73 protein-coding genes and 4 pseudogenes (1 of these 77 running past the window's edge) are annotated in these 86,884 nt (G+C 73.3%); 33 read left to right on the top strand and 44 right to left on the bottom strand.

Going from position 1 to position 86,884, the window contains the following annotated elements; all coding sequences use genetic code 11:
• The 3 genes from AC3ET3_RS15120 to AC3ET3_RS15110 form a co-directional block, all read right to left on the bottom strand.
• Positions 1-419: OsmC family protein (locus AC3ET3_RS15120; RefSeq protein WP_435612294.1), on the bottom strand; the 419-nt coding region annotated here is incomplete at its 3' end.
• Between the two features lie 252 nt (positions 420-671).
• Positions 672-2,768 (bottom strand): phage holin family protein, encoded by a 2,097-nt coding sequence (locus AC3ET3_RS15115; protein ID WP_435612298.1) that lies wholly within the window; start codon positions 2,766-2,768, stop codon positions 672-674.
• Between the two features lie 220 nt (positions 2,769-2,988).
• Positions 2,989-3,390, bottom strand: coding sequence for a hypothetical protein (locus AC3ET3_RS15110; RefSeq protein ID WP_432133874.1), 402 nt, complete (start codon positions 3,388-3,390; stop codon positions 2,989-2,991).
• 84 nt (positions 3,391-3,474) lie between these two features.
• On the opposite strand from AC3ET3_RS15110, the gene AC3ET3_RS15105 reads away from it, so the two are divergent.
• Both AC3ET3_RS15105 and AC3ET3_RS15100 read left to right on the top strand, forming a co-directional pair.
• Entirely contained in the window at positions 3,475-4,248 is a 774-nt protein-coding gene (locus AC3ET3_RS15105; protein WP_432133873.1) for an MBL fold metallo-hydrolase, read from the top strand.
• A complete protein-coding gene (locus AC3ET3_RS15100; protein ID WP_432133872.1) occupies positions 4,245-4,886 on the top strand; it encodes a DedA family protein in 642 nt (213 codons plus the stop codon). The genes AC3ET3_RS15105 and AC3ET3_RS15100 overlap by 4 nt, the downstream gene beginning before the upstream one ends.
• A 43-nt stretch (positions 4,887-4,929) precedes the next feature.
• On the opposite strand, the gene AC3ET3_RS15095 is transcribed toward AC3ET3_RS15100, so the two are convergent.
• From AC3ET3_RS15095 to AC3ET3_RS15075, 5 genes are all read right to left on the bottom strand, one after another.
• Positions 4,930-6,144, bottom strand: a complete 1,215-nt coding sequence (locus tag AC3ET3_RS15095; protein ID WP_432133871.1) for an MBL fold metallo-hydrolase — start codon at positions 6,142-6,144, stop codon at positions 4,930-4,932.
• Positions 6,141-7,388, bottom strand: a complete 1,248-nt coding sequence (locus AC3ET3_RS15090) for an aminotransferase class I/II-fold pyridoxal phosphate-dependent enzyme (protein WP_435612293.1) — start codon at positions 7,386-7,388, stop codon at positions 6,141-6,143. Before AC3ET3_RS15090 ends, AC3ET3_RS15095 begins: the two co-directional genes overlap by 4 nt.
• A 254-nt stretch (positions 7,389-7,642) precedes the next feature.
• Positions 7,643-8,281, bottom strand: coding sequence for a hypothetical protein (locus AC3ET3_RS15085; protein WP_432133869.1), 639 nt, complete (start codon positions 8,279-8,281; stop codon positions 7,643-7,645).
• A 360-nt stretch (positions 8,282-8,641) separates the two neighbouring features.
• Positions 8,642-11,017: an ATP-binding cassette domain-containing protein gene (locus tag AC3ET3_RS15080; protein ID WP_435612292.1), complete on the bottom strand. Its 2,376-nt coding sequence runs from the start codon at positions 11,015-11,017 to the stop codon at positions 8,642-8,644.
• A gap of 166 nt (positions 11,018-11,183) precedes the next feature.
• Positions 11,184-11,360, bottom strand: a complete 177-nt coding sequence (locus AC3ET3_RS15075) for a hypothetical protein (RefSeq protein ID WP_432133867.1) — start codon at positions 11,358-11,360, stop codon at positions 11,184-11,186.
• Positions 11,361-11,518: 158 nt separating this feature from the next.
• On the opposite strand from AC3ET3_RS15075, the gene AC3ET3_RS15070 reads away from it, so the two are divergent.
• Both AC3ET3_RS15070 and AC3ET3_RS15065 read left to right on the top strand, forming a co-directional pair.
• Positions 11,519-11,893 carry a DUF2795 domain-containing protein gene (locus AC3ET3_RS15070; protein WP_432133866.1) on the top strand — a complete coding sequence of 125 codons (375 nt, stop codon included), beginning with the start codon at positions 11,519-11,521 and terminating at the stop codon, positions 11,891-11,893.
• Positions 11,894-12,181: 288 nt separating this feature from the next.
• A complete protein-coding gene (locus AC3ET3_RS15065; protein WP_432133865.1) occupies positions 12,182-12,721 on the top strand; it encodes a type 1 glutamine amidotransferase domain-containing protein in 540 nt (179 codons plus the stop codon).
• A 173-nt stretch (positions 12,722-12,894) separates the two neighbouring features.
• On the opposite strand, the pseudogene AC3ET3_RS15060 reads toward AC3ET3_RS15065, so the two are convergent.
• Positions 12,895-13,155 (bottom strand): annotated as a pseudogene (locus AC3ET3_RS15060) (DUF6158 family protein); the annotation flags it as partial.
• A 57-nt stretch (positions 13,156-13,212) separates the two neighbouring features.
• Between AC3ET3_RS15060 and AC3ET3_RS15055 the strand changes: the two are divergent.
• Complete coding sequence (locus tag AC3ET3_RS15055; RefSeq protein WP_432133864.1) at positions 13,213-14,331, top strand: baeRF2 domain-containing protein; 1,119 nt, start codon at positions 13,213-13,215, stop codon at positions 14,329-14,331.
• 84 nt (positions 14,332-14,415) lie between these two features.
• Here the strand turns inward: AC3ET3_RS15055 and AC3ET3_RS15050 are convergent, their stop codons facing one another.
• A complete protein-coding gene (locus AC3ET3_RS15050; RefSeq protein ID WP_432133863.1) occupies positions 14,416-16,035 on the bottom strand; it encodes an ABC-F family ATP-binding cassette domain-containing protein in 1,620 nt (539 codons plus the stop codon).
• Positions 16,036-16,245: 210 nt separating this feature from the next.
• On the opposite strand from AC3ET3_RS15050, the gene AC3ET3_RS15045 reads away from it, so the two are divergent.
• Positions 16,246-17,067, top strand: a complete 822-nt coding sequence (locus AC3ET3_RS15045) for a class I SAM-dependent methyltransferase (protein WP_432133862.1) — start codon at positions 16,246-16,248, stop codon at positions 17,065-17,067.
• Between the two features lie 64 nt (positions 17,068-17,131).
• Positions 17,132-17,302, top strand: coding sequence for a hydrophobic protein (locus tag AC3ET3_RS15040; RefSeq protein WP_432133861.1), 171 nt, complete (start codon positions 17,132-17,134; stop codon positions 17,300-17,302).
• A gap of 30 nt (positions 17,303-17,332) precedes the next feature.
• Here AC3ET3_RS15040 and AC3ET3_RS15035 read toward each other — a convergent pair whose 3' ends face one another.
• The 5 genes from AC3ET3_RS15035 to AC3ET3_RS15015 are packed head-to-tail and all read right to left on the bottom strand — an operon-like array spanning position 17,333 to position 23,368.
• On the bottom strand, positions 17,333-18,091 hold the full coding sequence (locus AC3ET3_RS15035; protein ID WP_432133860.1) for a GvpL/GvpF family gas vesicle protein: 759 nt from the start codon (positions 18,089-18,091) through the stop codon (positions 17,333-17,335).
• Between the two features lie 49 nt (positions 18,092-18,140).
• Positions 18,141-18,911, bottom strand: a complete 771-nt coding sequence (locus AC3ET3_RS15030; RefSeq protein WP_432133859.1) for a GvpL/GvpF family gas vesicle protein — start codon at positions 18,909-18,911, stop codon at positions 18,141-18,143.
• Positions 18,908-19,870 (bottom strand): non-homologous end-joining DNA ligase, encoded by a 963-nt coding sequence (gene ligD, locus AC3ET3_RS15025; protein ID WP_435612291.1) that lies wholly within the window; start codon positions 19,868-19,870, stop codon positions 18,908-18,910. The genes AC3ET3_RS15030 and ligD overlap by 4 nt, the downstream gene beginning before the upstream one ends.
• Entirely contained in the window at positions 19,867-21,804 is a 1,938-nt protein-coding gene (locus AC3ET3_RS15020; RefSeq protein WP_432133857.1) for a transketolase, read from the bottom strand. Before AC3ET3_RS15020 ends, ligD begins: the two co-directional genes overlap by 4 nt.
• 4 nt (positions 21,805-21,808) lie before the next feature.
• Positions 21,809-23,368, bottom strand: a complete 1,560-nt coding sequence (locus AC3ET3_RS15015) for an NAD(P)/FAD-dependent oxidoreductase (protein WP_435612290.1) — start codon at positions 23,366-23,368, stop codon at positions 21,809-21,811.
• 182 nt (positions 23,369-23,550) lie between these two features.
• Here AC3ET3_RS15015 and AC3ET3_RS15010 point away from each other — a divergent pair, with 182 nt between their 5' ends.
• Entirely contained in the window at positions 23,551-24,504 is a 954-nt protein-coding gene (locus AC3ET3_RS15010) for an LLM class F420-dependent oxidoreductase (protein ID WP_432133855.1), read from the top strand.
• Positions 24,505-24,548: 44 nt separating this feature from the next.
• On the opposite strand, the gene AC3ET3_RS15005 is transcribed toward AC3ET3_RS15010, so the two are convergent.
• The gene (locus AC3ET3_RS15005; protein WP_432133854.1) at positions 24,549-24,776 is read right to left on the bottom strand and encodes a hypothetical protein; all 228 of its coding nucleotides are present in this window, start codon (positions 24,774-24,776) and stop codon (positions 24,549-24,551) included.
• A 124-nt stretch (positions 24,777-24,900) separates the two neighbouring features.
• Between AC3ET3_RS15005 and AC3ET3_RS15000 the strand changes: the two genes are divergently transcribed.
• The gene (locus tag AC3ET3_RS15000) at positions 24,901-25,251 is read left to right on the top strand and encodes a VOC family protein (RefSeq protein ID WP_432133853.1); all 351 of its coding nucleotides are present in this window, start codon (positions 24,901-24,903) and stop codon (positions 25,249-25,251) included.
• Between the two features lie 78 nt (positions 25,252-25,329).
• Positions 25,330-25,677 (top strand): DUF6204 family protein, encoded by a 348-nt coding sequence (locus AC3ET3_RS14995; RefSeq protein WP_432133852.1) that lies wholly within the window; start codon positions 25,330-25,332, stop codon positions 25,675-25,677.
• Here the strand turns inward: AC3ET3_RS14995 and AC3ET3_RS14990 are convergent.
• The 8 genes from AC3ET3_RS14990 to AC3ET3_RS14955 all read right to left on the bottom strand — a co-directional run bounded on the left by AC3ET3_RS14990 (position 25,649) and on the right by AC3ET3_RS14955 (position 33,879).
• Complete coding sequence (locus AC3ET3_RS14990; RefSeq protein WP_432133851.1) at positions 25,649-26,203, bottom strand: GNAT family N-acetyltransferase; 555 nt, start codon at positions 26,201-26,203, stop codon at positions 25,649-25,651. The genes AC3ET3_RS14995 and AC3ET3_RS14990 overlap by 29 nt on opposite strands.
• Before the next feature lie 41 nt (positions 26,204-26,244).
• Positions 26,245-26,484, bottom strand: a complete 240-nt coding sequence (locus AC3ET3_RS14985; RefSeq protein ID WP_432133850.1) for a LapA family protein — start codon at positions 26,482-26,484, stop codon at positions 26,245-26,247.
• Between the two features lie 194 nt (positions 26,485-26,678).
• A complete protein-coding gene (locus tag AC3ET3_RS14980; RefSeq protein WP_432133849.1) occupies positions 26,679-27,602 on the bottom strand; it encodes a S66 peptidase family protein in 924 nt (307 codons plus the stop codon).
• Entirely contained in the window at positions 27,599-29,551 is a 1,953-nt protein-coding gene (locus AC3ET3_RS14975; protein WP_432133848.1) for a S9 family peptidase, read from the bottom strand. Before AC3ET3_RS14975 ends, AC3ET3_RS14980 begins: the two co-directional genes overlap by 4 nt.
• 17 nt (positions 29,552-29,568) lie before the next feature.
• Positions 29,569-30,873, bottom strand: a complete 1,305-nt coding sequence (locus AC3ET3_RS14970; RefSeq protein WP_432133847.1) for a M20/M25/M40 family metallo-hydrolase — start codon at positions 30,871-30,873, stop codon at positions 29,569-29,571.
• On the bottom strand, positions 30,866-31,699 hold the full coding sequence (locus tag AC3ET3_RS14965; protein ID WP_432133846.1) for a M55 family metallopeptidase: 834 nt from the start codon (positions 31,697-31,699) through the stop codon (positions 30,866-30,868). Before AC3ET3_RS14965 ends, AC3ET3_RS14970 begins: the two co-directional genes overlap by 8 nt.
• 133 nt (positions 31,700-31,832) lie before the next feature.
• Positions 31,833-32,615, bottom strand: coding sequence for a heliorhodopsin HeR (gene heR / locus AC3ET3_RS14960; protein ID WP_432133845.1), 783 nt, complete (start codon positions 32,613-32,615; stop codon positions 31,833-31,835).
• A 127-nt stretch (positions 32,616-32,742) separates the two neighbouring features.
• Entirely contained in the window at positions 32,743-33,879 is a 1,137-nt protein-coding gene (locus tag AC3ET3_RS14955; protein WP_435612289.1) for a TerC/Alx family metal homeostasis membrane protein, read from the bottom strand.
• A gap of 175 nt (positions 33,880-34,054) precedes the next feature.
• Here AC3ET3_RS14955 and AC3ET3_RS14950 point away from each other — a divergent pair, with 175 nt between their 5' ends.
• Positions 34,055-34,396: a helix-turn-helix transcriptional regulator gene (locus AC3ET3_RS14950; RefSeq protein WP_432133843.1), complete on the top strand. Its 342-nt coding sequence runs from the start codon at positions 34,055-34,057 to the stop codon at positions 34,394-34,396.
• A gap of 102 nt (positions 34,397-34,498) precedes the next feature.
• Here the strand turns inward: AC3ET3_RS14950 and AC3ET3_RS14945 are convergent, their stop codons facing one another.
• The 6 genes and pseudogenes from AC3ET3_RS14945 to AC3ET3_RS14920 form a co-directional block, all read right to left on the bottom strand.
• Positions 34,499-35,044: a universal stress protein gene (locus AC3ET3_RS14945; protein ID WP_432156412.1), complete on the bottom strand. Its 546-nt coding sequence runs from the start codon at positions 35,042-35,044 to the stop codon at positions 34,499-34,501.
• Between the two features lie 151 nt (positions 35,045-35,195).
• The gene (locus AC3ET3_RS14940) at positions 35,196-35,921 is read right to left on the bottom strand and encodes a class I SAM-dependent methyltransferase (protein WP_432133841.1); all 726 of its coding nucleotides are present in this window, start codon (positions 35,919-35,921) and stop codon (positions 35,196-35,198) included.
• Positions 35,922-36,078: 157 nt separating this feature from the next.
• Complete coding sequence (locus tag AC3ET3_RS14935) at positions 36,079-38,589, bottom strand: SpoIIE family protein phosphatase (protein WP_435612288.1); 2,511 nt, start codon at positions 38,587-38,589, stop codon at positions 36,079-36,081.
• 100 nt (positions 38,590-38,689) lie between these two features.
• Positions 38,690-39,034 (bottom strand): annotated as a pseudogene (locus AC3ET3_RS14930) (carboxypeptidase-like regulatory domain-containing protein); the annotation flags it as partial.
• Positions 38,920-39,354 carry a hypothetical protein gene (locus AC3ET3_RS14925; protein WP_435612299.1) on the bottom strand — a complete coding sequence of 145 codons (435 nt, stop codon included), beginning with the start codon at positions 39,352-39,354 and terminating at the stop codon, positions 38,920-38,922. The pseudogene AC3ET3_RS14930 and the gene AC3ET3_RS14925, both read right to left, overlap by 115 nt.
• Before the next feature lie 148 nt (positions 39,355-39,502).
• Positions 39,503-39,952 (bottom strand): SRPBCC family protein, encoded by a 450-nt coding sequence (locus AC3ET3_RS14920; protein WP_432133839.1) that lies wholly within the window; start codon positions 39,950-39,952, stop codon positions 39,503-39,505.
• A 158-nt stretch (positions 39,953-40,110) separates the two neighbouring features.
• On the opposite strand from AC3ET3_RS14920, the gene AC3ET3_RS14915 reads away from it, so the two are divergent.
• From AC3ET3_RS14915 to AC3ET3_RS14900, 4 genes are all read left to right on the top strand, one after another.
• A complete protein-coding gene (locus tag AC3ET3_RS14915) occupies positions 40,111-41,154 on the top strand; it encodes an Rv2578c family radical SAM protein (RefSeq protein WP_435612287.1) in 1,044 nt (347 codons plus the stop codon).
• Between the two features lie 158 nt (positions 41,155-41,312).
• Positions 41,313-42,995, top strand: a complete 1,683-nt coding sequence (locus AC3ET3_RS14910) for an alpha/beta hydrolase (RefSeq protein WP_432133837.1) — start codon at positions 41,313-41,315, stop codon at positions 42,993-42,995.
• Positions 42,996-43,071: 76 nt separating this feature from the next.
• Positions 43,072-43,470 carry a RidA family protein gene (locus AC3ET3_RS14905; protein ID WP_432133836.1) on the top strand — a complete coding sequence of 133 codons (399 nt, stop codon included), beginning with the start codon at positions 43,072-43,074 and terminating at the stop codon, positions 43,468-43,470.
• Positions 43,467-44,057 carry a GNAT family N-acetyltransferase gene (locus AC3ET3_RS14900; RefSeq protein WP_432133835.1) on the top strand — a complete coding sequence of 197 codons (591 nt, stop codon included), beginning with the start codon at positions 43,467-43,469 and terminating at the stop codon, positions 44,055-44,057. The genes AC3ET3_RS14905 and AC3ET3_RS14900 overlap by 4 nt, the downstream gene beginning before the upstream one ends.
• Here the strand turns inward: AC3ET3_RS14900 and AC3ET3_RS14895 are convergent.
• Entirely contained in the window at positions 44,054-44,641 is a 588-nt protein-coding gene (locus AC3ET3_RS14895; protein ID WP_432133834.1) for an adenylosuccinate lyase, read from the bottom strand. The genes AC3ET3_RS14900 and AC3ET3_RS14895 overlap by 4 nt on opposite strands.
• A gap of 396 nt (positions 44,642-45,037) precedes the next feature.
• Between AC3ET3_RS14895 and AC3ET3_RS14890 the strand changes: the two genes are divergently transcribed.
• The 9 genes from AC3ET3_RS14890 to pssA all read left to right on the top strand — a co-directional run bounded on the left by AC3ET3_RS14890 (position 45,038) and on the right by pssA (position 55,963).
• Positions 45,038-46,843 carry a 3-hydroxyacyl-CoA dehydrogenase family protein gene (locus AC3ET3_RS14890; RefSeq protein WP_432133833.1) on the top strand — a complete coding sequence of 602 codons (1,806 nt, stop codon included), beginning with the start codon at positions 45,038-45,040 and terminating at the stop codon, positions 46,841-46,843.
• A 160-nt stretch (positions 46,844-47,003) separates the two neighbouring features.
• A complete protein-coding gene (locus AC3ET3_RS14885; protein ID WP_432133832.1) occupies positions 47,004-47,819 on the top strand; it encodes a TetR family transcriptional regulator in 816 nt (271 codons plus the stop codon).
• A 386-nt stretch (positions 47,820-48,205) separates the two neighbouring features.
• Positions 48,206-49,543, top strand: coding sequence for a crotonyl-CoA carboxylase/reductase (gene ccrA, locus AC3ET3_RS14880; RefSeq protein ID WP_432133955.1), 1,338 nt, complete (start codon positions 48,206-48,208; stop codon positions 49,541-49,543).
• A gap of 17 nt (positions 49,544-49,560) precedes the next feature.
• The gene (locus AC3ET3_RS14875; protein WP_432156417.1) at positions 49,561-51,609 is read left to right on the top strand and encodes a protein meaA; all 2,049 of its coding nucleotides are present in this window, start codon (positions 49,561-49,563) and stop codon (positions 51,607-51,609) included.
• The gene (locus AC3ET3_RS14870; RefSeq protein ID WP_432133830.1) at positions 51,606-52,568 is read left to right on the top strand and encodes an HpcH/HpaI aldolase/citrate lyase family protein; all 963 of its coding nucleotides are present in this window, start codon (positions 51,606-51,608) and stop codon (positions 52,566-52,568) included. Before AC3ET3_RS14875 ends, AC3ET3_RS14870 begins: the two co-directional genes overlap by 4 nt.
• Positions 52,569-52,573: 5 nt before the next feature.
• Positions 52,574-53,086: a MaoC family dehydratase gene (locus AC3ET3_RS14865; protein ID WP_391098049.1), complete on the top strand. Its 513-nt coding sequence runs from the start codon at positions 52,574-52,576 to the stop codon at positions 53,084-53,086.
• Positions 53,087-53,088: 2 nt separating this feature from the next.
• Positions 53,089-54,294 (top strand): acyl-CoA dehydrogenase family protein, encoded by a 1,206-nt coding sequence (locus AC3ET3_RS14860; protein WP_432133829.1) that lies wholly within the window; start codon positions 53,089-53,091, stop codon positions 54,292-54,294.
• A gap of 171 nt (positions 54,295-54,465) precedes the next feature.
• Positions 54,466-55,122, top strand: a complete 657-nt coding sequence (locus tag AC3ET3_RS14855) for a phosphatidylserine decarboxylase (RefSeq protein ID WP_432133828.1) — start codon at positions 54,466-54,468, stop codon at positions 55,120-55,122.
• A gap of 22 nt (positions 55,123-55,144) precedes the next feature.
• Positions 55,145-55,963 carry a CDP-diacylglycerol--serine O-phosphatidyltransferase gene (gene pssA, locus AC3ET3_RS14850; RefSeq protein WP_432133954.1) on the top strand — a complete coding sequence of 273 codons (819 nt, stop codon included), beginning with the start codon at positions 55,145-55,147 and terminating at the stop codon, positions 55,961-55,963.
• Positions 55,964-56,050: 87 nt separating this feature from the next.
• On the opposite strand, the gene AC3ET3_RS14845 is transcribed toward pssA, so the two are convergent.
• Positions 56,051-57,199: a glycerate kinase gene (locus AC3ET3_RS14845; protein ID WP_435612286.1), complete on the bottom strand. Its 1,149-nt coding sequence runs from the start codon at positions 57,197-57,199 to the stop codon at positions 56,051-56,053.
• Between the two features lie 168 nt (positions 57,200-57,367).
• On the opposite strand from AC3ET3_RS14845, the gene AC3ET3_RS14840 reads away from it, so the two are divergent.
• The 3 genes from AC3ET3_RS14840 (at position 57,368) to AC3ET3_RS14830 (ending at position 59,763) form a co-directional block, all read left to right on the top strand.
• Positions 57,368-58,453 carry an ADP-ribosylglycohydrolase family protein gene (locus tag AC3ET3_RS14840; RefSeq protein ID WP_432133826.1) on the top strand — a complete coding sequence of 362 codons (1,086 nt, stop codon included), beginning with the start codon at positions 57,368-57,370 and terminating at the stop codon, positions 58,451-58,453.
• A gap of 18 nt (positions 58,454-58,471) precedes the next feature.
• A complete protein-coding gene (locus AC3ET3_RS14835; RefSeq protein ID WP_432133825.1) occupies positions 58,472-58,963 on the top strand; it encodes an NUDIX domain-containing protein in 492 nt (163 codons plus the stop codon).
• Between the two features lie 74 nt (positions 58,964-59,037).
• Positions 59,038-59,763, top strand: a complete 726-nt coding sequence (locus AC3ET3_RS14830; protein WP_435612285.1) for an SIR2 family NAD-dependent protein deacylase — start codon at positions 59,038-59,040, stop codon at positions 59,761-59,763.
• A gap of 30 nt (positions 59,764-59,793) precedes the next feature.
• On the opposite strand, the gene AC3ET3_RS14825 is transcribed toward AC3ET3_RS14830, so the two are convergent.
• The 7 genes from AC3ET3_RS14825 to AC3ET3_RS14795 all read right to left on the bottom strand — a co-directional run bounded on the left by AC3ET3_RS14825 (position 59,794) and on the right by AC3ET3_RS14795 (position 75,057).
• On the bottom strand, positions 59,794-60,318 hold the full coding sequence (locus tag AC3ET3_RS14825; RefSeq protein ID WP_435612284.1) for a methylated-DNA--[protein]-cysteine S-methyltransferase: 525 nt from the start codon (positions 60,316-60,318) through the stop codon (positions 59,794-59,796).
• 6 nt (positions 60,319-60,324) lie between these two features.
• Positions 60,325-61,797 carry an AlkA N-terminal domain-containing protein gene (locus AC3ET3_RS14820; RefSeq protein ID WP_432156471.1) on the bottom strand — a complete coding sequence of 491 codons (1,473 nt, stop codon included), beginning with the start codon at positions 61,795-61,797 and terminating at the stop codon, positions 60,325-60,327.
• Between the two features lie 114 nt (positions 61,798-61,911).
• On the bottom strand, positions 61,912-62,370 hold the full coding sequence (locus AC3ET3_RS14815; RefSeq protein ID WP_435612283.1) for a DUF7144 family membrane protein: 459 nt from the start codon (positions 62,368-62,370) through the stop codon (positions 61,912-61,914).
• Between the two features lie 76 nt (positions 62,371-62,446).
• Positions 62,447-63,859, bottom strand: a complete 1,413-nt coding sequence (gene lpdA / locus AC3ET3_RS14810) for a dihydrolipoyl dehydrogenase (RefSeq protein WP_432133821.1) — start codon at positions 63,857-63,859, stop codon at positions 62,447-62,449.
• 122 nt (positions 63,860-63,981) lie between these two features.
• Positions 63,982-67,923 (bottom strand): glycoside hydrolase family 2 TIM barrel-domain containing protein, encoded by a 3,942-nt coding sequence (locus tag AC3ET3_RS14805; RefSeq protein WP_435612282.1) that lies wholly within the window; start codon positions 67,921-67,923, stop codon positions 63,982-63,984.
• A gap of 136 nt (positions 67,924-68,059) precedes the next feature.
• Positions 68,060-72,130, bottom strand: a complete 4,071-nt coding sequence (locus tag AC3ET3_RS14800; RefSeq protein ID WP_435612297.1) for a bifunctional nitrate reductase/sulfite reductase flavoprotein subunit alpha — start codon at positions 72,128-72,130, stop codon at positions 68,060-68,062.
• Between the two features lie 458 nt (positions 72,131-72,588).
• Complete coding sequence (locus AC3ET3_RS14795) at positions 72,589-75,057, bottom strand: SpoIIE family protein phosphatase (RefSeq protein WP_435612281.1); 2,469 nt, start codon at positions 75,055-75,057, stop codon at positions 72,589-72,591.
• 109 nt (positions 75,058-75,166) lie between these two features.
• Between AC3ET3_RS14795 and AC3ET3_RS14790 the strand changes: the two genes are divergently transcribed.
• Entirely contained in the window at positions 75,167-77,317 is a 2,151-nt protein-coding gene (locus AC3ET3_RS14790) for a SpoIIE family protein phosphatase (protein ID WP_432156420.1), read from the top strand.
• Here the strand turns inward: AC3ET3_RS14790 and AC3ET3_RS14785 are convergent.
• From AC3ET3_RS14785 to AC3ET3_RS14770, 4 genes are all read right to left on the bottom strand, one after another.
• Complete coding sequence (locus AC3ET3_RS14785) at positions 77,310-77,819, bottom strand: O-acetyl-ADP-ribose deacetylase (protein ID WP_432133817.1); 510 nt, start codon at positions 77,817-77,819, stop codon at positions 77,310-77,312. The genes AC3ET3_RS14790 and AC3ET3_RS14785 overlap by 8 nt on opposite strands.
• Positions 77,820-78,021: 202 nt before the next feature.
• The gene (locus tag AC3ET3_RS14780; protein ID WP_435612296.1) at positions 78,022-79,434 is read right to left on the bottom strand and encodes a phytoene desaturase family protein; all 1,413 of its coding nucleotides are present in this window, start codon (positions 79,432-79,434) and stop codon (positions 78,022-78,024) included.
• Between the two features lie 111 nt (positions 79,435-79,545).
• Positions 79,546-80,418 (bottom strand): inositol monophosphatase family protein, encoded by an 873-nt coding sequence (locus AC3ET3_RS14775; protein WP_432133816.1) that lies wholly within the window; start codon positions 80,416-80,418, stop codon positions 79,546-79,548.
• A gap of 189 nt (positions 80,419-80,607) precedes the next feature.
• A complete protein-coding gene (locus tag AC3ET3_RS14770; protein ID WP_435612280.1) occupies positions 80,608-82,449 on the bottom strand; it encodes a gamma-glutamyltransferase family protein in 1,842 nt (613 codons plus the stop codon).
• A 214-nt stretch (positions 82,450-82,663) separates the two neighbouring features.
• Here AC3ET3_RS14770 and AC3ET3_RS14765 point away from each other — a divergent pair.
• From AC3ET3_RS14765 to AC3ET3_RS14750, 4 genes and pseudogenes are all read left to right on the top strand, one after another.
• Positions 82,664-82,840 (top strand): annotated as a pseudogene (locus tag AC3ET3_RS14765) (IS1380 family transposase); the annotation flags it as partial.
• A gap of 478 nt (positions 82,841-83,318) precedes the next feature.
• The gene (locus AC3ET3_RS14760) at positions 83,319-84,206 is read left to right on the top strand and encodes a universal stress protein (RefSeq protein WP_432133950.1); all 888 of its coding nucleotides are present in this window, start codon (positions 83,319-83,321) and stop codon (positions 84,204-84,206) included.
• Positions 84,091-85,167: pseudogene (locus AC3ET3_RS14755) on the top strand (HAD-IC family P-type ATPase); the annotation flags it as partial. The gene AC3ET3_RS14760 and the pseudogene AC3ET3_RS14755, both read left to right, overlap by 116 nt.
• A gap of 68 nt (positions 85,168-85,235) precedes the next feature.
• Positions 85,236-85,673 (top strand): cation transporting ATPase C-terminal domain-containing protein, encoded by a 438-nt coding sequence (locus tag AC3ET3_RS14750; RefSeq protein WP_435612279.1) that lies wholly within the window; start codon positions 85,236-85,238, stop codon positions 85,671-85,673.
• An 86-nt stretch (positions 85,674-85,759) separates the two neighbouring features.
• On the opposite strand, the gene AC3ET3_RS14745 is transcribed toward AC3ET3_RS14750, so the two are convergent.
• The gene (locus AC3ET3_RS14745) at positions 85,760-85,942 is read right to left on the bottom strand and encodes a hypothetical protein (protein ID WP_435612278.1); all 183 of its coding nucleotides are present in this window, start codon (positions 85,940-85,942) and stop codon (positions 85,760-85,762) included.
• 418 nt (positions 85,943-86,360) lie between these two features.
• Between AC3ET3_RS14745 and AC3ET3_RS14740 the strand changes: the two genes are divergently transcribed.
• Positions 86,361-86,884: the 5' portion of a CNNM domain-containing protein gene (locus AC3ET3_RS14740; RefSeq protein WP_432156424.1), read on the top strand. The gene runs 136 nt beyond the window's last position; 524 of the gene's 660 nt are visible here — the first part of the coding sequence; it begins with the start codon at positions 86,361-86,363; its stop codon lies off the right edge, out of view.

Below are 86,884 nucleotides of genomic sequence, written 5' to 3'. Positions count from 1 at the left end.
TTCGCCGTCAGGCTGATCGGTACGGCCTTCAGCGCCTGGCTGACCGGGCAGCCCGTCTTGGCCTCCTCGGCGACGGCGAGGAAGGCGTCCTCGGCCATGCCGGGGACCGTGCCCTCCACGGTCAGGTGGATGCCCGTGATGCCCTCGCCCGGCTGGAAGGTCACGTCCGCGGAGGTGACCAGCCTGCTGGGCGGGGTGCCCTGCTTCGCCAGCATGTTGGAGAACGCCATGGAGAAGCAGCTGGAGTGCGCCGCCGCGATCAGCTCCTCCGGGCTGGTCCTGCCGTTCGCCTCCTCGGCCCGGGAGGCCCAGGTCACCGGCTGCTCGCCGATCGCCCCGGAGGAGTCGAAGGTGACGACGCCGCTGCCCTTGAGCAGGTCGCCCTCCCAGACGGTGTGTGCGGAGCGTGTGGTAGCCACGTTTGGTCCTTTCGCATCGACATGCCGTGATCCCATCCGATCACATCCCGGCTCACCGTACGCCGAACACCGGCCCACGGGCGGTGAACGACCGCCGGACGCACGGGAGAAGCCGGTGCCGCGCGCGGCACCGCCGACCCGGCAGCGGCGTGCAGTTGCGGCCCGTGACGTCCAGGAGTGCGCCGTGACGTCCAGAGGCGCGCTCGTGACGTCCAGGGATGCGGCCGTGACGTCCGGGGGTACGGCCGCTCGTCAGGCCGCCCGCTCCTCCCGCGGGGCCTCCAGCGGCACCGGGGAGCCGTTCGACTCCGCCAGCCACCGGCGCAGTACGCGGTGGACGTGCTCGGCGCCGGCCGGCTCCGCCCCGTCCGCGGCGGGCGCGGACAGGGCGTGCGGCGACAGCAGGAACGGCCGGGCCTGCGCGCCGCCGAGGCCGCCGTGGGAGCCGATCTGCTCCTCGAAGGCGAGGACTTCGCCGTCGGACGGGTCGTGGAAGGAGTTGATCATGATGTCGGCGGCGTGCGGGAACGAGTGGGTCCGGCGCACGGTGTCGGCCGCCCCCGGCCCGAACGGGGCGAGCGGGCCCTCCCCGTCCCGCAGCTCCTCGACGGGGATCTCCGCCCCGTAGGCACCGAGGACGACGCCATCGTGCTCGGCGCTGCGCACCAGCAGGAAGCCGATGCCGGGATGGTTGGCGAGGGTGGTGAGCAGCCCGGGGTGGCGGGCGTCGATCTCCTCCTTGGTCATCCGGTGCGGCACGTCCGGGAAGGAGACCAGCCCGAGGTTGCCGGAGGCCAGCACGATCGGCTCGGAACGGCGGCCGGCGGGCCGGTGCTGATCGCCGCCCTCCTCCACCGGTCGGCGCAGGGCCGCCCGGACGGCGGCGCGGGCCTCGGCGCCGCTGCGGGTGCGCCGCGCGCGGCGCGAAACGGGCAGGCCGCAACCGGCCCGCACCAGGTCACCGAGGGTGAGTCCGTAGCGCGCGCGGAAGGTCTCGCCGGGGCTCTGGCCGTGGTCGGACAGGACGACGATCCGGTACGGACGGGGGGCGTGCTCGGCGACCTTCTCGATCAGCGCGAGCGCCCGGTCGAGGCGGGCGAGGACCTTCTCGGCGTCCCGGCTGAGCGGTCCGGAGTGGTGCGCGACCTCGTCGTAGGCGACGAGGTCGGCGTAGACGGCGGTGCGGCCGGCGAGCAGATCGCCCATGACGGCGGCCACCACGACGTCCCGTTCGATGACGGTCGCGAAGGCCCGGACCAAGGGGTAGAGGCCGCCTCGAGCGACGTGGGGGCGCCGTTTGCGCAGCCGGGCCACGGTCGACTGGGTGAGTTCGCGGACCACCTCGGCGATGAAGGACAGAGCGGTGCGCACGGCGTTGGCCGGGTCGGAGAAGTAGGCGAAGTAACCGGAGCGGGAACGGTTCTCCCGGGTGCGACGGCTGATGGCGACCGACAGCACCAGTGCCTGTTCGTCGGCACCACCGCCGAACAGGTTCCCGCGGCTGGCGCCGTCGACGGAAAGCAGTCCGCCGTCCTTCGTGTGCAGTATGGCGCGCCGTTGCAGTTCGGCCGCGGCCGTCGGCCGATTGCACACCATCACCTCACCACGGTCCTTCTCGTACCAGCGGAAGGCGGGGACGTCATGGTTGGAACCGTGCAGGATGCCGAGCTGACTGGCCCCGGTCTGGCTGGACCAGTCGGTGCGCCAGGGCGTGAGCCGGTGGGTCGGGGCGAGGCCGTCGCCGTGGCCGAGCCAGCGGGCGACGGTCGGAAGGACGCCCTTGCGGACGGCCGCCAGCAGCACATCGTGGCCGACGCCGTCGAGCTGCAGGAAGACGGTGCCGGGCGTGTCCGGGCAGGCGGGCCGGTCGCCCCTGCGGCGGTCGGCGAGCCGGTACAGGCGCCGCCGGTAGGCGTCGTCGTCCCGGACGGCGAGCGCACCACCGGTCGCGGAGGCGACGGCGGACATCACGGCGGCGACGATCACGGCGGTCTCGGGGGCCGCCTCCGTCTGCCCGGAGGGGGTCAGCCGGAGCGCCACCAGCAGCAGCGAGCCGTTGAGGAAGAACACCAGCAGCCCGAGCACCAGCGCGGGCACCAGCAGCAGGAGCCGGACGAGCAGAGGCCAGACGAGGGCAGACAGCACGCCGAAGACGCCGGCGCCGATCGCGGCGGTGACGGCGATGGTGGTGGCGCTGTCGCCGTCGGTGGACTGCAGCCGGAAGTCCGGCAGGATGCCCGCGAGTACCAGCATGGTGACCGTGGAGACCCCCCAGACGGTCACACTCCGTCCGACCTGGGACAGCACCCGCCGCCAACGCACTCCTAGCACGCCCGCCCCACCTCGCATCCCGGCCCCGCCGCCGCGGGACTGTGTCACCACCAGCCTGTCACACGGCCCGTCGGCCGTCCGGCGCCCCTTCCCTGGACCGGCCCGGACGGCCTTCTGGCGGCCGGCCGGCGACCTTCCGCCGACCGCCTTCCCACGACCGGCAGCGACGGCCTGCATACGGTTGACCGTCGACCATGCACCGTCAACCGTCGACCATCCACCGCCGACCGCCGACCGCCTACCGCCCGTCGTACCCCGCCGTGGGCATCGACAGCCGCCGGTGCACCCGGGCCTTCATCTGCGCGTCGTACGACGGCTCCGCGCACCCCACCGTCTCCACCCGCACCCCGCGTCGCGCGCACTCGGCCGCGAAGTCCTCCACGGACGACAGGGCACTGCGCAGGACGCGCAGACTGGGGGCGACGAAGAGGTCGGTGCCCGGCCGGACGCCGTCCCACAGCACGCAGTGATCGGCGCGCAGACCGCGCACCAGCAGCTCACGCGCGACGACATAGCCGCGCTCCTCGGCCCAGCGTGCGCACATCGCGTGCTGGGTGCGGGAATCCACCAGGAAGGGATCGGCGTCCAGCTCCTGAAGCGGCGTCAGACTCGCGATCGCCGTGACGCGGACCGATCCCATGGCGTCCCCCTCACCTCCGGGTTTCGCCGCCGACCCTACCGCTGCCCGTAGGCTTCGGGGGAGTCGCGCGAAGGAGGCAAAGAGGTGCCGGTGGAGATCACCTGGTGGGGTCACGCCACCTGCACGGTCGAGGACTCGGACATACGCGTCCTCACCGATCCCCTGTTCGCGCGCCGGCTCGCGCATCTGCGCAGGCGCCGCGGCGCGCTGCCCCCGCCCCCCGCCTGGCACGCGGACGTGGCGGTGGTGTCGCACCTGCACGCCGACCACCTCCATGTGCCGTCCCTGGCGCGCCTTGCGCCGGGCACGCGCCTGCTGGTGCCGCTGGGCGCACCGCGCGCCGTGCCGGGCCTGCGGCGGCTGACCCACCTGCGGCTGACCGAGATGGCCCCGGGCGACGAGACGACGGTCGGCGACCTCGCGATCCGGGCGGTGCCCGCGCTGCACGACGGGCGCCGGCTGCCGTTCGGCCCGCACCGCTGCCCCGCGCTCGGCTATGTCGTCGAGGGCGAGACGCGCACCTACTTCGCCGGGGACACCGGACTGTTCGAGACGATGGCGAAGGAGGTCGGGCCGGTCGACGTGGCGCTGCTGCCGGTGGGCGGCTGGGGACCGTACCTGGGCGACGGGCACCTGGACGCGGAGCGGGCGGCGCAGGCGCTGGCCAGGCTGGCGCCGCACAGCGCGGTGCCGGTGCACTACGGCACGTACTGGCCGATCGGCATGGACGCCGTGCGCCCCCACGAGTTCCACACGCCGGGCGAGGAGTTCGTCCGGCACGCGGCCGCGCTCGCGCCCGAGGTGGCGGTGCACCGGCTGGGTCACGGGGAGCGGGTCCGGCCGGAGGCGGCCCGGTGAGCGCACTGGCCGCGACCGCCACGACCGTGCCCCCGGAGTCCACTCAGCAGGCGGTGGGTTATCCGTCGCTCTTCCTGCTGGTGCTGATCGGGGCGCTGGTGCCGGTGGTGCCGACGGGGGCGCTGGTCAGTTCGGCGGCGGTGGTGGCGGTTCACCGCTCGGCTCCGCCGGCCGCTCTGGCGCTGGTGTTCGTGACGGCGTCGCTCGCGGCGTTCCTGGGCGACGTGACGCTGTACTGGCTGGGGCAGCGGGGCATGCGGTCGAGGAACGGCTCGCGCTGGCTGGCGGCGATCCGCGCACGGGCCCCGGAGGACAGCCTGGTCCAGGCGCAGGACAGGCTCGCGGACCACGGGGTGGCGGTGCTGGTGCTGTCCCGGCTGGTGCCGGCGGGCCGGATCCCGGTGATGCTGGCCTGCCTGATGGCCCACTGGCCCATGCGCCGGTTCGTGCGCGGCAACCTGCCGGCCTGCCTGGCCTGGGCGGTGACGTACCAGCTGATCGGGATCCTGGGCGGCTCGCTGTTCCCGGAGCCGTGGCAGGGCGTGCTGGCCGCGGTCGCGCTGACCTTGCTGATCAGTGTGGCGCCCGGGCTGTGGCGGCGGGTCCGCGGCACGGATGCAGCAGGCTCCGGTTCCTGACCATCCGACCCGCCCGCCCCGGCCCCACTCCCTGTCCCGACGGCTACTCCAGGACCCGTGAGCCCCCCACCGGCAGGTCCCACAGGTCCTCCCGGGCCAGGCCCGCCTTCTCCCAGGCGATCCGGACCCGGGTCAGCGGCTCCAGGACGGGCTCGGCGGACAGGACGAACGTACCCCAGTGCATCGGCGCCATCCGGCGGGCGCCGAGGTCCCGGGCGGCTCGTACCGCCTCCTCGGGGTCGCAGTGGACGTCGCTGAGCCACCAGCGGGGGTCGTAGGCGCCGATGGGCAGCAGAGCGAGGTCGATGCCGGGGTAGCGCCGTCCGATGCGGCCGAACCAGTGGCCGTAGCCGGTGTCCCCCGCGAAGTACAGGCGCTGTCCGTCGGGCGCGGTGAGCACCCAGCCGCCCCACAGGCTCCGGCAGGTGTCGGTGGCGGTGCGCTTGGACCAGTGGTGGGCGGGCACGAAGTCGAACCGGACGCCGGACAGCTCGGCCGCCTCCCACCAGTCGAGCTCGGTGACGCAGGTGAAACGGCGGCGGCGGAACCACGGGCCGAGCCCGGCCGGGGCCAGGACCGGTGTGTCGCGCGGGAGCCGGCGCAAGGTGGGGGCGTCGAGGTGGTCGTAGTGGTTGTGGCTGATGACGACGGCGTCGATGCGGGGAAGGTCCGACCAGTCCACGCCGACCGGCGTGATCCGCGCGGGAGTGCCGAGGATTCGGCGGGACCAGACCGGGTCCGTCAGTACGGTCAGCCCGCCGACGCGGACCACCCAGCTGGCGTGCCCGGCCCAGGTCACGGCCACGGTGCGGGTGTCGACGCGAGGCAGCGGGCCGGGCTCGTACGGGAGCAGCGGGATGTCGGCGAGGCCCGCGCGCCCGGGTCGCACCGCGCCTTCGCGCGCGAAGCGGGCCAGGGCCTTCAGGCCGGGCAGCGGGGCGGTCAGCCGGTCGTGGAAGGTACGTGGCCACACCCGCCGCTCGCCCAGTGGCCGGGGCTCGGCGAGCGGCGGGTACGGGGCGGCTCCGGGGCCCGTGGCGGGCACGGCGTGCACCGTGCGGGTGGGGGCGTCCGCGAACGCCCCGGCCGCGCCGCCCGCGGTCCCCGGTTCCGCACCCGGCGGCTCCGTCAGCGTCTCCGTGGGCAACGTTTCGGTGGGCACCGTTCCGGTGGGCAACGTCTCCGTGGGGAGAGGGTCTGCCGGCAGGCTCTCGGAGGTCACACTCTCGGGGGTGGTCGTCTCGGACTGCTGCGTCATCGAGGAGGCTCCCATCGCTGAGCGTCATCGCGGAGATCGTCGAGGACCGACCTCAGATGGATCAACGCGCGCCGCACATGCGGCAGTTCCAGCGGGGCGGGTGACGCGAGGCAGTCGGCGCGCTCGTCGTCGGTGGCGCCCAGCAGCGGCCCGGTGGACAGCCGCACCCGCAGCGCGCCGAGGTCGTCGCCGAAGCGGTGGCCGCCGGCCGCGGGCATGCCGAGCCGGGCGGTCAGGAAGTCCTCCAGGTCCTGGGCGTCGCCGACGCCGTGGCGGGCCAGCTCGGCGCGCAACGGCGCCAGGTCGGCGTACAGGTGCCGGCCGGCGCGCGGCGGGCGGGCCAGGGCGCCGGCGTCGACGACCGCGCCGTGTGCGGCGGCGGCGAGGCGGGCGTGCAGGCGCACGGCGGCGGCCACGCGCGCGGTCACCGGCTCGGGTTCGCCGAGGGTGTACGCGGCGGCGGCCGCGACGGGCGCGGCGACGCGGCCGCCGAGCGCGGTGAGGACGTCGAGCACGCGCGCGTGCAGGGCGGCTCCGTCCGGTCCGGCGGGCAGGCGGGCGACGGCGGCCGGCCAGCCGGCCGGGAGCAGCGCCCCGGCGAGGTCGGTGACGACGGTGACCCGGTCGGGCAGCATCTCGGCGGGGCTGAGCGGCACGGTGTCGTGCGGGTCGTGCAGGGTGTCGCGCCAGGTCTCGTCGCTGACCAGGTGCAGTCCGGCTCCGGCGGCGGCCTCCACGGCCTCGTGCAGCACCTCCGGCGGGGCGACGGTGGCGGTGGGGTCGTCGGCCACGGAGAGCACCAGCAGGCGCGGGTCGCCGCCCTCGTCGCGGACCCGGCGGACGGTCTCCAGCAGGGCGTAGGGGTCGGGAACGCCGCCGCACTCGGCGGGTGTCGCCACGTGGAACACGGGTCTGCCCAGCAGCCGTGCGTAGGGCGCCCACCAGGCGGCGCAGGGCCGGGGCACCAGGACGTCGCCGCCGAGCGCGGCGGTCAGCGCCACCAGCAGGGCGGCGCCGCCGGGCTCGGCGGCGACACGGTCGGTGCCCGCCGTGATCCCCCGCCGCTGCCAGTAACCGCGGGCCGCGTCGAGCAGGAGCGGGGTGCCGCCGACGGGTTCGGCGTCGGCGCGGACCGCGGCCCGCGCGAGGACGTCGGCGACCTCGGGCAGGACCGGCAGCCCGTCCACGGGCAGCGGCGGGCCGTAGCGGACGGGCCCGTGGTCCTGCGGTACCGTCCGCCCCATCCGTTCCTCCGCGCAGTCCGTCGGTGCTGTCCCGGCACGGCGTCCCGCCGCCGCGCACGCCGGCCGCCAGGGGCGGCTGAGGCGTGGCACACCGTACGGGGCCGGTCGTGCCCTCGGGCTGTGAGTACCCAGCGTGCCCGCCTCCCATGGCCGCCCGCCCCGCTCGTAGGGTCCACCGGGCGACCCGCCACCGACCGAGCGACCGTCCCGGTCGTACGGTCCGCCGGTGAGTCCGCCGGGTGATCCGCCGGGGGTCAGGCGCCCACCGAGCCGTCGCGGCGCCGCAGCCGGTGCACGGCGGCCCCGAGGGCTCCGGCGATCAGCACGCCGCCGGCGACCAGGGCCGGCACCGAGTCGGTGAAGGCACCCCCCTGCCCGGCGTGCACTCCCCGCTGGACGGGGGCCTTGCCGCAGGTCGGCCCGGGCGGCGGGGTGCCGTGGGGCGACGGGCACGGGCTGGGGGCGGGGGCGGGGGCGGTCCTGGTGACGTCGAAGGTGACGCTCCACGGCTGGCCCTTCCCGCCGGGGGGTGCGGGGCAGGTGCCGTCCACGGTCCACGCGGTGTCGGGCCCGGTGCCGTCGCCCCCTTCGAAGTGCGCGGCGTCCGCGATCCGGGCGGTGCCGCGGTACTCGGGGCCGGACAGTTCGTCGTCGGCGCCGGAGGCCTTCTGCAGGGCCACGGTCCCCTCGGCGAAGGCCTGCGAGGTGGCGTCCAGGCTCGCGGGCGCCGGTCCGCCCAGGGGGTCGCACGTCACGGACACGGTGACGGTGCCTCCGGGCGCGACACTGCCCGGGGTGACCTCGGCGGCCGGTTCCGCGTACGCGGCCGGGGCGACGCCCAGGACGGCGCCGCCGAGCGCGGCGACGGCCAGGACACGGACGGTGCGGCGCATGGGGGTGCTCCGTAGGTGGTCAGGCGGCCGGGGAGGGACCTGCCCCCTGCCCGGCCCGGGTGGCGGGGAAGGGTGCGGCCCTCCCCGCCGGGAGGGGACGACGTACCCCCTCATCAGAGCCCGCGCGGGCCGGGCACGCGCGCGCGGGCCCTCCATTGGCGGCAGTCGCGCACCCGAGCGGGTGAATCCCGCCCGCCCGGGGACACGGATACCGCCCCCAGCCGCTACGGGCGTGCCTCGCGCCCTCGGCCGGAGCGCCACCGGCGTGCGTCGCCTCCGCCGCCCGAGCGCGGATGTCCCGCCGTTCCGGGTTGCGGTGACGAGGCCGGGTTCCCGAGGGCGCGGAGGCGCGAGGGCCGGTCAGGCGCCGACGTAGGCCGCCAGGTGTTCGCCGGTGTGGGTCGAGCGGGCGGTGACGAGGTCGGCCGGGGTGCCCTCGAAGACGACCCGGCCGCCGTCGTGGCCGGCTCCGGGGCCCAGGTCGATGATCCAGTCGGCGTGGGCCATGACCGCCTGGTGGTGCTCGATGACGATGACGGACTTGCCGGAGTCGACGAGCCGGTCCAGCAGGCCCAGCAGATGGTCGACGTCGGCGAGGTGGAGACCGGTGGTGGGCTCGTCCAGGACGTAGACGCCGCCCTTGTCGGCCATGTGCGTGGCCAGTTTCAGCCGCTGGCGTTCGCCCCCGGACAGAGTGGTGAGCGGCTGGCCGAGGCTGAGATAGCCGAGGCCGACGTCCGCCATCCGCTCCAGGATCCGGTGGGCGGCGGGGGTGCGCGCCTCCCCGGCGCCGAAGAACTCCTCGGCCTCCTCCACCGGCATCGCCAGCACCTCGCTGATGTCGCGCCCGCCGAGCCGGTACTCCAGCACCGACGCCTGGAACCGCTTGCCCTCGCAGTCCTCGCAGGTGGTGGCCACCCCCGCCATCATCGCCAGGTCGGTGTAGATGACGCCGGCGCCGTTGCAGGTGGGGCAGGCGCCCTCGGAGTTGGCGCTGAACAGGGCCGGCTTCACGCCGTTGGCCTTGGCGAATGCCTTGCGGATCGGATCCAGCAGCCCCGTGTAGGTCGCCGGGTTGCTGCGCCGGGAGCCGCGGATCGGGCTCTGGTCGACCGACACCGCACCGGCGTCGGCGGGGAGCGAGCCGTGCAGCAGCGAACTCTTGCCGGAGCCGGCGACGCCGGTGACGACGCAGAGCACGCCGAGGGGGACGTCCACGTCGACGTCGCGCAGGTTGTGGCGGCTCGCGCCGCGGATCTCCAGGGTGCCGGTGGGCTTGCGTACGGTCTCCTTCACCGCGGCCCGGTCGTCGAAGTGGCGGCCGGTGACGGTGTCGCTGCGCCGCAGGCCCCCGACGGTGCCCTCGAAGCACACCGTGCCGCCTCCCGTCCCCGCGCCGGGGCCGAGGTCGACGACGTGGTCGGCGATGGCGATCACCTCGGGCTTGTGCTCCACGACGAGCACCGTGTTGCCCTTGTCCCGCAGGCGCAGCAGGAGCCGGTTCATGCGCTGGATGTCGTGGGGGTGCAGACCCGCGGTGGGCTCGTCGAAGACGTAGGTGACGTCGGTCAGGGAGGAGCCGAGGTGGCGGATCATCTTCACCCGCTGGGCCTCGCCGCCGGAGAGCGTGCCGGCCGGCCGGTCGAGCGCCAGATATCCGAGGCCGATCTCCACGAACGAGTCGAGGCTGTGCTGCAGCGCGGCGAGCAGCGGCGCCACCGACGGCTCGTCCAGGCCGCGCACCCATGCGGCCAGGTCGCTGATCTGCATCGCGCAGGCGTCGGAGATGCTGATGCCGTCGATCTTCGAGGACCGGGCGAGCGCGCTGAGCCGGGTGCCGTCGCACTCGGGGCAGTCGGTGAAGGTGACGGCCCGGTCCACGAAGGCGCGGATGTGCGGCTGCATCGCCTCGCGGTCCTTGGACAGCATCGACTTCTGCAGCTTGGGGATCAGTCCCTCGTAGGTGAGGTTGATGCCGTTGATCTTGACCTTGGTGGGCTCGCGGTACAGGAAGTCGTGCCGCTCGCGCGCGGTGTACCGGCGGATGGGCTTGTCCGGGTCGAGGAAGCCCGACTCGGTGATGACCCGTACCACCCAGCCGCCGCCGGTGTAGCCGGGGATGGTGAAGGGGTCCTCGGAGAGGGACTTGGAGTCGTCGTAGAGCTGGGTCAGGTCGATGTCGGAGACGGTGCCGCGGCCCTCGCAGTGCGTGCACATGCCGCCGGTGCGGGTGAAGGTGACCTTCTCTGTCCGGGTCTTGTCCGCGCCCCGGTCGACGGTGAAGCCGCCGCTCGCGCTCACCGAGGCGACGTTGAAGGAGTACGCGCCGGGCGGGCCGATGTGCGGGTCGCCGAGCCGGCTGAAGAGGATGCGCAGCATCGCGTTGGCGTCGGTCGCGGTGCCGACCGTGGAGCGCGGGTCGGCGCCCATCCGCTGCTGGTCCACGGTGATCGCGGTGGTCAGTCCGTCCAGCACGTCGACCTCGGGCCGCGCCACGTTGGGCATGAACCCCTGCACGAAGGCGCTGTACGTCTCGTTGATCAGCCGCTGCGACTCGGCGGCGATGGTGTCGAACACCAGGGAGCTCTTGCCCGAGCCCGAGACGCCGGTGAACACCGTCAGCCGGCGCTTCGGGATCTCGATGCTGACGTCCTTGAGGTTGTTCTCGCGTGCCCCGTGCACACGGATCAGGTCGTGGCTGTCTGCGGGGTGCGGCGCGTGATTGCTGAGGCCCATGACGGCCAGGCTAGGCGGGCCGGGAGGGCGCTGCTTCTCGATTTCTCACGGATTCCGGACGCATACACACCGATTCCGGTCATCCGCCGCACACCGATTCCGGCTCGTCCGCCGCCTGCCGATTCCGGTCATCCCCCCCCCGGACCACCGGCGTCCGCCCGCCGCCTCAGCGTCTGCTCAGGGCCGCCGTCGCCCGTCCCGTCTCCGTGCGTTTTGGGCGCCGGGCCGGGAGGGCGGGCGGTGGGTCGTTGTCGGTGGGCAGAAGCAGATCCTCGTAGCGGCCGAGGCCGAGGACGACGAGCAACATCACGCCCGGGATGAGAACGGCGGCGAGCAGCGCCATGAGATGTCCTTCCCCAGAGTCCCTTGGGGTGCCACGTGGGGGGCAGGCCTCGGGTCTCCCGGCGGGGTCCCGGCAAACCCGGGCGAACCTCGCCCTATGCCGTGTCGGCTTCCGCAGGCCGGGTACGCGAGGGGTCTTCCGGAGGTCTGGAGGAAGACATGCAGCGAGGCAGTGACCGGCTGAACGTGCACCGGGACGACGAGATGAAGCACGAACTGCAAGGCCTGCTCAGGTCCGGGCACCCCACCCGGTCCGAGGAGTGGCACGATCCGGAGCCGGCCGCCGACGACGACCCGGCGGTCTGGGGCGGACCCGTGGCACCGTCGGGCGCGTCGGTGGAGACGGTCCGGCTGGAGCTGGCCCGGAGCCTGGGCCGCGGCAGCTTCCCCACCGCGACCAACGCGCTGGTCGGCGAGTTGCGTCGGCACCACGCCCCGGACGCCCTGATCGACGCCGTGCGCGAGCTGCCGCCGAAGACCCAGTGGTCGAGTGCGCGGCAGGTGGCCGAGGCGCTGGTGGAGGAGCGTGGATGAAGCGGGGCCGGGCGACCGAGATCGCCGGGTGTCTCCACCCGGACGAGATGCGGTCGCCGCTGTGCGGCGGGCGTGGTGATCCGCGCGCGTGGCAGCTGCGGTCGCCACGCCCTCCGCTCCCCCGCGGCTGTCCGGCGGGTACCGCCGCCGCGATCGGCTGTGCGCGGTGCTCCCCTACGGCGAGGAGCCGTGCGCGCGGGCCGTGGCCCGGTCGGCCGCCCTGAGCGGCGGGCCGGCGGCGCCGGTCCGTGACCGACGAATCATGAACCGATCCACGGAGGACTGATCATGCGTATCGCGTTTCTGACCGCACCCGAGGGCGTCGAGCAGGTCGAGCTGACCGACCCCTGGCAGGCGGCGGCGGACGCGGGCCACGAGCCCGTGCTGGTGTCGACGAAGCCGGGTGAGGTGCAGGGGTTCAACCACCTCGACAAGGCCGACACCTTCCCGGTGGACGAGGTGGTGGGCGAGGCGTCCGCGGAGTCGTTCGGCGGCCTGGTGCTGCCGGGCGGGGTCGCCAACCCGGACTTCCTGCGCACCGACGAGCGGGCCGTCGCCTTCGTACGGGACTTCTTCGAGCGGGGGCGGCCGGTCGCGGCGATCTGCCACGCGCCGTGGACGCTGATCGAGGCCGACGTCGTACGGGACCGGGTCCTGACATCGTGGCCCAGCCTGCGCACCGATGTCCGCAACGCGGGCGCCACCTGGGTCGACGAACAGGTCAAGGTCTGCGAGAACGGCCCCAACAAGCTGGTCACCAGCCGCAAGCCGGACGACCTGAAGGCGTTCTGCGAGACCTACCTGGAGGTTTTCGCCGCCGAGGAGTAGGCCGCCGGCAGTCGTCCGCGGACGGCTGCCGACCGGTGCTTCCCGCCCCCGTGGGCTCAGGCCCCGCGGGGGCGGTCGTCGGTGCCCGGGCCGTTCGTGCCGGGCCCCCACTTGCCGACGGGGGCGCCGGCGGTGGCCGCCGAGGCCGCCTTCGGTTCGCGGCGGGCGGGCCGACCGCCGTCGGCGGCGCGTTCGCGGGCGCCGTCGCGGGTGCGGCCCGGGGCGACGAAGCGGCGCGGGTTGCGCCGCAGGTACTCGCCCTCCAACTGGGCCATGCGCTCGTTGTGGGCGCGCAGCGCGTCGTTGGAGCCGTACAGCAGGGTGTCGTGGCGTGTGCGGTGGATCGTCTCCAGCTCCTTCATGAGCTGCTGGTCGTCCAGCCGGTCCGGGTCGACTCCGGTCATCGTGGTGCCCCGCTCGTCGTGTTCGTCCATGCCGTTCGGGTACCCGCTCGGGGAGCACTACCCCCGAGCGGCCTCCGGGAGGGCGCCATGGACCTGGCTTTTCTGCATCCACTGTACGAACATTCCGGCCCCTGGGCCTCGGTGTACGTCGACCTCTCCGAGCACGCCGAGGACACCGCGCAGGTGCGGGACATGACGGCGGCGGCGGTGGCCCGGGATCTCGCCGGGCAGGGGGCGGACGAGGCCACCTGCACGGCCGTACGGGATGCGGTGCGCGACCTGCGGCACGCGACCGACCCGCACGGGCGGGCCCTGTTCGCGCGGGCCGGCCGGATCGTGCTGGACCCGCCGCTGGCCCGCCGGCCGCCGACGGGTACGACCGCGCTGTGGGCGCCGCTGCCGCACGTGGCCCCGCTGTTGGAGCTGGCCGGGGAGGATCCGCTGTGCGTGGTGGCCTACATCGACCGCAAGGGCGCCGACTTCGAGCTGCGCAGCGGCGTGGGCGGCCAGGACGCCGGCGGGGTCACCGGCCGGCAGTGGCCGGTGCACCGCACGAGCACGGGCGACTGGTCGGAGCGGCACTTCCAGCTCCGGGTGGAGAACACCTGGGAGCACAACGCCGCGGAGATCGCCGACGCGCTCGCCGTGTGCCAGGAGGAGACGCGGGCCGATCTGCTGATCCTGGTGGGCGACGGCCGGGAGTGCCGGGCCGTGCACGAGCGGCTGCCGCAGCGGCTGCACGACCGGGTGGTGGAGGCCGAGCACGGCACCGGGAGCCGGCTGCTGGACGAGGAGGTGGAGCGGGCACGGACCGCGCATGTGCGGATGCGGGCGCGACAGGACCTGGAGCGGTTCCAGGCCGCCCGCGCCCCGGACGACGAGGGCCGGACCGTCGCCGTCGAGGGGGTGCCCGCGCTGGTGGAGGCGGCCCGTGAGCACCGGATCGACGAGCTGCTGATCCGGCTGGACGGCCCGGACACGCACCGTGAGGTGTGGATCGGCGAGGGCCCGGACCAGCTGGCGGTCCGCCGGCAGGAGCTGCGCACCCTGGGCGAGCCGGACGCCTGGTCCGCCCGCGCCGACGACGCGCTGCTGCGGGCCGCCGTGGAGACGGGCGCCCCGGCCATCTCGGTGGCCCCGGCGCTGCCGGACGAGGGCGAGGACACCCCGGCCGGCGGCATGGGCGCGCTGCTCCGCTGGAAGTGACCGGGGCGGCCGCGCCACCCGGCGTCCCCGCCGCGGCGGGGACGCCGCACACGGCGAGGAAGGGCCGTGGCGGCCGCTGCCGCGCTACCGCGCCCGCTCCACCCGCCGCTCGTCCCACACCGGGTCCGGGGTCTCCCGGACCCGGCCGTCGCTGCCGAACACCAGGTAGCGGTCGAAGGAGCGGGCGAACCAGCGGTCGTGGGTGACGGCGAGGACCGTGCCGTCGAACGCCTCCAGGCCTTCCTGCAGGGCTTCGGCGGACTCCAGGTCGAGGTTGTCGGTGGGCTCGTCGAGCAGGAGTGCGGTGGCGCCCCGCAGTTCCAGCAGCAGGATCTGGAAGCGGGCCTGCTGGCCGCCGGAGAGCCGGTCGAAGCACTGCTCGGCCTGGTTCGTCAGCTCGTAGCGGCGCAGCCGGGACATCGCCGCGCCCCGGTCCTGGGCGTGGTCCTTCCACAGGATGTCGACGAGGGTGCGGCCGAGGAGTTCGGGGTGCGCGTGGGTCTGCGCGAAGTGCCCGGGCACGACGCGCGCGCCGAGTCTCCACCGCCCGGTGTGCGCCACGTCCTCACCGGCGAGCAGCCGCAGGAAGTGGGACTTCCCGGAGCCGTTGGAGCCGAGCACGGCGACGCGTTCGCCGTAGAAGACCTCCAGGTCGAAGGGGTTCATCAGCCCGGTGAGTTCCAGCTGCTGGCAGGTCACCGCGCGCACCCCGGTCCGGCCGCCCTTCAGGCGCATGGTGATGTCCTGTTCACGCGGCGGCTCCGGCGGCGGGCCGACCTCCTCGAACTTGCGCAGCCTGGTCTGCGCGGCGCGGTAGCGGGAGGCCATGTCGGTGCTGTTCTCCGCGGCCTGACGCAGGGTCAGCACCAGCTTCTTCAGCTGGGCGTGCTTCTCGTCCCAGCGTTTGCGCAGCTCTTCGAAGCGGGCGAAGCGCCGGCGCCGTGCCTCGTGGTAGGTCGCGAAGCCGCCGCCGTGGACCCAGGCGTCGGCCCCGGCCGGGCCGGGCTCCACGGAGACGATCCTCTCGGCGGCGCGGGCGAGGAGCTCCCGGTCGTGGGAGACGAAGAGCACCGTCTTGCGGGTCTCCTTCAGCCGCTCCTCCAGCCAGCGCTTGCCGGGCACGTCGAGGTAGTTGTCGGGCTCGTCCAGCAGCAGCACCTCGTCGGTGCCGCGCAGCAGCGCCTCCAGGACCAGCCGCTTCTGCTCTCCGCCGGACAGGGTGCTCACCTGCCGCCACTGGGCGCGCTCGTACGGGACGCCGAGCGCCGCCGTCGTGCAGATGTCCCAGAGGGTCTCGGCCTCGTAGCCGCGCGCCTCGGCCCAGTCGGCGAGGGCCTGCGCGTAGCGCAGCTGGGCGGCCTCGTCGTCGACGGTCATGATGGCGTGCTCGGCCCGGTCGACGGCCTCGGCGGCGGCGCGGATGCGCGGTGGGGCGACGGACACGAGCAGGTCCCGTACGGTCGTCTCGTCGCGCACGGAGCCCACGAACTGGCGCATCACACCGAGCCCGCCGCTGACGGTGACGGACCCGCCGTGCGGTTTCAGCTCCCCGGAGATCAGCCGCAGCAAGGTCGTCTTGCCGGCGCCGTTCGGCCCGACGAGCGCCACCACGGCCCCTTCGCCCACCCGGAAGGACACGTCGCCGAGCAGCGCCCTCCCGTCGGGGAGGTAGTACTCCAGGTGCGCTGCTTCCAGATGTCCCATGGGGACGCATTCTGCGGGCGGGGCACCGGGCGGGCAAACGCTTATCCCCCGGCCCGGCCGTCAGGGCGCCGGCCGCCACGGGACCGACCCACCCCTGTCCATATGTCGAAACAAAACGTCTCACCATGCGACTGTCGGCGTACCGTTCGGGCCATCGCCACGGGATCCGGTCGAGCCCGGGGAGCCGGTACGACGTGAAGGGGTACAGCCATGCCGAAAGCACGTGAGACCGCCGTCTACACCCACGGACACCACGAGTCGGTCCTGCGGTCGCACACCTGGCGCACCGCCGCCAACTCCGCCGCATACGTGCTGGACACGCTCAAGCCGCACATGCGCGTCCTGGACATCGGCTGCGGGCCCGGAACGATCACCGCGGACCTCGCCGCCCTGGTCCCCGACGGCCGGGTCACCGGCGTCGACCGGGCGCCGGAGGTCCTGGAGCAGGCCCGGGCCACGGCCGCCGACCGCGGGCTGACCAACATCGACTTCGCGGTGGCCGACGTCCACGCCCTCGACCATCCCGACGACACGTTCTGCGTGGTCCACGCCCACCAGGTGCTGCAGCACGTCGGCGACCCCGTGGCGGCGTTGCGCGAGATGCGGCGGGTCACCAGGCCGGGCGGGTTCGTCGCCGTACGGGACGCCGACTACGCCGCGATGACCTGGTACCCCGCGTCCGGCGGCCTGGACGACTGGCTGGACCTGTACCAGCGGGTGGCGCGGGCCAACGGGGGCGAGCCGGACGCCGGACGCCGGCTGAAGGCTTGGGCGCGGGCGGCCGGGTTCACCGACGTCACCGTGACCTCCGGCACCTGGACCTACGCCACGTCCGAGGAGCGGGCCTGGTGGAGCGGCCTGTGGGCGGACCGGACGCTGGCCTCGGCGTACGCCGAGCGCGCCACCGTGGGCGGGCACGCCACCCGGGAGCAGTTGGAGGCGGTGGCCGGGGCATGGCGGGAGTGGGGCCGGCAGGAGGACGGCTGGTTCGCGGTCCTGCACGGGGAGATCCTCTGCCGGAAAGAAGCCTGACCGCTCAGGAACATGGAATTGTTCGGCGTTTTCTGGAAACCCGGACTGCAGGAGGTTTCACATTATGGTTCCCATCCTGCTGGTACTGCTCCTGGCGCTCATTCTCTTCGGCGTCGGATTCGCGGTGAAGGTTCTCTGGTGGATCGCGCTCGCGGTCCTCGTCGTCTGGCTGCTGGGATTCCTCCTTCGGGGGACGACGGCGAGCGGGGGAAGGGGTCGCTGGTACAGGTGGTGATGTGAGGTGCCGCACCGACCCGCCTTTCGTTCACGTCTGCCCTTCTGATTCCACGAAGGAATAAGCGGCCCACGGCCCGGCGAGATCCACGCGCGTTCCGCTTTCCTCGTCCTTTGCCGCCCGGTCGACGATTTCCACGAATTGCTCGCTTTCGGTGCGTGGCACCAGATACGCGGCGTTCAGCACCTGAGGTGCGAAGTCGTCGGGCCGGGTGAGGGGCGGGGCGAGCGGATGCGGGAGGTTCCGCCGGGCCGCCTCCGCGTGCCCGGCGAGATCGGCGTGCAGCCGCTCGGCGAACGCCTGGGCCGCCCGCCGGGCCTCAACGGCCGCCCGCCGGGCGTCGGGGCCGCCTTCCGCGCCGCCGCCCGGCGGTGTCGTGCCGGTGGCCGACGCCCCGGGCACCGACACCGTCACCCCCCACTCCACGCGGTCCCGGAGCCGGTCGAGGATGTCGCGGAAGCGGTCCTCCCGTTCCTCGATCATCACGCGGACCTCGCTGTCGTCGGCGACGACCGTGGCCGGCCACAGCGGCAGCGGCGTGGTCACCACGGTGAGCGCGTCGACGACCTGCCGGTGGCCGCGAGCCATCCGGGCCAGCCAGTCCGGATCCGCCAGATGGGTCTGCAGCGGCTCCTCGGCGAAGTCGACCTCCGAGACCGTGCTGACGACGGCGACCAGCCCGTGGTGGTGCAGCAGCCGGGCCGGAGCGCCCGCCACCCCCGTCAGCTGGACCTGGAGCGGAGTGTCGAACGGACGGCAGACGGCATACACGTACCGCAGTCCGGCCATGCGGCCTCCTCCTTCCCGGGGCGCGCCCCTGCCTCATCCGGTTTCCGTGCTACTCCGGATTCTCGTCGGGCACCACCGTGCCCGCGGGCGCGGCGGGGCCGGGCTCCACGAAGCTGTACGGCGGCAGCGGGCCCTCGGCGCGCAGATCGAGGTGCGGATGGCTGCGGCGCAGCCCCGCCACGGCGGCCAGGAACTCGGGGGCGCTGTCCCGGTCGACCAGGAAGGAGACGTCGACCAGCCACCCCTCCGAGGCGGAGCCGACACTGACGGCCTCGGCGGACGCCTCCAGAGTGTGCTGGGCCTCGGCCGCCTCCTCGGCCTCCTGGGCCTGGACGGCGGCCGTCACCATCTCCCCGAACTGAAGCTTCTGCGCGTACGTCCCGCCGCCCGCCCGCCGGTTCGCCTCGGCCAGGGCGCGCAACTCGGGGCTCTCGGCCAGTACCCGGTGCAGCACGGCCTGCTCGTGGTGGGCCGCCCGCACCGTGTACTCGACCCTGCCCGTCAGCGCCCGCAGCCGCTCCCGGTAGTGCTCGGCGCGTTCGGCGAGGACGGCGGCGACCGCGTGGTCGTCGGGGGCGATGCTGCCGAACCGCATGGGCAGCACACAGCCCGCGGCCTCAGCGGCGGCGAGCACGTGTCGGTGGGCGGCCAGGGCGCTGTCGCGGGGCCGCAGCCCCTCGGGCGCGTCGCTGACGACGGCCGCGAGGTCGCCCTCGGCGAGGATCCGCACCGGCTGCGGCGGCTCCCCCACGCCGGTCGTGCCGAAAGGAACCGCGTCCGCGTGTGCGCGTTCGACGATGCCGTAGACGTAGGTACTCACCTCTCGGCCTCCTTCCGCTCCGCCCCGCGCAGCGCGTCGAGCCGGCGGCGGGCCGGGGCGAGGGCGCGGCGCCGGCGGGCCAGGCCGGACCACGGTCGGGTGCGGGCCTGGTCGACGGCGTCGGCGACGGTCCACCGGCGGGGGCCGGTGTCCGGGTCGTCGAGCTGCTCCCAGGCCAGCGCAACGGCGACGGGGGCCCCGGGCAGCGCCCGTACCGAGAAGGGGACGACGGCGGTCTGCGCGTAGCCGTTGCGCTGGACGTCGAGATAGAGCCGGTCCCCGCGGTCCTTCTTGCGGGCGGCGGTGGTGAGTTCGTCCGGGTGCTCGGCGGCGAGCAGGGCGGCGGCGTCGCGGGCGAAGGCGCGCACCTCGTCGACGCCGTGCCGGGCGTGCAGCGGCACCACCACGTGCAGGCCGCGTGACCCGCTGGTCATCAGGCCCGAGGGCAGGCGCAGTTGGTCGAGGAGATCGCCCAGCCGGCGTGCCGCCCGCCGGACGGCGCGGAAGTCGTCGTCGGGCGGATCGAGGTCGAAGACCATCAGGTCGGGGCGCTCCAGGTGAGCGGCGCGGGTGAGCCAGCGGTGCAGGGTGAGACAGGCCTGGCCGGCGAGGTGGACCAGGGTCGCGGCGTCGTCGCACACGGTGTGCCGGACGGTGCCGTCCTCCTTGGGCACCTCGCCGCGGGTGATCCAGTCGGGGTAGTGCTCGGGGGTGTTCTTCTGCATGAAGCGGGGACCGCCGAGGCCGTCGGGGTGGCACTCCAGCATCAGGGGGCGACCGCGCAGGTGGGGCAGCATGAAGGGGGCGACCGACCGGTAGTACTCGGCGAGGTCGCCCTTGGTGTACTCCTTCGCCGCCCCCTGCGCGCCGCCGTCGCCCGGGAACATCACCTTGTCCGCGCGCCGCACCTCGACGGTCCGGCGCGCGGTGCGCACCCTCAGCGTCTGTGTGCCGCTCATGGCACCACCGCGTGCTCCACCAGCAGTCGGACGGCGGTCGCGATCGACTCCGCGTCGATGCCGGCGGCGTGCAGCTGCTCGGCGGGGGAGGCGGAGCCCGGCATGGTCCGGACCGCCAGCCGGGCCAGGCGCGGCACCGGGCGTCCGTCGGTGAACGCGTCGAGGACGGCGTCGCCGAGGCCGCCCTCGGGGTGGTGGTCCTCCACGGTGACCAGGCAGCCGGTCTCCTCGGCGGCCCGGCGCAGGGTCTCCCGGTCGACGGGCTTGACCGAGTACAGGTCGATGACGCGGACCGGTATGCCGGCGCCGGCCAGGGTGTCGGCGGCGGCGAGCGCCTCGGGCACGGTCACCCCGGCGGCGACGAGCGTCGCGCGGTCGTCCTCGCCGGCCGAGCGGAGCACCTTGCTGCCCCCGACGGGGAACTCCTCGTCGGGCCCGTAGAGCACCGGCGTGGCGCCGCGGGAGGTACGCAGGTACCGGATTCCGTCCAGCTCGGCCATCGCCTGCACCAGCCGGGACGTCTGGTTGGCGTCGCACGGGTAGAGGACGGTCGAGCCGTGCACGGCGCGCATCATCGCCAGGTCCTCCAGGCCCATCTGCGAGGGCCCGTCCTGACCGATGGCGACGCCCGCGTGGGAACCGACCAGGTTGACCCCGGCGCCGCTGACGGACGCCATCCGCACGAAGTCGTGGGCGCGCGTCAGGAAGGCGGCGAACGTGGAGGCGTAGGGCACCCAGCCGCGGGCGGCCATCCCGACGGCGGCGGCGACCAGCTGCTGCTCGGCGATGTAGCACTCGAAGAACCGGTCGGGGTGTTCCTTGGCGAAGTACTCGGCGCGGGTGGAGTCGCTGACCTCGCCGTCGAGGGCGACGACGTCGCCGCGGGCGGTGCCGAGGGCGGCGAGCGCGTGTCCGTAGGCGTTGCGGGTGGCCTCCTCGTCGCCCTTGTCCCAGGTGGGGAGGTCGGCGTCCCGGCGCGCATCCCGACGACGACCGGCTGCATACGACATACCGTCGCCCTCATCCGGTGTCCGGTCGGCGGCATCCGGTGTCCGGGCGCCCGTGGACGGTGTCCCGGCGCCGGCTCCGCCCTGCGGCAGCCGCACCGTCACCCGGACCTGGCGATCCCCGCCCAGCTCCTCGACGGCGGCCTCCGGGTCCTTGAGCGGCTTGCCGTGCAGCCCCTCCCTGTCCTCCGCGTCGGCGACGCCCTTGCCCTTCAGGGTGCGGGCGAGGATCACGGTGGGCTGGCCGAGCGTGGAGCGGGCCTCGCCGAAGGCGCGGTCGACCGCGTCGACGTCGTGCCCGTCGACCTCCACCGTGTGCCAGCCGAACGCGGCGAAGCGGTGGGCGTAGGCGTCGATGTCGTGGCCGTGCCGGGTGGGGCCGCGCTGGCCGAGCCGGTTGACGTCGACGATCGCGGTCAGGTTGTCCAGGTTCTCGTACGCGGCGTGCTCGGCCGCCTCCCACACGGAGCCCTCGGCGAGTTCGCTGTCCCCGCACATCACCCACACCCGGTAGTCGGCGCGTTCCAGCCGACGGCCCGCCAGCGCCTCCCCCACGGCGATGGGCAGCCCCTGGCCGAGCGAACCGGTGGCCGTCTCGACCCAGGGCAGCCGTCGCGGGGTGGGGTGGCCTTCGAGGCGGCTGCCCAGCTCGCGCAGGGTGAGCAGCTCGGCGTCGTCGATGGCGCCCGCCGCCTTGTACGCCGCGTAGAGCAACGGCGAGGCGTGCCCCTTGGACAGGATGAAACGGTCGTTGCCGGGGTGGCCGGGCCGGTCGAAGTCGTAGCGGAGGTGGTGCGCGAGCAGTACGGCCATCAGATCGGCGCCGGACATCGAGGAGGTCGGGTGCCCGGAGCCCGCGGCGGCGGAGGCCCGGACGCTGTCGACACGCAACTGCTGTCCGAGCGCGGCAAGTTCTGCGGTGTCCATGGCTCTACTGATCTCCTTCGGCAGGGGTGGCTCCGCCGGTGGGCTGGTTCCTCGCGGGTTCACCGCCCGGCTGGTTCCTGGCGGGTTCGCCACCCGGCTGGTTCTTGGCCGGCTCACCGTCCGGCTGGTTCCTGGCGGGTTCGTCGTCGGGCCGGTTCGCGGCCGGCTCGGCGCCGGCCTGCTTCCCGGCGGCCGCACGGCGCGGCCCCGAGCGGGCCCGGCCGTCGTCCCGGTCCTTCCGTTCGCGTTCCCGCTCCTGCCCCCCTGGCACCCGCGCCAGCTCCGGGGACGCGGTGTCCAGCGGTACGGACCAGGACCGCACGAGGCCCAACTGCACGCCCTGGCGCGGCAGTACGGCGTCCAGGAGCCAGTCGGCGGCGACCCGGACGCGGTTGCCGGGCATCGCGGCCAAGTGGTAGGCGCGGGTGACAGCACCCGCCACCGGGCCGGACAGCGGCACGCCGAACGGGTTGGCGGCTGCCTGGACCCCGCCGAGGTCGACGGCGAACCCCTTGTCCTTGTGCCGGTAGGGCCGCAGCCGTCCGTCCCCGAACGTCGCCGCGATGTTCAGCCCGGCCACCCGGCCCTGCCGCCACGCGTGCTGCGCGGTCATCGGGGTGAACTGACCGGGGTCGTCGAGGTCGGGCACGGCGGCCGCGTCACCGCACGCGAACACTTCCGGTCGGCCCGGCACCTGCAGCGTCGGCTCGACCAGGAGCCGTCCGCGCTCCATCGGCAGCCCCAGTGACTCGGCGAGCGGATCGGGCCGGACGCCCACGCACCACACCAGGGTGCGGGTGTCGACGAACTCGCCGTCGGTGAGCAGGACCCCGTCGTGCGTGGCCTCCTTCACCGAGGTCCCCATGCGCACGTCGACGCCCCGGTCGCGCAGCACCCGGTCGGCGGTGTCCGACAGCCGCTGGTCCAGTTCCGGCAGCACCCGGTCGGCGATGTCGAGCAGCATCCAGCGCGGCCGGATGCCCTGGCGCAGGGGGTGCTTGCGGACCAGGGCGTCGGTGAACAGCTGTCCCTGGGCGGCGACTTCGGTACCGGTGTAGCCGGCGCCGACCACGACGAACGTGCAGCGGGCGGAGCAGCTCCTCGGGTCGTCGGCCCCGGCGGCCAGTTCGACCTGGCGGGTCACGTGGTCGCGCAGGTACAGCGCCTCGGGCAGCCCGCGGAAGCCGTGGGCGTGCTCGGCGACCCCGGGCAGCGGCAGCAGCTTGTTGACGCTGCCGGCCGCGAGGACGAGCCGGTCGTAGCCGAGGGTGCCGTTGTCGCCCTCGGGGTCGGTGAAGTGAACGGTGCGCGCGTCCAGGTCGATGTGGTCGGCCTCGCCGAGGACCAGTCGTACGTCCGGAAGGGTGCCGGCGAGCGAAACGGTGACCCTGCGCGGTTCGAGGATGCCCGCGGCCACCTGGGGCAGCAGCGGCAGGTACAGGAAGTAGTCGGTCGGGTTGAGCAGGGTGATGTCGGCGCGCCCCCGGGCCTCGCGGGCCAGGGTGCGGGCCGTGCGGTATCCGGCGAAGCCGGCACCGACGATCACGATGCGGGGTCGACTCACGGGGTTCGCCTCCGACGGTGTGCGGTGGCAGGGGCGCTGCCACGTACAGGGGTCTGTGTCCACGTCCGAGGGTTCCGCGTTTCCCCAGCCGTCCGGGCCAAACGTGTGCCGGTTTCCCGCCGGGCCGCCGGGTACCCGGACGGCGCACTCCACTCGTTCGCCAGCCCCCGGAGGTACCCCCCATGGCCGAGTACGGCTACTTCCTGTCCTGCGAGGAATTCGGCCCCGCGGACCTCGTCGAGCAGGCGCGGATGGCCGAGCAGGCAGGGTTCCAGTCGCTGTGGATCTCCGACCACTACCACCCCTGGAACGACGCGCAGGGCCAGAGCCCGTTCGTGTGGTCGGTGATCGGCGCGCTCTCGGAGGCGGTTTCGCTGCCGATCGAGACGGCGGTGACCTGCCCGACCGTGCGGATCCACCCGGCGGTGATCGCGCAGGCCGCCGCGACCAGCGCGGTGATGACGAACGGCCGCTTCCGCCTGGGTGTGGGCACCGGCGAGGCGCTCAACGAGCACATCCTGGGGGACGCCTGGCCGCCCGCGAACGTCCGCATGGAGATGCTGGAGGAGGCCGTCCTGGTCATGCGGAAGCTGTTCAGCGGTGAGGAGGTCAGCCACTACGGCACCCACTACACGGTGGAGAACGCCCGGCTGTACACCGTCCCCGACGAGCCGGTGCCGATCGACATCTCCGGCTTCGGGCCGAAGGCGACCGGACTGGCGGCCCGGGTGGGCGACGGCTACATCACGATGATGCCGGACGCGTCGATGGTGGAGCAGTTCCGCAAGGGCGGTGGTGGCACCAAGCCGGTCCTCGGCGGCACGAAGGTCTGCTACGGGGCCGACCGCGACGAGGCGGTGCGCACGGTGCGCTCGCTGTGGTCGAACCAGCTGCTGCCCGGCGAGATGGGCCAGATCCTGCCCACGCCGAGCCACTTCGAGCAGCTGGAGCCGCTGGTCACCGAGGAGATGGTCGCGAAGAACACGGTGTGCGGGGACGACGTGGACGAGCATGTCGCGACGCTGCGGGAGTTCGCGGACGCCGGCTTCGACCGGGTCTACGTCAACCAGATCGGCCCCGACCAGCGCGGGTTCTTCGACTTCTACCGCACGAAGGTGCTGCCTCAGCTGCCCTGACCAAGGTTGCCGGGGCGGGTCGCACCACCGGGCGGGCGAGCGGGTCAGGCCCGGTGGTGCGGCGTCTCGGGGTCGGTGGCGGGCTCGGTCCCGGCGTCGGCGGCGCCCGGCGCGCCGGGACCGGTGGGCGCGGCCGGGCGTCCGGCCGGCGCAACGGTGCCGGAGGGGCGGCGGGCCGCGCGCGGCTCCTCGCGGACGGCTTTCCGCGCCACCCGAACGAACTCGTCGGCCGCCCGGCGGTCGGGGCGGTCGGGATGCGGCAAGGTGTCCATGACCGCCGGGTACTTGAGGTGACCGGAGCGTAACGGCGCGCGGTCCGGGGCCGGACCGCGCGCCGCACGGTCCGTTCACCGCAACCGATCACCGCATCGCCGCCGCGCCGACTAGGCTCGGACCATGGACATTCTGGGAGCCACCCTGCGCGTCTGCGTCGATGACCTGGAGACCGCCGTCCCCTTCTACGAACGCCTCGCCGGCACCCCGGCGCTGCGCTTCGAGCGCGGCGGGGTCCAGGTGGCCGCGGCCGGTTGTTTCCTGCTGATGAGCGGCCCCGCGGCGGAGCTGGAGGTGCTGCGCAAGGTGGCGGCGACGATCGCGGTCACCGATGTCGGCGAGGCGCACCGGACGCTGACGGAACTCGGCGCGGACATCATCGCCGGCCCGGTGCCCACCCCCGTCGGCCGCAACCTGATCGCCCGCCATCCGGACGGCGCGGTCTACGAGTACGTCGACCGCCGGCCGGCCTGACGAAAATGCCGCGTGCGCCGCGGCCCCGTCGACGTAGAGTCGGGCGTTCGACGAGCGACGACCGCGCGAGGAGTGACAGTGAGCGAGCGGCACACGTACCGGGTGATCGTCCGGGGCACCTGGGACGGGCTCACCGAGGAGGCCCGGGAGCGGCTGCTCACCGAGGCCGGCCGGCACGGGCTGGCGAGCATGCGGTTCACCGAGGAGGGCACGCTGACGTACGAGCCGCGCCCGCTGAAGCACTTCTCGATGCGCTACGTGGTGGTGTCGGACGCGGCGGACGGCGAGGAGATGGCCGGTGCGATCGCCGAGGACCGCGCCGAGACCACGCTGCGGGCCCTGGGCTACGGATGGACGGGCCTGCGGTCGACGGTCACCGACCTGGACACCATGAAGATCAACCGGAAGGCCGCGCCTCGGCGGTGAGGGCCCACCGCTCGTGGTCCCGCCACCCCCCGTCCATGTAGATCATCTTCGGGGAGAAGCCCTCCCGCCGGAAGCCGCAGGCGCGGGCCAGGCCGATCGAGGCCGCGTTGCCGGGCTGCACGTTGATCTCCAGCCGGTGCAGCCGCATCGGCCCGAACGCGTAGCCCACCACCAGGTCGAGGCCCTCGCGCATCAGACCGCGCCCCGCGGCGTGCGCGAAGGCTCCGTAGCCGAGGGCGCCGTTCTGGAAGCCGCCGCGGACGATGTTGTTGATGTTGATGAACCCGGCGATGGCCCCGTCCTCGAGGGTGCACACCAGGAACCCGGCCCGCGCCGGGTCCTCGATCAGCCGCCCGGCATAGCCGGCGTACTCCTCGGGCGTCAGGGGCGGAAACAGCCACGGGTGGTGCAGTTCCCGGCTCTCCCGGGCCCGCGCGGTGAACTCGTCGGCGTCGGAGAGGGAGAACGCCCGCAGGCCGACGCGGGCTCCCTCGGCGATGTGACGGAGTCCGGTGCGGTGCGGCATCCGGCCAGCCTACGACGCCACCGGTGGTGGCATGCGCACGGTTACCGCCTGCGTCTCATGAGGTACGCCCCGCACAGGACGCCGATCAGTCCGGTGGCGAGCAGGGCCGTCCACAGCGGCATGGTGACCACGGGGATCAGCAGCCTGATCTCCGTTTTCTGGGTGTTCTCGAAGATGAAGACCAGAGCGAGGACGGCGAGCACCAGCACGGCGATCCGGGCCGGTGTCACCGCGACCCTGGCGCCGCCCTTCGTCGAGGTCTCGGAAGTCTTCGGGCTCATGGCTCCAGGGTGCGCCCGCAGCTGCGCGCCCGCACTCCGGGACGTCCGGGCCGCGACCGGGCCGCAGACCGGGGCGCGGCCGGGCCGGTACCGCCACGCACGGGGTCCGGGACGGCCGCGCACGAGGACGGGGCCGGGGCCGGGTCGCCCGTCCGCGCGAGGCCGCGTCCCCGTCGCGGCGGGGCCGGGGTGGGTCAGCGCAGGGCCGGCCGGTCCAGGGTCAGGGTGCCGGCGTCGGCGTCCAGGTCCGCCCGGACCCCGAAGGGGATCGTCAGCGCTCCGTCGCAGTGGCCGAAGCCGAAGTCCTCGGCCACCGGCACCCCGAGCCCGCCGAGCCGGTCGGCCAGCAGGGCCCGCACCCGCTCGTACGGGTCGCACCGCTCCCAGGAGCCGAGCAGCACACCGGCCACCCCCTCCAGCCATCCCGACCGCAGCAGCTGGGTGAGGTAGCGGTCCAGCCGGTAGGTCTCCTCCCCCACGTCCTCCAGGCACAGCAGTCCGCCGCGCGCCGAGCGGCGGGCGTGGGGGGTGCCCAGCTCCGCGGCGAGCAGGCACAGGCAGCCGCCGAGGAGCACGCCCCGCGCCCGGCCCGGGACCAGGGGGCCGCCGCCGGAGGCGATGACCCGGGCCGTCTCGGGGGCGAACAGCGTGGCCCGCAGGTGGTCCTGCGCGCGGGCGTTCTTGACGAAGTCGATCCCGGCGGCCATCGGCCCGTGCAGGGTGACCAGGCCGAGCCGGGCGGCGAACGCCTCGTGGAGCGCGGTGATGTCGCTGAAGCCGACGAACACCTTGGGTCCGGCCGCCCGCATGGCCTCCCAGTCGAGCAGGTCGGCCATGCGCTGGACGCCGTAGCCGCCCCGCGCGCACAGCACGGCGTCGACGGACGGGTCGCACCAGGCGCGCTGCAGGTCGGCCGCCCGGTCGGCGTCGGCGCCCGCGAGATAGTCGAAGGCGCCGTGCCGGTCCAGGACGTGGGGGGCGACGACCGGGTCGAGGTCCCAGCCGCGCAGCACGTCGAGTCCGGCCTGCAGGCGCTCCTCGGGCACCGGCCCGCTGGGCGCGACGACGGCCACCCGGGCGCCGGGCGCCAGCCGTGCGGGCCGTACGAGTTCCTTCACTTCAGCAGCTCCAGCGTCGGGATGCCGGGCGGTCTCAGCCCGAACACCTGGGCGTACAGGGAGAGTTCCGCCTCCAGTGCCCGCTTGACGGTGTCGGCGCGGCGGAAGCCGTGTCCCTCGCCCTCGAAGGCGAGGTAGGCGTGCGGGAGGTTCCGCCCGGCGAACCGGGCCAGCAGACGCTCGCACTGCGCGGGCGGGCAGATCACGTCGTCCAGGCCCTGCAGCAGCAGGAACGGCACCGTGATCCGGTCGGCGTGCTCGACCGGCGAGCGCTCGGTGTACCGTCCGGGGACCTCGTCGAGGGGGCCGACCAGCGTGTCCGGGTAGCGGGACTCGAAGTCGTGGGTCTCGCCGGTCGCCCACCCCGTCAGGTCGAGGACGGGGTACTTGATCGTGCCGCAGGCGTAGACGTCGGTGGTGGCCAGGGAGACGGCCGCGGTCCAGCCGCCGGCGCTGCCACCGCGGACGGCGAGCCGGTCGCGGTCGGCGGTGCCCTCGTCGGCGAGGGCCAGGGCGACGGCGGCGCAGTCCTCGATGTCGACCACGCCCCACTGCTCGCGGAGCCGCTCGCGGTAGGCCCGACCGTAGCCGGTGGATCCCCCGTAGTCGACGTCCACGACGCCGATGCCACGGGAGGTGAAGTAGGCGGTCTCCAGGTCCAGGACGAGCGCGGCGCGGTCGGTGGGGCCGCCGTGCGCGCGGATCACGTACGGCGGCAGCTCGGCGTCGGGGGCGGCGCAGCCGGGGTGGTGGGGCGGGTAGACGTGGGCGTGGATCTCCCGGCCGTCGGGTCCGGTGAAGGTGCGCAGGCGCGGCTCGGGGTAGTGGGCGGGGTCCACGGCGTCGGTGTGTTCGGCGCCGATCACCCGGGCGCGGCCGGTGCGCGTGTCCAGTTCCACGACCTCGTGGGCGCTGCGCGGGCTGGCCGCGACGGCGACGACCCGTTCGCCGTGCACGGCGAGGGTGGGTGCGACCTCGGTCCAGGGTCCGGCCGCGTCGACCACCTCACCGGTCTCGGGATCCAGTATCCCGAGGACGGCCGGCCCCCGACCGTGGACCACCGCGATCAGGCCGTTCGCCAGCGGCGCGAACCAGCGCGCGCCGAGCCGCCACAGCGCCCCGCCGAACTCCTCCTCCCGGCGGCACAGGGGACGGCCGTCGCGGTACAGGTTCCACCACCCGCTGCGGTCGCTGGTGTACAGCAGAGCGCCGTCCGTCGACCATTCGACCTGGGCGAGGGACTCCCGCGGCCCGCCGGCCACCGTCCGCACCCGCCGCAGCGTCCCGTCGGCCGCCACGTCGGCGACCAGCAGTTCGGTGCCGTCCCACGGCATCCGCGGATGGTCCCAGGCCAGCCACGCCGCCCTCGTGCCGTCCGGGGAGAGCCGGGGACCGGTGACGAACCGCCGCCGGTCGTCGGTGAGTTCCCGCACGGCCCCGCGGTCCTCGGCGGCCGACCCGTCCAGCGGTACGGCGGCCAGGACGCGGCGCACGTCGCCGGGTCCGTCACCGGTGAACTCCTCCAGCACGCACCAGACCTCGCCCCGGTCCGCCCGGATCAGCGGCTCCGCCCAGCGCAGTCCGCCGCCCACCGCAGACAGGGGGGTGAGCGGCCGGGGTTCGCCGCCCGGCTCCCAGCGGTACAGCCGCTGGTCGGCGTGGTGCGCGAACACCACGAGCGGCCGCCCGTCCCGCGGTACGGCGGCCCAGGGCGTGCCGCCGTACTCCATGATCCGGCTGCGCACGTTCCACGGTGCGGGCAGCGCTTCCTCCTCGACGCCGTCCGCGCGCCGTCGCACCAGCGCGCGCCGGCCGCCCTCCTCCGGGCGGGGCGCTGTCCACCACACCTCGTCGCCGACGACGCCCACGTCCTCGGGGCGCCCGTCGTGCGCGGCGGCCAGGGCCGCGTCGACGGGCGACGGCCACTCCCCGTACGGCAGGATCCGCACCGTTCCCCCTCCTTCGGTCACGCCGTCCGCAGGAACCGGTCCAGGACGCGGACGCCGAAGTGCAGCGCGTCGACCGGGACCCGCTCGTCGACCCCGTGGAACAGGGCCTGGTAGTCGAAGCCCTCCGGCAGCCGCAGGGGCGCGAACCCGTAGCCGGTGATGCCCAGTCGGGAGAACTGCTTGGCGTCGGTGCCGCCGGACATGCAGTACGGCACCACGTGCCCCTCGGGGGCGAACTCCCGGACGGCGGCGGCCATCCGGGTGTAGGTCGGCGAGTCCACCGGCGCCTGCAGGGCGACCTCGCGGTGGAGGTACTCCCAGTCGACGTCCGGCCCGGTGAGTTCGTCGAGCGTGGTGCGGAACTCGTCCTCGCCGCCCGGCAGATATCGTCCGTCGACGTGGGCGACGGCCTCCCCTGGGATCACGTTGACCTTGTAACCGGCTTCCAGGACGGTCGGGTTGGCACTGTTGCGCACCGTTGCCTCGACCAGCCGGGCGGCCGGCCCGAGCTTGTCCAGCAGGGCGTCCACGTCACTCAGGTCGGTCTCGATGCCGTAGAGGGCGGCGAGTTCGTTGAGGGCGGCCCGTACGGTCGGTGTCAGACGCGTCGGCCACACGTGCTCGCCGATGCGGGCGACGGCCGCGGCGAGCCGGGTCACCGCGTTCTCGTCGTTGACCTTCGAGCCGTGACCGGCCCGGCCGCGTGCGGTGAGCTTCAGCCAGCCGGTGCCCCGCTCCCCCGCCGCGATGGGGTAGAGCTGCCGTCCGTTCCCGTCGTGGAAGGTGAAGGCGCCGGACTCTCCGACGGCCTCCGCGCAGCCCTCGAAGAGCCCCGGGTGGTGGTCGGCGAGGAACCCGGAGCCGTCCTCGGCGCTGGCCTCCTCGTCGGCGGTGAAGGCGATGACGAGGTCGCGCCGGGGCCGCACCCCCTGACGGGCCCAGGAGCGGACGACGGCCAGGATCATCGCGTCCATGTTCTTCATGTCGACCGCGCCGCGCCCCCACACCACCCCGTCGCGGACCTCCCCGGAGAAGGGGTGCACGCTCCAGTCGGCGGCCTCGGCGGGGACGACGTCCAGGTGGCCGTGGACGAGCAGTGCGTCGGCGGCCGGGTCGGTGCCCGCGAGCCGCGCGACGACGTTGGTGCGGCCGGGGGTGCGCTCCAGCAGCACCGGTTCCAGACCGGCTCCGGCCAGCCGCTCGGCCGCGTACTCGGCGGCCGGCCGCTCACGGCAGTCGCCGCCGCCCCGGTTGGTGGTGTCGATGCGGATCAGGTCGGAGGTGAACCGCACCACCTCGTCCAGGGCCTGCTGGTCAGCCATACTGCTCCTCCACGGCGGCCGAGGCGATCGTGGTGACCGCCTTGAAGGTGCGGATCCCCTCGTACATCGTCTCGCTGGTGTACGCGATCCTGCGCTCGCCGACACGGTCCACGCCGGGCACCACGGTGACTGCCTGGGCGAGGTGTTCGGCGTCGAACTCGACGGCGACTGTATACGGTCCGCCGACGACCGGATCCTGTCGTACGGCGAGCGTGGCCGCCTGCTCGGCGGCGGCCCGGATGTCGGCGGCGGTACGGGCCGGTGTCCGGCACACGGCCGCGTACCGCGAGACGTGGTCCTTCACGGCGACCTTCAGCGCCTCCGGCGCGTACCCGAGGGCGTCCTCACAGGCGATGTCGTCCCCGGTGACGAGGACGACCGGCACCCCGTACTCGGCGACCACCTGGGCGTTGAGCAGACCCTCGCTGGCCCTGACATCGTTCAGCCAGACGCCGGTGATCTGGTTGGCGAGGTAGGTGTGGGCGAGGACGCCGTCCATGCCGGCGCCCGCGTGGTAGCCGACGAACGCGATGCCGTCGACGTCACCGTGCTGCACACCCTCCACCATGGACAGCCCCTTGTGCCGGCCGGTGAGCATCTCCACCCGCTCGTCGAGCCGCTCCAGGAGCAGGTTGCGCATGGTCCAGTGGGCCTCGTTGACCACGACCTCGTCGGCGCCGCCGGCGTAGAACCCGAGGGCGGCGGCGTTGACGTCGGAGGTGAACATCGCCCGGCACCGCTCCCACTGCGGGGTGCCCGGCAGCACGTCGGCCGGCCAGGTCACCCCCGTGGCGCCCTCCATGTCGGCGCTGATGAGGATCTTCATGGTGCGTCACGTTACGCGGCGCCGCGGTGACTTCCCAGGAGGCCGAGGAGGCCGGGCCCACCCCGGGCGGCTGCCGCGGGGCCCCCGGAGGTGTTGCCGCCCGTGCCCCGCGGCCGGTCGCGGCCCCGCCCGTTCAGCCGGACAGCGAGCCCCCGAAGATCTGCCACGCCAGCAACGACTTCGCCACGAGGCTGAGCACCAGGTACCCCTTCTCACCGTAGGCGTAGTCGGACCACCGGCCGGCCTGCCGGTACTGGAGCCACTGATTCAGTCCGAAGCTGAAGAAGAGGACGGCCTGGACCAGCACGATCCCGTACACGAACCCGGGGACGGTGTCGGCCGCGACGACGTTGTAGGCGATCGAGATCCACGGCGTCACGCCGATCAGCGTCCCGAACCAGAACGGGAGCATCGTGGTCGCCGCGCGCCCCGGCGGGTTCATCCGCTCCTCCAGCCAGCCGAAGAGGATCATCCCGATGTTGGCACCGGCGACGGCGATGACGGCGTTGATGTTGGTGATGCCCGCGTAGAAGCCGATGAGGAGCACCATCAGCGTCGCGCTCAGCGCGTACTCCACCCAACGGAACCGGTTGATGCCGTGCCGTAGATCGCGCTCGTAGGCGGCGCGGCCCACCGTCGCCGTCACCAGGTGGTCCAGGGCCGCCAGAGCCAGGAAGGCGCCGACGGCCCAGCCGATCGGTACGTCGAACAGCGCTTCGGGGGCGGGCGCCCTGGTTCCCGGCGGCCCTTCGGGGACCGAGGAGGTGACGGTGATGGAGAAGTCCCCCGCCAGGACGACGATCGCCGCGGCCTGGACCAGGTGCAGCAGGGTGAGTCCCAGGTTCCACGAGCGGAGCCCGGCAAGTCGTCCGCCGGTGACACCGGTGGCCACCGGCGCTCTCTCTTCGCTGTTCACGGTTCCTCCTCAGGGCCGGGCGACGCGGTACGTCCGCATGGTCGTACCGGTCCGGTCGTGAAGCGCGGCAGTCACGCCGCCGCCCCGCCGGGAGTACCCCGAGCGGCGCTCGGCGGATCCGCCGCGTTCACCGCTTCGGGGGACGGTGTGCGGAGCGTCCCGGACCGGGCCGATCACGACCGGGGGCGTCCTGTGCGGCGCGGTGGCGACCGGCCGCGGCAGGGATGTCACCTGCCGGGGTGGGCTCAGGACGGTCCGAGGTGGGCTCGGGACGGTCCGAGGTGGGCTCAGCACGGTCCGGGGTAGGCCCCGGGCGGTCCGCGGTGCCGCCGGTCCCCCCTCGGGTGGCGATGAGGGACCAGGCGATGGACACCGTGATGGTGACCGCGATGACGCCGAGGGTGAGGGGCACGGGCAGCTTGCCGACCGGGGTCTCGGACAGGATGAGCTTGACGCCCGCGAAGGCGAGCAGGACCGCGAGGCCGTAGTGCAGGTACTGGAAACGGCGCAGGAGCCCGGCCAGGCAGAAGTACAGGCTGCGCAGGCCCAGGACCGCGAAGGCGTTGGCGGTCCACACCAGGAAGGTGTCGGTGGTGATCGCGAGGACGGCGGCCACGGAGTCGACGGCGAAGATCAGGTCGGTGGCCTCGATGGCCACCAGGGTCACGAACAGCAGCGTCGCCACCCTGCGGCCGCGGAGGCGCAGAAAGAATCTGTCGCCGTGGAACCGCGGGTCGGTGGGGATGAGCCTCCGGACCAGGCGGACGACGGGGTTCCGGTCGGGGTGGACCTCCTCGTCCTTGGAGACGGCCATCTTCCAGCCGGTCCAGATCAGGAACGCACCGAACAGGTAGGCGGTCCAGAAGAACACCTGCAGCAGTTCGGCGCCGACGAAGATGAACACCAGCCGGGCGGCCAGCGCTCCGAGAACGCCCCAGAACAGGACCTTGTGCTGGTAGGCGTCCGGCACGGCGAAGAACGAGAACACCAGCGCGAAGACGAAGACGTTGTCGATCGACAGGGCCTTCTCGATCAGATAGCCGGCGTAGTAGGTGGAAGCGGTCTCACCCCCCTGCCAGGCCCACAGGATGAGGCCGAAGCCCAGGCCGACGGCGATCCACAGCGCGCTCCACAGCGCGGCTTCGCGGAATCCGATCACATGGTTGTCGCGGTGCGCGATCAGGTCGACGGCGAGCATGACGCCGATCCCGAGGGTGACGGCGGCCCACACCCACAGCGGGACGGCGAACGACAGTTCATTCATGGTGGTTCGGCTTCCAGCGAGGCTTCCGGCGAGTCGAAACGGAAGAGACGACGTGCCTCCAGCGTCACTCGTGGCCTCTACCCCCGTCAAGCATTACGCGAAAAGTTTTTCGGCAATATTTTTTCGCGAAAACATGGTGTTGGTCACGGGTCACGGCGTTCGTATGATGAGGGTCATGAGGCAGCCCTCCGCCGCGCGCGGCGACCACTGGACGTTTCTGACCAACCACGCCCGCGTCCTCATCGCCCTCGCCCGCGACCCGGAAGCGCGGGGACGGGACGTCGCCGACCTGATCGGCATCACCGAACGCGCCGTACAGCTGATCGTGGCCGACCTCGAGGCGGCCGGATACCTCACCCGCACCCGGGTGGGCCGCCGCAACCGCTACACCATCGACCCGACCGTCGGCCTGCGCCACCCGACCGAGGCCGACCGCCCCGTCGGCGACCTGCTGGCCACCTTCCTGCACCGCGAGGACATCCCCGCCACCGGCTCCGAGCACGCGGCCACGCCCTAGCACCACCGGCCGGGGCCGGGTCCCGCAGACGACGCCACCACTCCACCCCGCCCCGGCGCCGACGTGCGCGCGGCGCCGACGCCCCCCGACCTGACGAGGCGGCTACTCGGGGGCGGCGCCGGACACAGGCCGGAACGGCCCGCCGCCCGCCCCGCCGAGCCGCCCCGCGGGCGCGGCCAGGGGCGCCCAGGTCACCGGTGGGGCCGCGTGGACGAGGGGACCGCCGCGAATCGCGGCCGCCTCCATCACCGTGCCGGCGTCCAGCCCCGCCGGTCCGGTGCGGGAGACGACGAGCAGCGGGCACCGGTGGGCGACGGCCACGTCCAGCAGGCCCTTGGCCGCGTCCAGCCGCCCGGCACGTCCGGCCGGCCGGTGATAGGCGGCCGGCCGGTGGTCCACACCGGAACGGCCCACGCGCGACAGCGCCCTTCCCAGCACCACGCGGGTGGCGACGCCGTCCGAACGGGCCGCAGCCCTGGGCGGCAGGGGCGGCAGGACCGCGATGAGCAGCAGCGGCGCCCCGCGGGCAGCGGCGAGCCGGACCGCGGCATCCACCACCGCGGCGTCATCGAGGCGGTCCGCCAGCACCGCGCCCACGGGGGCCCGTCGGCGGGAACGGCCGGTCGCGGGAGCGACGTCCGGGGACATGGCCATCACGCCTTCAAGAGGAGGTAAAGAAGGATGCTTCCAGCATCTCCGCCACTCCGGGGGTCGTCAACAGTCACACGAAAAGTTTTTCGCATGAAATGGGAGGTGTGGCGCGCGGCCCGGTCCCCCGCCTGCCGGCCCCGTCAGCCGGTCAGTCCGTCCGGCCCGCCACCAGCCACCGCGACGGCAACTGCACGCGCCGCCCGTCGGGGCCGCGCTCCGTCGTGGTCAGGGGGAGTTCTCCGGAGGCGAGGACGGTGAGCCCGGCGGTGCGCAGATGGCCGGGAACCTCGGCGTCGTGGATCTCGCCGGGGGCTATGCCGTGCCGGAAGATCGGCGCGATCTTGGGCGGCGGCCCGGACGGCCCCTGGACGAGTGCGCCGAGCACGGACCGGGCCGCGTGCGACGGCTCGACCAGGAAGACGCGTCCGCGCTGCCCCAGCAGCGCCGCGACCCCGTCGGCCAGCGGCTGCCGGTCGTCGGGCAGGCACTGGTGCAGGACACCCCTCATATAGACGTTGACGTCGCCGAGCTCCGCGTGCAGGGTGTCCGCCGCGCCCTTCTCGGCGGCGTCCAGCAGCCGGTACTCGGCCCGGCCCGCCGGGTCGGCCCTGCGCGCACGGTCGAGCGCCGCCTCGGCGAGGTCGACGCCGATCACCCGCGGGAAGCGGTCGGCCAGGAACCGGGTCTGGGTGCCGTTGCCGCAGCCGAGGTCGACCAACGGCAGCCGGTCGTCGAGGAGATGGGGCACGAGGAGGGGCAGGTGCAGCTCGGCGGTCACGTCCGCCTCGGCGTCCCAGAACACCTCCCCCGGCGCGTCGGGCGCCTCGCGCCAGAAGCCCTCCCAGGACTCGCGGTACCCACTCGTCACGCTCATGCCCAACTCCCCGGGGTGGTCGACGGATCCGTCGCGGATGACGGCCCTGTACGGTCTACCGCCCCGGGGTGAGCGCTTACAACCGCTCGCGCGTTCCTCCCCGTTCGTTCGAGCGGTGGGGCCGCCTCCCGCACGGTGTGCGGGACCGCCGCCGTGTTCAGCGGCGCGGCAGGGTCAGCTCGAACCAGACGCTCTTGCCGGTACCGGTCCGGCTGGTGCCCCACTCCCGGGCCAGGGTGGTCACCACCCGCAGGCCGCGGCCCCGTTCGTCGTCGGGGCCCGCGCTCAGCAGCGTCGGCAGTTCGTGGTCGTCGTCGTCCACCTCGCACAGCAGGGTCTCGCCGCGCACCAGCCGCAGGGCGACGGGGCGACCGCGGGAGTGCCGTACGGCGTTGGTGACCAGCTCGCTCACCAGCAGCTCGGTGGTGTCGGCCAGCCGGCCCAGGCCCCAGTCGTGGAGTTGTTCTCGCACGACGGCACGGGCCCGCCCGACCTCGGCGGGCGTCAGGGGGAGGCGCCACTCGGCGACCTGGTCGGGGCCGATGCCGCCCAGCCGGGCCATCAGCAGCGCCACGTCGTCCTTCCGGTCGCCCCGGCCCGCCTTGGCGAAGGTCGCGGCGAGGGCACGGATGATGGCGTCGCACGCGTCGTCCATGGAGGCGGCCGGATGGGCGGCCGACTCGCACAGGGCGGCCAGGCCCACCCCGATGTCCTCGCCGCGCACCTCGACCAGGCCGTCGGTGCACATCACCAGCCGGTCGCCGGGCTCCACCCGCACGCGTACCGCTTCGAAGGGCACCCCGCCGACGCCGATCGGGGCGCCGGTGGGCAGGTCGAGCAGTTCGCTGCGACCGTCGCTCGCACGGACCAGGACGGGCGGGATGTGACCGGCGTTGGCGAGGTGCAGCTCTCCCGCGATGGGGTCGTAGACGGCGTACAGACAGGTGGCGAGGTAGGTGTCGCCGAGCCGCTGGGCGAGGGCGTCGAGGTTGCGCAACAGCTGGGCGGGCGGCAGATCGAGCGCCGCCATGGTCTGCACCGCCGTACGGAACTGGCCCATCATGGCGGCCGAGTTCAGGCCGTGCCCCATGACGTCGCCGACGACGAGCGCGGTGCGGGCACCGGGGAGCTTCACCGAGTCGAACCAGTCACCGCCCACCCGTCCGAGCAGCGTCCCGGGCAGGTAGCGGGTGGCGATGTCGCAGCCGGCCAGGCGCGCGGGGATGCGCGGCAGCATGCTGTCCTGGAGGGTCTCGGCGACGTTCTCCTGGTGGGTGTACATGCGCGCGTTGTCGAGCACGAGGCCCGCGCGGGCGGCGAGTTCGGCCCCGGTGGCCCGGTCCATGTCGTTGAACTCCGCGCGCTCGGGGTGGCGCAGAAGGATCATGAAACCGAGCACGACCTGGCGTGCCTTGAGCGGTACGACGAGCATGGACCGGCCGCTGATCAGGGGCCGGATGTCGCGCTTCTCGAACTGCGCGGCGATGGCGTGGCCCATCTCCTCGCTGATGCGCGGCACGAGGACCGGTTCCCCGGTGGTCATGCACTGGAAGAACGGCGTGTGCGCCGGGAAGGGCATGGCCTCGCCGACCGGCACGACGTCGTCCCAGCGGCCGGGCTCGTCGGTGTGCTCCAGGGCGACCCGGTGCCACAGGGTGGTGGTGTCGGGCACGCCGTCCGGGAACCCCTCACCGGCGACGACCTGTTCCCGCAGATAGGTGCCGGCGACGTCGGTGAAGCGGGGGACGACCGCCTTGCTCACCTCGACGATGGTCCGGGACAGGTCGAGGGAGGTGCCGATCCGGCCGCTGACCTCGTTGAGGAACTCCAGGCGCTCACGGACGGCGGTGTGTTCCAGGTCGTCGCGCTCGTCGTCGGGGTCGGCCGACGCCGTCACCCCCGCGGCGGCGGCCCGGGCGGCCCGCTCCCGGCGTGCCCGGCGCTCGACCCGGCGCGAGACACCCCAGTCCGGGGTGACCGGCACCCGCTCGCTCCGGCTGAACTCCAGGACGGGGTAGCCCAGTTCGAGCACCTGGGAGACGACCCGGGAACTCTCCCCCACGCTCATGCCGGGCAGGATGCCCGGGAGTTCGCGGGCGAGGTGCTCGGCGCCGGGGAAGTCGGTGTGCAGGGCGAACCCGGGCGCGATCCGCTCGACGGCGGACGCGTCGTCCGCGGCGCCGGCCCGGTGCAGCGCGCCCGCGTCGGCGGCGAGCACCAGGAGCCGTTCCGGTCCGGGTCCCACGAGCGGGTAGGCCCACCACAGCACGTCGACCCGCTTGCGGCCCTCCGGCGTGGCCGCCCCGGCCGGCTCGGGCACGGTGAGCCGGGCCCGGCCGGCAGCCGGATAGGACAACCCACGGTTGAGGGACGGGCCGAGGCCGGGGCCGAGGCCGTCGTAGGCTGCGCTGTCCCCGTAGGGCAGGTCCTCGTCGACGTCGGGCAGCGCTCCGGAGACGGGCAGCAGATCGAGGGCGGGCTGCCCGATCGCCTCTTCCCTGGGGACGCCGAAGAGCCGACGGGCCCCGCTGCTCCAGTGGGAGACCAGACCCTCGCGGTCCACCACGACCACGGCCAGGGGGACGCGCCCGGCAGCCGAGGCCGGCTCCGCCGCGTCGGCCCCCGGTCCGCGGCCGGGAGGCGTGTCCCTGTCGGTGCCACGGTCCATGGCCCTGACCCTCTCTCCCCAGAGCTGTACAAGATCTGTTCCGCTGCGACCACCGTACGGCGCACGCAGGTCGCGATGTGCGGCATCGGCGGAATTGGTTTCACCAGCACCGCGCTGGGTAAAGCCGTACGCCGCACTGTCCGTCCTCGTGGCCGAGCAGCAGGTCCCGCTCGGTGCGGCCGCCGCCGGCGCCCCGGAGCACGGTGGCCACCGACGGGTATCCGGAAGCGATCACGGTGTACTCGCCACGGGCCAGGTCGACGAACCGGAAGGCGCCGTCCGGGCCGGTGGTCAGGGTGCCGACGACGTCGCCGGCCACGTCCGGCAGCGTCACGCGCGCGTCCGGCACCGCCCGGCCGCCGTCGGCGCGCACCGTGCCGCGCAGGACGGCGCCCGCGGCGAGCTCGATGTCCTGACGGGGCGCCCGGGCGGCCCGCACGGTGACCGACACGACGATGACGAACTGGAAGACGCCTTGCGGCCGAGCAGGTCACCGAGATTGCCGTGGACGGGCAGTCCGACGGTGGCGGTGAGCAGGTAGGCGGTGATCGCCCAGGACATCCGGTCCACGCCGGGCAGTTCGCCGACGATCCTCGGCAGGGCGGTGGCGACGATCATCTGCTCCAGCGCCGCCAGGGGCGGCACGAGCATCAGCGCGAGGAAGACCAGGCGCACCCGGCGGGGGCCGAGGCCGGGGGGCGCCGGGTGGTCCGGCGGGAGCGGCGGCGCCGTCGTCGCGTCACGCTCCAGCGTGGTCCCGCCCACCTGCCGCTCCCCTCGTCGCACCTGCCCAGCGGTCTGCCGCGTGAAGCGGCAACTCCCGGCAGATGCGACGAGTTACGGACCCGGGCCGACCCGGGGGCAGAACCACCCGAACCGGTGACAGGACCGGGTGTCCCGGGATTCCGGTCGGTCAGGAGGGCTTCTCGACCTCGGCCGCGAGGCGGGCGAGGACGACGTCGTAGATGCGGCCGAGCCCCTTGGGGGCGAAGGTCCGCTCGAAGAAGCCGCCGATGCCGCCGGCGCCGTTCCAGGTGGTGGTCACGACAACGCGGGAGCCGCCCTCTCCGGCGGGGGTGACGCGCCAGGTGGTGACCATCGAGGAATTGCGGTCTTTCTCGACCAGTTCTCCGTCGGTGGGTTCGGTCACCTCCAGGAGGCAGTCGCGCACCCGCTTGCTGGTGGCCTGGAGCTTCCAGTGGACGAGGGTGCCCTCGCCGTCGCCGCCCTCACGCACCTCGTACTCGCTGAACTGCTCGGGCAGCAGCTTCGCGCGCGTGCCGCTGTAGTCGGCGAGCGCGTCGAACACCGTCTCCGGGTCCGCCGCGACGACCCGCTCCGTGGTGGCCTCCACCTGCGCCATGGGCTCCTCCAGGTCCTGTGTTCTCGGGGTTGGGGCAAGCCAACCACCCCGGTCCCCGGGCACCCAAATCGGGTCCTGCCGAAACGATCAGAAAACGCCCTCGCACGATCAAGGGAACACGTGTTCTATTCTGTGGTCAGCTCTACCGAGGAGGCGCCATGCGCTGGGAGAACCTCGCCGCGGACACCGGCCACGGCCGGGCGGCCGACGCCGCGCTGTTCGGCGCGGACGCGGTGACCACCCGTACCTTCGACACACCGGAGTTCGCCGGCGTCACCTTCCACGAGGTGCGGGCCCGCTCGGTCCTGAACCGGGTGCCGGGCGCCTCACGCATGCCGTTCGAGTGGACGGTCAACCCCTACCGAGGCTGCACGCACGCGTGCGTTTACTGTTTCGCGCGCAAGACGCACAGCTATCTGGACCTGGACACCGGCATCGGATTCGACACCCAGATCGTCGTCAAGGTGAACGCCCCCGAGGTACTGCGCCGCCAGCTGTCCTCGCCCCGCTGGCAGGGCGACCACGTCGCGATGGGCACCAACGTCGACTGCTACCAGCGCGCGGAGGGCCGCTACCGGCTGATGCCGGGCATCCTGGCGGCCCTGCGCGACCACGCCAACCCCTTCTCGATCCTGACCAAGGGCACGCTGATCCTGCGCGACCTGGAGCTGCTGCGAGAGGCCGCCGAGGTGACGGACGTCGGTGTCTCGGTGTCGGTCGGCTTCCTCGACGGCGAGCTGTGGCGCACCGTGGAGCCGGGCACGCCCGCCCCTGAGCGACGCCTGGACGTGGTGCGGGCCCTGGCCGGGCACGGCATCGGCTGCGGTGTCCTGATGGCGCCGGTGATCCCCTTCCTCGGCGACCAGCCGGACCGGCTGCGCGCGACGGTACGGGCCGTCGCGGCGGCCGGCGCCACCTCGGTGACCCCGCTGACGCTGCATCTGCGGCCCGGTGCCCGCGAGTGGTTCACGGCGTGGCTCGGCCGGCACCACCCGCACCTGGTGGCCCGCTACGAGCGGCTGTACGCGGACGGCGCCTACGCCCCCCGGTGGTACCAGCGCCGGATCACCCGTCAGGTGCACGAACTGGCCGAGGAGTACGGGATCGGCCCCACGCGCGCGGGCGCGCACCGCGCCGCGGCCGCGTCCGCTCCCACCCTGGAGCCGGAGCGGGCGCGGCCGACCCAGCTCACCCTGATCTGAGGGGCTCCTCTCGCCGGCCCGCGCGCGTTCGAGCGGATCCGGCGACCCGATCGGGTCAAGTATCTCCAGAACGGGTTCTTCAGGGCGGTGTCGTCGGGACGATGCGGCGAGGGCCGTGACCCACGCGGTCCGTACACCCTCCGTCCTGGGGAGGCCCCATGAACAGACGCGCAGCCGCGCTGTGCGCAGCCGCCGCCGTCGTGACCGGGACGCTGACCGCCGTTCCCGCGACCGCCGGCCCGTCGCCCGCCACGCAGACCGCCCGCGCCGCCGAGCGCACCTGGAAGGAACCGGCGCCCACCGGTGAGGGCTCCGGGCTCATCGGGGAGGACTCCGCGCCCACCGGGGAGGATGCCAAGACCACCGGGGAGGAGCCCGGCCTCACCTGGAAGAAGTGCGCCACCGCCGCCTACCCGACGCTGCAGTGCGCGTCCTTGAAGGTGCCGCTGGACCACGCCGACCCGCGCGGCGAACAGATCACCCTGGCGCTGTCCCGCGTCCCGCACACGGCACCGGAATACCAGGGCCCTCTGCTGGTCAATCCGGGCGGCCCCGGCGGCAGCGGGCTGTCCCTCGCCGGGTTCGTCGCCGCCGCGCTGCCCGAGGCGGTGGCGGCCCGGTACGACGTGATCGGCTTCGACCCGCGCGGCGTCGGCCGCAGCACCCCTGCCCTGAACTGCCGGCCGGGCCACTTCACGCCGGTCCGCCCCGACTCGGTGCCGGGCACGGCCGCCGTCGAGGAGGCGAACCTGGCGCGGGCCAGGTCCTTCGCGGAGGCCTGCGCGCGGAAGTACCCGGACATCCTGCCGCACATCAACACGCGAGCCTCGGCCCACGACATGGACGCCATCCGGGCGGCGCTCGGCGCTCGGCGGCTGAACTACTTCGGTTACTCCTACGGCACCTACCTCGGGGCGGTGTACGCCAAGCTCTACCCGCAGCGGGTGCGGCGCATGGTCCTGGACTCCGTGGTGGACCCCACGGGCGTCTGGCACGAGGACAACCTCACCCAGGACCGCGCCTTCGACGACCGCCACCGCGCGCTGATGGCCTGGATCGCCCGGTACGACGGCACCTACCGGCTCGGCAGCGACCCGGCCGAGGTCGAGGACGAGTGGTACGCGATGCGGGCGGAGCTGGCCCGGAAGCCGGCCGGCGGCCGGGTGGGCGCGGCCGAGCTGGAGGACACCTTCCTGCCCGGCGGCTACTACGACGGCTACTGGCCGCACCTCGCCGAGGCGTTCGCCGCGTACGTGAACGACGGCGACGACGAGCCGCTGGTCGAGGCGTACGAGAACTTCGGCGCGGTCGACGCCTCCGGGGACAACGGCTACAGCGTCTACACGGCGGTGGAGTGCCGGGACGCGACCTGGCCGGCCGACTGGTCGCGGTGGCGGTCGGACAACTGGGCGGTGTACCGCAAGGCTCCCTTCCTGACCTGGAACAACGCCTGGTACAACGCGCCGTGCGCGTTCTGGCCGACCGGCGCGCTGAGCCCGTTGAACGTCCTCAACGACGCGCTGCCGCCGGTGCTGCTGTTCCAGGCGACCGAGGACGCGGCGACCCCGTACGAGGGCGGCGCCATGATGCACGCGCTGCTGAGCGGCTCCAGCCTCGTCGTGGAGCGGGGCGGCGGCAACCACGGCATCACGCTGAGCGGGAACGACTGCCTGGACGAGCACCTGGCGCGCTACCTGACCGACGGCACGGTGCCGCGGGGCCCCGGCGAGGTCGACGCGGAGTGCACCGCACAGCCGGACCCGAAGCCCCTGGCCTCCAAGGTCGCCACCGGCACGGCGCGCGGTTCGGTGCTGCACGGCCTGCTGGGCTTCCGCGGCTGACCGGCCGCCGGGCGTACCGGGTCCCGGTGGTCCCTCGGTGGCGGGCGTTGTCGGACCCGTGGTCCACCATGGACGCATGAGTGAGCTGACCAGGATCGCCGTCCCCGAGGGTGTCGCCCCCGCCGCGCAGTACTCGCATGTCGTCCTCGGCACCGGCCGCATCGTCGCGGTCTCCGGACAACTGCCTCTGGACGAGGCCGGCCGGATCGTCGGCGAGGGCGACCCGGAAGCCCAGGCCCGCCAGGTGTTCGAGAACCTGCGGCGGTGCCTGGCCGCGGCCGGGGCCGGCTTCGACGACGTCGTCAAACTCACCTACTTCGTCACGGACATGGGCCATATGCCGGCCGTCCGCGCGGCCCGCGCCGCCCACCTGCCCGACGACCGGCTCCCGGCCTCCTCGGCCGTCCAGGTCGCGGCCCTGGTCCGGCCGGAGTTCCTGATGGAGATCGAGGCCCTGGCGGTGGTGGGCCGATGACGTCGCCGCCGCTGCTGGTCCGGCAGATGACCGCGGCGGACTGCGGCCACGTCGGCTCGATCCGCGTCCGGGGCTGGCAGTTCGCGTACCGGGGCCTGGTCCCCCCGTCCTATCTGGACGCCCTCGACCCGGCCGAGGACGCCGACCGGCTCCGGGCACGGCTGGCGCGGGCCGACGCAGGCGCGTCGGACCTCGTCGCCGAGCCGGCGGGCACCGGCCGGATCGTCGGCTGGGCGGCGCACGGCCCGTACCGGGACGGCGAACAGCGCACGGAGGACGCCGAGTTGTACGCCCTCTACGTCGACCCGGACCACCTGGGGACCGGTGTCGGGCACACACTCCTCCAGGAGTCGCTGCGCCGCCGCGCCGCCCTCGGCCACCCGCGCATGTTCCTCTGGGTCCTCGCGGGCAACGAACGGGCGCGCCGCTTCTACGAACGGGCCGGTTTCCGGGCCGACGGCGCCGAGGAGCCGTTCCAGGTGGCCGGAGTCCGGGTTCCCGAGGTGCGCTACGTGCGGTCCCTGACGGTCCCGGCTCCGGCTGACGGTTCTCCGCGGCGTCTTGGACGACCGTCAGAAGGACCCTAGGGTCCGTGCCGCCTCGGGCCGGGAATGCGGGCGAGGGCGTGGACCGCCGCCTCGGCGAGGGCCGGGTGCGCGAGGGCGTCCTCCAGGACGGGTCGGGCGCCGGGGTCGGCCAGTTCGCCGAGACCCTCCACGCAGGCGAGCGCGACGCGCCGGTAGGGGTCGTGCGGGGTGAGGCGGCGGCGCAGGGTGGTGACCAGGGCCGGGACGGACTCCGGCGCGCGCAGCTCCACCAGCAGCCGGACCGGGTGCAGGGCGTAGGCGACGCGCAGCTCGTTGGTGGCCAGAGCGGCGGCCGCGCGGGCGGTGCGGGGGTCTCCGAGCCGGGCCAGGGCCCGCGCCGCCGAGGCGCAGCGGGGCGGGTCGCGGTGGTTGAGCAGCAGGACAAGGGACTCGAAGGCGCGCCGGTCCCCCGCCGTGCCCAGCCGGAAGGCGGCCAGCTCCCGGGCCCACAGCGGCCGGCCGGGCTCGGTGAGCACACCCGCGAGTTCGTCGGTGTCCTCGGTGGCGGCCAGCTGCTCGAAGGCGTGGGTCCCGCCCGACTCCCGTCGTAGACGCTCCGTGAGTGATCGCAACTCTTCGTCCATGACGCCGAGGGTAGGCAACCGCGGAAGCGGCGGGAGCCAGATCACAAAGACCGGGGGGTGGCGCGCTCGTTACCCGGCAGTTAAGCTCAGACGAGCGAGTCACCCACTCGCAACCCCCTCACGACGGCCTGGTGACGCAGCCGCCGTGAGAGCAGTCGGTTCGGTACGTCTCGTACCGCACGACCCGGCCCCGGGACAGGGCCGGTCGGACCCCCGCCGTCTCCCCCTTGGGGCGTGTGCGCGCCCGCAGGCGACGGCAGGCACCGGGCGTGTGCGCTCGCAGCCCGGCAACACCCGCATTCACCAGCACGTACTCGTGTTCTCACGCACCCGGTGCGCCCCCTCGGCGCACCCGGGCGCGCTCCCAGTCGTCACCCTCATCACTGGAGTCCCGCGATGGCCACTCCCCAGTCCGACCCCTCCCTGTCCCCGCTCACGACCGTCGCCGTCGTCGGCCTCGGCACCATGGGCACCGGCATCACCGAGGTGCTGGCCCAGGCCGGCCGTGAGGTGATCGGCATCGACGTCAGCGAGGCGCAGGCCGCGAAGGCCGTCGCCGCCCTGGAGGCCGCCACCGCCCGCTCCGTGGAGCGCGGCCGCCTCACCGACCAGGAGCGCGCCGAGCTGCTCGGCCGGGTGCGCACGGCCACCGACCTGCGGGCGGCGGCCGACGCCGACCTCGTCATCGAGGTGGCGCCGGAGTCGTACGAGACCAAGCACCAGATCTTCCGTGAGCTGGACGGGATCGTGCGTCCCGACACCATCCTCGCGACCGGCACCAACGCCCTGTCCGTCACCCGGCTCGCCGCCGATTCGGCGCGTCCGGAGCGAGTGCTGGGCCTGCACTTCTTCAACCCGGCGCCGGCGATGCGGCTGGTCGAGGTGGTCTCCTCGGTGCTGACGGCGCCGCAGGCCGTCGCCGCGGTCACCGACCTCGCCGTCGAGCTGGGCAAGGAGCCGGTCGCGGTCGGCGACCGCCCCGGGTTCGTCGCGGACGGGCTGCTGTTCGGCTACCTGAACCAGGCCGCCGCGATGTACGAGTCGAAGTACGCCTCCCGCGAGGACATCGACGCGGCCATGAAGCTGGGCTGCGGCCTGCCCATGGGCCCGCTGGCGCTGCTCGACCTGATCGGCGTGGACACCGCGCGCACCGTCCTGGAGGCCATGTACGCCGAGTCCGGCGACCGGCTGCACGCGCCCGCGCCGATCCTGCGGCAGCTCACCGAGGCGGGTCTGACCGGCCGTAAGTCGGGGCGGGGCTTCTACACCTACGAGGCTCCCGGCAGCGCCACCGTCGTGCGGGACGCGCTGACGCCGCTGGAGGACGGCGGCCCCGTGGCCGGCCGGCCGGTCCGCAGCGTCGGCGTGGCGGGCTCGGGGACCATGGCCTCCGGTATCGCCGAGGTGTTCGCCAAGGCCGGGTACGAGGTGGTTCTGGCCGCCCGCAGCGAGGAGAAGGCGCAGGCCGCCAAGGCCCGGATCGGCAAGTCGCTGGCCCGGTCCGTGGACAAGGGCCGGCTGACCGCCGAGGCGGCGGCGCAGACCCTGGAGCGGATCGTCCCGGCCGGGTCCTACGACGCGTTCGCCGACGTGGACCTGGCCGTGGAGGCGGTCGCCGAGGACCTGGAGGTCAAGCGGCAGCTGTTCGCGACGCTGGACAAGGTCGCCAAGCCGGGCGCGGTCCTCGCGACCACGACCTCGTCGCTGCCGGTGGTGGCCTGTGCCCGCGCCACCTCGCGGCCGCAGGACGTGATCGGTATGCACTTCTTCAACCCGGCGCCGGCCATGAAGCTGGTCGAGGTGGTGCGGACCGTCCTCACGGCCGACGACGTCCACGCCACCGTGCACGAGGTCTGCGGGAAGATCCGCAAGCACGCGGTGGACTGCGGCGACCGGGCCGGTTTCATCGTGAACGCCCTGCTCTTCCCGTACCTGAACAACGCGATCAAGATGGTGGAGGAGCACTACGCCTCCCTCGACGACATCGACGCGGCGATGAAGCTGGGCGGCGGCTACCCGATGGGCCCCTTCGAGCTGCTGGACGTGGTGGGTCTCGACGTCTCACTGGCCATCGAGCGGGTGTTGCACCGCGAGTTCCGCGACCCGGGGCTGGCCCCGTCGCCGCTGCTGGAGCACCTGGTGGCCGCGGGCTGCCTCGGCCGCAAGACCGGTCGCGGCTTCCGCGAGTATGCCCGCCGCTGAGGGCGTCGGGGACTGGTTCCGGGCCGGTGAGGACTGGGGCGGGCTGCTCGATCCGGGTGGCTCGGCCCCGCCCGCCGGGACGGGCGGCCCGCCGTCCGGCGCGGGCGGGACGGACCGGGCAGCCGCGCACCGGCGTGCGTACATGCAGTACGTTCGGGTCATGTCCCAGCCCGCCAAGTCCTCACGTACACCAGCCACGCCCGACGCGCCGGAGAGTGCCGCGGGCGGTCGCGCCGCCGCCCAGCGGCTCAAGATGCGCCGGGAGCTGGCGGCCGCCGCGATGGAGCTGTTCGCGACCAAGGGGTACGAGGCGACCACCGTCGACGAGATCGCGGCCCAGGCCGGGGTCGCCCGCCGCACCTTCTTCCGCCACTTCCGCTCCAAGGAAGAGGCGATCTTCCCCGACCACGACGACACCCTGGTCCGCGCCGAGGCGGTGCTCAACGCGGCGCCCGCGCACGAGCATCCGCTCGACACGGTGTGCCGCGGGATCAAGGAAGTGATGAAGATGTACGCGGCCCGGCCGGACATCTCGGTCGCCCGCTACAAGCTGACGCGCGAGGTGCCCACCCTGCGCGAGGCGGAGATCGCGTCGGTGGCCCGCTACGAGCGCCTGTTCACCCGCTATCTGCTCGGTCACTTCGACGAGCACGCGCACGACGACGACGCCAACGACGACCCGCTGCTCGCCGAGGTGGCCGCCTCGGCCGTGGTCACCGCGCACAACCACGTGCTGCGGCGCTGGCTGCGGGCGGGCGGCCAGGGCGATGTGGAGGCGCAGCTCGACCACGCCTTCGCGATCGTCCGCAAGACGTTCGGGACGGGCATCGGGGCGGGCCGCGGCGGCGCCCCGCAGCCCGCCGGCCCGGCCGCGGCGGCCACCACGCAGGGCGAGGTGCTGGTCACCGTCGCCCGGACCGACGCCTCGCTGGACGAGGTGATGCGCACCATCGAGCAGGCGCTCAAGGAGCGTTGAGCGCCTGCGGACCCTGTGACAACGGCCACCCTCCGGGTGGCCGTTTTTGCATGCCGGCGTCCTTTTTTTCACCCCTTCCGGCGGCCGTTCGATCGATCATCGCTCATCTGTTACGTAAAGATTTCATCTGAGAGCAAGTTCTGGCACCCAGTGCCTTGCGGGGTGACACGCCGTGCCATACGTTGAAGGTGTCCGGGCTGTCCCGGCAGGCCATCGCCTGTACGCCCGGACGCCTGCGTCACAGGCACCCTCCCGCGCCACAAAGCGCCGCCGAACAGCACCACCCAGCCGAACCGACGGCACTTCCCCAAACCCCCAAGCAGGACCGACGTAACCCTCAGCGCCCCTCCCTCAGGGCGCTCACCGCCGGAGGCAACACCGTGACCGTGAAGGACATCCTGGACGCGATCCAGTCGCCCGACTCCACGCCGGCCGACTTCGCCGCCATGCCGCTGCCCGAGTCGTACCGCGCGATCACCGTGCACAAGGACGAGACGGAGATGTTCGCGGGCATGACGACCCGCGAGAAGGACCCGCGCAAGTCGATCCACCTGGACGAGGTCCCGCTGCCCGAGCTCGGCCCGGGCGAGGCCCTGGTGGCCGTCATGGCCTCCTCGGTGAACTACAACTCGGTGTGGACGTCGATCTTCGAGCCGCTGTCCACCTTCGGGTTCCTGGAGCGCTACGGCCGCACCAGCGAGCTGGCCAAGCGCCACGACCTGCCGTACCACATCATCGGCTCCGACCTCGCGGGCGTCGTCCTGCGCACCGGCCCGGGCGTCAACGCCTGGCAGCCCGGTGACGAGGTCGTCGCGCACTGCCTGTCCGTCGAGCTGGAGTCCTCGGACGGCCACAACGACACCATGCTCGACCCGGAGCAGCGCATCTGGGGCTTCGAGACCAACTTCGGCGGCCTCGCCGAGATCGCCCTCGTCAAGTCCAACCAGCTGATGCCGAAGCCCGGCCACCTCAGCTGGGAGGAGGCCGCCGCCCCGGGCCTGGTGAACTCCACCGCCTACCGGCAGCTGGTCTCCCGCAACGGCGCCGGCATGAAGCAGGGCGACAACGTGCTGATCTGGGGCGCCAGCGGCGGCCTCGGCTCCTACGCCACCCAGTTCGCCCTCGCCGGCGGCGCCAACCCGATCTGCGTCGTCTCCTCGCCGCAGAAGGCGGACATCTGCCGCTCCATGGGCGCCGAGGCGATCATCGACCGCAACGCCGAGGGCTACAAGTTCTGGAAGGACGAGAACACCCAGGACCCGAGGGAGTGGAAGCGCTTCGGCAAGCGCATCCGCGAGCTGACCGGCGGCGAGGACATCGACATCGTCTTCGAGCACCCCGGCCGCGAGACCTTCGGCGCGAGCGTGTTCGTCACCCGCAAGGGCGGCACCATCACCACCTGCGCCTCGACCTCGGGCTACATGCACGAGTACGACAACCGCTACCTGTGGATGTCGCTGAAGCGGATCATCGGCTCGCACTTCGCCAACTACCGCGAGGCCTGGGAGGCCAACCGGCTGATCGCGAAGGGCAAGATCCACCCGACCCTGTCGAAGGTGTACTCCCTGGAGAACACCGGCCAGGCCGCGTACGACGTGCACCGCAACCTCCACCAGGGCAAGGTCGGCGTGCTGTGCCTCGCCCCCGAGGAGGGCCTGGGCGTGCGCGACCCGGAGATGCGCGCCAAGCACATCGACGCCATCAACCGCTTCCGCAACATCTGAGACACCCGAGGTCATAGATGACTGAGCGTCAGCCCGCCGAAGGCAAGCGGGAGAAGGACCGGCCGTGGCTCATGCGGACCTACGCCGGTCACTCCACGGCCGAGGCGTCCAACGAGCTGTACCGGCGCAACCTCGCCAAGGGCCAGACCGGCCTGTCGGTCGCGTTCGACCTGCCGACGCAGACCGGCTACGACTCCGACCACATCCTCGCCCGCGGCGAGGTCGGCCGGGTCGGCGTGCCCGTCGCGCACCTCGGTGACATGCGCCGGCTGTTCCAGGACATCCCCCTGGAGCAGATGAACACCTCGATGACGATCAACGCCACCGCCATGTGGCTGCTGGCGCTCTACCAGGTCGTCGCGGAGGAGCAGGGCGCGGACATCACCAAGCTCCAGGGGACGACCCAGAACGACATCGTCAAGGAGTACCTGTCCCGGGGCACCCACGTGTTCCCGCCGGGGCCGAGTCTGCGCCTGACGACGGACATGATCGCGTACACGGTCTCCCACATCCCGAAGTGGAACCCGATCAACATCTGCAGCTACCACCTGCAGGAGGCGGGCGCCACGCCGGTCCAGGAGATCGCGTACGCGATGTCCACCGCGATCGCCGTACTCGACGCCGTGCGCGACAGCGGCCAGGTGCCCGAGGAGCGCATGGGCGACGTGGTCGCCCGGATCTCCTTCTTCGTCAACGCGGGCGTCCGCTTCGTCGAGGAGATGTGCAAGATGCGCGCCTTCGGCCGCATCTGGGACCGGATCACCCGCGAGCGCTACGGCATCGAGAACCCCAAGCAGCGCCGCTTCCGCTACGGCGTCCAGGTGAATTCGCTCGGCCTGACCGAGGCGCAGCCGGAGAACAACGTCCAGCGGATCGTCCTGGAGATGCTGGCCGTCACCCTCTCCAAGGACGCACGCGCGCGTGCCGTGCAGCTGCCGGCCTGGAACGAGGCGCTGGGCCTGCCCCGGCCCTGGGACCAGCAGTGGTCGCTGCGCATCCAGCAGGTCCTCGCCCACGAGAGCGACCTGCTGGAGTACGACGACATCTTCGAGGGCTCGAAGGTGATCGAGGCGAAGGTGACGCAGCTGGTCGAGGACTCGCTCGCGGAGATCGAGCGGATCCAGGAGATGGGCGGCGCGATGGCCGCCGTCGAGTCCGGCTACCTGAAGTCGCAGCTGGTGGCCTCGCACGCGGAGCGCCGGGCCCGGATCGAGTCCGGCGAGGAGAAGATCGTCGGTGTCAACATCTTCGAGACGACCGAGCCGAACCCGCTGACCGCCGATCTGGACACCGCGATCCAGACGGTCGACCCGGCCGTCGAGGCCCGGGTCGTCGCCTCGCTCCAGCACTGGCGGGACACCCGCTACCAGCCGCCGTTCAACCACCCGCGCCCGTGCAAGGCGCTGGAGCGGCTGAAGGAGGCCGCCAAGGGCACCGGCAACCTCATGGAGGCCACCCTGGAGTGCGCCCGCGCCGGCGTCACGACCGGGGAGTGGGCGGGCGCGCTGCGCGAGGTGTTCGGGGAGTTCCGGGCGCCGACCGGCGTGTCGTCCGCGCCGGTGGCGGTCGCCGCCGCGGAGGGCTCCGCGCTGGGTGAGGTGCGCCGCAAGGTCGAGCTGACCGCCCGGGACCTCGGGGTCGGCAAGCTGCGGTTCCTGGTCGGCAAGCCCGGTCTGGACGGCCACTCCAACGGGGCCGAGCAGATCGCCGTGCGAGCCCGCGACGCCGGGTTCGAGGTGGTCTACCAGGGCATCCGGCTCACCCCGGAGCAGATCGTGGACGCGGCCCTCGCCGAGGACGTGCACGCGGTGGGCCTGTCCATCCTGTCCGGCTCGCACGCACAGCTGGTGCCGGACGTGCTGGAGCGGCTGCGTGTGGCCGGTGCCACAGATATACCGGTGATCGCAGGTGGCATCATCCCGAACGGTGACGCCGACCAGCTGCGGGACGCCGGAGTGGCCGCGGTGTTCACCCCGAAGGACTTCGACATCACCGGGATCATCGGCCGCATCGTCGACGAGATCCGGAAAGCGAACAAGCTCGACCCCCTGGAGGTCCCCGCATGACCACGGTCAACCGCCTTCGCCCCCGGCGCTCCTGCCTGGCGGTACCGGGCTCGAACCCGCGCTTCCTGGAGAAGGCGCAGGGCCTGCCGGCCGACCAGGTCTTCCTGGACCTGGAGGACGCCTGCGCCCCGCTCGCCAAGCCCGGGGCGCGCCACACCATCGTGAAGTTCCTCAACGAGGGCGACTGGACCGGCAAGACCCGGGTCGTGCGGGTCAACGACTGGACGACCGAGTGGACGTACCGCGACGTCGTGACCGTCGTCGAGGGCGCCGGCCAGAACCTCGACTGCATCATGCTGCCGAAGGTGCAGGACGCCCGGCAGATCGTCGCCCTGGACCTGCTGCTGACGCAGATCGAGAAGACCATGGGCTTCGAGGTCGGCAAGATCGGCATCGAGGCGCAGATCGAGAACGCGCAGGGCCTGAACAACGTCAACGAGATCGCGCAGGCCTCCCAGCGCGTCGAGACGATCATCTTCGGCCCGGCCGACTTCATGGCGTCGATCAACATGAAGTCGCTGGTCGTGGGCGAGCAGCCGCCCGGCTACCCGGCGGACGCCTACCACTACATCCTGATGAAGATCCTGATGGCCGCCCGCGCCAACAACCTCCAGGCGATCGACGGCCCCTACCTGCAGATCCGCAACGTCGACGGCTACCGCGAGGTCGCCCAGCGCGCCGCCGCGCTCGGCTTCGACGGCAAGTGGGTGCTGCACCCGGGCCAGGTCGACGCGTCGAACGAGATCTTCTCGCCGTCGCAGGAGGACTTCGACCACGCCGAGCTGATCCTGGACGCGTACGACTACTACACGTCCGAGGCGGGCGGCAAGAAGGGCTCCGCGATGCTCGGCGACGAGATGATCGACGAGGCCAGCCGCAAGATGGCCCTGGTCATCTCCGGCAAGGGACGCGCCGCCGGCATGCAGCGCACCAGCAAGTTCGAGATCCCGGAGGCGTGACGGCGATGCAGTTCGGACGCACCTACGAGGAGTTCGAGGTCGGGGCGACGTACAAGCACTGGCCGGGCAAGACGGTCACGGAGTACGACGACCACCTGTTCTGCCTCCTCACCATGAACCACCACCCGCTCCACATGGACGTCAACTATGCGGAGAAGACGACGGACTTCGGCAAGAACGTCGTCGTCGGGAACTACATCTACTCGCTGCTGCTCGGCATGAGCGTGCCGGACATCTCCGGCAAGGCGATCGCCAACCTGGAGATCGAGTCGCTCAAGCACGTGGCGCCCACCTTCCACGGCGACACGGTCTACGGCCAGACGACCGTGCTGGACAAGTGGCCGTCGAAGTCGAAGAACGACCGCGGCATCGTCTACGTCGAGACCAAGGGCTACAAGCAGGACGGCACCCTGGTGTGCGTCTTCCGCCGCAAGGTGATGGTCCCGACCGAGACGTACATCAAGGAGCGCGGCGGCGAGCAGCCGGGCCGCCCCGAGCTCAAGGAGCAGGAGAAGTAGTCATGGCCCGTCTCGCCCAGACCGCCGGTCTGACCGACGTCCAGCAGGAGATCCTCTCCACGGTCCGCGACTTCGTGGACAAGGAGATCATCCCGGTCGCCACCGAGCTGGAGCACCGCGACGAGTACCCGCAGGCGATCGTCGACGGACTGAAGGAACTCGGCCTGTTCGGCCTGATGATCCCCGAGGAGTACGGGGGTCTGGGCGAGTCGCTCCTGACCTACGCGCTGTGCGTGGAGGAGATCGCCCGCGGCTGGATGTCGGTGTCCGGCATCATCAACACGCACTTCATCGTGGCGTACATGCTCAAGCAGCACGGCACGCAGGAGCAGAAGGACCACTTCCTGCCGCGGATGGCGGCCGGCGACATCCGGGGCGCCTTCTCGATGTCGGAGCCGGGTCTGGGCTCCGACGTGTCGGCGATCACGTCGAAGGCGGTGCGGGACGGCGACGAGTACGTCCTGAACGGCCAGAAGATGTGGCTGACGAACGGCGGAACGTCGTCCCTCGTGGCCGTCCTGGTGAAGAGTGACGAAGGACACCCCGAGGGCACCGCGCCCCACCGGTCCATGACCACCTTCCTGGTCGAGAAGGAGCCCGGCTTCGGTGAGGTCCGCCCCGGCCTGACCATCCCCGGCAAGATCGAGAAGATGGGCTACAAGGGGGTGGACACCACCGAGCTGATCATGGATGGCCTGCGGATTCCCGCCGATCGGGTGCTCGGCGGGGTCACCGGCCGAGGTTTTTACCAAATGATGGACGGCGTGGAGGTGGGTCGCGTCAATGTCGCAGCCCGCGGTTGCGGCGTCGCCCAGCGTGCCTTCGAGCTCGGCGTCCAGTACGCCCAGCAGCGTCACACTTTCGGCAAGCCGATCGCCCAGCACCAGGCCATCCAGTTCAAGCTGGCCGAGATGGCTACCAAGGTCGAGGCCGCGCATGCGATGATGGTGAACGCGGCACGCAAAAAGGACTCCGGGGAGCGAAACGACCTCGAAGCAGGGATGGCGAAGTACCTCGCCTCCGAATACTGCAAGGAAGTCGTGGAGGACGCCTTCCGGATCCACGGCGGCTACGGCTTCTCCAAGGAGTACGAGATCGAGCGCCTCTACCGGGAGGCCCCGATGCTGCTCATCGGTGAAGGCACGGCCGAGATCCAGAAGATGATCATCGGCCGCAGACTGCTCGAAGAGTATCGATTCCAGGGCTAGATGTCCGGGTTGGGGGTGTTTTCTTCCTAGAGAAGATCACACCCCGTCAACTCTTCTCCGTTGCCGACTCGGCATCCTGGCTTACCCAGTTGTGGCCTTGAACCGCTACGATCGCCGGAAAGCCGCCGTCCCCCCGTCGAAGCGCGGCACCATCCGCTACGAAGGTCATCCATGCCCCACAGCCAAACCTCTGCACCTCGCGACAGCCTCGCCGGCGTACGCCTTGCGCGCGGAGCATCGCCGTGGCTTCTCCCGACCGTCGCCACCGCAGCCGTCAGCCTGGTCCGTGCCCGCCGCTCCGGTGCGGCGAAGGCCGTCGCCGTACCCGCCACCGCCCTGGCGGCGGGGATGCTGTGGTTCTTCCGCGACCCGGAGCGCGAGATCGCGCCGGGCCGGGTCATCTCCCCCGCCGACGGCGTGGTGCAGAGCATCATGCCGTGGAAGGACGGGCGCACCCGCGTCGCGATCTTCATGAGCCCGCTGAACGTCCACGTCAACCGCGCCCCGCTGGCCGGCACGGTGACCTCCGTCGAGCACGTCCCCGGCGGGTTCGTTCCGGCGTTCAACAAGGAGAGCGAGAACAACGAGCGGGTCGTCTGGCACTTCGACACCGAGCTCGGCGACATCGAGATGATCCAGATCGCCGGTGCCGTGGCCCGCCGCATCGTGCCGTACATCCCGGAGGGCACCAAGGTCGAGCAGGGCGAGCGCATCGGTCTGATCCGCTTCGGCTCGCGTGTCGACCTGTACCTGCCGGAGGGCGTGGAGGTCGCGGTCGAGGTCGGCCAGAAGACCGTGGCTGGGGTGACTCGCATTGACCGTGATTGACCCCGAGACACAGACCGGCTGGGTGCCGGAGGCCGACGAGGTGGACGAAGAGGAGGAGATGCCCCTCTCCCTCCGCCTGTCGATAGCGGACACCCTGACCCTCGGCAACGCCACGTGCGGCTTCATGGCGGTGTACTTCACCACCACCGGCATCCTGATCCCGCACCTGACCGGCAGCCAGGAGACCGGCATGGCCCGCCACAGCGCGGCCACCGCGGTGATCCTCATGCTGTGCGCGGCGGTGTTCGACCTCTTCGACGGACTGGTGGCGCGCAAGCTGCGCAGCTCACCGATGGGCGCGGAGCTGGACAACCTCTCCGACCTGATCAGCTTCGGCCTGGCCCCGGCGTACTTCGTCCTGGTCTACGGCATGGTCGCCGACGACGCCCACCAGCGGGTGGCGGCGGTCGGCGCGATCGTGGTGCTGCTGGCGGTGGTGCTGAGGCTCGCGAGATTCTCCTGCGTGACCATGAAGGACGGCATGTTCCAGGGCATGCCCTCCCCCTTCGGCGCGCTGACCGTGGTCTCGATCGTGCTGCTGGAGCTGCCCTTCGTGGCGACGCTCCTGGCGATCCTGGGCACTGCCTGGCTGATGGTGAGCCGGGTGGAGTACCCGAAGCCGCGGGGCCGCCTCGCCGGCGCCATGCTCTCCTGGATCGTGCTGTCGATGGGCCTGCTCGCCGCCTGGGCGTTCGACGCCCCGAGCGGCCAGCTGCTGCTGCAGACGGGCTGTGCGCTGCAGCTGGTCATGGGCGCGGTCATCCCGCTGTTCGCCACGGCCCGCCGGGTGAACAACTTCCGCGACAACCGGCGTGAGGCACGGGCGGCGCAGCTGCCGTAAGCGGCTCGGCACCGACGCTTGGGACGCTTGACGTGGGAAGGGCCCCGAACCGTGAGGTTCGGGGCCCTTCCGGCGTACGGGCATCCCTCAGGTCAGGAAGTCCCCGCCGATCCGTTCCGCGACCCGCTCCAGGATCGGCCCGGCGTCCGCGATGCACTTCGCCACGTCCGGCTCCAGCTCCGTCAGCGGGTAGGCCCGGCGGATCCCGGCCCGGCCCAGAACCTCCGGCGGCAGGGCGAGCCGGCCGCAGACCGCCACGACCTCCTTGCCGGCGGCGCGGGCCGCCGCGGCGACCCCGGCCGGGGCCTTGCCGTGCAGGGTCTGCTCGTCGAGGGAGCCCTCACCGGTGATCACCAGCTCGGCCCGGTCCAGCGCGGGCGCGAAACCGAGGACGTCCAGCATCACCTCGATGCCGGGGCGGAACCGGGCGCCCAGCAGCAGCGCCCCGTAACCGATGCCCCCGGCGGCGCCGGCGCCCGGCGCCGCCGCGTACTCGGCAGCCTCCGGGCCGACCGCCGTCTCCAGCACCTTCGCGAAGTGGGCGAGGGCCGCGTCCAGGGCCGCCACGTCGTCGGGCGAGGCGCCCTTCTGCGGTCCGTACACCGCCGGCGCGCCCGTGGGCCCGGTCAGCGGGTTGTCGACGTCGCTCGCCAGGACCAGGTCCACCGAGGACAGCCGGGGGTCCAGCCCCGACAGGTCGGCCCGCGCGAGACCGGCGAGACCGCCGCCCGGGGCGACCGGCTCGCCGTCCGCCGTCAGGAACCGCGCGCCCAGCGCGGACAGCATGCCCGCCCCGCCGTCCGTGGTGGCGCTGCCGCCGACCCCGAACACGATGGTGCGCACCCCCGCGTCCAGCGCGGCGCGCAGCACCTCTCCGGAGCCGTACGTCGACGCCGTGAGCGGTGCGAAGACCCCCGCCGGGAGCCGCTGCAGGCCGCTGGCCTCCGCCATCTCCACCACGGCCGTGTCGCCGCGCACCGCGAACGCCGCGGTCACCTCGTCGCCGAGCGGGCCGGCGACGCGCACCTCGCGGCGCTCGAACCCGGCCGCGACGGCCGCGTCGACCGTGCCGTCGCCGCCGTCGGCCACCGGCAGCGCCTCGACCTCGACGTCCGGCACGGCCCTGCGCAGCCCGGCCGTCACCCGCTCGGCGACCTGTACGGCCGTCAGCGAGCCCTTGAACTTGTCCGCGGCAACGAGCACCCGTCGGGTGCCGTGCACTGCAGCCTGAGCCACCTTGCCATCCCCTTGCTCTCCGGGCCCCGCGCACGTCAGGGCCAGTCGCGCCGCAGTGACCTTAACCTCACCACGCGCCCGCCGTCATGCCCTGCCCGGACCGTGGGACACCGGCACGCGCGGCCCGGCGCGGCGTGCCCGACGCGGGGATCGGGTAAACCTGTCCTCATGACCGCTGTGGGCACCGAGCAGGAGCTCGCCGACCGCGTCCTCGGGGGCTGGCTCGGCCGGATCGCGGGCAACATGCTCGGCAAGCCGGTCGAGCGGGGCGACCTGTGGACGCGGGACCGGATCGACCGCTATCTGCGGCAGGCGGCCGCCCTGCCCCTGACCGACTACCTCCCCGAGCCCCCGGACGAGGCGACCGCCGCCGAGCTGCGCCCGGAGTGGCGCCAGTGCGTGCGCGGCCGGATCGACGGCAGCTGCCGCGACGACGACGTCGACTACGCCGTGCTCGGCCTGCACCTGCTGGAGACCCACGGCTTCGGCTTCTCCACCGAGCAGGTCGGCGACCTGTGGCTGCTCCGGCTGCCGTACCTGCAGACGTTCACCGCGGAGCGGGCCGCCTACCGCAACCTCGCGAACGGGCTGAAACCGCCGCTGACGGCGACGTACGACAATCCGTATCAGGAGTGGATCGGCGCACTGATCCGCGCGGACGTGTTCGGCTGGACCTCTCCGGGCGCGCCACCACGCGCGGCCGCGCTGGCCCGGCGGGACGCGGTGCTGTCGCACACCGGCAACGGCGTCTACGGCGCCATGTTCGCCGCCGCGCTGATCTCGGCGGCGTTCACCGCGCCCACCGTCCGCGCCGCACTGGACGAGGCGCTGGCGGTCGTGCCGGCGAGCAGCCGGCTCGCGCGGACCGTGCGACGGGTGATGTCCCTCCACGAGGCGGGTCTGTCCTGGGCGGACACCCTCGCCACCGTCGAGGAGGAGACGGCGGGGCTGGGCTGGATCCACACCGTGCCCAACGCGGCCGTCCTCACCGCCGGGCTCCTCCACGGCGACGACGACTTCACCCGCACCGTCGCGCTCACCGTGCGCGGCGGACTGGACACGGACTCCAACGGAGCCACGGCCGGCTCGGTGGCGGGCGTGCGCGCCGGGGCGGCGGGCATCCCCGCGCGGTGGACGGAACCGCTGCGGGACACCGTGCGCAGCGCGGTGTTCGGGTTCGACGGGATCCGGATCAGCGAACTGGCCGGGCGGACGGTGCGGTTGATCCGGCAGGAGGCCCGGGCCGCCCGCTGAGCTGGCTACCCTTACGGGGTGACCACTGACGACTACGCCGCGTACATCGCCTCCCTGCCCCGGGTGCTCGCCGGGGCCGCCGCCCTGTTCCGGGACGCCGAGGGGCGGGTGCTGCTCGTCGAGCCGAACTACCGGGAGGGCTGGGCGCTGCCCGGCGGGACCATCGAGTCGGATTCCGGGGAGACCCCGCGCGAGGGCGCGCGCCGGGAGTCGATGGAGGAGATCGGCCTGGACCGGGAACTCGGCCGGCTGCTCGCCGTGGACTGGGTGCACGGAGCGGACCGGCCGCCGGTCGTGGCGTACGTCTACGACGGCGGGGTGCTCGGCGAGGACGACCTCAAGGCGATCCGGCTGCAGGAGTCGGAGCTGCTGTCCTGGCGGCTCGTCGCCCGCGAGGACCTGACCGGCCATCTGCTGGGGGCGCTCGGCCGGCGGGTGCACGTGGCGCTGGACGTGCTCGCGGACGGCATGGGCACGGCCGAGCTGGAGAACGGCCGGCGGGTGGGCTGAGCGGGCGGCCGAGCGGGGCGGCGGCCCAAATATCCGTTCGCCCGGCCCGGCGGGCCCGGCCTACCCTCGGGTGCATGAACAGGCCCCTCGTCGCCCTCCTCAGCGGCGCCGGCATCTCCACCGACTCCGGGATCCCCGACTACCGCGGGCCGAACGGGCTGTGGCGCAAGGACCCGGAGGCGGAGAAGCTCGTCACCTACGAGTACTACATGGGCGACCCCGAGATCCGCCGCCGCTCCTGGCAGCTGCGGCGCCGCAACCGGACGCTGCGGGCCGAGCCGAACGCCGCCCACCGGGCGGTGGCCGAGCTGGAGCGGTCGGGGGTGCCGGTGCGGGTGCTCACCCAGAACGTGGACGGTCTGCACCAGCTCGCCGGGATGCCCGCCCGCAAGGTGCTCGAACTGCACGGCAGCGCGCGCGGTGTCGTGTGCACCGCGTGCCACACGCGTGGCCCCATGGAGGACGCGCTGGCCCGGGTCGAGGCCGGGGAGGACGACCCGCCCTGCCTGGAGTGCGGCGGGATCCTGAAGTCGGCGACCGTGATGTTCGGTGAACGGCTCGACCCGGTGGTCCTCGGTGAGGCGGTCTCGATCACCAAGGCGTGCCAGGTGTTCTTCGCCGTGGGCAGCAGTCTGCGGGTGCAGCCCGCGGCGGGCCTGGCCCAGGTCGCCGCCGACCACGGGGCGCGGCTGGTCATCGTCAACGCCGAGCCGACCCCGTACGACGAGATAGCCGACGAGGTCGTCCGGGAGCCGATCGGCACGGCGCTGCCGCGGCTGCTGGCAGAGCTGGCCCGCTGAGGGCCGTCGCAAGGGCCCGAGGCGGGCCGGTCAGAAGAGCGCGGCGGCGCCCTCGAAGTCGAGCAGGCGCTGCTTGCGGCCCAGGCCGCCGCCGTAGCCGGTCAGGGAGCCGCCCGCGCCGATCACCCGGTGGCAGGGCACGATGATGCCGATGGGGTTGCGGCCGTTGGCGAGGCCGACGGCGCGGGAGGCGTTCGGGTTGCCGAGGGCCGCGGCGAGTTCGCCGTAGCTGCGGGTCTCGCCGTAGGGGATGGCGCGCAGTTGCTCCCAGACGCGCCGCTGGAAGGGCGTGCCGTGCAGGCGCAGTTCGAGGGCGAACTCCTTCAGCTCGCCCCGGAAGTAGGCGCGGAGCTGTTCCTCGGCCGCCGCGAACGGAGTGTCGTCCGGTACGCCGAAGGTCTCCTGCGGCGGGCGGTGGCGCTGGTCGGTCATGTAGAGGCCGCACAGGACGCCGTCGTCGGCGACCAGGGTGAGCGGGCCGTAGGGGCTGTCGATCACGGTGTGCTGCTTGCTGCTCACTGGGCTGTCCTTGTCCGGGGACTCATGGGGACTCATGGGGACTCATACGGGGAGGAAGTTGATGGGGTGGTCGTCGGTCGCCCACAGGTACTGGACCGCGTAGGCGCGCCAGGGCCGCCAGGCCGCCGCGCGGGCGGTGAGGGCGGCGGGGGTGCCGGGCAGGCCCAGTCCCTGGGCGGCGCGCCGGACCCCGAGGTCGGTGGCGAGGAAGGCGTCGGGGTCGCCGAGGGCGCGCATGGTGATGACGTCGGCCGTCCAGGGGCCGAAGCCGGGCAGCTCCAGCAGCCGGGCGCGGGCCTCGGCCCAGTCGCTGTCGGCGCCCAGGTGGAGGCTGCCGTCGGCGAGGCGGGCCACGAGTGTGGTGAGGGTCGTGCGGCGGGTGCGGGGCATCGCCAGGGTCTCGGGGTCCAGCCCCGCCAGGGCGTCCGGGGCCGGGAAGAGGTGGGTGAGGCCGCCCTCGGGGTCGTCGACCGGTTCGCCGTGGACGGTGACCAGGCGGGCGGCGTGGGTGCGGGCGGCCGCCGTGGAGACCTGCTGGCCCAGCACGGCCCGGACGGCGAACTCCGCCTCGTCGACGGTGCGCGGCACCCGGCGGCCGGGCGCCTTGTCGACCAGCGGTGCCAGCAGCGGATCGGCGCGCAGCTGGTCGTCGACGGCGACCGGGTCGGCGTCCAGGTCGAGCATGCGGCGGCAGCGGCTGATGGCGACGGTCAGGTCGCGCAGGTCGCTCAGGGTGAGCCGGCAGGCGATGTGGTCGGGGGTGGGGGTCAGCGCGACGACGCCGTGCCCGTACGGCAGCCGCAGCGTGCGCCGGAAGGCCCCCTCCCGCCACTCCTCCACGCCGGGTACGGCGGTGGCGGCGAGGTGGCCGAAGAGGTTGTCGGGGTTGAGGGGGGCGCGGAACGGCAGCCGAAGCTGGAGGGTGCCCCGGCCGGCGGGGCCGGCGAGCCGTCGGGGCGCGCGGGACCGCAGGTCGGTCGGGGAGAGCGCGAAGACCTCGCGGACGGTGTCGTTGAAGCTGCGGATCGAGGCGAAGCCGGCGGCGAAGGCCACGTCCGCCATGGGCAGGGCTGTGGTCTCGACGAGGAGGCGGGCGGTCTGGGCGCGCTGGGCGCGGGCCAGGGCGAGCGGGCCGGCGCCGACCTCGGCGAGGAGCTGCCGTTCGATCTGCCGGGTGCTGTAGCCGAGGCGGGCGGCGAGGCCGGTGACGCCCTCTCGGTCCACCACTCCGTCGCCGATCAGCCGCATGGCGCGGGCGACGAGGTCGGCGCGCCGGTTCCACTCCGGGGAGCCGGGGCTGGTGTCCGGGCGGCACCGCTTGCAGGCGCGGAACCCGGCCTGCTGGCAGGCGGCGGCGCTCGGGAAGAAGGTCATGTTCTGGGGCTTGGGCGGTACCACGGGGCAGCTGGGCCGGCAGTAGATGCGCGTGGTCACGACGGCGGTGAAGAACCAGCCGTCGAAGCGCGCGTCCTTGGACCGCACGGCGCGCACACAGCGCTCCCGGTCGAGGTGCATCCCGTTCTGCATGCGTCCAGCATCGGGCACCCGGTGGGTCAGGGCTGGCAGGAATCCGACATCGTCCTGGCGGGGCCGTGGGGTCCGCCGCGCCCGGGCCCGGCGAACCGGGGTTCAGGCGGTCCGTTCCCGGCGGGCGGCCAGGGCCCAGATCACGAACACGTCGATGGCCATGACCACGAGGGACCACAGCGGCTGGTAGGGCAGGAACAGGAACTGGGCGACCAGGCTCAGCGAGGCCAGCATGATGCCGACGAGGCGGGCCCACGGGGCGTTCCCCAGCAGGCCGGCGCCGGTGGCGGCGACGAGGGCGCCGAGGATCACGTGGATCCAGCCCCAGCCGGTGAGGTCGAACTCGTAGACGTAGGAGCCGATGCGGCCGTAGACGTCGTCCTCGGCGATGGCCGCGATGCCCTGCAGGACGGCGAGGACGCCGCTGCACAGCATCAGGACACCGGCGAAGGCGACGCCTCCGGTGACCCAGTCGTCGGACCGGCCGGAACGCCCGGGCGGCGGGGCGGACCAGGAGGTGCCGATGTCGCCGCGCGGGTCGGGGGTGGATCCAGTGCTCATACGCTCAGCACAGCCCGCGCCGGCGGGGGCGGCGAGCGCGGCGGGGCCGTCCGGGTGACCGGCCCCGCCCGCGGGGCTACATGTTGATCATGTGGCCGGCCAGGCCGTGCACGGCCTCCTTGACCGCTTCGCCGAGCGTCGGGTGGGCGTGGACGTTGCGGGCGACCTCGTGGACGGTGAGGTCCCACTGCTGGGCGAGGGTCAGCTCGGGCAGCAGCTCGGTGACGTCGGGGCCGATGAGGTGGCCGCCGAGCAGCTCGCCGTACCTGGTGTCGCTGATCAGCTTGACGAAGCCGGTGGTGTCGCCGAGGCCGTGCGACTTGCCGTTGGCGGTGAACGGGAACTTGGCGACCTTGACGTCGTGGCCCAGCTCGCGGGCCTGGGCCTCGGTGTAGCCGAAGCTCGCGATCTGCGGCTGGCAGTAGGTGGCGCGCGGGATCATGGCGTAGTCCAGTTCCATGGTCTCCGCGTCCGCGATCGTCTCGGCGGCGACGACGCCCATGGCCTCGGCGGCGTGCGCCAGCATGAGCTTGGCGGTGACGTCGCCGATGGCGTAGATGTGCGGGACGGAGGTGCGGCAGCGGCCGTCGACGTCGATGGCGCCGCGGTCGGTGACCTTGACGCCGGTGTTCTCCAGGCCGTAGCCGGTGACGTTCGGGGCGAAGCCGATGGCCTGGAGCACCTTGTCGGCCTCCAGGACCTGCTGGGCGCCGTCCTTGCCGGTGACGGTGACGCGGACCTGCGGGCCGGACTCGTCGATGGCGTCGACGCGCGTTGAGGTGAGCACGTCGATGCCCAGCTTGCGGTACTGGCGGGCCAGCTCGGCGGAGACCTCGGCGTCCTCCAGCGGGGCCATGCGGTCCAGGAACTCGACGACGGTGACCTTCACGCCGTAGTTGTGCAGGACGTAGGCGAACTCGATGCCGATGGCGCCGGCGCCCGCGATGACGACCGAACTCGGCAGGTCCTCGGCGAGGATCTGCTCCTCGTAGGTCACGACGCGGGCGCTGCGCTTGGTGCCGGGCAGCAGCTTGGGGGTGGCGCCGGTGGCGATGATGCAGTGGTCGAAGCCGAGCGTGACCGTGTTGCCGTCGTAGCCGGTGACCTGGAGGGTGTGGTCGTCGAGGAAGGTGCCGCGGCCGTCGTATTCGGTGATCTTGTTCTTCTTCATCAGGTAGTGGACGCCCTTGACACGGCCGTCGGCGACCTTGCGGCTGCGGCGGAAGGCCTCGCCGTAGTCGAAGGAGATCTGTCCGTCGACCTTGATGCCGAAGGTCCTGGCCTCGCGGGTGACGATGTGCGCGAGCTCGGCGTTGCGCAGCAGGGCCTTGGTGGGGATGCAGCCGACGTTCAGGCAGACGCCGCCCCAGTACTTCTCCTCCACGACCGCTACGCGCTTGCCCAGCTGGGCGGCGCGGACGGCGGCGACGTAGCCGCCGGGTCCCGCTCCGAGTACGACGACGTCGAATCGCTCGTCCTGCTCGACCATGGGAGCTTCCTCTTCCCTCGGTTCTGTGTGCCGTTCCGTGGGGGATTGTTCCGCTCCCCGGCGACCTCCGCCACAGAGATCATCGAGGTGTGGCGGAGATCGCGAGACGCGGCGGCCCGGCGTCACTCCACGGCGGTCGGCCGGCGGGCGGTCGCGGTGGCCCGGGACAGGTCCGTCAGCGGACGCAGCCGGTAGGTGTAGGCGTAGTCGCGGTCGGCGAGCAGTTTGTACTCGTCGTGGGTGTGGGCGCCCCAGCTGTTGTCGCCGCCGACGCCCATCTGGCGGTGGCTGAGCCGGAGCACGATCTCCTCGCGGGGGTCGAGCTGGTAGGCGTGGCGGGCGCCGACGGACAGGTCCTCCGGGGTGAAGCGGGAGGCGTTGACCTCCAGGAGGGGTTCGCCGGCGGCGAGCAGGCCGACGCCGTGGCGGTCGGTGAGGGCGGCCCAGCGGACGTCGGTCCGGTTGCCGTTCTCCTGCGGGCGGATGTACGGGGTGCCCTGGTCGGCGACGGCGCCGGAGTACAGGCCGACGTCGGTGCCGTCGTGGCGGTCCCAGTGGTTCTCCTCGGGGCCCCGGCCGTAGTAGTGCAGCCGGTCGAGGCGGCCGGGGAGGTACAGCAGGGTGCCTACCTCCGGGATGTACGGCAGGTTCGCGGCGCCGGGACGCAGGGTGTTGTCCACCTTGATCTCGGCGTTGCCGAAGACCGTATACGTTGTGCTGTATGCCGACGCCTTGGGTTCGGTCGGCAGGATCCCGTCGACCTTGATCTCGACGGCTCGGTCGCCGAGCGGACGCACCCGCACGCCGGTCACCGTGCGGTCGCGGCCGGCGTCGCGCCAGGTGCGGTTGCGGGTGTGCTGGCCGTTGCCCCGGTCGTTGTCGGTGGGGGCCCGCCAGAAGTTGGGCTCGGGCCCGGAGACGAGCAGAGGGACGCCGTGGGCCCGGTAGTCGGTGATGACGCCGCGCCGCTTGTCGACGGTGACGGTGAAGCCGTCGCCGGTGACGGTGACGGCCGTGGCGCCGTCGTCGTAGCCGAGGGCGGGGACCTCGGCGAGGGGAACGGGGGTGACCGCGGGGGCGCCGGCGTCGAGCGGGAGCTGGGCGCGGGCCACCTCGAAGCCGGGCTTCGCCCACGGGGTGGGTTCCCGCGTGGTGAAGGAGAGTTCGAGGAAGTACTCGGCGCCGGGCGCGGGGTCGGCGGGGAGCCGCACGGGCAGGGCGAGTTCCTTGCCGGTCATGGGTGCCACGTCGAGCTGGTCACGGGTCAGTTTCCCGTGGTCCACCGTCCGGCCGTCGGCGACCAGCGCCCATCTGCCGTCGTAGGAGCGGAGGTTGGTGAAGAGGTACTCGTTGGTGAGGGTGACCTGGCCCGGCCGGGCGCCCGCGGTGACCCCGATGGCCTGGTAGATGCGCTTGACCTCGGCGGCCTTGCCGGTGTGCTCGCGGTCGGCGGTGACGATGCCGTTGGCGACGAAGTTGCCGTCGTTGGGGTTGTCGCCCCAGTCGCCGCCGTAGGCGAGGAACGTCTCCTCGGCGGGCTCGCGCTCGGTGACCTGCGCGGTCGCCGCGTCGAACCAGAAGCGGACACCGTCGTCGCCCGGGCCGCGGTCGTCGGAGGCGAGTTCGGCGGCGCTCAGGGCGCGGGCGTGGACCCGGGCGCGGCGGATGGTGCCGCTGAACTCGCGGCTGGGGTTGTCGGTGTCGTTGCCGAGGGCGAGGGGCGCGGTGTTGCCGCTGGGGCGGCGGGTGGTGGTGCGGGTGGCGCGGACCGAGCCGTCGACGTACAGGGTGAGGGTGCCGGCGTCCGCGTCGAAGACGCCGGCGATGTGGTGCTCGCGGCCGGTCCAGTCGTCCGGCAGGGCCCAACCGGCGCTGATCCACTGGCCGTCGCCGTGGATGAAGAACTCCAGTGTGCGGTTGGTCTGCTTGAGGGCGTACTGGGTGTCGCCCTTGGCGACGATGGGCTGGTGGTAGCCGGTGACGTGCGGGGTGACCCAGGCCTCCAGGGTGAGCGAGCCGGTGATCTCCAGCAGGGGGTCGCGGGCGAAGACGGTGGCGCCGGAGACGCCGCGCTCGCGGTCGAAGCGGGCGTGGGAGGCCATGACCTCGCCGCGAACCCGTCCGGGACCGCTCTCGGTGAGGAGTTGGCGCACCGGGGTGGGCCGGCGCAGGGCCTGGTCGGCGAAGTCCCAGATCCAGCCGCCCTGGAGGACGTCGTAGCGGCGCACGAGGTCCCAGTACTCGCCGAGGTTGCCGGTGGAGTTACCCATCGCGTGGGCGTACTCGATCATGACGTACGGCCGGGTGTCGGCGGTGTTCTTCGCGCGGGCCTCTACGGTGGCGGGGCTGTCGTACATCTCCGAGCGGATGTCGCTGACGCCGGGCCGGTCGTCACCCTCGTACTGGACGACGCGGGTGGTGTCGTAGGACGTGATCCAGGCGTACATGGCGGCGAAGGTGCTGCCGCCGCCGGCCTCGTTGCCCAGGGACCAGATGACCACCGAGGCGTGGTTCTTGTCGCGGTGGACCATGTTCTGGGCGCGGGCGACGCAGGCGGCGCTCCAGTCGGGGTGGCTGCCGGGGTACTGGCCGCGGATGCCGTGGGTCTCCAGGTTGGTCTCGTCGACGAGGTAGAGGCCGTACTCGTCGGCGAGTTCGAGCCAGACCGGGTTGTCCGGGTAGTGCGAGGTGCGGACGGAGTTCATGTTCATCCGCTTGATGACCTCGATGTCGCGGACCATGTCGGCGCGGGTGAGGGCCGTGCCGCGGTCGGGGTGCATCTCGTGCCGGTTGGTGCCGCGCAGGGAGACGGGCCGGCCGTTGACGCGCATCAGGCCGTCCTTCAGGGCGAACTCGCGCAGGCCGACGCGGTGGGAGAGGGTCTCGACGACCCGGCCGGACGGGTCGCGCAGCTGGAGCACGGCGGTGTAGAGGTAGGGGTCCTCGGCCGACCAGAGCCGGGGCGCGGGGACGGCTTTCGCGCCGCGCACGGTGACGTCCTGGCCGGCCGGTGCCGAGCCGAGGTCGGCGGTCCGGCGCAGGGGGCGGGACCAGACGGGGTGGCCGTCGGCGTCGTACAGCATGGTGTCGACGGTGTACACACCGCCGGATCCGGCATGCGGGCGACGGGATCCCGTGTCCGGGCCACCGGATGCCGTCGGCGGCCCGCCGGAGCCCGTGCGGTCGCGGACGCTCGCCGTCACCGCCAGTTCGGCGGAGGTGTATCCGTCCCCCAGGGGGGTCTCCAGTTTGAAGTCGCGCAGGTGCACGGGCGGGGTGGAGTACAGGTAGACCGAGCGGAAGATGCCGCTCAGCCGGATCATGTCCTGGTCCTCCAGCCAGTCGCCGTCGGAGTACCGGTAGACCTCGACCGCGATCTGGTTGCTGCCGGGCCTGAGGTGGTCGGTGATGTCGTACTCGGCGGGCGTGAAGGAGTCCTCGTGGTAGCCGACCATCGTGCCGTTGACCCACACGTAGTGCGCGGACTTCACGCCCTCGAAGTGCAGGAAGGTGCGCCGCCCTGACCAGGAGCGGGGCACGGTGAAGGTGCGCCGGTACTGGCCGACGGGGTTGTAGCGGGTGGGGGCGTGGGGCGGCTGGGGGTCCTCGCCTAGGCCGTTGGGGCCCCAGTAGGGGTAGGTGATGTTGACGTAGATCGGGAAGTCGTGGCCGTGCTGCTGCCAGACGGAGGGGACCGGGATGGTGTCCCAGCCGCTGTCGTCGAGGTCGGTGCGGTGGAAGTCGGGGTCGCGGTCGTCGGGGCGGTCGGCGTAGGCGAACTTCCAGGTGCCGTCGAGGCTCTTGCGGTACGGGGAGCGGGTGCGGTCGGCGGCCAGCGCCTGCCCGAGGGTGGCGTACGGCATGAGGGTGGTGTGCGGGGGCTCGGTGCCGAGCCGGAAGAGGTCGATGCGGCCGTTCCATTCGGGACCGGTCTCCGCGGCGTCGGCGCGGTGGGCGGCCGGCGCCCCGGTCAGGGCGAGGGCTCCGAGGACGGCGGCGGAGCCCTCCAGGAGCCGGCGGCGGCTGACGGGACGGCCCGTGGGGGACGCGTGCGGGTGCGGCATACCGTGACCTTCCTGAGGACGGACAGTACGGCGGTGCGGAGCAAGGTGCGTCAGATCTTGTCCGATTGTGTTGAGCGAAGCGAGCCTCAACGCGCCGAACTGACCGAATTTCAACGCTGAGCGGTCACAACTCGGTTCAGTAAACGTCTCGTACGTACCTTTTGTCCGCCGTGAGCTGTTTGACGTACGCCGTCGCCTCGTCCTCGCCCAGACCACCGTGCAGGACGGCGATGTCGCGCAGCGCCCGGTCGACGTCCTTGGCCATCCGGGAGGCGTCGCCGCAGACGTAGAAGTGGGCGCCGTCGCACAGCCAGGACCACAGCTGGGAGCCGTGTTCCCGCATGCGGTCCTGGACGTAGACCTTGGCCCGCTGGTCGCGGGAGAACGCGGTGTCCAGGCGGGTCAGGGTGGCGTCCCGCAGGTGGGCGGTCAGCTCCTGCTCGTAGTAGAAGTCCGTCGCCCGGCGCTGCTCCCCGAAGAACAGCCAGTTGGGGGCGCGGTGGCCGCGGGCCCGGCGCTCGTCGAGGAAGCCCAGGAAGGGCGCGACACCGGTGCCGGGGCCGACCATCACCATCGGGGTGCGGGGGTCGGCCGGCGGGCGGAAGTGCGGGGAGGACCGCACGTGGACGGGCACTTCGGTGCCGGGCTCGGCGTCGGCGAGGAACGGTGAGCACACACCCTGGCGCAGCCGGCCGCGCAGGTTCTCGTAGCGCACGACGGAGACGGTGAGCGAGGCCAGGTGCGGATCGGTGAGGGAGCTCGACGAAATGGAGTACAGCCTCGGCTGCAGCCGCCCCAGCACGTCCGCCCACTCCTGGGCCGCGGCCCGGACACCGAACTCGGCGGCGACGTCGACGGCTTGGCGGCCCCACGACCACTTCGCCAGCTCGCCCTTGTTGTCGGGGCGCAGCAGCTTGCGCAGCTCGCGCGGGTCGCGGACCCGGTCCGCGGTGAAGCGCAGCAGCGCCGGGGTGACGCGGGTGATGTCGAGGTGGCGCGACAGCGCGTCCCCGAGGGCGAGTTCGCCCGCTGCGTCCAGCCGGACGGAGGTGTCCGCGTCGAGCCCGGTGACGGCCAGCCACTCCCGCACCAGAGAAGCCGAGTTGGTCGGATGGACGGCGAGGGCGTCGCCGGCCTCGTAGGCGAGCGGGGTCCCGCCGTCGCGGGTGTCGAAGGTGAAGCGGCGCACCTCCTTGGCGGAACCGGGGCGGCCCAGCAGGCGGTTGCCGGTCAGACGGGCCGTGACGGGGGCCGGGCGCCCGGCGCGGGGCCGCGGCCGGGCGAAGGCCGGGGCGGGCGTCGGGGCTGCCGCCGGAGCGGGGGCGGGCGTCGGGGCTGCCGCCGGGGCGGGGGCGGGCGTCGGGGCGGCCGCCGCGGGGTTCGCCTCCCGCAGCGCGACGAGCACCTGGTCCAGCCAGGCCTCCGCCCGCGCCTCGTAGTCCGGTTCGCAGTCGGCGCGCGGCGCCAGCGGGACGGCACCCAGCTCGCCCATCCGCCGGTCCAGCCGACGTCCGTGCCCGCAGAAGTCGGCGTAGGAGGAGTCGCCGAAAGCGAGGACCGCGTACCGTCGTCCCTCCAGGCGTCCGGCGTCGGGCGCGGTCAGGCCGTCCCAGAAGCGGGCGCCGTTGTCCGGGGCGTCACCGTCGCCGAAGGTGCTGGTGATCAGCAGCAGGTCGGCGTCGTCGGGGAGCGCGCCGGGGTCCGCGTCGGCCATGGCCAGGAGGGAGGCGGCGTGGCCGCCCGCACCGAGCCGTTCGGCGGTGGCGGCCGCGAACTCCTCGGCGGTGCCGGTCTGCGAGGCCCAGAGGATCACCACCCGCCGGGTGGCCCCGGCACCGTGGGCGGGGCCGGCCGGGGCCGGGGCGGTCCGCGAGTACATGCCGGCGAGGGCGCCGTTGACCCACAGGGCGTGCTCCGGGCTGAACGGGGCGTCGGGGGGCAGCACGGGGACGCCCGGGGCCCCGGCCGGTATGCCGGCGAGGAAGCCGACGAGGTAGCTCCGTTCGCGTTCGCCGAGCACGGGCGGCGGAGCGGGCTCCAGGCCGAAGGCGGCGGCGGACGGCCGGCCGGCGGTCGGCACGATCACCGGGTCGGGTCCGGCGGGCGGCCGCGCGCTCGCCGGCGTCGGCACCTTCGTCAGCGACACCGCGGCGACCTTCAGCTCCGGCTGGAAGGAGAGCGGGTCGACGGCGTCGCTGGTGACGGCGTTGACGCTGAGGTACTCGCCGAACAGGTCGTTCCAGTGGAAGGGTGCGAAACAACTCCCGGTGCGCACCCGGTCGGTGACGACGGCCGGCAGCACGGCCCGCCCGCGCCGCGAGGCGACCTCGACGCGGTCGCCGTCGGCGAGGGCGAGCCGCGCCGCGTCCTCGGGGTGGATCTCCACGAACGGCCCCGGGGCGAGCCGGTTCAGCTTGGCCACCCGGGCCGTCTTGGTGAGGGTGTGCCACTGGTGCTGCACCCGCCCGGTGTTGAGGACGAACGGGTAGTCGTCGTCGGGCAGTTCGGCGGGTTCCAGGTGCGGCCGGGCGTGGAAGACGGCCCGGCCGCTCGGGGTGGGGAAGGTGAGGGCGCCGGTGTCCGCGTCGACGTACCGGATCGGGTTGCGGTCGGGCCCGTCCGGCGTGGCGGCGGGCCATTGCACGGGGGCCGCGCGCAGCCGGTCGTACGTCACCCCGCGCAGGTCGTAGCCGGTCGCCGGGTTGTGGGCACGCTTGATCTCCTCGAAGATCTGCTCGGCGCTGTCGTAGGAGAAGCCCTCGGTGAAGCCCATGGCCCGGGCCACCACGGCGATGAGGCGCCAGTCGGCGGTGGCCTCGCCGGGCGGGTCGGCGGCGGCCCTGGCGAGGGTGAGACCGCGCTCGCTGTTGACGAGGACGCCCTCGGTCTCGGTCCACAGGGCGCCGGGCAGCACGACGTCGGCGTAGGCGGTGGTCTCGGTCTCGGCGAAGACGTCCTGGACGACGACCAGTTCGGCGGCCTCCAGGCCCTCGATGACGGTCCTGCGGTTGGCGACGGACGCGACCGGGTTGGTGCAGATGATCCAGCAGGCCCTGATCTCGCCGTCGGCCATCTTCCGGAACATCTCGACGGTGCCCCGGCCGACCCCGTCGGCGCGCAGGGTCCCCGGTTCCAGCCCCCACAGTTCCTCGGTGAAGGCGCGGTCGGCGTCGACGAGGACGGACCGCTGGCCCGGCAGCCCCGGCCCCATGTACCCCATCTCGCGGCCGCCCATGGCGTTGGGCTGGCCGGTGAGGGAGAACGGGCCGCTGCCCGGGCGGCAGATCTTCCCGGTGGCGAGGTGCAGGTTGACCAGGGCGTTGGTGTTCCACGTGCCGTGCGTGGACTGGTTCAGGCCCATGGTCCAGCAGCTGGTCCACTCCCCCGCCGCGCCGATCAGCCGGGCCGCCTCGCGCAGATCGGCCTCCGGGACTCCGGTGATCCCGGCGACGGTGGCGGGCGGGTAGTCGGCGAGGAAGGCGGGCATGTCCTCCCAGCCCTCGGTGTGGGCGGCGATGAAGTCGGGGTCGGTGCGGCCGTCGGCGTGCAGCAGGTGAAGCAGGCCGTTGAGCAGGGCGAGGTCGGTGCCCGGCCGCGGCTGCAGGAAGAGGTCGGCCTTCTCGGCGGTGGCGGTGCGGCGCGGGTCGACGACGACGAGCTTGGCGCCGGCCGACTTCACCCGGTCCATCATCCGCAGGAAGAGGATCGGGTGGCAGTCGGCCATGTTGGAGCCGATGACCAGGAAGAGGTCGGCGCGGTCGAGGTCCTCGTACGAGCCGGGCGGGCCGTCGGCGCCCAGGGAGAGCTTGTAGCCGGTGCCGGCGCTCGCCATGCACAGCCGGGAGTTGGACTCGATCCGGTTGGTGCGCAGGTAGCCCTTGGCGAGTTTGTTCGCCAGGTACTGGGCCTCCAGGGTCATCTGCCCGGAGACGTAGAGGGCGACGGCGTCCGGGCCGTGCTCATCGACGATCGCCCGCAGCCGCGCCGCGGTCTCGGCGACTGCCTCGGCCACCGGGACAGGCTCCGGCTCCTGACCGCGGTCGGGGCGGACCAGGGCGGTGGTCAGCCGGCCGGGCGCGGCGAGCATGTCGGCGGTGGTGGCGCCCTTGGTGCACAGCCGGCCGGCGTTCACCGGGTGGTCCTTGTCGCCGGACGCCTTCAGCACCGTGCGGCGGCCGTCCGGGCCGATGCCGACGTCGAGCACCATGCCGCAGCCCACGCCGCAGTACGAGCAGACCGTGCGCACCCGGGTCGCCCGGTCGGTCCGCTCGGTCCGCTCGGTCACGTCGTCGGTCCAGGAGTCCGGCACGGCCACGCGCGCCCCTTTCGTTTCGCCGATCGCCCTGGTCAGGGCCATGGTCGACGGTACGGAGGACGGATTACGCAGGTGTCTCCCGCACTCGCCGCCAGGGGTTAAGGGCGGCGCACAGAGGGGGGCCAGGTGGTGTGAGCGGCGGTGGCCGGGCGGTGTGAACGACAATGGCCGGGCGATGTGAGCGACGGTGGCCGAGTGATGTGAACGGCAACGACCTGGCGATGTGAGTGACCACGGCCGGGCGACGTGAACGGCGACGGCCGGGCAACGTGAGTGACGACGGCCGGGGCAGGTCCGCGCATTCGGTCAGGGGTGCTGCGACGGCGGCGCGGCGGGGAGGGCGGCCCGGGTCAGGAGATCTCCTGCTCGGCCCAGATGATCTTTCCGCCGGCCGTGTAGCGGGCACCCCAGCGGTGGGTGAGCTGGGCGACCAGGAAGAGGCCGCGGCCGCCCTCGTCCGTGCTGCGCGCATGGCGCAGCCTCGGGGCGGTACTGCTGCCGTCGGCGACCTCGCAGGTCAGCCGGGAGTCGCGGAGCAGCCGCAGCCGGATGGGCGGGGCCGCGTGCCGCATGGCGTTGGTGACCAGCTCGCTGACGATCAGTTCCGTCGTGATGGCCAGGTCCTCCAGGCCCCAGGCCGCCACCTGGCGGACCGCCCGGGCGCGCACCTCGGCGACGGCGGCCGGGTCGGCCGGCACGTCCCAGGAGACGGCCCGGTCGGCCCCGACGGCGTGGGTGCGTGCCAGCAGGAGGGCGACGTCGTCGGACTGCGGCTCCGGGACCAGCGCCCGCACCGCGGCCACGCACAGGTCGGACAGCTCGGCGTCCGGCCGGGCCAGCATCTCGCCGAGCCGGCGCATGCCCAGCTCCATGTCACGGTCGGTGCCCTGGACGATGCCGTCGGTGTACAGGCCCAGCAGACTGTTCTCGGCGAGTTCGATCTCTGCGGTCTCGAACGCCATCCCGCCCAGGCCCAGCGGCGGCCCGGCGGGCAGCTCCGGGAAGGCGACGTGCCCGTCGGGGGTGACGACGACGGGGGGCGGGTGGCCGGCCCGGGCCATCGAGCACCGTCTGCTCACGGGGTCGTAGACGGCGTACAGGCAGGTAGCGCCGAGGAAGGCGGTGGGGCTGCCGTCGGCCGAGGTGCCGGAGGCGGTCTCCTCGGCCAGGCGCAGGACGAGGTCGTCGAGGTGGGCCAGCAGTTCGTCGGGCGGCAGCTCCATGTCGGCGAGGGTCTGCACCGCCGTGCGCAGCCGGCCCATGGACGCGGCCGCGCCGATGCCGTGGCCCACGACGTCGCCGATGACGAGCCCGACGCGCCCGCCGGACAGCGGGATGATGTCGAACCAGTCGCCGCCGACCCCGCCCGTCGCGTCGGCGGGCCGGTAGCAGGACGCCACGTCCATGGCCGTCCCCCCGGCCAGGGTGTGGGGCAGCAGGCTGTGCTGGAGGGTGACCGCCGCCGTGTGCTCCCGGGTGAAGCGACGGGCGTTGTCGACGCACAGCGCCGCCCGTTCCACCACCTCCCGGGCCAGCAGCACGTCGTCGGGTGTGAAGGAGTCCGGGTTGAGCGAGCGGACGAACGTGGCCAGGCCCAGCACGGTGTTGCGCGCACGCATCGGTACGGAGATCAGGGAGTGCAGCCCGAAGTCGCGGATGCGCTGCGCCCGCACGGGTTGCCGGGCCGTCCACACGTCGTCGTCCGGGTCGAGGACCGGTATGAAGATCGGTTCACCCTCGACGAGGAGGGTCGCGTCGTGCGGCGGGGGCAGGAAGTCCACCCGGTCCCCGATCCGCGCCACCGCCTCCGGGCAGCCCTGGCGCACCGAACTCATGCCGGCGCGGCGCATCGACGGACGCGCGGGGCCCGGCCCGGCGTCGGCCGGCCACAGCCCGCGCCCCTCGGAGCCGACCACCGACTCCAGCAGGTCGACGATGACGAAGTCCGCGAAGCGCGGGACGGCGAAGTCGGCCAGTTCCTGGGCGGTCCGCGCGACGTCGAGGGTTCTGCCGATCCCCGTCCCGGCCTCGGCGATCAACGACAGCAGCTGCCGGGCGTGCCACCGCTCGGTGACGTCGAGGACCATGTAGCAGACCCCGGTGACCCCGCCGTCCGCGTCCACCAGCGGGAAGAAGGACGTCGAGTAGGCGTGCCGGCGGTGGGGGTCGGCCCAGCTCCATCCCGTGTACTCGTAGTCGGTCACCGGGGTGCCGGTCTCCAGCACCTTGCGCATCAGCTCCTCCAGGGGCTCCGCCTGCAGCCCGGGCAGCAGCTCGCTCAGCCGCCGGCCCAGGCGCTGCTCGCGGGGCACCCCGCCGAGGCGTTCCAGGGTGTCGTTGAGCCAGACGTAGCGCAGCGCGGTGTCCATCACGGCCATGCCGACCGGGGAACGGGTGAGGAAGCCGTCCAGGACGGACTGGCCGACCGTCCACTGCTGCCTGCGTTCGCGGGCCGACAGCAGGAAGCACTCCTCGGTGCCGACGTGGAAGGACGCGGAGACCCGCAGGTCGACGTCGATGCTGTGGCCGTCACGGTGCCGTACCGGGATCAGCCCGCTCCACCCCATGCCCGCGCGGCACCGCTCGGCGACGCCGGCCACCCGGACCGGGTCCCCTGGCATCGCCAGCAGGCGCGCGGCGGGACCGCCGACCACGTCCGACGCAGGGTGCCCGAGGAGGTCCTCGGCGCCCCGGGTCCAGCCGATCACGACGCCGTGCGCGGACACCACGGCCGCGGCGTCGGTGGACGCGTCCAGCGGGGCACCGGTCCCCGGGGCCGTCGGCTCGGGTTCCCGTGGCACAGAACTCGCAGAACTCATGGGGGTCCCCATCCTCTCCACGACCATGTTCCTGCTTGCCCGCCCGATGTGCACGGTTCCGTCCCGCCGGGGACTGGGCAAGGCGGACGACCGGAGAGAGCATGGAGGGATGGCGGCCGATCCCCTCCCGCCGGGCGACGGCGACGGCTCGTACGACGTCGACGGCTCGTACGACGCCGAGCCGCCCGCGCCGATCGGGCTGCTGGACGTGCTGAGCGTCGCCGCCGTGGTCGTCGACGCGGGCGGACGTATCGTGTTCTGGACCCCGCAGGCCGAGGAGTTGTTCGGCTACACCGCGGCGGAGGCCCTGGGCCGGTACGCGGCCCGGCTGTTCATCCATCCCGAGCATCTGCACGCCGTCACCCGCCTGTTCGCGGAGGTACTGGAGACCGGCCGGAGCTGGGCCGGAGCCTTCCCCATCCGCCACAAGGACGGCAGCACCCGGCTGATGGAGTTCCGCAACATGCGGCTGCTGGACGATCTCGGCGACGTCTACGCCCTGGGCATCGTCGCCGACCACGGCCGGCTGCAGCGCGCCGAGACCGATCTGGCGCTGTGCGAGCGGCTCATCGACCAGTCGCCGATCGGTCTGGCCCTGCTCGACCCCGAACTGCGGTATCTGCTGGTCAACCCGGCGCTGGAGCGGATCGACGGCATTCCGGCCGAGGACCACATCGGCCGCCGGCTGCGCGAGACCCTGCCGTTCCCGGACGCCGACACCGTCGAGTCGGCGCTGCGCCAGGTACTGACGACGGGCACGCCGCTGCTCGACCAGTACCACGTGGGCCGTCCGCCGGCCGATCCCGAGCACGAGCACGCCTGGTCGCTGTCCTTCTACCGGCTGGAGGACCCCGGCGGGCGGGTGCTGGGCGCGGCCACCTCCGTCGTCGACGTCACCGAACGGCACCGGGTGGCCGCCGAGGCCGACCGGGCGAGGCGGCGCCTGTCGCTCATCGCGCACGCCTCCACCCGGGTCGGTACCACCCTGGAGGTGGAGCGGACCGCGCACGAACTGGCCGAGATCGCCACGCCCGAACTCGCCGACGTGGTCGCCGTGGACATCCTGGACTCGGCCCTGGCGTGCCGGCGCACCCGCTCCCCGGACAACGGCCCGGAGCTCTTCCGCGCCCTCGCGCTCAAGGCGGCCCACCCGACCGTGGCGCTGCGCGCCGCCGACCCGCCCGGCGACCTCGCCTCCTACGAGGGCGACCGCCTGGTCACGCTGTGCGTCCACACGGCGCGGCCGGTCCTGGTGCGCCATGTCGACGACCGTGATCTGCCGCGCATCGCCCGGGACGCCGAGGCCGGGGCACTGCTGGCCCGGGCCGGGGTTCACTCCTATCTGGCCGTGCCGTTGATCGCGCACGGCGAGGTGCTCGGCGCCCTGGATCTCAAACGCACCCGCAATCCTCGCCCCTTCGACGAGGACGACGTGGTCCTGGCCAGTGAGCTGGCGGGCCGGGCCGCCGTGGCCATCGACAACGCCCGCTGGTTCCAGAGCGTGCGCAACACCGCGCTCACCCTGCAGCGCAGCCTGCTGCCCGACCACCAGCCCCACCACGCCGGTCTGGAGCTCGCCTCCCGCTATCAGCCCGCGCAGGCCACCAGCGAGGTCGGCGGCGACTGGTACGACGTGATCCCGCTGGCCGACGACCGCACCGCCCTGGTCGTCGGCGACGTCATGGGCAACGGCATCGACGCGGCCGCCACCATGGGCCGGCTGCGCACCGCCACCTGCGCCTACGCGGACCTGGACCTGGACCCGGTGGAGGTGCTCCGGCACCTGGACAGGATCACCTCGGATCTGGAGCACTACATCGTGACCTGCCTGTACGCGGTGTACGACCCGCGCTCACGACGGTGTCTGATCGCCAACGCCGGTCACATGCCGCCCGCGCTGGCCCGCCCGGGCCGGGCGCCGGAGCTGCTGGACCTGCCCACCGGAGCCCCGCTCGGGGTCGGCGGCGTTCCCTTCGGTTCGGCCACGACCGAACTGGGCCCCGGCGATCTGCTGGTCCTGTACACCGACGGGCTCGTCGAGACGCGGCACCACTCGATCGACGACCGGCTGAACGTCCTGCTCAGCTTCCTCGACCCACCGCACCGGCCGCTGGAGGAGATCTGCGACCTCCTGCTGTACGGGCTGCGCCACCCCGACGACCACGACGACGTGGCGCTGCTCGTGGCACGCGCGCTGCCGGCGGGCGACGGGTCCGTGGGCGACGGCCGGGCGGGGGCCGGGCCCCCTGTGGTCAGGTGAGGCGCGCGGCGAACGCCGCGTGGGCCCGGTCGTCGAGGAGGACGAACCTGACCTCCTCGACCGCCGTGGGGGTGGCGCGTACGGTCTCGACCGCGATGCGGGCGGCGTCCTCCGGCGGCCAGCCGTAGATGCCGGCGGAGACGGCGGGAAAGGCGACCGTGCGGGCGCCGAGTTCGTCGGCCACGCGCAGGGACTCGCGGTAGCAGGAAGCCAGCAGGTCGGAGCGGTCCTCCGTGCGGGACCAGACGGGGCCGACCGTGTGGATCACCCAGTGTGCGTCGAGATCGCCCGCGGTGGTGGCGACGGCCTGCCCGGTGGGGAGCCCCTTGCCGTAGCGGGAGGCGCGCAGGCGGCGGCAGTCGTCGAGGACTGCGGGGCCGCCGCGGCGGTGGATGGCACCGTCGACGCCACCACCGCCGAGCAGCGAGGAGTTCGCCGCGTTGACGATGGCGTCGGCGGTCTGTTGGGTGATGTCGCCCCGGACGAACGTGATGGTGGTCATGGCCCCATCCAATCCCCGGGGGCCGGCCGGCGCCTAAGGGATTCCTGGCCACCGGCGGCGACCGGGTGACCCGGACGGGGAGCCGCGAACGGGCAGACGCGGACGGGCAGACGCGGACGGCCGGGCGAGGTGCCCGTGGACGCCGTGGACGTTGTGGACGCAGTGGACGTTGTGGAGGCCGTGGCGCCCCGGCGGATGCCGGTCAGCTCTGCCGGCGCAGGCGGCGCCAGACGGCCTTCGCCGCGTTGTGCCCGGACATGCCGTGCACGCCCGGGCCGGGCGGGGTCGCCGAGGAGCAGATGAAGACGGCCGGGTGCGGGGTCCCGTACGGGAGGAGCGACAGCTTGGGCCGCAGCAGCAGTTGGAGGCCGGAGACCGCGCCGGTGGCGATGTCACCGCCGACGTAGTTGGCGTTGTGGGCGGCGAGTTCGGCGGGGCCGGCGGTGGCGCGGGCCAGGATCCGGTCCCGGAACCCGGGCGCGAAGCGCTCCAGCTGGGCCTCGACGGCGTCCGTCAGGTCACCGGTCCAGCCGTTGGGGACATGGCCGTACGCCCAGAAGACGTGCCGCCCCTCGGGTGCCCGGGTGGGGTCGACGACGCTGGGCTGCACGGTGATCAGGAAGGGTCTGTCGGGGGCGCGGCCCTCACGGGACGCGGCGCGCAGCGCGGCCCCGATCTCGGCGCTGTCGGCGCCGATCTGCACGGTCCCGGCGGTGCGCGCCTCGGGCGCGGTCCAGGGGACGGGCCCGTCCAGCGCGTAGTCGAGCTTGAAGACGCCGGGGCCGTAGCGGTAGTGCTCATAGGCGCGGCCGAGGCCGGCGATGCGGGCGAGCGCGGTGGGCGAGGTGTCGAAGACGTAGGCGCGGGCGGGGGGCAGGTCGTCGAGGCGCTTGACCTCGTAGTCGGTGTGGACGGTGCCGCCGAGGTCCTTGAAGTAGGCGGCGAGGGCGTCCGAGACGGCCTGGGAGCCGCCCTGGGCGACGGGCCAGCCGCGGGCGTGCGCGGCGAGCGCGAAGACCAGGCCGACGGCGCCGGTGGCGAAGCCGCTGAGCGGTGCCATGACATGACCGACGAGACCGGCGAAGAGCGTCCTGGCGCGCTCGTCGCGGAAGCGGCGCATCAGCCAGTCGGCCGGGGGCAGCCCGACCAGGCCGAACCGGGCGAGGGTGACCGGGTCGCGGGGCAGGGCGGTCGAGGGCAGGGACATGAAGTCCCGGGCGAGGGTGTCCCACCGGGGCAGGAAGGGCTCGACGAGCCGGCGGTAGGCGCCCGCGTCCCGGGGGCCGAAGGAGGCGGCCGTCTCGGCGACCGACTTCGACAGCACCGCGGCCGTGCCGTCCGGGAAGGGGTGTGCCATGGGCAGGCCGGCGTGCAGCCAGCGCAGCCCGTAGCGCTCCAGGGGCAGGGCGCGGAAGGCCGGGGAGTTGACGCCGAGGGGGTGGGCCGCCGCGCAGGGGTCGTGCCGGAAGCCCGGCAGGGTCAGTTCCTCGGTGCGGGCTCCTCCGCCCACGGTGTCACGAGCCTCGAACAGGGCGACGGAGAAACCGCGCCGGGCCAGTTCCACGGCGGCCGTCAGCCCGTTCGGCCCCGCTCCCACCACGACCGCATCGAGCATCGACGGCACTTCGGACCCCTTCGTCGCCGGTGGCCTCTGAGGGGCCAGGATATGCCGGGGGGCCGACAACGCCCGCGGCACGGGGGATCGACGCCCGCGGCACGGGCGGATTCAGGTCAGGGCGCGACCGCCGCTCCCCCCGGGGGTGCCCGCCAGCAGGGCCGCCACCCGCCGTGCCGTCGCCGCGTCCCTGGCCGCCGTGAACGGCAGCGCGTTGCCGCCGGTGATCCGGAACGGCTCGCCGGCCAGGGTGAGATGGGTGCCGCCCGCCTCCTCGACCAGCAGGAGTCCGGCGGCGTGGTCCCAGGCGGCCTCCCAGGAGAACGCCGTGGCGTCGGACAGGCCCCGGGCGACGGCGAGGTACTCCAGACCCGCCGAACCGCACGAGCGCGGCTCCACGCCCTCGGTCCACAGGCCGAGCAGGGCCTGCTTCTGCGCGTCGGTGGTGTAGTCGGGGTGGGAGTGGGCCACCCGCAGGGGGCGGCCGGGGTCGGGCGGTCCGGCGTGCAGCCGCTTCCCGTCGAGGTGGGCGCCGCCGCCCCGGACGGCGGTGGCCAGCTGGTCCCGGGCGGCCGCGTAGGTCCAGGAGGCGAGGACCACTCCGTGCCGGGCGAGTGCGACGAGGGTGCAGAAGCCGTCGTCACCGTGCACGAACTGGCGGGTACCGTCGACGGGGTCGACGATCCAGACCGGCGCCTCGCCGCGTATCGCGTCGTAGGTCGCCGGATTGGCGTGCACCGCCTCCTCGCCGACGACGACCGAGCCGGGCAGAAGGGCTCCCAGGTCCCGGGTCAGCCGCCGCTCGGTCTCCCGGTCGGCGTCCGTCACCAGGTCGTGCGGCCCGCTCTTCTCGTCGACCTCGTTGGCCGAGAGCCGGCGGAAGCGCGGCAGGATCTCCGCCGCGGCCGCCTCGCGGACCGCTTCCTCCACGTCGGCCGCGTGGCGGTCGAGGAACTCGTCGATGGACTCCGCGTCTGTGATCATGTCTCCATGAGAGCACGCCCCACTGACAGCCCCCACCGGGCGGGCGCACCGTGGGTGGAATCGGGATGAACAGCCCCGGCGGCGCCCGGCCGACGTGAGCCGCGCGGCCGGCCTGCCGCTGTCCCGTTGCGGTCTTTCACGCTCCGCCTCCGGTCTGCCACGCTCCCCCTCCGGTCGACTGCGCCTGCCTCATCTGCCCACCGCGTACCCCTGCATGCCCCGCGGATTCGCGGCCGCCGCGAGAACGCCGGTGTGCGGTTCCCGGGCGACCGCGCACAGCCGCCCCTCCGACCAGGGGCCGCCGACGGTGACGAGGTGCCCGCGCCGCCGCAGCTCCGCGACCACCTCGGGGGGCGTCCGGGACTCGACGGTGACGCTGCCGGGCCGCATGCCGCGGGGGTGGAAGGAGCCGGGGAAGCCGTCGTTGTGCCAGTTCGGGGCGTCTATGGCGCCCTGGAGGTCCAGGCCGCCGCGCACCGGTGGGCGCAGGGCGACACCGAGGAAGAAGTGCAGCTGCCACTGGTCCTGCTGGTCGCCGCCGGGCGTGCCGAAGGCCAGCACGGGAACGCCGTCGCGCAGCGCCAGGGACGGGGTGAGCGTGGTGCGGGGGCGCCGGCCGGGGGTGAGGGAGTTCGGCAGGCCCTCCTCCAGCCATGTCATCTGCAGCCGGGTGCCGAGCGGGAAACCGAGTTCGGGCACGACGGGGTTGGACTGCAGCCAGCCGCCGCTGGGGGTGGCGGCGATCATGTTGCCCCAGCGGTCCACGACGTCGATGTGGCAGGTGTCGCCCCGGGTGGCTCCGTCGGCGCCGGCCGTGAGCCCCCCGTCGGCGGGCTCGCCCGGCACCGGGGAGGTCGGGGCCTTGGCGACGGTGGGTTCGCCGGCGCCCATCGGGCCGGTGCCGGGCTCGCCGGTGAGGACGGTGTGCGCGTGCGTGCTGAGCCGGGGCGTGCGGCCACCGGGGCTGCCGGGCCGCAGGTCGTGACAGGCCCGCTCGCCGATCAGTGCCCGCCGGGCCGCGTTGTACGGCGCGGACAGCAGGTCGGTGAGGGGCACCTCGGCCGCGTCGCCGTACCAGGCCTCCCGGTCGGCCATGGCGAGCTTGCAGCCCTCGACCAGCAGGTGGACGTAGTCGGCCGAGCCGGGCGCGGGCAACTCGGGCGGGAGCAGGGCGAGCTGCTGCAGCAGCACCGGGCCCTGGCTCCAGGGGCCGGCCTTGCACAGGGTCCAGCCGTTCCAGTCGTACGTCGCGGGCGCCTCGTAGGTCGCGGACCAGCCGGCGAGGTCGGCCTCGGTGAGGGTGCCGGTGTGGTGCTCGCCGCTGGTGTCGAGGGTGGGCCGGCGGGCCTGCCGGACGAGGGCCTCGGCGACGAACCCGGACCGCCACACCTGACGGGCGGCCTCGATCCGCGCCTCCCGGTCCCCCGCGCCGGCGGTCTCGGCGAGCAGCCGGCGCCAGGTGGCCGCGAGGGCCGGGTTGCGGAACAGCCGGCCGGGGCGGGGCGGCTCCCCGCCGGGCAGGTACACCTCGGCGGACGAGGTCCACTCCGTCCCGAACAGCCGGCGGACGGTCTCGACGCTCGCGCGGAGGTTCTCCACGGGCGGGTGCCCGTGCTCGGCGTATCCGACGGCGTACTTCAGGACGGCGTCCAGGGGCTTGGTGCCGTGGTCGCGCAGCAGCAGCATCCAGGCGTCGAAGGCGCCGGGCACGGCGGCGGCGAGCGGTCCGGTGCCGGGGACCAGGTCGAGTCCGAGCCCCTGGTAGTGGGCGACGGTCGCGCCGGCGGGGGCGACGCCCTGCCCGCACACCACCCGCACCGGGCCGCCCGCGGGCGCCATGACGATCGGCACCTCGCCGGCCGGCCCGTTCAGGTGCGGCTCCACGACGTGCAGCACGAACGCCCCGGCCACGGCGGCGTCGTAGGCGTTGCCCCCGTCCTCCAGAACGGCCATCGCCGTCTGCGACGCCAGCCAGTGTGTGGACGACACCATGCCGAAGGTGCCCTGGAGGGTGGGGCGGGTGGTGAACATCGCGGCTCTCACCTCGCTGTTGACGGATCGCGGCCCAAGTGATGGGCACTCAGGACAGGTCCTGGGGAGTCAGGGGAGTTTGCGCCGACGGCCGCCTTCCCCCGCTCCCCCAGAAGGCTATCGATCGCCCTGCGCCCCTCCTCCCCGCCTCCGGCACGAAGTGGGCGTAGTGGTCGAGGATGATGGTCGGCCTTTTCCTGGACACCGGCGGGTCGAGGCGGACAGCGAGATCCGGGACGGGGCCTGGGGCGCCGAACTCACCGGCGACGTCCTGGACGGCTGACCGAAGGGGATGCGGCTGATCGTCCGGAAGGAACGGCTCCATCCCGGAGCCCAGTTTCGACTGTCGGGCGCGGACTGCATGCGGCTGACCTGTTTCGCGACCAACACCGACAGGCCGATCGCGCTGCGGCGGGCACCGGCAGGCGAAGTTCCGCAGCCGCTGATACGCCCAGTAGGCCTTGAGCTCCGCCCGGTTCACGCCGTCCCCGAGCCCGAGCAGGACCTCGTCGACCGCGCCCGCCGACTCTCCCGTCGCCGAGCCCTTGACATCGGCCGCCGCCCGGGCGACCGTCCGCCGCCGTGCCGGCGGGCCCCTGCATGCCGCCGCTCATGGACGCCACGGTCTCAAACCCGGGCAGGCCGGGGCGATGTGGTCCAAGGCTGCGAGCGAAGGCGGTGCGGGCCGCGGCATGGGGACGGGTGGTGCCCAGGGACGACCTGCCTGTCCACCAGGAGGCTGCGTCGAGTCGTTCGCCGTGTGGGCCGAACGGGCCCGCGCGGCAGACGGTCGGCCCTGCCAGGGGGGGTGCTCGGGAGGGTGAGGCTGATGCTGGGAGGCGTTGGGACGTCCGAACGTGGGAGTCATGATGAGCGGTCTGGTGGTCGTGGGCGTGGACGGGTCCGCGTCGAGTCTTGCCGCGGTGGACACGGCGGCGCGCGAGGCGCGATGGCGTGGCGCGGGGCTGCGGGTGGTGCACGCGTTCTTGTGGCCCGCGATGCACGTGCCGCTCGGGCCGTCGCCGCTGGGGCCGCCTGAAGGCGGGGTTCGGAACATGGTCGAGCACCTGGTGGCTGAGGCGGTGGAGCGTGCCAGGTCGGCGGCACCGGAGGTGGATGTCTCCCACGCGGTGGTGACAGGGGAGCCTTTGACGGTGCTGGAGGCACAGTCACGCGCCGCGGAACTCGTGGTCGTCGGGTCCCGGGGCATGGGCGGGTTCGTCGGGCTGCTGGTGGGATCGACAGCGGTGCATCTGGCCGCGCACGGCACGTGCCCGGTGCTCGTGGTGCGAGACACGGGTGACGACGCCGGGCCGGTGGTGCTGGGCGTCGACGGCTCCACCGCGGGTGAGCCGGCCGTGGACTTCGCCTTCGCCGAGGCGGCCTGGCGTGGAGCCGGCCTTGTGGCCCTGCACGCCTGGACCACATGGAACGCACCGCTGCCCGCCCCGCAGGACGCGGCGGCGCCGTATGCGAACCAGCCGGGCGAGCTTGGGCAGGAGGAGGAACGGCTGTTGGCGGAGGCGCTCGCCGGCCACAGGGAGCGGTATCCGGAGGTGGCCGTGGAGCACCAGGTGGTGCACGGCCGGACCCGTGAGGCACTGATCGAGGCCAGCCGTTCGGCGCAGCTGCTGGTGGTCGGTGCCCGGGGGCGCGGCGGGTTCGCAGGGCTGCTGCTGGGGTCGGTCAGCCAGGCGGTCCTGCATCACGCGCACTGCCCGGTCGCTGTCGTGCGGGGTCCAGGTGGGCGTCGCTGACTTCGACGGGGTGCCCGGTCGCCGGGATCGCCCAGTGCGCGACGCGCATCACGGGCTGGCCGCGCATGAGGTCGTCCTGCTCCTGGAGACCGATGCCGATCGTGGCCTGGGTACGGATGAGGCGGCACGGCGCCTGCAGCGGTTCGGGCCCAACATGCTGCCCGCCGCCACGGGCGGTGGGCTTCTCTGGCGCGTTCTGCGTCAGTTCCACCATCCGCTGATCTACGTACTCATCGCGGCAGGTGCGATCACCGCGGCATTGGGCGAGTACGTGGATTCCGCGGTGATTCTCGGTGTGGTGCTGGTCAACGCGCTGGTCGGTTCCGTGCAGGAGTCGAAGGCCGAGGCGGCGCTGGAGAGCCTGCGGTCGATGGTACGCACCACAGCCCGGGTGGTACGCGGCGGGCGTGAGCAGGCGGTGCCCTCGGAGGATCTCGTACCGGGTGATCTGGTGCTGGTGGAAGCCGGGGACAAGGTGCCGGCCGATGTGCGGCTGGTGCGGGTCGCGGAGCTGCGGGTCGACGAGTCGGCGCTGACCGGGGAGTCCGCTCCGGTGGCCAAGGACGAGGTGGTGCTGGACGCGGGGACGGCGGTGGCCGACCGGCGGAACATGGTCCACTCCGGAACGCTGGTGGCGGCCGGCCGGGGCACCGGCATCGCGGTGGCAACCGGTGCGCAGACCGAGCTGGGGGAGATCCATCGTCTGGTGGGGGCCGCGGAGACGCTGGCCACGCCGCTGACAGCGAAGCTCGCCGCGTTCAGCAAGGTACTGACGGTGGTGATCCTTGCCCTGGCGGCGGTGACCTTCGCGATCGGCCTGGTCCGCGGGCAGGGTGCGGTGCAGACGTTCACCGCCGCGGTCGCCCTGGCGGTGGGCGCGATTCCCGAAGGGCTTCCGGCTGCGGTCACCATCACGCTGGCCATCGGGGTGGGCCGGATGGCCAGGCGCCGGGCGGTGATCCGCCGCCTGCCCGCGGTGGAGACGCTCGGCAGCACCACGGTGATCTGCTCGGACAAGACCCCGGCATCATGCGGCGGCCGCCCCGCGACCCGGCCCGCCCGCTGCTCACCGGCGCCCTCGTCACCCGGATCCTGCTGGTCTCCGCCCTGCTGGTGGCCGGTTCCTGGTGGCTGTTCGAATGGGAGCGCAGGATGGGCGCGAGCCTGGCCGAGGCACGCACCGCTGCGGTGAACCTGTTCGTGGCGGTCGAACTGCTCTACCTCTTCAGCTGCCGCTCTCTGACCCGCTCTGTGTGGCGCATCGGCCTGCTGTCCAACCGGTGGGTCGTCGGCGGGGTCCTGGCCCAAGCGGTCGGCCAGTTGGCGCTGACCTACGTACCGGCCATGAACCATCTCTTCCACACCGCTCCGATCACTGGCCAGGCATGGCTGCGCATCCTCGGCATCGCCGCACTCACCGCCCTCGCCGTCGCCCTGGACAAGCACCTGCGGCACCGGCCCCTGTAGCCGTCCACCGGCCGGTCAGCGCGCCGTCACATCGTGACGTGGTCGCCGGGTCGTGCCCGCAGCGCGTGCCCCGGCGAAACGCGTGATCACAGGTCCGGCCACGGCCGGCAGCAGCAATAGCCGGCCACGAGGGCGCCGAGCCGGTCCTGAAGCACTCCCACCGGGCCGACCATGACGATGGAGAACTCGCCCCGGGCGATGAGCGCGGTCCCGGCCCGCAGCCGCCCCCGGCGCCCCGTCCCGTCCCGTCCCGTCCCGCCGCGCGGCATACGGAGGCCACTTTCGTCACGGCAGTGACCAGAGCCGACAGCGGGGCGGCGGGCAGCACCGGAAGCAACGTGCCCGGGTTCACGGACAGACCGATGGCCAGGAGGGCCCGTTCTCGGTCGGCACCAGCTGCACCACCGCACCTTGTGGATCTGTCTCGCCGCCGTTCTCATGCTGCAGGTCGTCGCCGTCCAAGCCCCCTTCGCCCGAGGTGTGTTCGGCACAGTCCCCCTCAGCCCGCCCAAAGGGCCATTTGCGTGGCCACCGCCTCCACCGTGGTGCTGAGCGAACATGCCTGGCGCGCGGGACGGGCCGATATCAGCCGCCGAGCGGCCCGCCGAAGCGGCAAGCCCTGACCATCCGCGACACACCCCTGCCGCCCTCAGGGCGGCGCGCCCGAGCGGGTGGCACGGTGACATCATGGAAGGGTTCTGGTTCGACCTCGCGCTCATCGCCGCGCTGATCGTGCTCAACGCACTCTTCGCGGGCAGCGAGATCGCGCTGATCTCCCTGCGGGAGAGCCAGCTGCGCCGCCTGCGGCGCCGCGGGGCAGCCCGCGCGGCCCGGCTGGTGCGTCTGACCGAGGAACCCAACCGATTCCTGGCCACCATCCAGATCGGCATCACGCTGGCCGGTTTCCTGGCCTCCGCCACCGCCGCCGTCTCTCTGGCCGAGCCTCTGGTACCCGCCCTGGGATTCGCCGGAAGAGCCGCCGAGCCGCTGGCCATTGCGCTGGTGACCCTGACGCTGACCTTCGTCACGCTGGTGGTCGGCGAACTCGCGCCCAAGCGCCTGGCCATGCAGTACGCCCAACGGTGGGCCCTGCTGGCAGCCACCCCCCTCGACGTCCTCGCCACCGCGGCACGCCCGGCCGTATGGGCTCTCAGCCGGGCCACCGACCTGATCGTCCGCCTCCTGGGCGGCAACCCTCGCGCGTCCCAGCA

The organism is Streptomyces sp. bgisy159 (genome assembly GCF_057707805.1).
The sequence above is the reverse complement of the archived record's forward strand: the minus strand, read 5'-3'. Positions and strand labels throughout refer to the sequence as shown.

Bases quoted from the DNA above. Each gene is read 5' to 3' on its own strand.
- AC3ET3_RS15115 (WP_435612298.1), bottom strand. From the start codon at position 2,768: ATGCGAGGTGGGGCGGGCGTGCTAGGAGTGCGTTGGCGGCGGGTGCTG.
- AC3ET3_RS15110 (WP_432133874.1), bottom strand. From the start codon at position 3,390: ATGGGATCGGTCCGCGTCACGGCGATCGCGAGTCTGACGCCGCTTCAG.
- AC3ET3_RS15095 (WP_432133871.1), bottom strand. From the start codon at position 6,144: ATGACGCAGCAGTCCGAGACGACCACCCCCGAGAGTGTGACCTCCGAG.
- AC3ET3_RS15090 (WP_435612293.1), bottom strand. From the start codon at position 7,388: ATGGGGCGGACGGTACCGCAGGACCACGGGCCCGTCCGCTACGGCCCG.
- AC3ET3_RS15085 (WP_432133869.1), bottom strand. From the start codon at position 8,281: ATGCGCCGCACCGTCCGTGTCCTGGCCGTCGCCGCGCTCGGCGGCGCC.
- AC3ET3_RS15080 (WP_435612292.1), bottom strand. From the start codon at position 11,017: ATGGGCCTCAGCAATCACGCGCCGCACCCCGCAGACAGCCACGACCTG.
- AC3ET3_RS15075 (WP_432133867.1), bottom strand. From the start codon at position 11,360: ATGGCGCTGCTCGCCGCCGTTCTCATCCCGGGCGTGATGTTGCTCGTC.
- AC3ET3_RS15070 (WP_432133866.1), top strand. From the start codon at position 11,519: ATGCAGCGAGGCAGTGACCGGCTGAACGTGCACCGGGACGACGAGATG.
- AC3ET3_RS15065 (WP_432133865.1), top strand. From the start codon at position 12,182: ATGCGTATCGCGTTTCTGACCGCACCCGAGGGCGTCGAGCAGGTCGAG.
- AC3ET3_RS15055 (WP_432133864.1), top strand. From the start codon at position 13,213: ATGGACCTGGCTTTTCTGCATCCACTGTACGAACATTCCGGCCCCTGG.
- AC3ET3_RS15050 (WP_432133863.1), bottom strand. From the start codon at position 16,035: ATGGGACATCTGGAAGCAGCGCACCTGGAGTACTACCTCCCCGACGGG.
- AC3ET3_RS15045 (WP_432133862.1), top strand. From the start codon at position 16,246: ATGCCGAAAGCACGTGAGACCGCCGTCTACACCCACGGACACCACGAG.
- AC3ET3_RS15040 (WP_432133861.1), top strand. From the start codon at position 17,132: ATGGTTCCCATCCTGCTGGTACTGCTCCTGGCGCTCATTCTCTTCGGC.
- AC3ET3_RS15035 (WP_432133860.1), bottom strand. From the start codon at position 18,091: ATGGCCGGACTGCGGTACGTGTATGCCGTCTGCCGTCCGTTCGACACT.
- ligD (WP_435612291.1), bottom strand. From the start codon at position 19,870: ATGAGCGGCACACAGACGCTGAGGGTGCGCACCGCGCGCCGGACCGTC.
- AC3ET3_RS15020 (WP_432133857.1), bottom strand. From the start codon at position 21,804: ATGGACACCGCAGAACTTGCCGCGCTCGGACAGCAGTTGCGTGTCGAC.
- AC3ET3_RS15010 (WP_432133855.1), top strand. From the start codon at position 23,551: ATGGCCGAGTACGGCTACTTCCTGTCCTGCGAGGAATTCGGCCCCGCG.
- AC3ET3_RS15005 (WP_432133854.1), bottom strand. From the start codon at position 24,776: ATGGACACCTTGCCGCATCCCGACCGCCCCGACCGCCGGGCGGCCGAC.
- AC3ET3_RS15000 (WP_432133853.1), top strand. From the start codon at position 24,901: ATGGACATTCTGGGAGCCACCCTGCGCGTCTGCGTCGATGACCTGGAG.
- AC3ET3_RS14990 (WP_432133851.1), bottom strand. From the start codon at position 26,203: ATGCCGCACCGCACCGGACTCCGTCACATCGCCGAGGGAGCCCGCGTC.
- AC3ET3_RS14985 (WP_432133850.1), bottom strand. From the start codon at position 26,484: ATGAGCCCGAAGACTTCCGAGACCTCGACGAAGGGCGGCGCCAGGGTC.
- AC3ET3_RS14970 (WP_432133847.1), bottom strand. From the start codon at position 30,873: ATGGCTGACCAGCAGGCCCTGGACGAGGTGGTGCGGTTCACCTCCGAC.
- AC3ET3_RS14965 (WP_432133846.1), bottom strand. From the start codon at position 31,699: ATGAAGATCCTCATCAGCGCCGACATGGAGGGCGCCACGGGGGTGACC.
- AC3ET3_RS14955 (WP_435612289.1), bottom strand. From the start codon at position 33,879: ATGAATGAACTGTCGTTCGCCGTCCCGCTGTGGGTGTGGGCCGCCGTC.
- AC3ET3_RS14950 (WP_432133843.1), top strand. From the start codon at position 34,055: ATGAGGCAGCCCTCCGCCGCGCGCGGCGACCACTGGACGTTTCTGACC.
- AC3ET3_RS14945 (WP_432156412.1), bottom strand. From the start codon at position 35,044: ATGTCCCCGGACGTCGCTCCCGCGACCGGCCGTTCCCGCCGACGGGCC.
- AC3ET3_RS14940 (WP_432133841.1), bottom strand. From the start codon at position 35,921: ATGAGCGTGACGAGTGGGTACCGCGAGTCCTGGGAGGGCTTCTGGCGC.
- AC3ET3_RS14935 (WP_435612288.1), bottom strand. From the start codon at position 38,589: ATGGACCGTGGCACCGACAGGGACACGCCTCCCGGCCGCGGACCGGGG.
- AC3ET3_RS14920 (WP_432133839.1), bottom strand. From the start codon at position 39,952: ATGGCGCAGGTGGAGGCCACCACGGAGCGGGTCGTCGCGGCGGACCCG.
- AC3ET3_RS14915 (WP_435612287.1), top strand. From the start codon at position 40,111: ATGCGCTGGGAGAACCTCGCCGCGGACACCGGCCACGGCCGGGCGGCC.
- AC3ET3_RS14910 (WP_432133837.1), top strand. From the start codon at position 41,313: ATGAACAGACGCGCAGCCGCGCTGTGCGCAGCCGCCGCCGTCGTGACC.
- AC3ET3_RS14905 (WP_432133836.1), top strand. From the start codon at position 43,072: ATGAGTGAGCTGACCAGGATCGCCGTCCCCGAGGGTGTCGCCCCCGCC.
- AC3ET3_RS14900 (WP_432133835.1), top strand. From the start codon at position 43,467: ATGACGTCGCCGCCGCTGCTGGTCCGGCAGATGACCGCGGCGGACTGC.
- AC3ET3_RS14895 (WP_432133834.1), bottom strand. From the start codon at position 44,641: ATGGACGAAGAGTTGCGATCACTCACGGAGCGTCTACGACGGGAGTCG.
- AC3ET3_RS14890 (WP_432133833.1), top strand. From the start codon at position 45,038: ATGGCCACTCCCCAGTCCGACCCCTCCCTGTCCCCGCTCACGACCGTC.
- AC3ET3_RS14885 (WP_432133832.1), top strand. From the start codon at position 47,004: ATGTCCCAGCCCGCCAAGTCCTCACGTACACCAGCCACGCCCGACGCG.
- AC3ET3_RS14875 (WP_432156417.1), top strand. From the start codon at position 49,561: ATGACTGAGCGTCAGCCCGCCGAAGGCAAGCGGGAGAAGGACCGGCCG.
- AC3ET3_RS14870 (WP_432133830.1), top strand. From the start codon at position 51,606: ATGACCACGGTCAACCGCCTTCGCCCCCGGCGCTCCTGCCTGGCGGTA.
- AC3ET3_RS14865 (WP_391098049.1), top strand. From the start codon at position 52,574: ATGCAGTTCGGACGCACCTACGAGGAGTTCGAGGTCGGGGCGACGTAC.
- AC3ET3_RS14860 (WP_432133829.1), top strand. From the start codon at position 53,089: ATGGCCCGTCTCGCCCAGACCGCCGGTCTGACCGACGTCCAGCAGGAG.
- AC3ET3_RS14855 (WP_432133828.1), top strand. From the start codon at position 54,466: ATGCCCCACAGCCAAACCTCTGCACCTCGCGACAGCCTCGCCGGCGTA.
- AC3ET3_RS14840 (WP_432133826.1), top strand. From the start codon at position 57,368: ATGACCGCTGTGGGCACCGAGCAGGAGCTCGCCGACCGCGTCCTCGGG.
- AC3ET3_RS14830 (WP_435612285.1), top strand. From the start codon at position 59,038: ATGAACAGGCCCCTCGTCGCCCTCCTCAGCGGCGCCGGCATCTCCACC.
- AC3ET3_RS14825 (WP_435612284.1), bottom strand. From the start codon at position 60,318: ATGAGTCCCCATGAGTCCCCGGACAAGGACAGCCCAGTGAGCAGCAAG.
- AC3ET3_RS14820 (WP_432156471.1), bottom strand. From the start codon at position 61,797: ATGCACCTCGACCGGGAGCGCTGTGTGCGCGCCGTGCGGTCCAAGGAC.
- AC3ET3_RS14815 (WP_435612283.1), bottom strand. From the start codon at position 62,370: ATGAGCACTGGATCCACCCCCGACCCGCGCGGCGACATCGGCACCTCC.
- lpdA (WP_432133821.1), bottom strand. From the start codon at position 63,859: ATGGTCGAGCAGGACGAGCGATTCGACGTCGTCGTACTCGGAGCGGGA.
- AC3ET3_RS14805 (WP_435612282.1), bottom strand. From the start codon at position 67,923: ATGCCGCACCCGCACGCGTCCCCCACGGGCCGTCCCGTCAGCCGCCGC.
- AC3ET3_RS14800 (WP_435612297.1), bottom strand. From the start codon at position 72,130: ATGGTGCTCGACGTCGGCATCGGCCCGGACGGCCGCCGCACGGTGCTG.
- AC3ET3_RS14795 (WP_435612281.1), bottom strand. From the start codon at position 75,057: ATGAGTTCTGCGAGTTCTGTGCCACGGGAACCCGAGCCGACGGCCCCG.
- AC3ET3_RS14790 (WP_432156420.1), top strand. From the start codon at position 75,167: ATGGCGGCCGATCCCCTCCCGCCGGGCGACGGCGACGGCTCGTACGAC.
- AC3ET3_RS14785 (WP_432133817.1), bottom strand. From the start codon at position 77,819: ATGACCACCATCACGTTCGTCCGGGGCGACATCACCCAACAGACCGCC.
- AC3ET3_RS14780 (WP_435612296.1), bottom strand. From the start codon at position 79,434: ATGCTCGATGCGGTCGTGGTGGGAGCGGGGCCGAACGGGCTGACGGCC.
- AC3ET3_RS14775 (WP_432133816.1), bottom strand. From the start codon at position 80,418: ATGATCACAGACGCGGAGTCCATCGACGAGTTCCTCGACCGCCACGCG.
- AC3ET3_RS14770 (WP_435612280.1), bottom strand. From the start codon at position 82,449: ATGTTCACCACCCGCCCCACCCTCCAGGGCACCTTCGGCATGGTGTCG.
- AC3ET3_RS14760 (WP_432133950.1), top strand. From the start codon at position 83,319: ATGAGCGGTCTGGTGGTCGTGGGCGTGGACGGGTCCGCGTCGAGTCTT.
- AC3ET3_RS14750 (WP_435612279.1), top strand. From the start codon at position 85,236: ATGCGGCGGCCGCCCCGCGACCCGGCCCGCCCGCTGCTCACCGGCGCC.
- AC3ET3_RS14745 (WP_435612278.1), bottom strand. From the start codon at position 85,942: ATGCCGCGCGGCGGGACGGGACGGGACGGGACGGGGCGCCGGGGGCGG.